Below are 115343 nucleotides of genomic sequence, written 5' to 3'. Positions count from 1 at the left end.
CTGTTGCTGGCCTGATCGGAGCCGATGGCCGCGCGCAGACGGCTTTTCCTTGCTCCGGCCCCTGCCCTGCACTAGGCTTCCCGTTTTTCGCGACGCCCCAGGGGAGTCACTCAGATGGTCGAAGGTTTGGGCAGGATCGGCTTCGGCCTGTTCGGTTTGGCGGTGCTGATCGGCATCACCTGGCTGTTTTCCAACAACAAGCGCGCGGTGGACTGGAAGCTGGTCGCCACCGGCATCACCCTGCAGATCGCCTTTGCGGCCCTGGTGATCCTGGTACCGGGCGGGCGCGACGTGTTCGATGCGCTGGGCCAGGGCTTCGTGAAGGTGCTGAGCTTCGTCAACGAAGGGTCGAAGTTCATCTTCGGCTCGTTGATGGACGTCAAGAACTACGGTTTCATCTTCGCCTTCCAGGTGCTGCCGACGATCATCTTCTTCTCGGCGCTGATGGGGGTCATGTACCACCTCAACGTCATGCAGGCGATCGTGCGGGTGATGGCCTGGTCGATCACCAAGGTGATGCGCGTGTCCGGTGCGGAAACCACCAGCGTCTGCGCCAGCGTGTTCATCGGCCAGACCGAGGCGCCGCTGACGGTGCGGCCGTACATCGCCAGGATGACCCAGTCCGAGCTGCTGACGATGATGATCGGCGGCATGGCCCACATCGCCGGCGGCGTGCTTGCCGCGTACGTGGGCATGCTGGGCGGTGGCGATCCGGTGCAGCAGGCGTTCTACGCCAAGCACCTGCTGGCGGCCAGCATCATGGCGGCTCCGGCTACCCTGGTCGTGGCCAAGCTGCTGATTCCGGAAACCGGCACCCCGCTGACCCGCGGCACGGTCAAGATGGAAGTGGAGAAGACCTCCAGCAACATCATCGACGCGGCCGCCGCCGGCGCCGGTGACGGCCTGAAGCTGGCCTTGAACATCGGTGCGATGCTGCTGGCCTTCATCGCCCTGATCGCCCTGCTCAATGCGCCGCTGACCTGGATCGGTGAAGTGACCGGCCTGGCGGCTGCGATCGGCAAGCCGACCGACCTGTCGACCATCTTCGGTTACGTGCTGGCCCCGATCGCCTGGGTGATCGGCACCCCGTGGGCCGACGCCACCACCGTCGGTTCGCTGATCGGCCAGAAGGTCGTGATCAACGAGTTCGTCGCCTACACCGAACTGTCGAAGATCGTGAATGGCCAGGTGCCGGGTATGAGCCTGTCCGACGAAGGTCGCCTGATCGCCACCTACGCGCTGTGCGGCTTCGCCAATTTCAGTTCGATCGCGATCCAGATTGGCGGCATCGGCGGGTTGGCACCGGAACGTCGCCACGATCTGGCCAAGTTCGGCCTGCGCGCGGTGCTGGGCGGTACCATCGCCACCTTCATGACGGCTACCATCGCCGGCGTGCTGACGCATTTCAGCTGAACCCCAGTTTCGAGAACAGATTCCCTATGAGCAGCAGTGTCGTTGTCGTCGGTTCCTTCAATGTCGATCACGTGTGGCGGTGCGAGTCGCTGCCGGCACCGGGTGCGACCATTGCCGGCCGCTACAGCACCGGTCCCGGTGGCAAGGGCTTCAACCAGGCCGTTGCCGCCTGCCGTGCCGGCGCTGACACCAGCTTCCTGTGTGCGCTGGGCGACGACGCCGGTGGTGCCACCGCCCGTGACCTGGCGGCGCAGGATGGTTTCGCGCTGATCGCCGAAGCCAGCAGCGAGCCGACCGGCACCGCCGGCATCTACGTCGATGCCCGTGGCCGCAACACCATCGTCATCGGCCCGGGTGCCAACGCGGCGCTGAGTACCGACTTCGTACAGCAACAGCAGGCCCTGCTGACCGGCGCCAAAGTGGTGCTGGTGCAGCTGGAATCGCCGGTGCAGACCATCGAAGCGGCCCTGGCCGTGGCCCGTGAGGCCGGTGTCACCACCGTTCTCAACGCCGCTCCGGCCGACGCCCCGTCGAGCATCGGCCTGCTGAAGCTGGCCGATGTGATCACCCCGAACGAAACCGAGTTCGCCGCCCTGCTCGGCCGTCATGTCGGCGAGCGCGTGGATGCCAACGACGTCGCCGCGCTGGACGGTGCCAGCCTGCACGCGCTGTGCCGCAAGCTGGTCGGCAACGGCACGGTGGTGGTGACCCTGGGTTCGGTGGGCGTGTTCGTGTCGCATGCCGACGAGCACCTGCGTGGCGACACCCAGCCGTACTACCGCGTGGGTGCCGAACAGGTGCAGGCGATCGACACCACCGGTGCCGGCGATGCCTTCAACGGTGCGCTGGTGGCCTCGATGGCACAGGTGCCGGACGCTCCGTTCGCCCGCCACGTCCGCTTCGCCAACCAGTTCGCCGGTCGCTCGACCGAGAAGGAAGGCGCAGCGGCGGCGATGCCGCGCTTCACCCCGGCCGATGCCGAAGTGAAGTGACGCGACATCCCCGTAGGGATGATGATCGGGCCCGGGCATGCAGATGCCCGGGCCTTTTCACGTTCATGGGCAAGGCCCCATCCACGCATGGCGTGGATCTACTGGGCTGGGTGCGATGGCCCCATCCACGCATGGCGTGGATCAACCGGGCTGGGTGCGATGGCCCCATCCACGCATGGCGTGGATCAACCGGGGCACAGTAGATCCACGCCATGCGTGGATGCGCCTTGCCGGCCCGCCCAGCCGTCCACCATGACCGGCCCGTGGGGGCGACGGAAGCGACCATCAAGCATCTGCTGATGCCCGTCCGGCATGAGGTCGGTCCGGATTGGCCTGAACCGGCGGGCCGCCAACCCAGCCGGGGCGCCTGCCGCGCCCTACAATGGGCGCATGCAGATCGGCCCGTACTCCATCGCCCCCAACGTCGTGCTGGCGCCCATGGCCGGCGTCACCGACAAACCCTTCCGCCTGCTGTGCAAACGGCTGGGCGCGGGCCTGGCCGCCTCGGAAATGACCATCAGCGACCCGCGCTTCTGGAACACGCGCAAGTCCATCCACCGCATGGATCACGCGGGTGAACCGGCGCCGATCAGCGTGCAGATTGCCGGCACCGAGCCGCAGCAGCTGGCCGAGGCCGCGCGTTACAACGTCGACCATGGCGCGCAGATCATCGACATCAACATGGGCTGCCCGGCCAAGAAGGTGTGCAACGCCTGGGCCGGTTCAGCGCTGATGCGCGACGAGCAGCTGGTCGCGCGCATCCTGGAAGCGGTGGTCAACGCGGTGGACGTGCCGGTGACGCTGAAGATCCGCACCGGCTGGGACTGCGACCATCGCAACGGCCCGCTCATCGCGCGCATCGCCGAAGACAGTGGCATCGCTGCGCTGGCGGTGCACGGCCGTACCCGCGACCAGCATTACACCGGTCAGGCCGAGTACGCCACGATCGGCGAGATCAAGGCCGCGCTGCGCATCCCGGTGATCGCCAACGGCGATATCGATTCGCCACGGAAGGCCGCCTTCGTCCTGCAGCAGACCGGTGTGGATGCGGTGATGATCGGCCGCTCCGCACAGGGCCGGCCGTGGATCTTCCGCGAAGTGGCGCACTACCTGGCCACCGGCGAGGAGCTGCCGCCACCGTCGCTGGCCGAAGTGCGCGACATCCTGCTTGGCCACCTGCACGCGCTGCACGACTTCTATGGCGAACCGCAGGGCGTGCGCATCGCGCGCAAGCACCTGGGTTGGTACGCAAAGGACCGGCCGGAGAATGCCGCATTCCGCGCGGTGGTCAACCGCGCCGAAGACCCGGCCAGCCAGATCGCGCTGACCACCGACTATTTCGACCGCCTGATCGCCGGGGAACCGGCGATGTCTTCCGCTGCCTGAGCCCGCCGCCATGACCCCGCCGATTTCATCCCCGACCTACCTGCACGGGTTCTCCGGCACCGAGCAGCAGCGCCTGATGACCCAGGCGCGCCTGCTGGAATCGAGCATCTTCGGCCAGATCGATTACAGCGGGGCAAAGCGCCTGCTGGAAGTCGGCAGTGGCGTGGGCGCGCAGACCGAGATCCTGCTGCGCCGCTTCCCCGAGCTGCACGTGACCGGCGTGGACCTGAGCGAGGCCCAGCTGGAAACCGCGCGGGAAAACCTGGCGCGCACGCCGTGGTGCAACGATCGCTACACCCTGCAGCAGGCCGATGCCGGCGAACTGCCTTTCGAGGCGCGCAGCTTCGATGCGGCGTTCCTGTGCTGGGTGCTGGAACACGTGCCGTCGCCGGCGCGCGTGCTGAGTGAAGTGCGCCGTGTGTTGGCCCCGGGCTCGCCGGTGTACATCACCGAAGTGATGAATGCCTCGTTCCTGCTTGATCCGTATTCGCCGCACATCTGGCGCTACTGGATGGCCTTCAACGATTTCCAGTATGACCACGGCGGTGATCCGTTCGTCGGCGCCAAGCTGGGCAACCTGCTGCTGGCCGGCGGCTTCCGCGACGTGCACACCGAGATCAAGACCATCCATCTGGACAACCGCGAACCGGCACGTCGCAAGACGATGATCGCGTTCTGGGAACAGCTGCTGCTGTCGGCGGCCGACCAGTTGCTGCAGGCGGGCACGGTGGACGAAGAGACCGTGGAGGGCATGCGCCGCGAGTTCCGGCTGGTGCAGAACGATCCGAACGCGGTGTTCTTCTATTCGTTCGTGCAGGGCCGCGCAACGGTGTATTGAGCGGCCGCGGTACACGCCATCCACGCGTGGCGTGGATCTACTGGTGCCGATGCATTGCGCCATCCACGCGTGGCGTGGATCTACTGTGCTGATGCATTGCGCCATCCACGCATGGCGTGGATCTACTGGTGCCGATGCATTGCGCCATCCACGCGTGGCGTGGATCTACTGTGCTGATGGGCTGTGGCATGGATCTACGGGTGCGCGGCGGCGCCGTCCGCCGCCGCCGGTTCGTGCCAGATGCGCTGCCACATCGCCGACAACCGGCGGCCGGCATCGGCACGCGCGGCCGGGCTGCTGTAGTCCACCCGCAACTGCTCGGGCACGATCGCGCGCCACTGGCCATCAACCTGCTCGGCCACCGCGAAATTGAAGGTGTAGTCCGGCTCCAGGCCCATGCGCAGGTCGCTCAGCACCAGCCTGCCCTGCACCACCTGTGCGCGCATGAAGCCACGGTTGAACCACTGCAGGCGCCGTACTGCCGGAATTCCCGCCGCTTCGCGCAAGGCCTGCACGTTGGACGGATGCCCCTCGAAACGCATCGGCCCGTGGTCGGCCACCAGCGAACGGTCACCGACCACGTAGCCATTCGGGGTCATCGCCACGACCCGCCACAACAGGGTAGTGAACGGCATCGGCACCGAGAACCGCGGCGCGTCGCCCAGGCCCATCGCGGCCAGGCTCTGCTGCGCGGCGCGGTCGACCTGTGCCTTGGCGATCAGCCCCCAGCCCAGGTACGCACTGCTGAGCAGCAACGCAACGCCGAGCACCTTGCCCACCCACGGTCGCGCGCGGCCGAACCACGCCAGCACGCAGCCCAGCAGCAGCCACACCGTGTAGCCGGGATCGATGATGAAGACACTCGCGCCCATCGCGGGATGTGGCTGCAACGGCCACCACAGCTGCGTGCCGTAGACAGTGAATGCATCCAGCACCGGATGGGTGACCAGCGCCAGCTGGATCGCCCAGAACCAGCGCAGCGGTGATTGCGCCACCCGGCCGTTGCCGAAGCGCTTGAACAGCCACCAGATCAGCGCGGCCACCCACGGCAGCACCAGCAGCGAATGGCTGAAGCTGCGATGGTCGGTCATGTTCGCCACCGGGTCGGCGGCGGCAAAGCCCAGCCAGAGGGCATCCAGGTCCGGCAGGGTACCGAGCGCGGCACCGGCCAGCAGGGCGGCACGGCGGTGTCCAGGCGGGGCGATGGCGGCAGCGACGGCGCCGCCAAGAACGATCTGGGTCAATGAGTCCATCGGCCGATGCTAGCGGCTTGGCGATCTCCGTGCAGCGGCGGTTTCCTGCCCGGCGGCGCGTCAGTCAGCTGCCAGTGGCGCCGCGGCCGCGCGTGGGCCTGTCCCTGCAGCTGTGGATCACGCCGCCTGCGACAACCGTGCTCCCGGCAGCTCCACCAACGTCCGCCCGTTGTGGTCCAGCAGCCGCAAGGCGCCGTCGTGGTCCTCGGCCAATGCCGTCAGGCTCTCCACCCAGTCGCCGTCATTGGCGTAGACCAGACCGTCGCGTTCGATCAGTGCGGCGCGGTGGATGTGCCCACAGATGATGCCGTCGAGGCCTCGCCGGCGAACATCGTCCAGGCCGGCCTGCACGAAGCGCTCGATGTAGCGTTCAGCGGCACCACTCTGCCGTTTCAGGAATTCGGACAGCGACCAGTAGCGCATCCCGAGTCGGCGCCGCACCGCATTCAACAGATGGTTGCCGGTGAGGATGCGGTAGTACAGCCAGTCACCAAACTGCTCCTGCAGGCCGCCGAAATGGGTTACACCGTCATAGTCGTCGCCATGCGCCACCAGCAGCCGGCGGCCATCGGCGGTGGTGTGGATCGCGCGGCGGCGCACCTGCATCGCCGGCAGCATCAGGCCGCACACCTGGCGCAGCGAGGCGTCGTGGTTGCCGGGGATGTAGATGATCTCGGTACCGGCGCGTCGCAGCGCGTGCAGGGCCAGGATGACCTCGCTGTGCGACTGCCGCCAGTTGGCGCGTCGGTGTGCCATCCACCACAGGTCGATGATGTCGCCGACCAGATACAGTCGCTCGCAGCGCAGGGTGCCGAGGAAACGCGCCAGCTCGGTGGCGTGGCAATGCCGCGACCCGAGATGAACATCGGAGACGAACACGGCGCGACGATGCGGTGCCAGGTTCGCCAGCGTGCTCATGCCGGCATCCCCGCATCGCGCAGGTAGCGCTTCCGCTTGTGTGGCCGGATCGCGTGCAGGTCGACTTCGATCAGGCCGTCGATCGAGTCGCTGAAATCCGGGTCGACGCCGAACGCCAGGAACCGTGCACCGCCGGGTTCGCACAGGTCTGTGTACTGCCGGTACAAGGTGGGCACACCGGTACCGAGCGCGGCGAGATTGGCTTTGAGCACGTCGAAGGCGGCCGCCGCATCCATCTCACCAAAGCAAGGTGGCGCGGCGAAGTACTGGAACGGTCGGTTCGACTGCACCCGGCCATCGGCTGCGCCGTAGTAACGCTGGTAATAGGCCACCAGCTGCTCGCGCGCATCGCGTGGCAGCGCGGCGCTGATCGACACCGCACCGAACAGGTAGCGGATGCCGGGCTGGCATTGCAGGTAAGCGCCGATGCCCTGCCACAGGTAATCCAGGCTGCGGCTGCCCCAGTAATCGGGCACCACGAAGCTGCGTCCCAATTCCAGGCCTTCGGCAATGCGGGGAATGGCGTCGTCGGAATAGCGGAACAGCGAAGCGCTGTAGAGCCCGGCCAGGCCCCGGCGTGCCAGCGCCTGCGCGCCCCGCATGATCCGGTAGGCACCGGCGATGCGCTGGGCGGTGCCGTCCCAGATCACGATGTGCTGGTAGTGCAGGTCGAAGTCATCCAGGTCGCGACTGCGCCCAGTGCCCTCGCCCACCTGGCGGAAAGTCAGTTCGCGCAGCCGCCCCAGCTCGTGCAGCAGCGGCGAATCGGCCGTGCAGCTGGCCAGCAGGATCTGTTTGCCATCGGCGGTCTGCCCCAGCACGGTGGCGGCGGCAATCGCAGCGGCGACCTGTGCAGGCGGCACCGGCGCGGCAAGCGGCTCGGGCCCTGCCGGGCAGCCGTCGGCAACCGCTGTGCTGCGCCCCAGCGCATATACCGCGCGGCGCACCGCCAGCAGCTGCGCGCCGGGATCACCCTGCCCCAGCTGCATCGGTTCGCCGATGCGCAGCCGCAGCGGCCGGCCGCGGCGGGCGAACATCTCCCGTGCCAGCAGTGCCGTACCAGCCGGCTTGAACAGGGTTGATGCGCCGTAGAACAGCGCCGAGTTGCGCGCTTCCACCCGTACCGGCAGTACCGGTGCGGCGGCGGCACGGGCAAAGCGGACAAACCCCCGCTGCCAGCGACCATCGCGGATGCCGAGCAGCGACAGCCGCGAGACCTCGCCGGCCGGGAACACGATCACGCACTGCTCGGCCGCCAGCGCCTGCTCAACCGCCTGCAGGCTGCTGCGCTGGACCTTGCCGCCGAGGATGCGTACCGGCAGCAGCAGGTCCTGCAGCGGCCCGATCGCGCCCAGCAGATCGTTGGCCACGATCCGCACGTCACGGCGGATGCGGCCGACCGCATCCAGCAGCGCCAGCGCATCCAGCGCGCCGGAAGGGTGGTTGGCCACGATCAGCAGGCGGCCGGTGGCCGGGATCCGCGCCAGCGCGGCGGGGTCCACGTGGTAGCGGCCCTCGATGAACTCCAGCCCGGCGGCGACGAAGTCGAAACCGCGCACGTTGGCGTTGCGGCGCAGGAACGCCTCGATCCGGTCCAGCCGCGACCAGCGTCCGACGCTGCGCAGCAGGGGCCGGGCGAGTTGGCCGCGACGGCCATGGAACCAGTCGGGATAGCGTTGCTGCAGACGCTGTTCGAGTTCCTGCATGGCGTGTCCCCTCCTGCCCGGCGGCCGGGTTGGCCGAGAGCCTGCGCCCGGCAGGCGGCAGCCAGATGGCGGTTTGGCGGCAGAATGATGACGGCGCCTGGGCAGGCCCACCCGGTGCCGGCGGGTGCGGCAATGGTCACGCCAGTGGAACACTGCCTGTGCACGATGCCGCCGCAATGCCCGCCAGGCCTTGCCCTGCCGGGCACAACACCTTAACCACCGGCAACCCATACGGGTTCACAATGCACAGGCGGCGCACCCCGTGTATCATTCGCGCCCATCTTTCCATCCGAATCAAAGGATATTAAGCCTGATGTCCAGCTACCTCTTCACCTCCGAGTCGGTCTCTGAAGGCCATCCGGACAAGGTTGCCGACCAGATCTCCGATGCGGTGCTGGACGCGATCCTGACCCAGGACCAGCGCGCCCGCGTGGCCTGCGAGACCATGGTCAAGACCGGCGTCGCCATCGTTGCCGGCGAAATCACCACCAGCGCCTGGATCGACCTGGAAGCGCTGACCCGCAAGGTCATCGTGGACATCGGCTATGACAGCTCCGACGTCGGCTTCGACGGCGCCACCTGCGGCGTGCTGAACCTGATCGGCAAGCAGTCCCCGCACATCGCCCAGGGCGTTGACCGCAAGAAGCCGGAAGAAATGGGCGCTGGCGACCAGGGCCTGATGTTCGGCTATGCCACCAACGAAACCGACAGCTACATGCCGGCGGCGATCCACCTGTCGCACCGCCTGGTCGAGCAGCAGGCCAAGATCCGCAAGAAGCGCAACTCGCCGCTGTCCTGGCTGCGTCCGGACGCCAAGAGCCAGGTCACCCTGCGCTATGAAAACGGCGTGGTTTCGGCCATCGACGCGGTGGTGCTGTCGACCCAGCACGCCCCGGGCATCAAGCAGAAGGACCTCATCGAGGCCGTCCGCGAAGAGATCATCAAGCCGGTGCTGCCGGCCAAGTGGCTGCACAAGGGCACCAAGTTCCACATCAACCCGACCGGCAAGTTCGAGATCGGCGGCCCGGTGGGCGACTGCGGCCTGACCGGCCGCAAGATCATCGTCGACACCTACGGCGGCTGGGCCCGTCACGGTGGTGGCGCGTTCTCCGGCAAGGACCCGTCCAAGGTCGATCGTTCGGCCGCCTACGCTGCCCGCTACGTCGCCAAGAACGTGGTTGCCGCCGGCCTGGCCGACCGTTGCGAAGTGCAGGTCTCCTACGCCATCGGCGTGGCTGAGCCGACCTCGATCTCGGTCACCACCTTCGGCACCGGCAAGATCAGCGACGACAAGATCGAGAAGCTGATCCGCAAGCACTTCGACCTGCGCCCGTACGGCATCATCAAGATGCTGGACCTGATCCACCCGATGTACCAGCAGACCGCGGCCTATGGCCACTTCGGCCGCAAGCCGAAGGAGTTCAGCTACATCAACGGCGAAGGCGAGACCGTCAACGCCACGGCCTTCTCCTGGGAGAAGACCGATCGCGCCGCCGCCCTGCGCGCCGATGCGAAGCTGAAGTAAGAAACACGAAGGGCCGCTGTAGAGCCGACTGTCAGTCGGCTGACCTTCAAGAAGGGCCGCGCAAGCGGCCCTTCTGCTTTCGGTAGTGCCGGCCGCTGGCCGGCAGATGGTTGCGACGGTGGTTGCCGATACAATCGCCCCATGTCGACCGAACTCAAGTCCCACCAGCTGTCCATGACCGTGCTGATGTCGCCGGAAATGGCCAATTTCTCCGGCAAGGTCCACGGTGGCGCGATCCTGCGCCTGCTCGACCAGGTCGCCTATGCCTGCGCCAGCCGCTATGCCGGCCGCTACGTGGTCACCCTGTCGGTGGACCAGGTGGTGTTCCGCCAGCCGATCGCGGTGGGCGAACTGGTCACCTTCCTGGCCTCGGTGAACTACACCGGCACCTCGTCGATGGAAATCGGCGTCAAGGTGGTGGCCGAGGACATCCTCAAGCGCAGCGTGCGCCACGCCAACAGCTGCTTCTTCACCATGGTGGCGGTGGACGAGGACGGCCGGCCGACGCCGGTTCCATCGCTGCAGCCGGCCAGTTCGGATGAAAAGCGCCGGCAGGCCGCGGCGCTGATCCGCCGCCAACTGCGGCAGGAAATGGAGCAGCGGCATCTGGAACTGCTGGCGTCCAATCCGCCGTCACCAGAAGAGTGAGGGCGTGCGGGGCAAGCCCCGCACCCACCGAGGCAGGTAGCGCCGGGCCATGCCCGGCGGATGCGGATCACCCCGTGTTCTGCACGCCCTGCGAAACACCGTTCACGCAGGCCACCAGCGCACGCAGCAGGTCGTCGTCCTCGCGCCCGTTTTCGCGCCAGCGCTGCAGCAGGTCCACCTGCAGCACGCTGATCGGGTCCACATAGGGATTGCGCAGGCGGATCGACAGCGCCAGCCGCGCGTCGTGGTCCAGCAGGGTCTGCTGCTCCATCAGCGCCAGCAGCCAGTGCCGGGTCAGTTCAAGCTCGCGTTCGACCTGCGGGAAGAACGCATCGTGCAGCTCGCCGGACAGGCGCGAAAACTGTTCCGCAATGGTGATATCGCCCTTGGACAGCACCATCGCGATGTCGTCCAGGAACGTGCGGAAGAACGGCCAGTCCCGCGCCATTTCGCGCAGCGCGGCTTCATGGCCCGCATCCACCGCCGCCTGCAGACCGCTGCCGACCCCATACCAGCCCGGAATCACCGCGCGCGCCTGGCTCCAGGCGAACACCCACGGAATCGCGCGCAGGTTGGTCAAGGCCGCGTCCTGGCCGAGCCGGCGCGACGGCCGCGATCCCAGCGTCATCCGTTCAATCACATCGATCGGCGTGGCGGTACGGAAGTAGTCCATGAAACGCGGTTGGCCCACGAACGCCCGATAGACCTCGCTGCTGGAACCGGCGACCACGTCCATCACCGGCCGCCAATCATCCTCGCGCGGTTCGGCGGCACGCGGGCGCAGGCTGGCGCGCAGCACCGCACCGGTGGCCTGCTCCAGCGAACGCAATGCCAGCGCGCGGATGCCGTACTTGCGGTGGATCACCTCGCCCTGCTCGGTCACCCGCAGGCGGCCATCGATGCTGCCGCGTGGCGAGGCATCGACCGCGTGCGTGGTCTTGCCACCACCGCGGCTGATCGAGCCACCGCGGCCATGGAAGAAGGTCAGGCGCAGGCCCGCTTCGGCGGCCACCTCCAGCAGCTCCACCTGTGCGCGCTGCAGGCCCCAGCGTGATGCGGCAATGCCACCATCCTTGCTGCTGTCCGAATAGCCGAGCATCACCATCTGCACGTCCTCGCGTGCACGCAGATGCGCGCGGTACACCGGATCGGCCAGCAGATCGCGCAGCGTCGCGGTGCCGCGCTTGAGGTCGTCCACGGTTTCGAACAGCGGCGCGATATCCAGCGGCACGTGGCCGGCGTCATCGACCAGGCCGCCACGCCGTGCCAGGGCCAGCACCGCCAGCACATCGCCACGGTCGTGCGCCATCGAGATGATGTAGCTGCCCAGCGCGTCGCCACCATGCCGCGCACGGGCATCGGCCAAGGCCGCGAACACCGCATCCAAGCGCTGGTTGCCCTCATCATCGCCAACAGGCAATGGTGTTTCACCACTGGCATGCGGTGCCAGCAGGCGTGCGCGACCCGCTGTATCCAAGGCGTCCCATGCCGCATCGCCCCCCAGCACTGCCGCCAGCGCGCGCGCATGCACGCTCGATTCCTGGCGCACATCCAGCCGCGCCAGATGGAAACCGAAGGTCTTCACCCGCCACAACAGGCGCTGCACTGCGAAGCCGCCGGCATGCTCGCCCCGGTTCGCGCGCAGGCTGTCAAGGATCAGCTGCAGGTCATTGATCAGCTCGTCCGGGCCGGCATAGGCGCCGTCGGCATCATCCAGCGTGGCCTGCAGGCGTGCACGCATGCGGTCGTTGAGCAACCGATAGGGCATGTCGGCGTGGCGTGGCCGCGACTGCACCTGCGGCAGCAACTGCTGGTAATGCGCGACACGCGCCTGCAGTGCATCGCTGACCCCCACCCGTTCGGTGGATTGGCTGAGCAGGCTGGCCAGCTGCAGCAGTTCCTTCTGGTAGCGGCCCAGCACGGCAACGCGCTGTGCAGCCAGCGTGTTGCGGATGGTGTGCGCATCCACATTGGGATTGCCGTCCATGTCGCCGCCCACCCACGTGCCGAAACGCAGCAGGCGCGGCAGCGGCAGTTCCGCGCCATAGGTATCGCGCAGTGCCTGCTGCAGCGATTCGTACAGCACCGGGATCACCCGGTACAGCACCTGCACCAGATAGAAGCCGACATGTTCGCGTTCGTCGTCCACGGTCGGGCGCACCGGCGAGGAATCGGTGGTCTGCCACGAGGCGGTCAACGCCATGCGAAAGCGTGCAGCGTCTGCGGCCGCCTCACCCGGCGTGCGCTGGCCGTCGAGGTTGTCGACCAGGCTGGCCACCATCAGCTGCTCTTTCTCCAGCAGCGCGCGGCGCACCGCCTCGGTCGGGTGCGCGGTGAACACCGGCTCGATATCGATGCGAGGCAACCACCGCGCCAGTTCATCCAGGCCAACGCCCTGCGCCTTCAGGTGCTGCAGGGCATCCTGCAGGCCATCGGGTTGCGGCGCGGCGGCGACGGCACGCTGGTAGTCGCGGCGGCGGCGGATGCGATGCACGCGCTCGGCGATGTTGACCACCTGGAAGTAGGTGCTGAACGCACGCACCATGGTCTCGGCCTGCTGCGGTTCACGCCCGGCCAGGCCGTCGGCCAGCTCGGAGAGCGGCGCCTGGTTCTCGCGGCGGGCAATGGCACGCGTACGCACGTCCTCGACGTCATCGAGAAAGGCGGCCGACACCTGCTCGACCAGCAGGTCACCGACCAGTGCACCCAGACGGCGCACGTCGTCACGCAGGGGAAGATCGGGGGAAGCGAATTCGATACTGCTGCGGTACTCGTTCATCGGCGACGCACAGGCCTCGGTCAACGGATCCAGACCCCAAGCCTAAACCAGAACGCGTGCCGTGCTGCGATGCAAAAATGGTTTCATCTGCACGCATCCGCCGGGCATGGCCCGGCGCTACCGTGGGAAGCGGCCCTGTTGCGGGGGCCGCCATCGTGCGCGGATCAGCGCTGTTTCTTCGCCTTTCCCTGCTGCACCGGGCCCAGGTTCTGCTCCAGCCAGCGTTCGCTTTCGGCCAGCATCGTCATGATCGATTCGCGTGCGCGGTAGGCATGCGACTCGTTCGGCAGCATCACCAGGCGGGCGGTGCCGCCCAGCCCCTTCACTGCGGCAAACATGCGTTCGCTCTGCATCGGGAAGGTGCCCGAGTTGTTGTCGTCCACGCCGTGGATGAAGAGGATCGGATCCTTGATCCTGTCGGCGTAATTGAACGGCGCCATCTTCTGGTACACGTCCTGCGCCTGCCAGTAGTTGCGCTCTTCGGCCTGGAAACCAAACGGGGTGAGCGTGCGGTTGTAGGCGCCGCTGCGCGCGATGCCGGCCTTGAACAGGCGGGTGTGCGCGAGCAGGTTGGCGGTCATGAACGCACCGTAGGAGTGGCCACCGATGGCGATGTGCTCGCGGTCGGTCACGCCACGCCGCACCACCTCGTCCACCGCGGCCTGCGCATTGGCCACCAGCTGTTCGATGTAGGTGTCGTTGGGCTCCTTGTCGCCTTCGCCGATGATCGGCATCGACGGGCTGGCCAGCACCACATAGCCCTTGGCCAGGAACGCCTGCGGGCCCCAGTAGCTGATGGCGTTGAAGCGGTACGGCGAATCGGTCACCTGGCTGGCGGCCGCCGCGCTCTTGAACTCACCCGGGTAGGCCCACATCAGCAGCGGCCGCGGACCATCGCGCTTGGGGTCATAGCCCGGCGGCAGCAGCAGGGTCGCGGTCAGGTCCACGCCGTCCTTGCGCTTGTAGCGGATCTGCTCCTTCTGCACGCCCTTCAGCTGCGGCAGCGGATGGGCGAAATGGGTCAGCGCACGCGGTGCGGCGTTGGTGTCGGCCAGTGACTGCACGTAGAAGTTGGTCGGCTCGTCCGGGCTCTCGCGGCTGATCAGCAGCGAACTGGCCTGCGCATCCAGCAGCGTTACCGGCGCGGCGTAGGTCGGTGCCTGCGAATGGAACAGGCGGGTTGCCTTGCCGCTGGCCACATCGAAGCGATCCACGAACGGACGGTCGCCTTCCGGCGATGCACCGGCACCGGCCAGGTACAGGCTGCCGCCATCAGCGGTGGTCTGCAGCAGCGAGCGGCCGCGATCATCGCTGGCCATCAGCGGGCGGCCCGGATCGGCGTAGCGGTCCTGCGCGTCGCGATCCCACAGCAGCCTGGCATCGGCGCTGGCGTTGTCCGGTGCGATCAGCCAGGTCTTGCTGCGGCGGGTCTTCCACCACGATTCGTTGAGCAGGGCCAGGTCACCGCGGCCCCAGCTGATGCCCGCATAGCGGCTGCCGAGCTGGGCCAGGGTCACCGGCGGCGTGTCGAACGGTGCGGCCTGCATGAACACCGCATCGCGCACCTTGGCTTCCCGGTTCGGGTCGCCACCATCCTGCGCTTCGGCCCAGACCAGGGTGGCATCGGCATCGCCGCGCCAGCTGATGTCACGCACGCCGGTCACTTCGGCATCATTGCCGGTCGGCAGGCCTTCCACCAGCGGCCGTACGGCCACGGTATGCACCAGCTTGCCGGTGCTGCGGTCGAGCACTTCGATGCGGCGCGGGAAGCTGCTCAGCGGCACCACGTAGGAGTACGGACGCTGCACCGGCTGGCTGAGCACGAAGCGGCCGTCTGGCGACACCGCAAAACCCATGAAGATGCCGGCCGCACCGATGGCACGGCTCTGCCCGTCCAGCCCCACTTCCATCGGTTGGGTGGTGGCGTAGTAATCGAACTGGCGCGCGTCGGCCTCGTTCTTCAGCAGGTCCTGGTAGGTGCGGATGGACACCACGCCACCGCCCTGGCTGGTCTGCTGCACGGCCGGGCCGGTCGGGATGCCATCAGCAGCCGGCGCGGCGCCAAGGTTGCCCGGGCGGGTGAACACCACCAGGCCCCGGCTGTCCGGCAACCACTGGTAGCCACTGCCCAGAACGGTATTCAGGCCGGCGACCAGGCGACGGGCGCTGCCGCCAGCCACGTCCACCAGCCACAGCTCATTGGCCCCGGTAGCGGCATCGACCTGGTTGAAGGCCAGCCACTTCTGGTCCGGCGACCAGGTCAGGCTGGCGATCGACAGCGAGGCCGGCAACCCGCTGATCTGCCGCTCCTTGCCGTCGGCCACATTCATCAGCCACAGCTTCTGGCCGAAGCTGAAGCGGCTGTCGGAAAAGGTTTTCGGATTGATGCGCAGGCCCGCGAGTTTCAGCTCCGGCTGTGCCACCACCTGGATCGACGGCAGCGACGGCATCTGCATCAGCGCGGCGACATCGCGGCGTGGCGACAGGAACAGCGACGGCGCCCGCGGCGCGTCGACCACCGCCTGCAGTGCGGCCGAGGGCAGCTCGTAACCGGCCACGCCCTGTGCCTGCGCCGCGGCCGCCTGCGGTGCCGCAGCCCAGGCCTGCGGGACCACCGCCAGCAGGGCCATCGACAGGACCAGGCCAGTCAAGCGCCGGTTGCGGCGTGCGTGCGTGCTCATCATTGTTCCACCTGTTCGCTGCGTGAAGCCCTTGACCTTAACAGGCCATGCACCTGCGCCCATCTGCCGATGGTTGGGTCATCGCCGTGTCACAGCGGAGGCGCGATATAATGGGCATCCTCCCCTGCCGAGGGGCGCTGCGACCGGATCCCCTGAGACCGGCCAGGCTCGGCCAGGTGGCTTTGCAACAACGGCGCCCGGCCAGATGCGAGCATCCGCTCGCCCACAACCGGAGCTACTGCATGAATGCTGTTGCCAAGACCTTCTCCACCGAAGGCGACTACAAGATCCGCGACATCACCCTGGCCGACTGGGGCCGCAAGGAACTGGACATCGCCGAGCACGAAATGCCGGGCCTGATGTCCATCCGCCGCAAGTACCAGGCCGAGCTGCCGCTGAAGGGCGTGCGCGTGACCGGCTCGCTGCACATGACCATCCAGACCGCGGTGCTGATCGAGACCCTGAAGGACATCGGCGCCGACGTGCGCTGGGCCTCGTGCAACATCTTCTCCACCCAGGACCACGCCGCTGCGGCGATCGCCGCCACCGGCAGCCCCGTGTTCGCCTGGAAGGGCGAGTCGCTGGAAGAGTACTGGGACTGCACCCTGGACGCGCTGACCTTCACCCTGCCTGACGGCACCCTGACCGGCCCGGAGCTGGTGGTCGACGACGGCGGTGATGTGACCCTGCTGATCCACAAGGGCTACGAGCTGGAAAACGGCAGCACCTGGGTCGACGAGAAGGCCGCTTCGCACGAAGAGCAGGTCATCAAGAACCTGCTCAAGCGCGTGGCCAAGGAGCGCCCGGGTTACTGGGGCCGCGTGGTCAAGGACTGGAAGGGCGTTTCGGAAGAAACCACCACCGGCGTGCACCGCCTGTACCAGCTGGCCCAGGCCGGCACCCTGCTGATCCCGGCGATCAACGTCAACGACTCGGTCACCAAGAGCAAGTTCGACAACCTGTACGGCTGCCGCGAGTCGCTGGCCGATGGCCTCAAGCGCGCGATGGACGTGATGCTGGCCGGCAAGGTCGCCGTGGTCTGCGGCTACGGTGACGTCGGCAAGGGCTGCGCCGCGTCGCTGCGTGCCTACGGCGCGCGCGTGGTGGTCACCGAGATCGATCCGATCTGCGCCCTGCAGGCGGCGATGGAAGGCTTCGAGGTCAACACCATCGAATCCACCCTGGGCCGTGCCGACCTGTACGTCACCACCACCGGCAACAAGGACATCATCCGCATCGAGCACCTGAGCGCGATGAAGGACCAGGCCATCGTCTGCAACATCGGCCACTTCGACAACGAGATCCAGGTCGATGCGCTGGTCGCCTTCCCGGGCGTGAAGCACGTCAACATCAAGCCGCAGGTGGACAAGTACATCTTCCCCAACGGCAATGCGATCTTCCTGCTGGCCGAAGGCCGCCTGGTCAACCTGGGCTGCGCCACCGGCCACCCGAGCTTCGTGATGTCCAACTCGTTCGCCAACCAGACCCTGGCGCAGATCGACCTGTGGGCCAACAAGGGCACCTACGAGAACAAGGTGTACCTGCTGCCGAAGAAGCTGGACGAAGAAGTGGCCCGCCTGCACCTGGAAAAGATCGGCGTGAAGCTGACCACCCTGAGCCAGGAACAGGCCGACTACATCGGCGTGCCGGTGGACGGTCCGTTCAAGCCGGATCATTACCGCTACTGATGCCTGCAGGTGTCGGCCAGCGGCCGGCACTACCAGTGCATGCAACACACGGACGGGCGCCTTCGGGCGCCCGTCCTGGTTTGGCGTGCGCTCGTGCACCACGCATCCACGCATGGCGTGGATCTACCGCATGTATCGCCCGATCCAGTAGATCCACGCCATGCGTGGATGCCGTCCATCCGTCCCACGGTGGATCCACGCCGCGCGTGGAGGCTGTCCATCGGTCCCATGGTAGATCCACGCCATGCGTGGATGCTGTCCATCGGTACCATGGTAGATCCACGCCGCGCGTGGATGCTTTCCATCGGTCCCACGGTAGATCCACGCCGCGCGTGGATGCTTTCCATTGGCCACACGCAGTAGTCTCGGTCAAGGCAACGCCCGCGCGCGGCGCTACGATATGCCCATGACCCCGGCCATCAACCTGCTCAAGCGCGAGAAGATCGCCCATACCGTGCACAGCTACGTGCACGATGCCCATGCCGAATCCTATGGCGGCGAAGCCGTCGAAAAGCTGGGCCTGGACCCGGCACAGGTATTCAAGACCCTGCTGGCCAGCACCGAAACGCACGAACTGCTCGTTGCCATCGTGCCGGTGGCTGGCCAGCTTGATCTGAAAGCACTGGCCGAGGCGGCCGGCTGCAAGAAGTGCGAGATGGCCGCCGTCGATGCCGCGCAGCGCGCAACCGGCTATCTGGTCGGCGGCATCAGCCCGCTTGGGCAGAAGAAGCGCCTGCGCAGTTTTCTCGACGCCAGCGCGCAGGCACTGCCCACCCTGCACGTCAGCGCGGGACGGCGTGGCCTGGAAGTGGAGCTGGCACCGGCCGACCTGCTGCGCCTGACCGGCGGCCACTACGCCGCGATCGGCAGGGCCCGGTGATGCGCTGGCCCTGGTCCACATCGCTGCCACCGCGGCTGGACGACCCGCAGGCCGATGTGCTGCTGCAGGACCTGCTGTCGCGCGATGCCAGTCGTATCCATGCCGCCAGCAGCCGCCTGGCACGGCTGTTCAGCGCTACGACGCTGGATGCGCTGGCGTCGCAGACCGAGCGGATCGAGCAGGCCTGCCAGGGCGTGCAGCTTGGCGGTGCGCTGGTCAGCAACGATGTGCACCTGCAGGCCGCACTGCGCCGCCTGCGTTACTGGCATGAGCGCAAAGGCTGCCTGTGCGCGCTGTATCCGGATTACCTGTTCTTCGACCCACGCCGGCTCATCGAGCAGGGGCATGTGCGGCTGCTGGAACAGGGCGTGGCCGAGGATGGCTGGGGCGACCGCCATCGGGTGGCCTGCACCTGCTGCGGCCAGCGCTGGGATGCGACCGACCGCGAGTACCACTACCCGTGGTGGGAGTGGACACCGCTGGCGGGGCGTTCGGCCGGTTAATCGCTCGCAAACGTCGCTGTGGCAGGCACAAGGCTCATACGCGGGGTGCCGGAGGTCCCTCCCTCCCGCTTCCACCGCCATCCCAGCGCGGCCTTCACCGCTGCGTCGTCGAGCAGCGGATGACCGCTGGACCCCGCCACGATGACAGCTTCGGCGTGCCCCTGGTCGTTCAACAGCACGCTCATGCTCGCTTTGCCCTGCAGGTTGTCAGCGCGTGCAGCCGCCGGGTAGCTCGGCATGGACGGGCGGTCGAGACGCCAGCGAGCGGCATCCTGGACAACCTGCGAGGTGCGTGCCGAGAGCGGGCAGCGCGACGGCATCTGCAGTTCGAAGCCCGGAGTTCCCTGCGTCGGCTGGGCGTGTGCCGGCTTGCCACATGCGATGAGGGAGATCGCCTCCAGCATGCGTTGCTGGCGTTGCAGCGCTGCTGCATCGCGCCCGGTGGCGCGGAACGTGCAGCGTCCTCCGGCGTTGGACGCCTGCAACTGGTCGACACTGGCATCGCGGAGCGCCGCCGGCTCGGAAAAGCTTCCGCAGGAAGCGTCGGCGTCGTATCCCGCCGAGCAACCGCCAGCGGCAAGCACCGCCATCAACACAGCGCCCCGTGGATTCATGCGTCCCATCATCACTCTGCACCTCCTGCGTCAATCTGCCGCCATCGTAGCGTGTTGTTTCGTGGCCGTTTCACAACGTCTCATCACGGCCGCCAGTTGGCGTTGTTCTCCCAGAACGCCACCGCGCGCTGATAGGCTTCGCGGTCCAGCGGCACGCCCGAACCCCCTTCCTCCACGCCCAGCGCATTGCGCATCATGGTGATCGGGGCCATCGGTACTTCTTCCGGTTCAGCGGTATAGATGCAGCCGACGATGCCCCAGTCCGCATCGATGGGTGAACCTTCCTTGGCCAGCTGCTCGGCGCTGTACAGGATCACCACCAGGTAATTGGCCCGTGGCGATTCCACGCCCTCGAACCAGCGCACCAGCACCGGCAGTTCCTCACGGTTGCGCGCCTCGTAGCCGCTGCGCAGCAGGTGCCGATTGGCGTCGGTGACCGGCACGGTCAGGCAGCGCGTGCTGGTCCAGTTTTCATAGACGAACAGCTTGCAGAATGGCGCATAGCCATCGAGCACCTTCAGCGGCGGGTGTGCATTGAGATGCGCCTGGAACTGCTCGGCACTGCAGTCCTGGATGGTGTTGGCGCGCGGTACGCGCGGGAACAGGCGGGGGCGGGCGAAATCGGTGAGGACGATGGACATGGCGGCAAGGTGCAGGAACAGGACATCAGGGTAACCGCCGTGCTTGAAGTCTGCTTCACATCTGCCGCGCAGACTGCGCCATACACCCAAGGAGAGACGAGCATGTTCCGATTCAACCCGAGCCACGTGCTGGCGCTGGTCCTGCTGCCGTTGGCCGTTGTTGCGGCCCCCGCTCCTCCAGCGCCGCCGCGCGTGCTGCTGGTGGTCAGCAGCGAGGGCCGCGACCAGGGCAAGAGCCGTCCCGGTTTCGAGATGGACGAGTTCGCCCAAGCCTGGTTGATCCTCAAGCGCAACGGCTTTGCCATTGACGTGGCAAGCCCCCGCGGCGGCGCCGTGGAAGCAGACAAGTACAACCCCGCCGAAGCATTCAATGCCGCGCTGCTGGCCGATGAGCAGGCCGTGGCCAAACTGGCCGCGACGCTTGCGACGAAACAGCTGCGTGCCGCCGACTACCAGGGCGTGCTGGTGATCGGCGGCAAGGGCGCGATGTTCGACCTGCCCGGCGATATCGCCCTGCAGAAGACCATTGCCGGAATCTGGGAACAGGGCGGCGTCGTTGCAGCCGTCTGCCACGGCCCCGCCGCATTGGCGGAAGTGCGCTTGGGCAGTGGACGCCTGCTCGTGCAGGGCCGGACGATGACCGGTTTCACGGAGGAAGAGGAAGCCCAGTTCGGCAAGCGTTGGGCGAAGGAGTTCAACTTCCAGCTGGAGCCGCGCATGCGCGAATTGGGAGCGCGCTGGCAGGAGGCACGGCTGATGATGCCCAAGGTAGTGGTGGATGGCCGGCTGCTGACCGGACAGAACCCGTTCTCGACTGCGGCCCTCGCCGATGCCTTCGTGCGTGCCAGCGGCCGCACTCCCGCAGCGCGCGAGCCTTGGCGTGACGAACGCAGCATGGCGCTGGTGGAGCAGCACCTGCAGCGGCGTGATGACAGCGCAGCACGGCAGCTGGCAGAGCGCAGCACCGATTTCCATGTAGAGCTGATCGGCATGCTGGGGTACGTGCAGCTGCAGGCCGCAGCCGACGGCGCACAGGTTTCCGATGCACTGGCCATCATGCAGCTGGCTCGCCCGCACATGCAGGAACCGCGACTGGACGTGGCCATCGCCGATGCGCACTGGCGTCTCGGCAGGACGACCCAGGCACGCGAACAATTGCTGGCGGTGCTGGAAAAGCAGCCGCAGCTGGACGAAGCTAAGGCTCTCCTGGCCCGCATGCAGCCCTGATCATGGACGCCGAGCGCCTGCGCCTGCTGTTGATCGAAGACAACCTGCCGCTGGCCTCGGCCATCGTCGACCTGCTGCAGGCCCAGGGCCATCAGGTCGACTTCGCCGCCGACGGCCAGGTCGGCCTGCGGCTGGCACTGGCAACACCACCGGACGTACTGCTGCTGGATGTGGGTCTGCCAGGCATGGACGGCATCACCTTGTGCCGGCGGTTGCGTGAATGCAGCGACCGCCATGTGCCGGTGCTGATGCTGACCGCACGCGATGCGATCGACGACAAGCTGCAGGGTTTTGCTGCCGGCGTGGACGACTACCTGGTCAAGCCGTTCGACGACGCGGAGCTGTTGGCTCGTTGTCTTGCCCTCGCCCGGCGCCATCGCGTGGGCCAACCGAACCTGCTGCAGATCGGTGCGTTGAGCATCGACCGGCGCAGTGGCCAGGCTTGGCGCGCAGGCACGGCGCTGGAGCTGCCGCAGGTTCCACAACGCATCCTGCTGGCGCTGGCCGAAGCCTGGCCGCGCACCGTTACCCGTAGCGAACTGGTACAACGCCTGTGGGGAGACGAAGCGCCTCCCTCCGACCCGCTGCGCTCGCATCTTTATCTGCTGCGCCAGGTACTGGATCGGCCATTCGACGGGGAGATGCTGCGCACCGTGCACGGCGTTGGCTTCCGGCTGGAGGCTTCGCCATGAAGGGGCGGCCGATCCAACGCCTGCGCCGTCGACTGGTGATCACATTCACAGCCTTCGCGCTGTTCACCGCCATGGTGTTCGGCACCTATTCGCTGGTGTTCATGTATGTGGTCGAAGACAGCATCTTCAACGCCCAACTTGACCGGGAAGCACGGGCTCAGCTCGCCCGGCACGCGCACCAAGGGGACTGGCAGGCACCTGCCGATGCCGGGATCCAGCTGCACCGCTCACCCGCGACCTTCCCCGACGATCTGCGCAGCGAGTTCGCAAAGGAACCGTGGCGCTCGGAGTTCGCGGGTATCGATGGGCGGCACTACCATCTCAAGCGGATCGATCCCCCGGCTGACGCCCCCCCTGCCTGGCTTGTGTCGGAGGTCAGTGCGCAACTAGTGGTCCGGCCGATCCGCGACCGGGTAGTAATGCTGTTGGCCGGCACAGCACTGCTGGTCCTGATCGGGGCGATTGTCCTCGGCATCTGGCTCGCCCGTCGCAGTACGCGCTCGCTCTACGCGCTGGTCGAAGAGGTTGAAGCGCTGCAGCCGGAACCAGGCCGAGGCGTGCGCCTGGCGGCGCACTTCGGTGATGACGAGATTGGCGTGCTCGCGCGCGCCCTGGATGGGTTGTCTGCACGCGTCGCTGCCTTCGTCGCTCGCGAACACGCGTTCACGCGCGATGCCAGTCACGAACTGCGTACCCCCTTGAGCGTCATTTCCAGTGCAGCAGCCCAGTTAGCCAGCGAGTCGAGCCTGTCCGAGCGTGGCCGCCAGCATGTGCTTCATATCCGCCTTTCGGCACTGCAGCTGCAGCAGGCAATTGCGGCGCTGCTGGCGCTGGCACGCGAAGAAGCCGTTGGCCACGGCGCTGCGCCAGTCAAACTGGTGCCACTGCTGGAGCGGGTGGTCATCGAGCAATCTCCGTTATTGGCTGCACGGCCGGTTGAGGTACAACTGTCCGTGGCCGACGGGGCCGCGCTGCGCGCGCCCGAGGCGGCACTGCGCGTCGTCCTGGCCAATCTGGTCGGCAATGCGTTCGCGCATACCGCGCAGGGACAGGTCCTCATTGAATGGCAGGACGGTCACCTGCTGGTGCACAACACGGCGGGTACTTCGCCCTTCCTGGGCAACTGGCCCGAACCGCGACCATTCGACAAGCGTGATGGCAGTGAGGGCAACGGCCTGGGCCTGGATATCATGCGGCGCCTATGCAGCCACTACGGGCTCGAACTGGTCATACAGCACGACGGTGGCAGGGTGATGGCCCGCTTGAGGGGGCAGCCAGCCGAGGCATGAAGCACCTCCGGCGGACCAGCCTGGTCAGCGCCGAACTGTAGCTGCGGCTACAACGCCATCCGCTCGCGAAGCTCCCGTGCCTGCCGCCGCGACACCTCCACTTCACTGCCATCATCCAGTGCCAGATCGTAACCATCGCCAATGCCCGGCGTGACCGCACGGATGCGCCGCAGGTTGACCAGCGTGTTGCGGTTGGCGCGAAAGAAGACATCCGGCGGCAAGCGAGCTTCCAACGCGCTCAGGCTGCGGGCCAGCAATGCGTTCTGATCGCGGAACCACAGCCGCGTGTAGTTGCCGTCCACTACCAATCGACGGATCTCGGCAATGGACACGAACCAGCAACGCTCGCCTTCGCGCAAAAACACGTGGTCCTGCGCGCCCAGCGTGCCGTGCCGCCTTGGTGCTCCGACGTCCAACGGCGCAAGCTGACGCGCCCGTTCGAGCGCTTCCAGTAGTCGCGGCGCCTCGACCGGCTTCACCAGGTAGTCCAGTGCATTGGCCCGGAACGCGCGTACTGCATAGGTGTCGTAGGCAGTGACGAACACCACCGAGGGCACCCTTTCCAACCCGTCCAGTACATCAAAGCCGGTACCGGACGGCATCTGCACATCCAGCAACACCAGGTCCGGCGCCAGCGTGGCGATCGCTTCGCGCGCAGCAGGCACATCGTCGGCCTCGCCCACGCACTTCACCCACGGCAGCGCCGACAACAGCGTCCGCAGTTCCTGTCGCGCCAGCCGTGCATCATCGACAATCAACACACGCAGCACGGCCGTCATTGCGGAATCTCCAGCAGCGCCTGCATGCGGTCGCCGACCGGCTGCAGGGCGAAACGGCCGCGCGTGCCAAGCTGCGCGCGCAGGTAGGTCAGTCCCACACCGTGCCCGTGCGCAGGTTCACCGCCAGTGCAGAGCGGGTTGTCCACCTGGAGGCGCAGCAGGTCATCTTCCAACGACGCGCGGATACGTACCTCACCGCCGCCCGCGCGGCTGGCAATGCCATGTTTTATTGCGTTCTCCACCAACAGCTGCAATGCCATCGCAGGCAGTTGTGCCTGCACAGCCTCTGCGGCTATCTCCCGCCGCACCTGCAGACGCTGTTCGAAGTGGATCGCCTCGATGGCCAGATAGTCGTCGACCACTTCCAGTTCCTCGGCCAGGGTCACCTGCTCGCTGCGATTGTGGGCCAACGCGTGGCGCAGCGTGCGCGACAGGCGGGTGACCATGTCGCGGGCACGCTCGGGGTCTTCCAGAATCAGCGCTCGCAGGTTGTTCAATGCGTTGAACATGAAATGCGGATTCAGCCGCGCACGCAACGCATCGCGCTCCAGGGCGCTGCGCTCCGCCTCCACCCGCAATCGCGCCAGCTCGCTGTGGCGCGCGCGGCGCAAGCCATGCAGGCCCGCCCACAGTCCCGTCCACATCAAAAGGAACAGGGCGGTGTTCATCCAGTACAGCACGACCGACGACAGCTGATAGTCGGCACGCCCACCGGGCAACTGCACCCAACCCAGGGCCAGCGCCGGCAACAGCAATGCCGCCGTCAGCGCCTGTGCAATGCTGGCGCCGACCACCACGCCAGCTGCCAGTTTCAGCACCAGTCTGCCCAGACTGCCATCCCACCAGCGCTGCCGCAGTGCGACCGAACGCAGCGCGCCGCTGCACAACCACAGGGAAACGGCAATGCTGAGGGAGATCAACACCACGCCGCTGAACAGCGTACCGCCGCCGATACGCACCCCCAGCCACAGGCTGTACGTCGCATAGCCTGCCCACGCCAGCGCGTTGAGGATCCAGAAGCGGCGGGATGGCGTGGTGGCGTCCATGAGCAGCCTTGGCGGTGGAGGAAAGGGCATACGGCGGTCAGGGATGTGCGGCGAGGAAGCGGCGCACGTGCGCCTGCAGCCAACGCGGATCATCCCACATCAGGAAGTGGTAACCCTGTGCGCTCATCTCGATCTGCACACCCGGCAGCTTTGCGTACTGCGCCTGGAACTGCGCACGGGTACTGGCTTGCGTACTCCCCATCGACTGGTAAGCGGCCCAGCTGCCCAGCACCAGGACCGGCGTGTGGATGCCGGCGATGTCATCACGCAGATCGCGCACCAGCATGGAGTACATCGCATCGGCCATGCTCGTGCGATCACTGTCGCGCCCCCAACGCTGCAGCTCCGGCAGATGCTGGGTGCTGCGGGTCAGGGCTTTGGCGGTCGCATCGTTGCGTGCATTGAAGCTGGCCTCATCGGCCGCCAGCAGCCCCTCACGCAGCTGCCCGGCCATCATCCCCACGTTCTGCGCGGTGGCCTGCGGGTTCATCACCGCCGCATAGAACGGCAGCGAATCAACGATCACCAGCGGACCGACGGTATCGGGTGCCTTCAGTGCCAGTTGCATCGCCAGCACACCACCCAGGCTGTGACCGATCACGGCAACCTTCGACAGGTGCCGTGCCTGCAGATAGCCCAGTAATTCGTCGCGCATCACCGGCAGGAAATCCGCCGGCCGCGGGTCGGCAGGTGCCGCACCAGCAAAACCCGGCAGTTGCACCAGATGGCACTGCACGTCCTTCAGGGCCAAGCAGGTCTCACGCCAGACCTCCGCACTGCTGTTAAGCCCGGGAATCATCAGCAAGGGACGGCCCTTGCCGAGCACCTCGACCTGCACTGCGCCTGGAACAGCGGCCTTATCGACGGCTGCGGCATGGGCCGGGCCTGAGCCAAGCACGGCCATCGCCATGCCGATCATGGTCAGCCTGGCCAAGGCCTTCATCGCGTACCAGAGTGCCTGGAAGATTTTCATCGTCTGCTCCTTCATCGCGTGGGTGGTGCCGGAATTGGGACCAGCCTGGCTTCGTTCCCGGTGCCCCGGTGGCGATTACGGAGCAACGGCCCGTCAGCGGGGCGAACGGTCGCCCGCACGGGATGGCCTGACCCCGCACATCCATCGCACATCCATCTCGATGAAGAGATATACTGCTTCGCACCCGATGCCGCCGCCCGTGCCATGACCGCCATCAGCTTCGAGTTCTATCCGCCCAAGACCGACGAACAGCGCACCCAGCTGGACCGTGCCGCGGCCAGGCTGAAGGCCTATGCCCCCGAGTACGTGTCCTGCACCTTCGGCGCCGGCGGCTCGACCCTCAGCTACACCTCCGAGACCGTGCGCCATCTCAACCAGCACCACGGCTTCGACGCGGCACCGCACCTGTCCTGCGTCGGCGGTACCCGCCAGGAAATCCGCGAACTGCTCAAGCTCTACCGCGCCATCGGCTGCCGGCGCCTGGTCGCACTGCGCGGCGACCTGCCCTCGGGCATGGGCTTTCCTGGCGATATGCGCTACGCCTCCGAACTGATCGCCTTCATCCGCGCCGAACACGGCGATGCCTTCCGCATCGAAGTGGGCGCGTATCCGGAAACGCACCCACAGGCGCAGGACGCCCTGCTCGACCTGAAGCACTTCAAGGCCAAGATCGACGCTGGTGCCGATGCCGCCATCACCCAGTACTTCTTCAATCCCGACGCCTACTTCCACTTCGTCGACGAAGTGCAGCGGCTCGGCGTGCAGGTGCCGATCACCCCGGGCATCATGCCGATCTCCAACTTCAGCCAGCTGCGCCGTTTCTCCGAACAGTGCGGTGCGGAAATCCCGCGCTGGATCAGCCGCAAGATGCAGGCCTACGGTGACGACGCCGAATCGGTGCGCGCCTTCGGCGCCGAAGTGGTGGCCAAGCTGTGCCAGCGCCTGGTCGAAGGCGGCGCACCGGGCCTGCACTTCTACACCTTGAACCTGGCCAAGCCGACGGTCTCGGTACTGAAGCTGCTGCAAGGCTGAAAAGTACGCTGCTTTATCGCAATCGGCGCTACGCTGCATCGATGAAGCTCGTCCTGTCCCTGTTGCTGGTCCTGCTGCTGCCCGGTGTCTGCGCCGGTGTGCAGGCGCAGTCCACGCGCTTGAACCGCTGCACCGATCCGCAGGGGCAAAGTGTCTATACCGACCGCCCCTGCGACAGCCTGGGCGCGCAGTCCCGGCGGCCACCGCCGGCGCCTTCCGGCAATACCCTGCAACGCGACAGCCTCGGCAGCAGCTGTCCGCGCCGCTTGAGTGAACTGGTGCAGGCCCTGCACACGGCGGTCAGCATCGGTGATGTGAACCGGCTTTCTTCGCTGTACCTGTGGGGCGCGGTGTCCGATGCCGGCGCACAGCGGATTCTTGGCCAGCTGGAATCGGTGGTGCGGCGGCCGCTGGTGGACGTGGTGCCGGTGTATCCGCGCCAGGATCTGGATGAGGGCCAGGACATCGCCTCGCAGGATTCGGAAACGGTGCCGGTACCGGCTGCACGGCGCCATCCGATCGGGTTGCGGTTGGAGCAGACCCTGCCGGGCAGCGCCACGCGTGCGGCGACGGTGCTTGGGCTGCGGCGGCAATATGGGTGTTTCTGGATTACGTTGTGAGCGGGGTCTGCCGAACCGCCATCCACGCATGGCGTGGATCTACTGCTTGCGGTGAGGGGTCGGATCCCCCTCCAGCGGAAAGGGCTCCGACCCCGGATTCAAGCGAGGAGGTCAGAGCCCCGCGTCGCGGGGATCCGATCCTGCGTATCGCGCTACACCGGCCATAGTCCGCGGATGGCGGCGATACCCTGCCCGCCATGCCGGCGTGCCTCGGCCACATGCTGCGGTGTCATGCCGCCGAGCGCATAGATCGGCAGCGAGACCTGCGCGCGCAGCGCGGCGAAGGCCTCCCACCCCAACGGCACTGCATCGGGATGGCTCGCGGTGGCCTGCACTGGCCCCAGCACGGCGAAATCGCAGCCCAGCCGCTGTGCGGCCAGCAGCTGCTCAAGCCCGTGGCAGGAGGCGGCCACCAGCTGCCCCGGCGGCAGCGGCCGTTCCTGCAGCGACTGCAGCTGCTCGCTGCCCAGGTGCACGCCAACGCCGAGGGTGCGCGCCAGTTCGATATCGCGGTTGAGCAGCCACTGCACACCGCGCCGATGCGCGCGCACGGCCTGCTCGATCACGCGCTGACGCTGCGGATGCTCGGCGGGCAGGCGCAGCTGGATGCGTTGTTGCCCGGAAGCCACGGCCTGCTGCAGCTGGCCGTGCCAACGCTGCAGGCCGACCTCATCGATGTCCGGCGCAGGGGTGATCAGGTAGCAGTCCGGCTGGCGCAGTGCGGCCACCACCGGCAGGTCGGCCGGCGGCATTGAATAACGGGCCAGCTTGTCCGGCGTCACCCAGGTGATGGCCTGGCCCTCGCGTCCGCGCGGGGCGCCCTTCCAGCTGCGCACGTGGCGCACTTCCAGGGTCAGGTCCTTGTCCGGGTAGCGCTGCGGCACGTCCATGATCCACTCGCCCACCTCGGCCTCGATGCCCAGCTCCTCGTGCAGCTCGCGCACCAGCGCCTGTTCGGAGGTTTCACCGGGCTCGCGCTTGCCGCCCGGGAATTCCCAGAGGCCGGCCATGTCGCGGCTTTCGGTACGGCGGTTGAGCAGGATGCGGCCGCGGGCGTCGGTGATGACGGCGGCAACGACGTGGATCGATCGTTTCGGGGAAGGCATGGCCGAAGCATGCCGAAAAGCGGGGCACCGGCGCAATCGCCGAACGCCTCAGGGCCCCAACAGGAAAGCCCCGCTTTCGCGGGGCTCTCCGGGGGTCAGCTCAGCTGGCCGTGGCAGTGCTTGTACTTCTTGCCGCTGCCGCACGGGCACGGATCGTTGCGACCAATCTTGGGCTCGTCACGCTGCAGCTGCGCCACGCCCTGCTGGGCGGCCTCCACCTGCGCCGCCTCTTCGTCGGCACCGTAGCCGCCAGCATCCTGGTGCTGGAACTGCGACTGGCTCAGGCGGGCTTCGACCTGCTGGCGCTCGGCCGCTTCCAGTGCCTGCACTTCCTCGTCGCTGCGGATGCGCACGCGGGCCAGCAGGGTCACCACTTCGCGCTTGACGTTCTCCAGCATGTCCGAGAACAGCTCGAAGGCTTCCTTCTTGTATTCCTGCTTCGGCTGCTTCTGCGCATAACCGCGCAGGTAGATGCCCTGGCGCAGGTAATCCATGCGCGCCAGGTGCTCCTTCCAGCTCTGATCGAGCACGGTCAGCATCACGTGCTTCTCCAGCGCGCGCATGGTCTCTTCGCCCACGCCCGCTTCCTTCTCGGCGAAGTGCTGGTTGATGCGCTCCTGCACCTTGGCGGTGATGCCTTCGGCGTCCAGTTCCTCGTGCGACTTGACCAGATCGGTCAGCGACATGTCCACGCCGAAGTCCGACTGCAGCGTGGCTTCCAGGCCACGCAGGTCCCACTGCTCGTCCACCGAGTTCGGCGGCACGAAGCGGGCGACCACGTCGAAGATCACGTCGTCGCGGATGCCATCGACGTTGTCCTTCACCGACTCGGCGTCCAGCAGTTCATCGCGCTGGGCGTAGATCACCTTGCGCTGGTCATTGTTGACGTCGTCGAAGTCCAGCAGGTTCTTGCGGATGTCGAAGTTGTGGGCCTCGACCTTGCGCTGCGCCTTTTCAATCTGGCGGCTGACCAGGCGGTCTTCGATGACGTCGTCTTCCTTCATGCCCATCATGCGCATGGCCTTCTGCACCCAGTCGGAGGCGAAGATGCGCATCAGGTTGTCTTCCAGCGACAGGTAGAAACGGGACGAGCCCGGGTCACCCTGGCGGCCAGAACGGCCACGCAGCTGGTTGTCGATACGACGCGATTCGTGGCGTTCGGTGCCGACGATGTGCAGGCCGCCGGCCGCCTTGACCGCGTCATGGCGCTTCTGCCACTCGGCCTTGATCGCGGCCTTCTGTTCGTCGGTCGCGCCTTCGCCCAGCTCGTGGATTTCCGCTTCCAGCGAACCACCCAGCACGATGTCGGTACCACGACCGGCCATGTTGGTGGCAATGGTCACGGCGGCCGGACGACCGGCGTTGGCAACGATGGTCGCTTCGCGGTCGTGCTGCTTGGCGTTGAGCACTTCGTGCTTCACACCCGCCTTGCGCAGGTGCTCGGACAGCATTTCCGAAGTTTCGATCGAGGTGGTGCCCACCAGCACCGGCTGGCCACGCTTGGCGCACTCTTCGATGTCGGCCAGCACCGCGTTGAACTTGCCCTTGCGGTTGAGGAACACCTGGTCCGGGCTGTCCTTGCGGATGGTCGGGCGGTTGGTCGGGATCACCACCACTTCCAGGCCGTAGATGCTCTGGAATTCGAACGCTTCGGTGTCGGCCGTACCGGTCATGCCGGACAGCTTCTTGTACATGCGGAACAGGTTCTGGAAGGTGATGCTGGCCAGCGTCTGGTTTTCGCGCTGGACCGGCACGCCTTCCTTCGCTTCCACTGCCTGGTGCAGGCCATCGGACCAGCGGCGGCCGGCCAGGGTACGGCCGGTGAATTCGTCGACGATGACCACTTCGCCATCGCGCACGATGTAGTCCACATCGCGCTGGTAGATGGCGTGCGCGCGCAGGGCGGCGTTGAGGTGGTGGACCACGGTCAGGTTCTGCGCCGCGTACAGGCCTTCGGTCTCGGCATCGAGGATGCCCGCTTCCACCAGCAGCTGTTCGGCGTGCTCCATGCCCGCTTCGGACAGGTGCACCTGCTTGCCCTTCTCATCGACCCAGAAGTCGCCTTCGCCGTCTTCCGCTTCCTGCTTGACCAGGTTCGGCACGATGCGGTTGACGCGGATGTACAGCTCCGGGGAATCGTCGGCCGGGCCGGAGATGATCAGCGGGGTACGCGCTTCGTCGATCAGGATGGAGTCGACTTCGTCGACGATGGCGTAGTGCAGGCCGCGCTGGTAGCGGTCAGCCTTGGACAGCGCCATGTTGTCGCGCAGGTAGTCGAAACCGAATTCGTTGTTGGTGCCGTAGGTGATGTCCGAACCATAGGCTTCGCGCTTGTCGCTGTGCGGCATGCCCGGGTAGACCACGCCCACGCTCAGGCCCAGCCAGTTGTACAGCTTGCCCATCTGCGCGGCATCGCGGCGGGCCAGGTAGTCGTTCACGGTGACCACGTGCACGCCCTTGCCTTCCAGCGCGTTGAGGTACACCGGCAGGGTCGCCACCAGGGTCTTGCCTTCACCGGTGCGCATTTCTGCGATCTTGCCCAGGTGAAGCACCATGCCACCGATAAGCTGCACGTCGTAGTGGCGCATGCCCAGCACGCGGCGACCGGCCTCGCGGCAGACCGCGAACGCTTCGGGCAACACCTTGTCCAGGCCTTCACCAGCGGCGATGCGCTGCTTGAATTCCGGCGTCTTGGCCTGCAGCTGCTCGTCGGAAAGCTTCTCGATCTCCGGCTCCAGCGCATTGATCTTGGCGACGATGCGGTTGAGCTGGCGCAGCTGTCGTTCATTACGACTGCCAAATACGCGGGTAAGCAGGCTGTTGATCATTGAGGGAACCGGGTTGGATGGAAATGCCGCACGGCTCCGGGAAGGATCCGTCCGCCGCAAACGAATCAGGGCGCCTGGCGCCCTGTCGATGGCAACACCCATTGTAGCTTGGGATGGGCCGCTGGGGTTTCAACCCTGTGCGGTCTTCTGGGCGGCCGGGACCGGGGTCGTGGTGGCCGCGCTTCGCGCTCGCGGGGCATGGCCCCGCGCTACCGCCGGGATCCGACGGCTTCCCGGTAGCGCCGGGCCACGCCCGGCGTTGCAATCAACCGCGGGTGATGCGCCCGACCGGGGTATTGCCGCCATCGCCGAGGAACTTGCGCGGGTTGACCACGTTGCCGTTCTCCCACACCTCGAAGTGCACGTGGGCGCCGGTCGAACGACCGGTGGAACCGGCCTTGGCCACTTCCTGGCCGGCACGGACGAGGTCGCCGACCTTCACCACCAGGCGCGAATTGTGCGCGTAGCGGGTGACGTAGCCATTGCCGTGGTCCACATCGACCACGTTGCCGTAGCCGCCCTTGACGCCGGAGAAGCTGACCACGCCGTCGGCTACCGACATCACCGGGTCACCGACGCGGGCGTGGAAGTCCATGCCCTTGTGGGTGGCGGCACCGCGACCGAACGGGTCGGCACGGGTACCAAAGCCGGAGGTGACGTAGCTGTTGCGGATCGGCATGCGCGAGGGCACGGCGTTCTGCTGCAGCTGGTGGTCGAACATCAGCGATTCCATCACCGACAACTGGCGGCCTGAAGCAGCGAAGCGCTGCTCCAGCACCTGTAAGTCGGCGTTGACGTCCTTGACCGGGATGTCGGCGGTCGGGCCGCCGGCATCACCGTCACCGAGGCCGGGGGTCTCGTTGAAGTCGAATTCGCCGTCTTCCAGCTTGCCCATCTGGGTCAGTCGCTCGCCCAGGGCGTTCAGGCGGGTGGCCTGCGCCTGCAGCTCGCCGAGGCGGGCAGCCAGCGCGTTGACCTGGGTCTGCGCATCGCGCTGGACCTTGGCCAGCTCGGCCTCCTGGCGGTCGACCTTGGCCTGCAGGCGCGAGTCATTGAGCGCGCTGACGCCAATTCCACCGGCAAGGCCGATAATGCAACCTGCGCCGAGCACGCTGCCCAGCAGGGCTCGGGGGCGGTCCTCGAAGTAGAACCGCAAACGCGTGAGCGCCGATTTGGCCTGTCCTTCACGCGTTTTGATTACGATCTTTTTGAATGCCATCAGTGAGTTTTCATGTCTGAGCCGAAATCCAGCGTTCGTCCCGCATCCCGACCGAAACCGGCCCTGGATGCAGTGATGGCGGACAAAAGCGGGAACCCGCTGCGGCGTGCCCTATGGCTCGACGCGCTGGACCGTCAGTTGCGCCCCCAGTTGCCGCCACCTCTGCGCAGCCGTTGCCGGCTGGCCAATGTGGACGGGGAACACCTCGTTTTTCTCGTCGAGTCCCCGGTCTGGCATGCCAAGTTGCGGCTTGCCGAAGCCCAGTTGCTCGACGCGGCCCGGTCCATCGGGCTGAAGGCCACCAAGGTGACCGTCAAGACTGCGTCTCCCACTCCCACGCGCTCCCCAGCGCTCGACAACCGGAATGGACCCCACGCAGTTTCAGCCGCCACGCACAAAGGGCTACGCGACGCCTTGGCAGCTCTGCAGGACCTTCCTTCGAAACCGAAGCGGGAAACCTGAAAGCAGCGGAGCGTCCTGCTCCACTCCCCGTCGCGCGTGTCACCGCTGCGTGAAACATTTCGGGGGCCGGGTCGCATCCTAGCTGGCCCCGGTGGGGCAGTCGTTAGATTGTTGTTAAAACAACGTTAAATTCAGGCTTCGGATCCAACAGGTTCACAAAACCGTGACCTCGGCCCTACCGTCGCGTCACCGACTGCGCCAGTGCGCCAGGCAACACCGGAAATGCAGACGCCGCCTTGGGAGGCGGCGTCTTTTCATTAAAATTCAACAACTTGTGAAATCAGGCATAGGCCGGTGTGGCGTACACCACCGGGTCCGGCACGGCCGGCGAGTCGTAAGTGACCCATTCCCAGGCGGTGGCATCGGCCATCAGCGCCCGCACCAGCTTGTTGTTGAGCGCGTGGCCGGACTTGAAGCCCTCGTAGGCACCCAGCACCTGGCCGCCGGCCAGATAGAGGTCGCCGATCGCGTCAAGAATCTTGTGCCGCACGAATTCGTCGGCGTAGCGCAGTCCGTCTTCGTTGAGCACGCGGAACTCGTCGAGCACGATGGCGTTGTCCATCGAACCACCCAGGCCGAGATTGCGCTCGCGCATGTATTCCAGATCGCGCATGAAGCCGAAGGTGCGCGCGCGGGAGATTTCCTTGGTGTAGGCCATCGTCGAGAACTCGATTTCCTGGCGCGACTGCTTGGCCGGGATCATCGGGTGGTCGAACTGGATGGTGAAGCCCAGCTTGTACCCCTCATACGGGGTAAAGCGGGCCATCTTGTCGCCCTCGGTCACTTCCACGGTCTTCAGCACGCGGATGAAGCGCTTCGGCGCATCCTGTTCGACGATGCCTGCCGACTGCAGCAGGAACACGAAGGGGCCGGACGAACCGTCCATGATCGGCAGCTCGGCCGAGGACAGTTCGACGATGATGTTGTCCACACCCAGGCCGGCCAGGGCCGACATCAGGTGCTCGACGGTCTGGATCTTGGCGTCGTTGCAGGTCAGGCCGGTGCACAGGGTCACTTCGGTGACCAGTTCGGCCTTCGCAGGCACTTCCACGACCGGGTCCAGGTCCACGCGCCGGAACACGATGCCATGGTTGACCGGCGCCGGACGCAGGGTCATGTAGACCTTGTCGCCGCTGTGCAGGCCTACACCGGTGGCGCGGATCGTGTTCTTGAGGGTGCGTTGCTGGATCATGGGGGACGACCGGAAGTGACACAGTAGATTAACACGCAGGGTCCCCTACCCCGGCTGAAACGCCGGTGGGACGCGCGTGAAGCAGGGCGGCCGGGCCCATCCTGGCCCGGCCCCCGCGTTTTCAGGACATGGTGGCGCAACCCGGGGGGGACAAGCCCCGGGCAGCGTCGATCAGTCCGCCTGGCGGCGCAGGAACGCCGGGATGTCCAGGTAATCGTTCGGCAGTTCCGCCGCGGCCGGGGCCGAGGAGGCCGGAGCCGACGGGGTGGAAGCTGCCACGCTGTCGCTGCTGGCACGACGCAGGCCCAGGCCCATGCCGCCGACGGCCTTGGACACGGCATCGCCGCCGTTGTCGAACTCGCCGAACTCCGGCTGGCCGGTGGTGGCGTTGCGGACCAGCTTGATCGGTGCACGCTCGCCCGGACGCTGGGTCTTGCTGGCCGAGACGCGGTTCAGGCCCGTGGCGACCACGGTCACGCGCACTTCGTCCTGCATGTCCGGATCGAGCACGGTACCCACCACCACGGTCGCGTCTTCCGAAGCGAAGCCGTCGATGGTGCGGCCGATCTCGTCGAACTCGGCCATGGTGAAGTCGGCACCGGCGGTGATGTTGACCAGGATGCCGTTGGCGCCGGCCAGGTTCACATCGTCCAGCAGCGGGTTCTGGATGGCCGACTCGGCTGCGGCCTGCGCGCGGTCATCGCCGCGGGCGGTGCCGGTACCCATCATCGCCAGGCCCATTTCGGACATGACGGTGCGCACGTCGGCGAAGTCGACGTTGATCAGGCCCGGACGCACGATCAGGTCGGCGATGCCCTGCACGGCGCCCTGCAGCACGTCATTGGCGGCACGGAAGGCCTGGATCATGGTCGCATTGCGACCCAGCACGGTGATCAGCTTCTCGTTGGGGATGGTGATCAGCGAGTCGCAGTGCTGGCTCAGTTCTTCGATGCCCTTCAGCGCGACCTGCATGCGGCGGCGGCCTTCGAACGGGAACGGCTTGGTCACCACGGCCACGGTCAGGATGCCCATTTCCTTGGCCAGCTGTGCCACCACCGGCGCAGCGCCGGTACCGGTGCCACCGCCCATGCCAGCGGTGATGAACACCATGTCCGCACCCTGCAGCGCGTCCATGATGCGCTCACGGTCTTCCAGCGCAGCCTGGCGGCCGACTTCCGGATTCGCGCCTGCGCCCAGGCCCTTGGTGACATTGGTACCCAGCTGCAGCTGCAGCTTGGCACCACAATTCTTGATGGCCTGCGAGTCGGTGTTGGCGGTGATGAATTCCACGCCATCCACTGCCGAGTTGACCATGTGCGCCACGGCATTGCCGCCGCCGCCGCCCACGCCAACCACCTTGATCACCGCATTGGGTGCCATCTTTTCGATCAGTTCAAAATGCGCCATGTCCGTGTCCTCGTTGTATCCGCTTGTCGGTGGCATGGACGGTCGGGCCTCCTGCCTTCGCGTGTCATGTTGCCGTTGCGGCTGTGTGGGTTGTGTGTTGCGTTGTTGCGTCGTGATGCGGGTACTGCGGGTGTTGCAGCCGGGCTGCGCCCGGGTGTTACAGGTGCCGCGTCAGAATTCGCCGCGGAACCAGGTCTTGAGTTTCTTGAACATGCTTCCGGCGCGGCCGGTCGGCAGCGACGGCCGGCGCGGATGCTCGATCTGGCTGCCCATCAGCAGCAGGCCCACACCGGTGGCATGCACCGGGTTGCCCACCACTTCGCCCAGCCCGGTAACGTGCTGCGGGATGCCCACGCGTACCGGCATCTGCAGCATTTCCTCGGCCAGTTCGACCACGCCTTCCATCTTCGAGGCACCTCCGGTCAGCACCATGCCGGCGCGCACCAGTTCCTCGAAGCCGGAGCGGCGCAGTTCGGCCTGCACCATTTCGAAGATCTCTTCGTAGCGGCCCTGCACGGCCTGCGCCAGCGCGTGGCGCGGCATGCGGCGCGGCGGACGATCACCAACCGACGGCACCTGGATGCTTTCCTCGGCGGTGGCCAGCTGGGCCAGGGCGCATGCATAGCGCACCTTGATCTGCTCGGCTTCCGGGGTCGGCGTGCGCAGCATGTGCGCGATGTCGTTGGTCACGTGGTCGCCGGCGATCGGCAGCGAGGCGGTGTGGCAGATCGCGCCCTGCACGAACACTGCGATGTCGGTGGTGCCGGCGCCCATGTCGACCAGCACCACGCCCAGCTCGCGCTCGTCGGCGGTCAGCACCGCCACGCTGGACGCCAGCGAGGACAGCACCAGGTCGTCCACCTGCAGGCCGCAGCGCTGCACGCACTTGCTGATGTTGGCCGCGGCCGACTGCGCGCACACCACCAGGTGCGCATGCACCTCCAGGCGCACGCCGGTCATGCCAACGGGGTTGCGGATGCCTTCCTGCGAATCATCCAGCACGTACTCGCGCGGGATCGCATGCAGGATCTTCTGGTCGGCCGGGATCGCCACTGCCTTGGCCGCATCGAGCACGCGGTCGAGGTCGCCCCAGGTCACTTCACCGTCGCGGATCGGCACGATGCCGGGCGAGTTCTTGCACTGCACGTGGTTGCCGGAAATGGAGGCATACACCGAGCGGATCTCGCAGCCGGCCATCAGCTCGGCTTCTTCGACCGCGCGCTGGATCGACTGCACGGTCGATTCGATGTCCACCACCACGCCGCGCTTGAGGCCGCGCGATTCGTGGGAGCCGATGCCGATCACTTCGATCGGGTTGCCCGGCGAATACTCGCCCACCAGCGCCACCACCTTGGAGGTGCCGATATCCAGGCCGACGATCAGCGATTTGTCACCCTTGCGATTCATGTTCTTTCCTGCGTCCTTCTTGCCGGGGTGCCCGGTGCATTGGCCGGGGCGGCCGGAGTGCCCCAGCTCAGCGTGAAACCATTGGTATATCGGAGATCGGCGCGCTCGATCGGCGCGGCCTGGTTGGCCAGCTGCGGCAGAACGCGCACGAAGCGCTGCAGGCGCGAGCGGGCATCGTCGCGGCCGACCACCACTTCAGTGCCGTTGCTCAGCAGCAGCGACCAGCTGCCGCGCGCGTCCATCGTCAGCCGGCGCACGTCGACGCCTGCCGGCGCGAACAGCGCGCGCGAATCGTTGTACAGCTTGACCACTTCCTCGGTCTGGCTGTCCGGGCCATCCAGCTCGGGCAGCTGCAGGTCGGCCAGCTTCTTCGGCGTGGGGAACAGCTTGCCCTGCTCGGACAGCAGGCGATCTTCGCCCCAGCGCGCGAACGGCTTGTGCTCGACCAGCGTCACTTCCAGCACGTCCGGCCACTGCTTGCGCACCTGCGCGCTTTCCACCCACGGCAGTTTTTCCAGTGCGTCCTGCGCGTCCTGCAGCTTGACCGCGAAGAAGCCGGCATGCGCATACGGCAGCAGCACCTGCTGCAGCTGTTCGGGCGGCACCCGCTTGAACTCACCGTGCACGCGCAGCTTCGCCAGCGGCCAGCGCTCGGCGCCGACCCAGCCATTGACCACGGCCACCACCGGCAGTGCAACCACCGACAGTGCCAACAGCCAGACGAAAATGCGCAGCACCGCGTTCATGCGTGCGATGCCTCCAGGGTCTGTTCCAGCACGCGCCACACCAGCTCTTCGAAGCTGATACCGGCCTGCCCGGCCGCCTTGGGCACCAGCGAGTGGCTGGTCATGCCCGGCGCGGTGTTCACTTCCAGCAGGAAGAAGCGGCCGCTGCTGCGGTCACGCATCACGTCGACGCGACCCCAGCCACGGCAACCGGCCGCGCGGAAGGCAGCCAGCGCGATGCGGCGGATCTCGTCTTCGTCATCACCGTCCAGGCCCGGGCACAGGTACTGGGTGTCTTCGGCGATGTACTTGGCGTTGTAGTCGTACCACTGGCCCTTGGGCACGATGCGGATCGACGGCAGCGCGACATCGCCGAGGATGGCCACGGTCAGTTCGTCGCCCACCACCATCTGTTCCATCAGCAGCTGGCCGTCGTAGCGCGCGGCCAGGGCCACGGCTTCGTCCAGGCCGGCGTCGTCGGTGACCCGGCTGATGCCCACGCTGGAACCTTCGTTGGCCGGCTTGACCACCACCGGCAGGCCGAGCTCGGCCGCCAGCGCGTGCACCGTGGAGGCATCGACCTTCCGATACTGCGGGGTCGGCAGGCCCAGCGACAGCCACACCTGCTTGGTGCGGATCTTGTCCATGCTCAACGCCGAGCCCAGCACGTTGGAGCCGGTGTACGGCACGCCGAAGGCCTCCATCAGGCCCTGCACGATGCCGTCCTCACCACCACCATTGTGGCCGTGCAGGATGTTGAACACGCGATCGATGCCGCCGGCCGCCAGCGCCTTGGCCAGCGCCGGAATGCCGTCGATGGCGACGGCGTCGACGCCGCGCGACTGCAGGGCTTCGAGCACATTGCGGCCCGAATCCAGCGACACGTCGCGTTCGCTGGAGCTGCCACCGAGCAGCACGGCGACGCGGCCGAACACGGCCGGGTCGGTGCTGCGCAGCGGCGGGAAGGTCAGCGTGCTCACGCCTCGCCCTCCGCCTTGAAGCCTTCCACGGCAATGTGGCTGGCGACGGCGCCGATGTCGCCGGCCCCCATCATCAGCAGCAGATCGCCGTCCTGCAGCACGTCCGGCAGCACGGTGGCCAGCTCGGATGCCTTGCCGACCACCACCGGCTCGCTGCGGCCGCGCGCGCGGATGGCGCGGGCCAGTGCATGCGAATCGGCGCCGGCGATCGGCTCTTCACCGGCCGGGTAGACCTCGCTCAGCACCAGGGCATCGACACTGGACAGCACCGCGGCAAACTTGTCGAACTGATCACGGGTACGGCTGTAGCGGTGCGGCTGGAAGGCCACCACCAGGCGCTTGTCGGCCCAGCCACCACGCGCGGCGGCGAACACCGCTTCCAGCTCGCTCGGATGGTGGCCGTAGTCGTCGATGATGCGGACCTTGGCACCGCTGGCGGTGGTCACTTCGCCCAGGTCGTTGAAGCGGCGGCCGACACCGGCGAAGCTGGCCAGCGCACGCGCGATCGCATCCGGGGCCACGCCCAGCTGCCAGCCCACCGCCGCAGCGGCCAGTGCATTGAGTACGTTGTGCTTGCCCGGCAGCGCCAGCACCACTTCCTGGCTGGTGCCCTGCGGCAGGCGCAGGGTGAAGCGCATGCGCGAACCTTCCTGCACCACGTTCTCGGCGCGCACATCGGCCTGCGGGCTCATGCCGTAGCTCATCACGTGGCGCGGAGTCCTGGCGGCCAGTGCGGCCACTTCCGGATCGTCGATGCACAGCACTGCCAGGCCGTAGAACGGCAGGCGCTGCAGGAACTCGGCGAACGCCGCCTGCACGCGGGCGAAGTCGTTGCCGTAGTTCTCCAGATGATCGGCATCGATGTTGGTGATGATCGACATCAACGGATTCAGGCGCAGGAAGCTGCCGTCGCTCTCGTCGGCCTCGGCCACCAGCCACTGGCCACCACCAAGCTTGGCGTTGGCACCGGCCGCCAGCAGCTGGCCACCGATCACGAAGGTCGGGTCCAGCCCACCCTCGCTCAGCACCGCAGCGGTCAGGCTGGTGGTGGTGGTCTTGCCGTGGGTACCGGCCACGGCGATGCCGCGGCGGAAGCGCATCAGTTCAGCCAGCATCGCCGCGCGCGGCATGATCGGAATGCGCTGGCTGCGCGCTTCCATCAGCTCCGGGTTGTCTTCGCGGATCGCGCTGGAGACCACCACGCAGTCGGTGCCCAGCACGTTGGCGGCGGAATGGCCGCGCATGATGCGCGCGCCCAGGCCGGCCAGCCGGCGGGTCGCAGCATTGTCGGCATTGTCCGAACCGGATACTTCATAGCCCAGCGTCAGCATCACTTCGGCGATGCCGCTCATGCCGGTGCCGCCGATGCCGACGAAATGCACGCGCGGGAACGCGCGCACCAGATCGTTGGTGTCATGCAGGCGGCGGATCATGCGCGGCCTCGCGCAGGGCAGGCGCTGGAGCGTGCCTTCTTCATACAGCTTCCTCGAGAATGATATCGGCGATGCGCTCGGCGGCATCGACCTTGGCCAGGGCACGCGCGGCTTGCGCCATCTGCATGCGGCGGGCGGGATTTTCGGACAGATCACGCAGCAGCGCGGCAATGCCGTCTGCCAGCGTTTCGTCCTGCTTCAGCAATACGGCTGCATCGCGCTCGACCAGGTACTGCGCATTGCGGGTCTGGTGATCATCGACAGCAGCGGGGAATGGCACCAGCACGCTGCCGACGCCGACCGCGCAGAGTTCGGCCAGCGTGGACGCGCCGGAACGGCACACCACCAGGTCGGCCCAGGCGAAGGCTTCGGCCATGTCGGCGATGAACGATGTCACCTCGCCCTGCACGCCGGCCTTGGCATAGGCCTCGACCGCTTCGGCATGCAGCTTCTCGCCGCTCTGGTGGCGCACTACCACCGGCACCTGCGCACCCAGGCTGGCCAGTGCCTGCGGCACGCCACTGTTGAGCGCGCGGGCCCCCTGGCTGCCGCCCAGCACCAGCAGGCGCAGCGGACCGCTGCGGTCGGCCAGCCGCTGCTGCGGCGGCGCGACGGCGGCGATTTCGGCGCGCACCGGATTGCCTACGAACTCCTCGCGTGCAGCGAAGGTGCCCGGGAAACCGGTCAGCAGGCGGCGCGCGTAGCGCGACAGGATGCGGTTGGTCAGGCCCGGCGCGCGGTTCTGTTCGTGCACGATCAGCGGCAGGCCGTGCAGGCGCGCGGCCATGCCACCGGGGCCGGAAGCGAAGCCACCGAAGGCGACCACCGCACGCGGCTGGCGATCACGGATGATCAGGCCGGCGGCACGCAGCGCGCGCATCAGGCGCCACGGCGCGGCCAGCAGGGCCAGCTTGCCCTTGCCGCGCAGGCCGGTGATGGCCAGCGTATCGATGGCGATGCCGTGCTGCGGCACCAGGCGGGTTTCCATGGCGCCATCGGCACCCATCCAGGTGACCGGCACGCCACGCGCGCGCAGTACGCGGGCCACGGCCAGGCCCGGGAAGATGTGCCCGCCGGTACCACCGGCCAGGATCATCACCGGCCGGCTGTTGTTCTGGGCCGCGCTCATCCGAGCCTCCCGAAGGTCGGTTCGACGCGCGACTGCAGGCGGCTGGTGCCGCGCACGGCGGCCGGCTCGGCTGCGGCCGGTCCGGCGGCCATCGGCATGTTCTTCGCCACCGGTGCAGCAGAAGGCTCGGCCGCGGCAGGGCCGGCAACATCGTCGGCAGCGCCCATGCGCACGGCCTGGCGGCGCTCGGCGCGCTTCAGTTCATAGGACACGCGCAGCAGCAGGCCCATCGCCACGCAGGTCATCAGCACCGACGAACCACCCGACGAAATCAGCGGCAGGGTCAAGCCCTTGGTCGGCAGGATGCCCAGGTTCACGCCGATCGAAACGAAGGTCTGCATGCTGATCCACAGGCCGATGCCGAAGGCGATGTAGCCGGAGAAGTGGCGCTTCATTTCCACGCAGCGCATGCCCAGCCAGAAGGTGCGGCCGACCAGCAGTGCGTACAGGGCCACGATCACGCAGGTGCCCAGGAAGCCGAATTCCTCTGCGGTGACCGAGAAGATGAAGTCGGTGTGCGCCTCGGGCAGGTAGTACAGCTTCTGCACCGAATTACCCAGGCCCACGCCGGTCCACTCGCCGCGGCCCACCGCCATCAGCGCGTTGGACAGCTGGTAGCCGTCGCCCTGCTGGTCGGCCCACGGGTCGAGGAAGGAGGTGATGCGGCGCATGCGGTACGGCTCGATGATCGCCAGCGCGCTCATGCCGACCAGGCCGATCACCACCGGCATCGACATGCGCGGCATGTTCACCCCGCCCAGCACCAGCATGCCGGCGGTGATCGCCAGCAGCAGGGTGGACGAGCCGAAGTCGGGCTGCAGCAGCAGCAGCACCACCAGCGCACCGGCCACGCCCAGCGGCTTGAGCATCGCCGGCCAGGTCGCGTTGACCTCGTCGCGGAAGCGCACCAGGTAGCTGGACAGCCAGACGATGTAGAGCACCTTCACCGCTTCGACCGTCTGGAACTTGGAGATGCCCAGGTTGATCCAGCGGCGGGCGCCGTTGACGCTGCTGCCCAGGCCCGGCACGAACACCACCACCAGCAGCGCGAAGCAACCCAGCAGCAGCATCTGGTTGTACTGCTCGATGGTCTTCAGTTCGGTACGCGCGGCGATGATGGCCAGCACGATGCCGACCGCCAGGAAGATCAAGTGGCGGTTGAGGTAGTAGAACGGGCTGCTCATCAACGCGATCGAGCTGGACGCCACCATCACCACGCCCAGCCCGGTGAGCGCGATCATCGCGCCGAGCAGCCACTTGTCGTAGCTGCCACCGATGGCCTCAAGGCGTGTTGCCTGGTGCGACAGGTCGTTCATCAGCGTACCTTCAACGTGGCCAGGCCGATCAGCACCAGCACGACGGAGATGATCCAGAAGCGCACGATCACGCGCGGCTCCGGCCACCCCTTCAGTTCGAAGTGGTGGTGGATCGGCGCCATGCGGAACACGCGCTTGCCGGTCAGCTTGAACGAGGCGACCTGGATCATCACCGACAGCGTTTCGATGACGAACACGCCGCCCATGATCACCAGCACCAGTTCCTGGCGGGTGATCACCGCGATGGTGCCCAGCACCGCGCCCAGCGACAGCGCGCCGATATCGCCCATGAACACCATGGCCGGATAGGTGTTGAACCACAGGAAGCCCAGCCCCGCGCCAGCGATCGCCGCACAGATGATGACCAGCTCACCGGCACCCGGAATCTGCGGGATCTGCAGGTAGTTGGCGAACACTGCGTTGCCCGAGGCGTAGGCGAACACGCCCAGCGCGCAGGCCACCAGCACCGTCGGCATGATCGCCAGCCCGTCCAGGCCGTCGGTCAGGTTGACCGCGTTGGAGAAGCCGACGATCCAGAAATAGGCGATGGCCACGAAGCCGATACCGGCCAGCGGCAGCGCCACCGACTTGAACATCGGGATGTAGAAGGTCAGCGCCGCCGGTACGTCGGCGGTCTGGAACAGGAAGATGCCTGCAGCCAGGCCGAAGATCGACTGCAGCAGGTACTTCCAGCGCGACTTCAGGCCGTTCGGGTCGCGACGGACGATCTTGATCCAGTCGTCGTACCAGCCGATGGCGCCGAAGCACAGCATCACCGCCAGCACCAGCCACACATAGCGGTTGCGCAGGTCGGCCCACATCAGCACCGACAGGGTGACGGTGAGCAGGATCAGCGAACCACCCATGGTCGGCGTGCCGGCCTTGGAGAAATGGGTCTGCGGACCATCGGTCCGGATCGGCTGGCCGCCCTTGAACTGGGCAAGCTTGCGGATCATCGCCGGGCCGAGCCACAGCGACAGGAACAGCGCCGTCAACGCGGCAAGGATGGCGCGGAACGTCTGGTAGTTGAACAGCCCGAACAGGCTCTCCAACTGCTGCAACCATCGAGCCAGTTCATACAACATGCGGGGATTCCTCTCCTTGCGCCAGCAGCGCTTTGACAATCGTGTCCATGGCGCTGCCACGGGAACCCTTGACCAGGCAGCGCACGCCGGCATGCAGCGCTTCCTTCAGCGCCTGCGACAGCGCGTCATGGGTGGTGAAATGATGTCCGCCCTCGCCAAACGCAGCGGCAGCAGCAGCGCTGAGCGGGCCCAGCGCATACAGGCGCTTGAGGCCGGCGGCACGCGCACGGATACCCGCCTGTGCATGCAGCGCCTCAGCGTCCGGTCCGAGTTCGCGCATGTCGCCCAGCACCAGCCAGCCCTCTTCCGGGGCGGCGGCCAGCGCGTCGATGGCGGCGGCCAGCGAGCCGGGGTTGGCGTTGTAGCTGTCGTCCACCAGCACTGCGCCATTGCGCAGCTGATGGGCGATCTGGCGGCCCGGCACCGGCTGCGCTTCGGCCAGGCCGGTGGCCACCAGTGACAGCTCGATGCCGGCGGCCAGCGCCAGGCTGGCGGCGGCCAGCGCATTGCTGATGTTGTGGCGGCCCGGCAGGCCCAGCACCACGCCCGCCTCGCCCATCGGCGTGACCAGGGTGAAGCGGCTGCCCTGCGCACCGGCGCGGATGTCGCGCGCGGTGACGTCGGCGCTGTGTTCCAGGCCATAGCGCAGCACCCGGCAACGTGCCGGGGTACCGATGAAATGCTGTTCGAACCAGCGCCCGTAGGCATCGTCGGCGTTGATCACGGCCACGCCATCGGCCGGCAGTGCGGCGTAGATCGCGCCCTTGGTCACCGCCACGCCGAGCAGGCTGCCCATCCGCTCCAGGTGGGCCGGGGCGATGTTGTTGACCAGGGCATAGCGCGGGCGCGCGATGTCGGTCAGGTAGGCGATGTCGCCCGGCTTGCCGGCGCCCATCTCGTAGACGGCGTAGTCGGCATCTTCCGGTGCGTCGATCACCGCCAGCGGCAGGCCGATCTCGTTGTTGCGGTTGCCCGGGTTGGCGTAGACCACCTTGTGCGCGTGCTGGGCCACCTGCTGCAGGATCGCCAGCAGCAGGCTCTTGACGCTGGTCTTGCCGTTGCTGCCGGTGATGGCGAACAGTTCGGTCGCGCGGTCGCGCTGCATGCCGGCGGCGATCTTCGCCAGCGCGCGCTCGCTGTCGGCCACCAGCACCTGCGGCAGGTCCAGCGGCAGCAGGCGCTCGACCAGCAACGCGCTGGCGCCACGTGCCTGTGCATCGGCAGCAAAATCGTGGCCGTCGAAGCGTTCGCCACGCAGCGCCACGTACAGGCTGCCCGGGCCAAGGCTGCGGGTATCGTTGCTGACCGCGTCGATGGCCACGTCGTCGCCGTGGATCTCGCCACCGGCCCAGTGCGCCATCAGCGAAAGCAGGGTGCGCTTCATGCGTCACCCTCCCCGGCCTGCGGGCCCTCTTCCGCGTCCTGCGGCCGGGCCACTAGCGCGTCCATGCGCGTCGCCAACACACCGGCCTTCGCGGCCAGCGCGGCGGCCGACACTTCGGTGTCGTCGAAGTCATGGCGCACGCCATTCACTTCCTGGTAGGGCTCGTGGCCCTTGCCGGCGATCAGGATGATGTCGCCGGCACCAGCGCGCTTCACCGCCAGGCCGATCGCACGCGCGCGGTTGCGCTGCACGGTCACGGCCGAGGCATCGGTGAAACCGGCCAGGATGTCGGCCACGATCACGTCGCCGTCTTCGCCACGCGGGTTGTCGTCGGTGACGATGACCTGGTTGGCCAGGCGCTCGGCAATGGCGGCCATCTGCGGGCGCTTGCCGGTATCGCGTTCGCCACCGCAGCCGAACACGCAGAACAGCGTGCCCTGCAGGTGGCCGTGCAGGCTGTCCAGCGCCTGTTCCAGCGCGTCGGGCGTATGTGCGTAATCCACCACCACGGTCGGCAGGCCGTCTTCACCGCCCAGGCGGTTCATGCGGCCACGGATCGGCTGCAGTGCCGACATCACCTCGGCGATACGCGGCAGCGGATGCCCCAGCGCATGCAGGCTGCCAGCCACCGCCAACAGGTTGTCCACGTTGAAGCGGCCCAGCAGCGGTGACTGCACCGCAGCACGCTGGCCGTCGATGACCAGTTCGAAACCGATGCCGCGGCCATCCAGCTGCAGCGCTTCGGCGCGCACGCTGGCACCGTCGGCACCACGCGAGCTCAGGCCGATGGCCTGCACGCCTGCCGGCAGGCCGGCGAACAGCTGGCGACCGAACGCATCGTCAAGATTGATCACCGCCGCCTTCAGGCCCGGGCGATGGAACAGCCGCGCCTTGGCCGCGCCGTAGCTGGCCATGTCACCGTGGTAATCAAGGTGATCGCGGGTGAGATTGGTGAACACCGCCACGTCGTAGTGCACCGCATCCACGCGGCCCTGGTCCAGCGCATGCGAGCTGACTTCCATCGCCACCGCGCGCGCGCCATCGTCGCGCAGCTGCGCCAGCAGCGCATGCATCTGCAGCACCAGCGGGGTGGTGAAACCGGTCGGCTCGACCGCACCATAAAGTCCGGCGCCCAACGTGCCGATACTGCCACTGGGCGTACCGAGCAGGTGCCAGGCCTGGGCCAGCAGCTGCACGGTGGAGGTCTTGCCGTTGGTGCCGGTCACGCCAACCATGGTCATCGCCCGCGAAGGCGCGCCATGGAACTGGTCGGCCATTGCCCCCAGACGCGCGCGCAGGTCCGGCACGGCGATGGCATCGGCCGGTGCAGGCAGCTCGGCAGGCGCCGGCGCTTCGAACAGGATGGCGCCGGCACCGGCAGCACGCGCCTGCTCGACAAAACCCAGGCCATGCGCGCCGAAGCCGGCGATGGCAACGAAGGCATTGCCGGGGCGCACGGCACGGCTGTCCAGCACCAGGCCGGTCAGAACGGGATCATGGCCCGCCAGGGCCACGTCCGGAAGCAACTGCGAAAGCAACATCGAAGGGCTCATTGCGTGCCTCCCGTCGCGGGCGGCACATGGGGGTGCGCGCTGGGCAGCGCGGCATCGAATTCAGCGGCGGCATCCACCGGCAGTGCGGCTTCGGCCGGCGGCACCGGCAGCACCGAGGCCGAATGCCCGATCTTTCCGGACTGCTGGGCAGCCAGCCACGACTGCAGGTCATCCAGTGGCACGTCCATCAGGCGCAGGGTGCCTTCCATCACGTTGTGATAGACCGGCGCCGACACCAGGCCACCGTAGAACTTGCCGCCCTGCGGATCGTTGATGACGATGACGGTGGCAAAGCGCGGATTGGTGGCCGGCACCACGCCGGCGAACAGCGCGTTGTAGTGGCCGCGCTCGTAGCCACCGGGGCCGGTCTTGCGCGCGGTACCGGTCTTGCCGGCCACGCGGTAGCCCAGCACCGCCGCCTGCTTGGCGCCGCCCTGGGTGACCACCGTTTCCATCATCGCCACCACCTGCTTGGCGACGTTCTCGTCGATGATCTGATGGCCTTCGTTGCGCTGGCCCTTGACGAAGGTCGGCGCGATCAGCTTGCCGCCGTTGGCCAGCGCCGAGTACGCGGTGGCGATCTGCAGCGGCGTGACGTTCAGGCCATAGCCGTAGGACATGGTCGTCTTGGTGGTGCCCGACCAGCGGGCCGGGCGCAGCACCACGCCACCGGACTCGCCGGGGAAGCCACTGTGCGGCACCGAGCCGTAGCCGAAACGGCGCACACCATCGTAGAACACCTGGTCGGGCATCTTCGCGGCGACCTTGGCCGCACCCACGTTCGAGCTGCGGGTGATCACGCCGGTGACGTTCAGCACGCCGTTGTTGCGCGGCACATCGCGGATGGTGAAGCGCCCCAGGGTCATGTAACCCGGGTTGGTGTCGATGACGGTGTCCTTGGTCACCGCACCGGCCTGCAGCGCGGTGGCGATGGTCAGCGGCTTCATCGTCGAACCCGGCTCGACCAGATCGGTCACCGCGCGGTTGCGGCGCGTGTCCGGCTGCGCGCTGGTCAGCGAATTGGGGTTGTAGGTCGGCAGGTTGACCATGGCCAGGATCTCGCCGGTGGTCACGTCCATGATCACCATCGAGCCGCCGGCCGCCTTGTTGGCCACCAGCGCGTTGCGCAGTTCCTTGAAGGCCAGGTACTGGATGCGGCGGTCGATGCTGAGGGTCAGGTCCTTGCCCGGCTCGGCCGCACGCAGCAGATCGCTTTCGACCGTCTCGCCCTTGCGGTTGCGGATCACCCGCTTGCCGCCGGGCTTGCCACGCAGCCATTCGTCGAAGGCCAGCTCCAGGCCTTCCTGGCCGCGGTCGTCGATGTTGGTGAAGCCCAGCACGTGCGCCATCGCTTCACCTTGCGGGTAGAAGCGACGGAACTCACGCTGTGCCGCCACGCCCGGAATCTTCAGCGCGACCACGCGCTCTGCCTCGTCCGGATTGATACGGCGACGCAGGTACATGAATTCCTTGTCCGACTTCTGCGACAGGCGGCTGCTCAGCTCGTCCACCGACAGGCCCACCGCCTGTGCCAGCTCGGGGATGCGCTCGGGCGAACGCAGCAGGTCCTGCGGGTTCACCCAGATCGAGGCGACCGGGGTGGACACCGCCAACGGCTCGCCGTTGCGGTCGGTGATCATGCCGCGCGAGGTCTTGATCGGAAGCTCGCGCAGGTAACGCGCTTCGCCCTGGCGCTGGTAGAAGTCGCTGTTGATGATCTGCACGTAGGCGGCACGACCCACCAGCGATACCGAGCACAGGCCGAGCGCCAGGGCCACCCAGCGCAGGCGCTGGCGCAGGTTGAAGGCGTTGCGGGGACGGTTGCGGCCGGTCTTGCTCATGGGCGCACCACCACCACGTCGGCGGCTTCGGGGAACTTCATGCCGAGCTTTTCGCGGGCGATGCTGTCCACGCGGTTGGCTTCGGCCAGGGTCGCCTGCTCCAGCTGCAGGCGGCCGAATTCAATGTTCAGGTCATCGCGCGCACGCTCGGCGCGCGACAGCTCGATGAACGTCTGCCGGTGACGGTGACGCACGAACACGACGCCGATCGCCGAGGCCACGGTGCAGGCCAACAGGATGATCAGCAGCAGCCGGCTCATGCATCGGCCTCCCGCTTCTGGGCCACACGCAGCACGGCGCTGCGGGCGCGCGGGTTCATCGCCAGCTCTTCGTCGGTGGCCTTGATGGCACCACCGATCAGGTCCAGGGTCGGCACGAAGGCCTGCGCCTCGGGCAGCCGGCGGTTGGCTGGCGGTGCCTTGGCCAGGCGGTTCATGTACTGCTTGACGATGCGGTCTTCCAGCGAATGGAAGCTGATCACCGCCAGCCGGCCACCGGGCTTGAGGCGTTCCACCGCCGCGTCCAGGCCGGCTTCGAGGTCGGCCAGTTCGCGGTTGATGTGGATGCGGATGGCCTGGAAGCTGCGCGTGGCCGGATGGATCTTGTCCTTGCCGCGCGGCATCACCGAGGCGATCAGTTCGGCCAGCTCGGCGGTACGGGTGAACGGCTGCTTTTCGCGGCGGGCCACGATGGCGCGGGCGATGCGCCGGCTCTGCCGCTCTTCGCCGTAGGTCCACAGCACGTCGGCGATCTCGCGATCTTCCACGCGGTTGATCCACTGCGCGGCGCTTTCGCCACTGTCCGGGTCCATGCGCATGTCCAGCGGGCCGTCCTTGCCGAAGCTGAAACCACGCTCGGCCACATCCAGCTGCGGCGAGGACACGCCAAGGTCGAACAGCACGCCATCCAGGCCTTCGGCGGTCTCGTTCCACTGCAGCAGCTGGGCGAAGCTGCCACGGAAGATCGACACGCGCGGGTCCGGCGCGAAATCGCGCTCGGCAACGGCAATGGCTTCCGGATCCTTGTCCATGACCAGCAGGCGTCCCTCGGGACCGAGCTGGGTGAGCACGCCACGTGCATGACCGCCACGACCGAACGTGCCATCCAGATAACGTCCGTTTTCGATCACCCTCAGGCCTTCCAGGACCTGGGTGTACAGGACCGGCAGATGCACCGCCGGCGACTGCGACACCGGAAGGTGACCGGTCTGCGCTTCTGGGCGCATCCGGGCACCCCGGCTCACAACTTCAGGTCGAGCAACCCATCACCCAGATCCTCGTCAGACAACGTCTGCTGGATCAGGGCCCGATGCGCCTGCTCGCTCCACAATTCGAATTTGTCGCCCATACCGAGCAATACCGCCTTCTTCTCAATGCCCACCGCACCGCGGTGGCTGGCGGGAATGCTGATGCGACCGTTGCCGTCCAGCTCCAGGTGGGCGGCTGAACCGACCAGCTTCTGCTGCAGCAGACGTACGACGCGCTGTGTGTTGGGTTTGGACATGACGTCGTCGCGTACCCGCTCCCATTCCGACTCGGCGTACAGCCACAGGCAGCCGGATTCGAAGGGGTTGTAGGTCAACACGAGACGGTTGTTGCTGACGCGCGCAACCAGGTCGCGGTGAGCGGTGGGAACCGCCATGCGCCCTTTGTCGTCAACTGTGATGGCCGTCTCGCCCTGGAACACGACGCCTGCACCTTATCCTTCGCCCGGTGAAACATTGAACCACGAAAATCCACAAAACACCCGGATTTCCCTCTGATGCCCACCTTAGCAGCGGCCCAAGGGTTGTCAACAACTTTTCAGCAGGGAAATCGCCAGCCGCATCAATGGTTTGCGCCGATGTTTAGAGAGTTGTTCAAGGTTTATCCACAAGTTGCTGATCCGTCTCAATTTTTGAGATTGAACGGAAGTTCAGGGGTGTGGAGGGGGCGTGAAACATGGGCTGCGCATTCATGCAGAACGGGCCGAAAGCGACGTCGGACTGCGCAAACCGGGCACAATGGCGCCATGTGCCTGCTTGCTATTGGCTGGTTGCACCACCCGCGCTGGCGGCTGGTGATGGCCGGCAACCGTGATGAGTTCCACGCCCGACCCACTGCCGCTCTGGCCCCCTGGCAGGACGGGACGTCGGTCATCGGTGGGCGCGACCTGCGCTCCGGCGGCGGCTGGGCAGGGGTGGGTGCCGGCGGCCGGATGGCGGTGGTGACCAACGTCCGCGATCCGCAGGCTTCCCAGACCGGGCCATCGCGTGGCGCCCTGGTGGCCGACTACCTGCGTGGCCGCGATCCGGCGGGCATACATATAGAACGCTTGGCCGGGATCTCCACTGCCTATGCCCCGTTCAACCTGCTGCTGGCCGATGGCCACAGCCTGGAGTATCTGGGCAACCACCCGGCCGAACGGCAGACGCTTGGCCCGGGCGTGCATGGCATGTCCAACGGCGCGCTTGATGCGCCCTGGCCGAAGACCCGGCGGCTGATGGATGCGCTGTCGTCGTGGCTGGAACAAGACGGGGTCAGATTCCTTTCCCAACGGGAAAGGAATCTGACCCCGGACCTGACCCCACTGTGGGATGCGCTGGCCGATGAACATCGCCCGGTCGACAGCGACCTGCCCGATACCGGCATCGGCCTGGAACGCGAACGCTGGCTCAGCCCCGCCTTCATCCGTGGCGACGATTACGGCACCCGCGCCAGCACCGTGCTGCTGATCGATGGCAACGGCCAGGGCGAAATCCATGAGCGCCGCTTTGGTCCGCAGGGTGTACCCAGCGGACAAGGTCACGTCATTTTCTGACTGGAACGGTAGTGCCGGCCGCTGGCCGGCAACTTCTGGATCCTCGGATGCACCTTGCGGTTGCCGGCCAGCGGCCGGCACTACCGGGCATCGCGTTGTCGCGATCCACGCGATGGCAGTTGTCATCGCAAGGGCGAGAAACGTCATTCAGCTTCCAACCGCGACCGCGATCCGCCCACGCCACAGGGGCTCCGTCGTCGCAGCCCGCGCACTGTGTCCTTTTCGTATCCGGCTCTGTGTCTATAAATGTCGGCCCTGACCTCCCAGGGTGGTCACGCCCGGCACCGCGCCGTGCGATCGACCACACCCACAAGGAGGCACCATGCGCCGCATCCTCATCCTGCTTGCCACCCATCTGCTCACCCTCGGCGTTGGCTTCGGCCTGGGCGTGTACTTGCTGCCCATCCTGATCGCTCCCGATGACCCGCCGATCGCGCAGGTGCAGGCCACGATGGCCGACGCCACTTACCACACCACCTTCCGTCGCGACCTCAAAGGCAGTGACGCGGTGCATTGGGCCGAAGGCAAGGTCAGCGTCAGCGCGCGCCACGTCGCCTTCGACGGCAAGATGGGCCCGGGCCCGGACTACAAGGTCTACCTGGTCCAGGACTTCGTCGACAACAAGGCGGACTTCCTGAAGATCAAGGACAAGGCCGAGCGCATCGGTGAGGTCAAGAGCTTCAACCGCTTCCTGGTGGATGTGCCGGCCAATGTCGACGTGAACCAGTTCACCACCGTGGTGGTGTGGTGCGAGCGCTTCTCGCAGTTCATTTCCGCCGGGCACTACCGGATCCAAACACCGTGCGTGGATCGCGATTGGTGGATCCACGCCATGCGTGGATGGATGCGGATGGAATGAAGGGGCGGAGCCGGCCGATAAGCCGGGTTCTGTCGTGGACAGTCATTCCTCTAGGCGTTACGTCGCCGCAACGCTCAAGCAACCTACCCGGATCCAACGCGGGCCGCGCCAATGGATCCCTATTTGGTCTTGCTCCAGGTGGGGTTTGCCGTACCGGTCTGTTGCCAGACTCGCGGTGCGCTCTTACCGCACCATTTCACCCTTACCGGCCTTCCGAAGAAGACGTAGGCGGTATCTTTCTGTTGCACTTTCCGTCGGCTTGCGCCGCCCAGGCGTTACCTGGCACCTTGCCCTATGGAGCCCGGACTTTCCTCGGCACCCCCGAAGGGATGACGCGACTGTCTGGCCGACTCCGCCGCGCGCATTCTAACGTACATGGGGGGTTCCTGCCCGCCGCGTTCTGGTAGCGCCGGGCCATGCCCGGCGGCCGTTGGATGCCGCGCTACGCGCTCGCCGGGCATGGCCCGGCGCTACCGGCCGTACAACGCCTTGCGCGGTGCGCCGGTCAACTCGGCCGCCAGCTTGGCCGCGGTCGACGGTGGCAGGTGCTCGCTCAGCTTGGCGTAGACGTGCCGGCCATGAGCCAGCTGCGCCTCGGCATCGTCGCCAGCGCCCTGCACCATCACCACGAACTCGCCCTTGCGCTGGTTGTCATCGGCTTCCACCTGCGCCAGCAACCCGGCCAGGTCGCCATCGAGCACGGTCTCGAACAGCTTGGTCAGCTCGCGCGCGAGCACGGCCGGGCGCTCGCCGCCAAAGATCGCCGCCATGTCGGCCAACGACTCGGTGATGCGGTGCGAGGATTCGTAGAACACCATCGTGCGCACTTCGCCGGCCAGCCCCTGCAGGCGATCGCGGCGGCCGCTGGCCTTGGCCGGCAGGAATCCCTCGAAACTGAAGCGGTCGCTGGGCAGGCCGGCCACGCTCAGCGCAGCGATGGCCGCGCAGGCACCGGGAACCGGGCTGACCTTGATGCCGGCAGCACGCGCGGCACGCACCAGCCGGAAGCCCGGATCGCTGACCAGCGGGGTGCCGGCATCGCTGACCAGCGCCAGCGACTCGCCCGCCTGCAGCCGCGCCACCAGGCGCTGGGCCAGGGCCTCTTCGTTGTGTTCGTGCAGGGCCACCAGCGGCTGCTGGATGCCGAAATGGGACAGCAGCTGGCCACTGCGGCGGGTGTCCTCGGCGCAGATGGCCGCCACCGAACGCAATACCTCCTGCGCGCGCGGGCTCAGATCGGCCAGGTTGCCGATCGGCGTGGCGACGACATACAGGGTTGGGACACTCATTTCAGCGGTACTCACGGGGCAAGGGTAGAATCCTAGCGTGTACCTGGCCAAGGCCGCTGCCCTCATCGCATGGACCCGATCATGAACAAGCCCGCCGCACGCATCTCTGCCCTGTCGCTGTCGTTGATGCTGCTGGCCGGTTGTGCCACCACCAGCCTCGTCAGCACGCCCGAATCGCCGGCCCAGAGCCAGGCGCTGGCGCTGATTGAACAAGGCAAGCCGCGCGACGCCGCCCTGCAACTGGAAGCGCTGGCCGCAACCCTGCGTGGCGGTGCCCGCAGCAACGCGCTGGCCGATGCGGCCTGGGCCTGGCACCTGGCCGGCGACAGCGCACGCGCGCGCAGCCTGCTGGGCCAGGTGACCGCCCGCCAGCTGACCGGCGCCAGCCTGCAGCGTTACCAGCTGGCCTGCGCCGAGCTGGCACTGGCCGACAAGCAGCCGGCACAGGCACTGGCCCTGCTGAAGGATCATGCCGACAACGTGCACCCGAGCCTGCGCACGCGCTGGTCCTTGGCCCGCGCCAATGCCCTGCAGGCCACCGGCGATGCCTTTGGCGCCGCCACCGAACGCGCCCGTGCGCATGCCGGCCTGGCCGGCACCGCGCGCAGCGAGAACCAGGCCGCCATCTCCGGTCTGCTCGGCACCCTCGACGATGCCACCCTGCGCAGTCGCGCCGCCGCCTTGCCGGCCAACGACCCGCTGTACAACTTTGCAGGCCGTGCACTGATCGCCCGTGGCCTGCCGCTGCCGCGCCCGTTCGATCGCGATGGCGCCGCCCAGTTCGACACCAGCAAGCGCCCGCCGGCGATGAGCGATGGCTACCGCCCGCCGGCCAAGCTGGCCGTGCTGCTGCCGCTCAGCGGCCGCCTGGCCACTGCCGCACAGCCGGTGCGCGATGGCCTGCTCAGCGCCTACTACGGTGAAACCCGCCGTCGTCCGGAGGTCAACTTCTTCGACACCGCCGGTACCCCGGCCGGTGCGCTGGCCGCGTATGACAAGGCCGTGGCGTCCGGCGCCGACTTCGTGGTCGGTCCGCTTGGCCGCGACGAGGTGGATGCCGTGTACGGCCGCCAGCAGCTGCCGGTGCCGGTGCTCGGCCTGAACCGCGGCAAGGATGCACCGCCCGCTGGCAGCGCCGGTTTCTCGCTGGCACCGGAGGACGACGGCATCGTCGCCGCCGAATACATGCGTGGCCGCGAGCGCAGCAAGGCGCTGGTGATCAACAGCAGCGACGACACCGGCCGCCGCGCTGCAGCCGCCTTCGCCCAGCGCTTCGCCCAGCGCGGCGGCAGCGTCGCCGCCACCATCGCGATCAGCGAAACGGTGGGGGATGTCAGCGCGCAGGTGCGCAACGCCGGCGCGGTCGACGCCGTGTTCCTGGCCGTACGTGCACCGCAGGCCCGCCTGCTGGCCCCGCAGCTGGCGTTGGCCGGTGCCGGTGGCGCCACCCGCGTGGGTACCTCGCAGCTGACCACCGGCAGCGGCAAGGTTGAAGAAGACGTGGCGCTGGACGGCATCATCTACCCGAACGAAGCCTGGAACGTGCGCAACGTGTCCGGCGTGCCGTCCGCTGCCCAGGTCGCGCAGACCCTGCCCAGCGCGCGCGGCGCCGCCAGCCGCCTGTTCGCCTTCGGCGCCGATGCGTGGAAGATCAGCGCCTACCTGGACAAGCTGGCCACCGAAGGCGGCCTGGACGGCGCCACCGGCACGCTGTACCTGGACAGCAACGGCAACATCCTGCGCCAGCCGGCATGGTCGACCTTCAGCGGTGGCCGGCCGATGCCGATCGCCGGTGGTCGCTGAGCACCTGCAACGTGGCTCGGCGGTGGAAGCCGCCGCCGAGCAGCATCTGCAGCAGGCCGGGTTGCGGCCGCGGGCGCGCAACGTGCGTTATCGCGGCGGTGAACTGGACCTGGTGATGGATGACGCCGGCACCGTGGTGTTCGTGGAAGTGCGCTACCGCGCGCGACAGGACTTCGGTGGCGGCGCGGCCTCGGTCGATCCGCGCAAATGCCGGCGCCTGATCCACGCGGCGCAGCTGTACCTGCAGGAACATCCCGCCATTGCCAATGCGCCGTGCCGCTTCGACGTGGTTGAAGCCACGGGCGAACCACCGCAGCTGCACTGGCTGCGCGATGCGTTCCGGTTGGATGATTACTGATGGGTACCGTCCGCTCTGGTAGAGGCCGACCTTGGTCGGCGCTTCTGTGCCAACCAAGGTTGGCACCTACCAGAGCGCAGCCTGGCCGGCACTACCACGGTGCGTGACTGATGCCTTCGATCATCACCCACGCGGCGGTGCCACTGGCGCTGTGGTGCGCCGCTGATCGTGGCCGCATCCCGCCGCGACTGCTGGCGGCCGGTGTGGTCGCGGCAATGCTGCCCGATGCCGATGTACTGGCCTTTGCACTGCGCATTCCCTATGCCGATGCGTTCGGCCATCGCGGGGCCAGCCATTCGTTGTTGTTCGCCTGCGTGCTGGCCGTGTTGGCGGCGGTGTTGGCGTTCTTTGGTAGCCGCCGACCTTGGTCGGCGCCTCCATGCCAACCAAGGTTGGTATCTACCGTACAAGCGGCGGCGTTCGTGTTCGTCTGCGCCGCCAGCCATCCCCTGCTCGACGCCATGACCTCGGGAGGCCTTGGCGTTGCCTTGGCCTGGCCCTGGAGCGAGCACCGCTTCTTCGCGCCCTGGCGGCCGATCCGCGTGTCGCCGTTCGCGCCGCAGTTCTTCAGCGCGCGCGGCCTGGCCACCCTGCTGTCGGAACTGCGCTGGGTGTGGCTGCCGCTGGCCGGCGCTGTCATCGCCTGGAAACTGATTCACTCCGCCCCCGCTGCCCCACGAGATCTGTCATGAGTACTGCCCTGCCCTCCGCATTGGTTGCCGAACTGTCCGCCCTGCTGGGCAGCGACGGCTGGCGCATGGATGACGGCGCACTGGAGGCGAACGCGCAGGACAACTCGTGGCGCCACCAGTGCCCGGCTGCGGTGGCACTGCCGGCCGACATCGAACAGGTGCAGGCGCTGGTGCGTGCCTGCCGCGCGCATGGCGTGGCCCTGGTCGCGCGCGGTGCGGGCACCGGCACCACCGGCGCTGCGGTGCCGTTGCCCGGCAGCATCGTGCTGTCGTTCACCCGCATGGACCGCATCCTCGAGATCCGCGCCGGTGACCGCTGCGCCGTGGTACAGCCGGGCGTACTAAACGGAACGCTGCAGCAGGCGCTGGCACCGCACGGCCTGTTCTGGGCACCGGACCCGTCCAGCGCCGAGATCTGCAGCATCGGCGGCAACCTCGCCTGCAATGCCGGCGGGCCGCGCGCGGTGAAGTACGGCACCAGCCGCGACAACGTGCTGGGCCTGGTGGCGGTGACCGGTACCGGCGAGGTGATCCGCTGCGGCGGTGCCTACACCAAGGACGCCACCGGCTACGACCTCACCCATCTGCTGGTGGGCAGCGAAGGCACGCTGGCGCTGATCGTGGAAGCCACGTTGAAGCTGACCCCGCTGCCGGTCAGCCAGGCTGGCCTGCGCGTGCTGTACCGCGATGCCGATGCCGCCGCCGCTGCCGTGTCGCGGCTGATGGCGCAGCCGGTCGTTCCCACGCGCTTGGAATTCATGGACGCACGCAGCCTGGAGCTGTTGCGCCTCAACGGTGCCGACGTACCCGACGCTGGCGCGTTGCTGCTGGTCGAGGCCGATGGCGACCACGACACCCTGCCCTACCTGCTGCAGGCATTGGCGACCGCCGCCGAAGGTGACGGCATGATCGCACTGGACGTGGCGATGGAAGGCCGCGCGCGCGACCAGCTGTGGGCCGCACGCAAGGCCTTGTCACCCGCGCTGCGCAGCGTCGCCCCGGGCAAGATCAACGAAGACGTGGTGGTACCGGTATCGCGCATCCCCGATCTGGTGGCCGGCGTGCAGGTACTGGCCCGCGACTATTCGCTGACCATCGTCACCTTCGGCCATGCCGGCAACGGCAACCTGCACGTCAACATCCTGTACCACCCCGACGATGCCGACGAGAACGCACGCGCGCATGCCGCGCTGCCGAAGATCTTCGAGCTGACGCTGGCGCTCGGTGGCACGCTGTCGGGCGAACACGGCATCGGCCTGGCCAAGCGTGATTTCATGGCCAAGGCGTTCACCGCAGAAACGCTGGCGGCGATGCGCGCGATCAAGGCCGCGCTGGATCCGGATGGCATCCTCAACCCGGGCAAGGTGCTGCCGCCGCTGTAACGCGATGCGGTCAGCACTTCTACGACCGGGGCGCGCCCAAGCGGCGTATCCCGCCGCACCGTACCTCGGCCAACATATTCAGTCGTAGGCTGCCGTCACCACGATCTGGGTGGAGATGTTGCCGGCGTTGATGCCGCTGGTGTTGGCGATGTAATAGCCCGCGCGCAGTGGATAGGACGCGGTGGCCCCGGAGACAGCAACTGGAATATCAACATCGCCATTCTTCAGGTAGGTAGTGCCGGTCGTACCCGCCAGCAACGCGACCGTCACGCCGGTGGCGGGCGCGGTCGCGGCCGTATTCTTCCAGCGCTCCGGGTCGCCATCGGCGGCCGTGCCAGTGAATGACAAGCGCGCGCGATTTACGCCCACGCAGGTGCTGAAGTCGAGCGTGCCGGCTTTCACGGCGTTCGCCGTACCCGGCGTCATCTCGTCAGCCTTCACCGGATCCAGCGTGATCGCGGGCGCTGCCAGCGTGCAGGTACCGGGCAGGACACGGCCGCTGATGGTGAGGGTGGCTTGCGCATGCGCAGCCGAAGCAAGCAGGCAGAGCAGCGATACCGCAACCAACTGCAGAGGGGAACGGGACATGGTGGAACTCCTGTGTACGATGAAAGGAAATACGAAACTCACGGGGCAATGCTCGCTTCCGGCTCCGGCGTGCTCACCTGCAGTCCTTCCGGCGGCAACGGTTGCGGCATGCACACGACTTGACTCCACGACAACCCGTAGGCATCAGGCGCGTCAGGCACGCGGTAGTCGATACGGCAACGTCGCTTGCCTTCGGGGTCAACGATCAGCACACCACGGTCCTGCGCGCCGCGCAGCTGGATGACACCGCCCTGCCCGACCGCGCCCGCCGGCGTACCATCCTCGGTCTGCACTGCGGCAGCGAAGGGCAACGGCTGGCCCAGCGCATCGGTAGCATCGATGAACAGCATGCGCTCGCGGCGTACCTGGAACGGCACGCGCACGATGCCCCCGGCGGTAGGCGCGACGCGGTGCGAGGTCTGCAGCAGCTCCACCTCGATCGGCAGGCCGGATGGATCCAGGTCGATGGTGTTCCAGCGATAGGGGCTGATGTGCGGCAACAGCGCATAGCCGTTGCGGGCCACACGCAGGCTGCCGCCGCCGATGCGTGCGCCCTGAGCGCCCGGTGCCTGCACCAGCGCAAAACCCTCGCCCACCGGCGCGCCCAGATTGAGACCGCCGCCATGCACTGCCACGCTGCCGGACGCTCCCAGTGACAGGCTGCGGTAGCCCCCGCTGCGGCTGTAGCCCGCGTTGAGGTTGCCGTGGCTGCCCTGCCACGCGGCATAGGCACTATGGCTGCTCTGGTCCTTGTCCTGCGCGCTGGACAGGCTGTAACTCAGCGCACGCGATTGGCCCAGGCTGCCACTGATGCCCAGTTGTGATTGCCGCCCGCTGTCGGCCTGGCTCAGCTGGGTGCTGGCACGCGGTGCGTTGGCACTGCGGCCCAGCGGCACACTGAGGGTGAACGCATAGCGCGTGTCCTGACGACCATCGCCCAAGCGGTAGCGCAGCGCTGACACACTGTAATTGACACGCCCCAGCGTGCTCTGGAAGCCCAACTGGAAGTCGTTGCGGCGTCGGGCGCTGTCCCAGTAAGACACGTGGCCGCCACTGAGATACAGATTGCTGCGCTGGCCCACTTTCTGCGAGAAATTCACTTGGTAGCGCTGCCGTGCGCGCTGGCCGTAGCCCCAGTCGTCGTCATGCACGCGTGCTGCGTCGTTGAGGCTGAGAAAGCCACGGGTACTGTAGCGGTACGCGGCCAGGCCGACGTTGGTGCCGGTAGTGGCCACATAACGTTGATAGTTCAAGCGGAAACTGTTGCCGGTCGCTGTCTCGCTGCCGCGCAGGCGGGCGCGTGAGCGGGTGACATCGGCACCGAATGCGCCGATGGCGGTGTTGACCGCGGCACCGGCCAACAGCGCGTGATAGCCCTCGCCCAGCTGCGCGCCCCCCAACACGGTAAGCCGGTTGTTCAGGCCACGCGCATAGGTTCCCTCGGTGAAGCGCAACGTCTGCAGCGTCGTGCCTGTATCGCGCAGTTCACCAACGGTGAACGCCAAGCGCGACGTCCCCGCACGCAGCGCCTGCGGTACGGCGGAGAAATTGATGGTGAAGCGCTGCACGCGCCCATCGGCCTCGGTGATGCTGACCTCCAGATCGCCGCCGAAGTTGGTGGGATACAGATCCTCGATGGCGAACGGACCAGGGGCCACGTTGCTTTCGTGGACGATGCTGCCGTTCTGGCGGATGGTGACCACCGCATTGCCTTCGGCAATACCGCGCACCACCGGCGCGTAGCCGCGCAACGAATCGGGCAGCATGCGCTCGTCGCTGGCCACACGCACACCGGTGAACGGCACACTTTCGAACAGTTCGCCACCGGTATTGCCCTGCCCCAGCAGCAGCTGACTGTTCCAAAGCGGAATGTCGCGCTGCAGGTGGCTGCTGATGACCTGATGGCCGCTGCCCTGGTCGCCATGGGTGAACGACGCACGGTGGCGCAGGCGCCAAGCACCCAGATTCACGCCTGCCCGCAGACCCAGGTAGCTGCTGCCGTTGCCCTGGCTGCGGTAGTGGCTGGCGCTGTAATCGATGAATGCGGCAGTGATGCCCTCATCGCGCAGTTCCGGCGCCACGAAGCCGCGCGCAGCGATGGCCTGCGCGGCCTGCGGAATGCTGATGGACAACTGCAGTTCACCGCTGTCGAAGGCAATGCTTGCGCCGTCCACCAGCGTCGGCAGCTGCACGCAGGTATGTTCATCGACCGGCAGTGTTTCCAGGAATGCCGGCTTCAATGGCAGCGTGCGTACCAGCGTCGGGGACAGGCAGGGCACGGCGAGGTGCGGGTCGTCGTCGATGACAAAACGGATGTCCTGGCTGCGCATGAACTGGCCGTTGACATGCACATCCACAGCGTAGTCGCCGGCCGGCAGGGGATTGCCGTTGGCGTAACGGGTCATGTCGATGGCCTCGCCGCCGATCAGGAAGCCTTCACTGAACTCGACCGGTGCAGCGACGGCGTCCACCGCTACGCCAGCCGAAAGTACCGCGCTGACGGCCGCCGGGAGCGACCGCACTGCGCGCAACGCCCGTGCGCGCCGCAGCCGAAGGGTGCGAGGTGTTCTCATCGGTAATCGGCGGTCAGCACCGCCTCCCCTTTCACCTCACCGGGAGCCAGCGGATCGGCGGTACGCAGATAGCGCGCACTGAATGGAATGGCCTGCGAGCCCTTGCTGGACCAGCCGTGGGACCAGACGTGGCCAAACTGCACCGGCAGGCCGCCGCGCAGCAGCTGCACCTGCACGCCGCCAGCAGTAGCGCCTGGGGCGGGGGCGAGTTGACCATTGCTGCTGCCAGGATTGTTGGCGTCGGCCAGCGACAGATGAACATCGATGTTGCCCATCGGGCAATCCATCATCACGTCGAAGCTGGACTCCTTGGCACTGCTGCCGCTGGCGGCAAGGTCATTGGCCACCACATTGTCGAGCGCGTGCGAGGTGCTGGTGATGCTGCAGGTGGCGGGACGGATGCTGACTTCCAGCCGCATGGAGTGCTGCATCGTTTGGCCAGGGTCGGTCTCTACCGATGAGGTGGCGAAGCCCAGGTCGGTGGCGGGGAAGCCTTCCATGGCACCGCCGCGAGCGAACAGCAAGATGGACAGGCTGGACATGACTGGCGAGGTAGTCGCCAGCACGAGGCCCGGGTTGCGATTCCGACCAGAAGCGAGCGGCATCTCGTTCTGCACGCTGCCACCCTGAACGCTCAGCGAATGACGAAACCCGATCAACGGCGAGCGTGGGCCGACACTGTAGGCCTGGTAGGTATGACCGCGATAGTTGATATCACGTTCGTATGTCAGGCCAAGGACGGTCAGGTCGACGACAAATGCAGTCTGGCCTACGGTGCACTCAAAGCCTTGTTCGACATAGCCATTGGAATACGGCCCAAACGCGGCGTCGGGCCGATCCACGTTCGGCATTGGGAACGGTGGAAGCACGATGTTCTGGTCACCCGGCGCCAGCCGGGTACAGGCTGCCTCGGCGCCACCCGGAAGTGCCAGTACGCAGATGGCCAATGCCGACGCAAAGCACAGACGCAGCGCGGTGGAAGGACGGTTCATTGACAGGGATGCCGGTACTTGAAAAGCAGGAAGTCTAGAAACCACGCAACGCGCTTCCCATCGGATTAATTGCAATTGGCGGGCATCAAGCTGTTTTTGCAATTAGTTGCATTCCGCAGATGCGCGCCCGCATCGAAACTGCCCACTGGCTGCCATGGGCGGCCATTGCGTGTCTTCATTCCTCTACAGAGAACTGCCATGTCACTGATATTCCGCCTGCTGTCTCTTTCCGTCATTGCCGTTGTGTCGCCCTCGGTGTCCGCCGAAACGCTGGAAATCACCGGCGAACTGATGACCTCCACCTGCTCGGTCGGCTCCACCGGCGGCACCATCAGCGTGCCGATGGGCAAGGTCGACCTGGCCTCGGTGAACGCCAACGCCCGCGCGGGCCAGAAGAACTTCACCATCGCCCTGGATTGCTCCGGCTCGGGTGCATCGCAGGACGTAGGCGTGCGCTTCGGCGGCACCCCCGATGGCAGCACCGGCAACCTGGCGTTGACTGGGCTATCGACCGCCACCAACGTGGGCGTGGCGCTATACGACGCGGCTGGTAACCAGCAGAAGATCGGTGAGGACCCCACCGTCTGGGTCACCATTCCCGCCGGTGCCAGCGGCCAGCTGGCCTACAGCGCCTGGTATGCCTCGCCGGGCCAGAACGCCACCATGGGCAGAGCTGATGCTTCGGGTGACTTCGTGGTGCTGTACCGATAATCCCGCGGCCGGTTGGCGCCGCACGGCGCCAGCCGGCGGCCTCAACGAGACGCCCTATGAAACTCCGCCATGGTTTCCGGCTGGTCACCCTGTTGGCCAGCCTTGCCGCATTGCCGGTGTCGGCTGCAGTGACGCTGCAGGGTACCCGCGTGATTCATGACCTGAACACTGGCCGCGATGTAACGGTCAAGGCCAGCAACGTCGGCGAGCTGCCGGCGCTGACCCAGGTGTGGATCGATGATGGCGACAGCCAGTCGCGCCCTGAGAACGTGCGTACACCCTTCCGGCTGACGCCCGCCGAGCCGCGCCTGCTGCAGCCGAAACAGGGCCAGGCGTATCGGATCACCTATGCGCCACGCCCCTCCGACGAACCACTGCCGACCGATCGCGAATCGGTGTTCTACTTCAACCTGCTGGACATTCCGCCCAAGCCCGAAGATGCCGCCGGCAGGAATCTGCTGCAGTTTGCGGTACGTACCCGGGTGAAGCTGTTCCATCGCCCGGCCGGCCTGCCTGGGACTGCACACGGCGCAGCCAGCCACCTGCAGTGGCGTGCGCTGGAAGGAGCGCTGCAGATCACCAATCCAAGCGCATACCATGTGACCCTCAGCAGGCTGACCCTGCCCGATGGACGCACGCTGGACCCGGAGATGATCGCACCGGGTGCAGAGGTGCGGCTGCCGCTGCCGGCAGGTAGCGCGATGCCGGCCTCGGTGACGTTCCAGTGGCTGGATGACTACGGCACTCCCCGCGATGCCCAGGCGCGCATCGAGGGATAAGCGCGTACGGCGCCGTCAGCAACCGTCATCTGCCGGCCGCCAGCCCGATCAGCAGCTGGCGGAAGCTGGGCAGCAGAACCCGGTTGCCATGCCCGCTCAGGTGATCGTTGTCGAAGAACAGCGGTTCACCGTCCTGCACCGCCGAGCAGGTATCCGGCCCGCACAGCAGCGGCAGCGGATCCCACACGGCCAATGACGGATAGCGCGCGGCCAGCTCGGCCAGCAGTGCCATCTGCGGCGCACGCAACCGCTGCAGATCCGCGCGCGACATGCTCAGGCCCCCGGCACACGCCGGATTGCTACGGTTGAACCAGTCCGAGCAGCGATAGGCCCCTGCCTTGAACAGCGGCAGCGGTGCATCGATGACCACGTGCACGCCCAGCCGCTGCAGGCGGCCCAGCACACGCTCGGCTTCATCACGTGCCGCCTGCGCATGCGCGGGCGTGCGTTCGGCCAGCAACTGCCGATAAATCTGCTGTGCGTCCTGTTGCTGCCAATCGAACCCTCGCAGCTCCGGCATGCGCAGCGCCGCCAGCAACACGATGTCACCCGGGCGTGCGTCGCGTTCGATGGCCGACAGGCTGTCCTCGATGAAGTCCTGGCAGTCGGCCGGGCTGGCCCGCAGCAGATTGACGAAGCTGCAGCCGCCGCGATCCTCCTGGCGGATCTCCATCCCGGTCTGTCGCGCGACCATGCTGGTCATCGTGCGGTAGGCCGCCGCATGCGAATCGCCGACAACAAACAGGCGTCGACCTTCAAGCGCGGGTGCGCTCACCGGTTCCAGCGGTCGCCACGCCGGGTAGCGACGCGCCTGCCATGCGTAGCCATCACGGGTGACGCTGAGCGAGATCTGCTCGTGGTACTCCACCGTTGCCCAGGCGCCGGCGCCGCACAGCGCCACCACCGGCAGCGCCATCGCCAGCACCTTCGCCGGCGCCAGCCGCGACAGCGGCAGCGCGCTGCGCAGCGGACGTTCAACGTAATGGTAGGACGCGGCCGACACGGCCAGCAGCAGCACCGGATACAGCCACAGCGCAGCGCCCTGCAGCCCGTAGGTCCAGCGCAGCAGCACCAGCAGTGGCCAATGCCACAGGTACAGCGAATACGACAGGCGCCCCAGGTACGACAACGGTGCCCAGCCCAAGGCGCGGGCGACGCGCGATTGGCCATGCCCCGCTACCGCCACCAACAGCAACAGGGTACCAACCACCGTGGCCAGCACACCCGGCACCGGCATGGCCAGTTGCGGCGCGACAAGCACGCCCGCCAGCAGCAGGGCCAGGCCGGGCAGTGCGAGCGCATCCCCGCGCTTGCCGGGACCGCGCGCGCTCATCCACTGGTACAACAGCGCACCGGCCGCCAGTTCCCAGAACCGCGACGGCAGCAGGTAGAACGCCGCCGCCGGGGCGGCCTGCGCCTGCCAGCCCGCCCATGCCAGCGACAGCAAGGCGGCCACCGGCAACAGCACACGCGACCACGGCCAGCGGTCGCGTCCGCGCAACCACACGAAGAACAGCAGCGGGAACACCAGGTAGAACTGCTCCTCCACGCCCAGTGTCCAGGTGTGCAGGAACGGATTGAGTTCGGCGCCGGGCGAGAAGTAGTCATCCTGCTGGCCGGCCAGTACCACGTTGCTGAAACCCACCAGCGCCGCCCAGCCGGTCTGGTCGAACTGCTCGTTGCGCCAGGCGCGGGGGATGAACAGCGCCGACAGCACGAAGGTGGCCATCAGCATCACCAGCAGCGCCGGCAACAGGCGCAGCACGCGGCGCCGGTAGAAATCGAGCAGCAGCGCGCCCAGTGGCATGCCTGCACGCGCAGCCAGCGATTGGCTGATCACGAAGCCGGAGACCACGAAGAACAGGTCAACGCCGGTGAAACCACCGGGCAGCCGCGCCGCGTTCGCATGGAAGACGATGACGGCCAGCACGGCCAGTGCACGCAGACCATCGATGGCAGCGTTGTGGGAGCGTTCGGGGTGAAGCATGCGGGCGACCGTCAGCGAGCGATCGGGCAGCATGGCCAGCGCTTGCGCAGTCATTCAATGGACAATCGCGACAGACGTGGACATCGTTCATGTCCCGTCCCTGCTCGCCGCAGTTGTAGAGCCGAGCCATGCTCGGCTGCTCTTCGTTCAGATCGCGATGAGCCGAGCGTAGGCTCGGCTCTACAGCAGCAGCCAGGGGTCAGAGCCCATTGCCATGCAATGGGCTCCGACCCCGGCGTCGGCCTTGGCGTCGTTGCTTACCAGGCCATGCGCAGACCCACCTGGCCGCCCACGTTGCGGTAAGCATGGTCACCGCGCTGCACGCTCACGCCGCCCCATGCACCCCAGCGCTGGCCCAGCTTCAGCTCGGCACCTGCCTGTACTTCGTAGCGGTTGCGCGGAACATCCGCACCCAGCGTGTCACCGTTGAACTGCAACGTGCTGGTACCGCTGCCACGCAGCCAGTTCACGCCCAGGTAGGGCTGCACCACGCTGCCCGCCGCAGTGCCGCCACCGAACACGCGCACGCCCACGCGTCCGTTCAGGCCACCGGCCTCGGCACGATCGATCACCGTGCCGTTGTGCTCCACATGACGCTCGGCGCGGAAATCCGCGTACGACAACTGCAGCTGCGGCTGCAGATACAGCTGGCTCGACGCCCCCTGCCAGACGTTGAAGGTGTAACCGGCTTCCAGCGATGCGCTGGTGGTGCGCGAATCGTACTGCTCCGGCTCCAGGCCGATGCCCTGCACCCGGTTGTCGAAACGGCCGTACTGCACGTTCGCATCCACATAGGCGCCGTGAGTGCCCTCGCCATCCTGCAACCAGGTGCCATAAACACCCAGCGCAGTGCCACGCACGCGGCCGGTAGCGGTGTAGCCGGTCAGATCCGAAACGACGCGGCTGTCGGCACGGCCACTGCCCAGCATCACCCCGAAGACGGCGCTGCCCCGACGCAGCAGATCACTGCCGATCTGCAGTACCGACGTATTGCCGTCCACCGACAGCTGGCCACCGACAGCGCTGAAATCTGCATTGCTGCGACCTGTGCGCGCCCACGCAGTGCGCTCGCTGCCGATGGCGCCGGTGCGCTCATGCATGCGGTGGGCAAACATGCTGATGGCCGCCGACTGGTTAGCCAGATAGGCACCTGCCTCGGGGCGCAGCACCGGCGGCGGCCGGATCGGGTCCACCGGCCCCACGCCCTCGCCACCGTCCCCGCCCTCACCCGGGTCGGGGCCCGGGCCGGGATTCACGGCACAGCCCGGCGCCGCCGGATCGTCCTGGCACACATCAAACCACTGCGAACGCAGGTACCAGTTGCCATCGGACGGATCGGCCAGGCCGCCCTGGAACAGGAAGTACTCGTACGAGCCACCCACCGCGCGGCCGGCCAGCGCGTAGCTCGCAAGTGATGCACCGTCCACTTCGATCAACTGGATGCCATCCACCGTAGGTGCACCCACACCACCGATGTTCCTGACCACGATGCTTGCATCACCCGAGGTATCCCCCTGCACATGCAGCTGATCCATCGCGCTGTCATCACCGGCCAGCGCGCCCTGGAACAGGAACGTGGCACCTTCGCTGTGCAGGTCGCCACCCACGGTAAGCGTGTTGAAGCGACCGCTGCCATCGGACAATGCCAGCCCGCTGTCGAGCACGCGCAGTTCGCCCACGGTGGCATCAGCGCCCAGCGTCCATTGGCTGGCGCGTTCGATCGTCATGGTCTGCACCAGATCCGACGCTCCCTGCCACAGCGAACCGCCAGCCAAGCGCACGTGCACATCGGACTGCGGCACCAGCCCGGCGTCCTCATCCTCGGGCGTGATGACGATGTCGCCCACCAACTGCGAGTGCTCCTCCAGCACGACGTCGAAACGTCCTGCCACCGCCGCATCCAGTGCCAGGCCGATGCCGTTGCCGCCGGATACCAGTGCGCCGTTGGCCAGGGTCAGGCCCGGGTCACGGCTGCCGCGTACCCACACCCCGCCGTGCTGCTGGCTGATCAGCGCGCTGCCGTCGATCCGCAGGCTACCGCCCTCAACGATGGCCGCGGCCCAGGCGCCCTCCCCTTCGGTGATCACCTGAGTGGCTGCCAAGGTCAGCTCACCCCGTCCATCTGCCAGTACCCCGTGTGCCTTCTGCCCACGTGTACGCAGCAGGCTGTCCGCCAGGTGCACATTGCCGCCTTTGCGCGCGGTGGCCCCGTAGGCACTCTCCCCCTCGGTCACTACTTCAATGCGCGTTGCCGTGACGGTCGGCGCCGTAGCGTTGTTGCCGAACGTGTGCAGCGCATGAGCATACATGCCAGTGGTGTGCAGGGTGGTCTCGCTCAATGTGGCAGCACCCTCGTACACGGCAACGGCCGGATTCTGATCGCCGCCGGTGGTGATCGCAGAGGCGTGCACATCCACCTTGCTGTTGCCCTGCACCGAAACACCGGAGCCGTTGCGTACATGCAGCGTTGATTGCTCTATCCATGCTTCGCCATCGGCCATGCCAAGATCAATGCCGCTCTTCTCAGCCTCAAGCTGGCTGTTGCGCATCTCCAGCGACGAGCCCGTGCGCAGGCTGATGCCCCAGGTTCCGTCCATCACCACGTCATCCAGCAGCAGCGAGCCGCCACCGCCTGTGGCAAAGCTGACCACGCTGCTGTTGTCACCTGCCGCGTGGATCCGCCCGCCACGGAACTCCACATCGCCCCCCACGGACAACCCCGCGCCCGAACGTTCGTGGGTGAGATTGATATCCACGTTCTGCAGCAGCAGCTGGCTGCCCAGGCCGCTGGAAACACCCGATGCGCCCGCTGCGGTTCCATTGATCTGCACATCACGCAATGTCGCGCGCGCGTTGCCGACGAAATCAAGCGTCACCGCGCTCCCCGAGGTGTTCTGTTGCAGCCGGACCCGCTCGGCCAGCAGGGTGCCGTCACTGACGAACAGTCCGCTGGCGCTGTTGTGCGTCTCGATCACGCTGTCACGCAGCTGCACATCGCCACCACGTACTGACACGCCATGCCCGAGCCCACCACGGGTGATGATATGGACATTGCTTGCTTCCAGCGCGCCACCTTCAAGGCCAACACCGACGCTGGCCTGGCCTTCGGTCTCGATGCGGGTACCGCTCAACATGGCAGAACCCCCACTGGCAATCGAAACGCCCGCTGCACCGTAGCCGGTGGTGACGATGCTGCCACCCGTCAAGGCAACATGGCTGTCTGCGTCTTCAACGCGTACAGCGGCGGCACGCATTCCTCCAGTGCGCAGATTCACTTCGCCGGCAGGCACGATCGTGCCGCCATTGAGTGCGTGGAATACATGCCCAGCCGGGTTGCCTGGCTCCACCGGCTCACTGGTCTGGTAGTCGCCTGCGGCTGGCGCCTGATCGTCGCCGTCGGCAATGACCTGCTGTGCGAGCACAGGCACGGACGAGCAGAGAATCATGGCCAGCGCGATCGGCAATGCGCGGCGCGGCGGAAGCGAGGGGGACATGGGGGGTATCTCCTGGGAACGGCGGCCCATGCTCCACGTACAGCCTGCGTACGGATATCGAATCCATTGCAGATGAAGTGCGGCGCTGGGCCGCCCTGGTGTCTGCCGAATGAATCGCGCGACGCGCCAAGCGAGCTTTGCAACTATTTGCATGGGCAGTGCGACGCGCGCAATGGACACTGGAGGCCAATAAAGACAGATGGCTTCGCAGAAGACCCGCCCGATCACTCCGGCTTCACAGATCGAAGGCGTATACGTCACCCGGCTGAACGGGCGCGGCAAGAGTCGATGCTGTCTCCACCGATTTCCTTCGCAAAGGACACTATCCATGAGCCAATTCCTTTCTGCAGCCGTCTCACTGCCCCTGCGCCCGCTGGCACGGGGCCTGCTGCTGGCCCTGGGAGCCTGCCCAGCCGGCATGGCGTTAGCCGGTAATCTGGACAACCAGAGCGCCCAAGTATCTGCAGGCGACCCGGCCGAGGCCTGGACGCTGGTCAATGGCTCGTACCTGGAGGTGGACGGTGGGCAGACGCTGCAGATCGTGGCTGACGACGACTCCGAGCTCAACATCCGGGAGGCCGTGGTAACCCGTAGTGGAAACAGTCAGAGAGCCATTACGCTGAACGACTCGGCGTATCTCGCTCTGGCCCGAAGCCGGGTCTTTGGTGGCATCGGGTTGAATGGTGGCACCACGCAGGCCGTCCTGTGGCAGAGCTCGATCTCCGTGACCCCTGCTTCGTTGCGCCCTGGCGAGGCACTTTCGGTCGGCGTCGACCTGGCAAGCGCAGCGACAGGAAACGGTGTTGCCAGCCCCCGGGCGACCATCGACGACACCACCATCTACGTGGAAGACGCCCCAGCCGGCACCCGCGATGTCAGCAACGGCGTTGGCGTGCGGATCCAGTTCGGGCAGATGGATATCATCAACGGCTCGCGTGTGGATGCATCCAATATCGGCGCAGTGCTCTGGGGCGAATCCAATCCGGATCAACGCCTCCGTCTGAACATCGATAACTCCACCCTGCAATCTGGTCGCGGCGCTGCCATCCGGGTCAACGCAGCCGCTGACAACACCTACGACATCACCGTGGCCAATGGGGCGCAGCTGATCGGCGGCGATGGCAACCTGCTGCTGGTGGGCCGCGACATCGGCGTGGTCACCTCGCGTACCGACGTCAACTTCAATGTGGATGACGCCCGTTTGGCCGGCAACATCACCTTGGAACTTGCCAGCGCCCCCACCGCCAAGGTCGACGTCGCTCTGCGCAACAAGGCGCAGATCGACGGCCGTTTCCTCAACGTCACCAGCGCCAGCATCGACAGCGACAGCACCTGGCTGATGACCGGCGACAGCAACGTCGGCCACCTCGCGCTGGGCAGCACCGGCACCGTGGCACTGGGCAATGCCAGTACGTTCAACACCCTTACCGTCGACAGCTTCGATGGCACGGGCGGCACCCTGCTGTTCAACACCCAGCTGGGCGATGACAGCTCGGCGACCGACAAGCTGGTCATCAACGGCGACGCCAATGGCCAGGCCAACGTGCGCGTGCTCAATGCCGGCGGTGCCGGTGCGAAGACTGATCGCGGCATCGAGCTGATCGACATCGGCGGTGCGTCCAATGCGCAGTTCGATCTGGTCGGCCGCGCCGTGGGCGGGCAGTACGAGTATTTCCTGGTGAAGGACGCCAACGGCAACTGGTACCTGCGCTCGCAGACCGGCGCCGGCCCGGACCCGTGCGTGGTCGATCCCACCCTGCCCGAGTGCACGCCGATCGATCCGGTGGACCCGGTGGATCCGATCGATCCGATCGATCCGATTGATCCGCCGCCGCCGGTACTGCGCCCGGAAGCCGGCGCGTACCTGGCCAACCAGTCCGCGCTGGACCAGATGCTGCGCCACACCTGGCGCGACCGCCAGGGCGGCGCCGCTGCGACGGATGGCATTCGCGGCTGGGCCCGGGTGGACGCTACGCAGAGCAAGCTCGGTGCGGTGGATGACCAGCTGGACCTGCGCGTGGACCGCTCGCGCCTGCAGCTGGGTGCGGACGTTGGGGTGTTCGATGACGGCCGTGGCCGCGTGGGTGTGATGGGCACCGTTGCGCAGTCCAGCGCCACCTCGCGTTCGGACGTGACTGGTTTCAGCGCGCGCGGCAAGGTGGAAGGTGGCGCACTGGGCGTGTATGGCAACTGGGCCAACGACGCCATGTACGTGGATGCCAGCGTGCAGCGCGGCCAGTTCCGCAATCGCGTGCAGGGTGAAGGCCTGGCCGAGGAGCGCTACGACTCGGATATCTGGCAGTCGTCCGTGGAAGCCGGTTACCGCTTCGGCATCGGCCAGATCGGCAGCACGGCCCTGAGCCTTCAGCCGGAGCTGCAGCTGGTCTACACCGATGCGAAGACCGACGTGCATACCGAAACCAACGGCACCGTGGTGCGTGCAGCGGGCGACAGCGGCCTGTCCGGTCGTGCTGGCCTGCGCCTGCAGGGTGAAGGCCACTCGGCGGAGGGTGCCTCGGTCAGCCCGTATCTGGCGGCCAACTGGTACCGCGATGGTGCCGGTAATGGCATCGCCTTCGACGACGAAGTGCTGAAGGCCGGCATCCCGCGCAACCGCTATGAACTGAGCGCGGGTGCGCGCGTGGAATTCCGTTCCAGCTTCAGTGCGTGGGGCGGGTTCGGGGTGATGCGTGGTGACAGTGGCTACCGCGAAGCGACGGCGAATCTGAGCGTTGCCTACGAGTGGTGATGTAAACACGAACGGCGCCGGAGAGATCCGGCGCCGTTCTGCTTTCTGTCTTCTGTGGAGCCGAGCCAAACTTGGCTGCGATAAGGCTTGAATTCGGGTGCGGCCTGCAATGTGGTTACAGGACCGGTTAACGGCCCCCAACCTGGGCCCGAAGTGAGGACGCGTTTGCAACTAATTGCATGGGCCAGAAGCGTCACGGCGGCAATACTCCTCCCGTTCCTGGACGGGCCCCGCCTTCACAGACACTTCACTGAAGCCCGGCCTATATCTCGCAGCGCCCGCAACGGGGTGCAGCGCAGATCGGCCTTCCGTCCATACCCTTCTACCTCTAGTTGGAGACGACGATGAATCGCACCCTCAACGCTGCTGGCACCCGCTGCGAGCCTGCCAACCCGCCGGCTGCCCTGCTACTGCCGTTGGCAATTTCTGCACTGCTCGCATTTGCTTCCTCCGCCACGGCTGCCACTGTCTCGGTTCCCGCTGATGGCCAGGCAACGGTTGGACCTGGCAGTCCTCAGAATTCATACCTCATGAACACGGGGTCGACACTCACCGTACGGCCGGGGGGCATTACGGACTACATCCACGCACTCGGAACCAACGTCACTGTCGCCATCGAGGGGGGCACCGTCCAGGCATCAAGGGCCGGCGGCGCCATCCAATTGAATGGCGGAAGCCTTGCACTGGCGTCTTCGACTGTTCACAACGACATCGGATATGGTGCCCTCCTAACAGGGCCTACCAATACCACGGTTGCTGCCAGCAGCATCACCGGCACCATCGGGATAGATGCCCGAAGCGGCACGGGCACGGCCCGCATCGCAAATTCACGTATCACTGGCACGTCGGCAGCGGGCATGGATGGGCGGGGTCAACTGGAAATCACCGATGGCAGCTCAGTCACCGGCGCAACGCATGGCATTCGTGCGGTATTGGATCTGTCGGACAGCAACCCGAACATCATCATCGATGGCTCAACGGTGAAGGGAGAGACGGGCGCGGCCCTCCAGGTTCTATCAGTCAGTCCCTCTGTAGGGCAGGAGGCCTCTTTCATTGTCAGGAACGGCGCCAGCCTGGTGGGAGCCAATGGCAATCTGCTCGAAATCCGTCTCTCCGGCCCGGGTGACGTGGCCCACGCCCGCGCGCGCCTGACAGTTGAGTCCAGCACTCAGAACGGCAACGTGGTCGGCAGTGCTACGAATGCCGAGACCCATGTGATTCTGCAGGACCGTGGACGCATCAATGGCAGATTCACCGATGTCACCAGCGCCAGCATCGATGGAAACAGCGCTTGGATGTTGACTGGCGACAGCAATGTTGGGCAGCTCACGCTGGGTGCCAGCGGCACTGTGGCGCTTGGCGATGGTACTGCCTTCAACACCCTCACCGTGGATGGCTTCACCGGCAGCGGCGGCACACTGTCGTTCAACGCCGTGCTGGGCGATGACAGCTCGGCCACCGACAAGCTGGTCATCAACGGCGACGCCAATGGCCAGGCCAACGTGCGCGTGCTCAATGCCGGCGGTGCCGGTGCGAAGACCGACCGCGGCATCGAGCTGATCGACATCGGCGGTGCGTCCAATGCGCAGTTCGACCTGGTCGGCCGCGCCGTGGGCGGGCAGTACGAGTACTTCCTGGTGAAGGACGCCAACGGCAACTGGTACCTGCGCTCGCAGACCGGTGCCGGCCCGGACCCGTGCGTAGTCGATCCCACCCTGCCCGAGTGCACGCCGATCGATCCGGTGGACCCGGTGGATCCGCCGCCGCCGGTACTGCGCCCGGAAGCCGGCGCGTACCTGGCCAACCAGTTCGCGCTGGACCAGATGCTGCGCCACACCTGGCGCGACCGCCAGGGCGGCGCCGCTGCGACGGATGGCATTCGCGGCTGGGCCCGGGTGGACGCTACGCAGAGCAAGCTCGGTGCGGTGGATGACCAGCTGGACCTGCGCGTGGACCGCTCGCGCCTGCAGCTGGGGGCGGACGTTGGGGTGTTCGATGACGGCCGTGGCCGCGTGGGTGTGATGGGCACCGTTGCGCAGTCCAGCGCCACCTCGCGCTCGGACGTGACTGGTTTCAGCGCGCGCGGCAAGGTGGAAGGCGGCGCACTGGGCGTGTACGGCAACTGGAGCACCGATGCGCTGTATGTGGATGCCAGCGTGCAGCGTGGCCAGTTCCGCAACCGCGTGCAGGGCGAAGGCCTGGCTGAGGAACGCTACGACTCGGATATCTGGCAATCGTCCGTGGAAGCCGGTTACCGCTTCGGCATCGGCCAGATCGGCAGCACCGCGCTGAGCCTGCAGCCGGAACTGCAGCTGGTGTACACCGATGCAAAGACCGACGTGCACACCGAAACCAACGGCACCGTGGTGCGTGCAGCGGGCAACAGCGGCCTGTCCGGTCGTGCTGGCCTGCGCCTGCAGGGTGAATCGCGCTCTGCGGCGGGTGCCTCGGTCAGCCCGTATCTGGTGGCCAACTGGTACCGCGATGGTGCTGGTAACGGCATCGCCTTCGACGACGAAGTACTGAAGGCCGGCATCCCGCGCAACCGCTATGAACTGAGCGCGGGTGCGCGCGTGGACTTCCGTTCCGGCTTCAGTGCGTGGGGCGGGTTTGGCGTGATGCGCGGTGACAGTGGCTACCGCGAAGCGACGGCGAATCTGAGCGTCGCCTACACGTGGTGATGTAAACACGAACGGCGCCGGAGAGATCCGGCGCCGTTCTGCTTTCTGCTTTCTGTAGCGCCGAGCGTGCGCTCGGCGCTACAACAAATGTCGCAATTGGCACGCGCGGGCGTGCTCTACTTCGCCCAGCGCATGCGATACGCGTCTGCAACGTTTTCGAAATTGAAACTTTTCTGATTGGTATAGCAGCACCTGCGTGCACATCATGGCGCGCCACCGACAACGGGTGGCACGGGCTTGCAATCCCGTTTGGCAACTTTGTTGTTTACGCTTGCCTGTCGGCGTCGCTCTTTCCTTGTTGGGCGGCGTCGGCAGGCAATCCGTCCGTGCCCTATGGCGGGCGGTGCGTGGGGGTCTCGTACCCGCCGGCGTTTCGCAGAGTTGCCACCGGTATTGCAACCACGCACCGTCCGCCGCCCTCGCCCAGCGCGGGGGCGGCCCCTTGCTTCACACTCAAGGACGCCGCCATGACTTCTTCGCTCTATCCCTATCTGTTCGCCACACTGGGCGACGCCGTCGAACGCTTGCCGGATGATCTGGCCAAAGCACTGGAAACCACGTTGGGCAGCACAATGCGCGCCCACGCCGACGAAGGCATCACCCTGCTTGGCTGCCTGCAGCGCATCCGCCACGTGGACGCCGCCGATGGCCAGCCGTGGCCGGACAAAGGTCGCAAGTGCTTCGGCTTCGCGATGGCCCGCATCGACCGCGCCAATGCCGGGCTCACCCTGCTGCTGGAACTGCTGCACGCCATCGAACGCGTGCGCGTGGACGGCGATGCCGACCAGCAGGTGGGCGATGATGTGCGCGAAGGGTTGCTGCTGGCCTGCCGAGGGCTGGCCGAGTATGTGGATGTGCAGTTGCGGGTGGCGTAAGCAGGGCTGCTGCACGCGCCGGCCCTGCCCTTGGTAGCTGCCAACCTTGGTTGGCATGGCCGCAAGGCCATATGCAGGACGAGACGGCGTGCCAACCAAGGTTGGCACCTACCAGAGCAACACGGTAGCGCCGGGCCATGCCCGGCGTTCTCGTGTGTCAGGCGAAATGCTCGTATCCGCTCGGGCCGTCGTGGCCTTCGGTGTGCACGCCCTGCCCTTCCATGATGCGGCCGATGCGGGTGATCGGCACGTCCAGCGATTCGGCGACGTAGTGCAGCGCGTCGCGCTGGTCGGCGGCGGCGGTGAAGCACAGCTCGTAGTCGTCGCCGCCGTGCAGCGCGCAATCACGGGCGCCATCGCGGCCGAGCAGTTCGCGCAGTGCCGACGACATCGGCAATGCATCGGCGTCGACTTCGGCGCGTACGCCGCTGCGTGCGGCGATGTGGCCCAGGTCGGCCAGCAGGCCATCGGAGATGTCCACGGCGGCATGCGCGAATGCACGCAGCCGCAGGCCCAGGGTGACGCGCGGGGTGGGACGCAGCAGACGCAGGCGCAGGGTCTCGTAGTCCGCCAGCAAGGTGGCGGCAGTGACGTTCAATGCGCCCTGCTGCCACAGGCGCAGCGCACCGGCAGCATCGCCGAGGGTGCCGCTGACCCAGATGTCATCGCCAATCTGTGCGCGATCACGACGCAGCGCCTGGCCTCGTGACACCTGGCCCATCGCGGTAACCGACAGCGACAGGGGGCCACGCGTGGTGTCACCGCCGATCAGGGCGATGTCGTGCTGGTCGGCCAGCGCGAAGAAGCCATCGGCGAAGGCATCGATCCAGTCTTCGCTGGCTTCGGGCAGCGACAGCGCCAGCGTGCACCAGGCCGGGCGCGCGCCCATCGCGGCGAGGTCGGACAGGTTGACGGCCAGCGTCTTCCAGCCGATGTCGAACGCCGGGGTCTCGGCCGGGAAATGCACGCCGCTGTTGAGCGTGTCGGCGGTGACCACCAGTTGCTCGTTCGGGCGCGGCTGCAGCAGCGCGGCGTCATCGCCGATGCCGAGCACGATGTCGTCGCGCTCGACAGTGCGGGCGCGGATGCGGTCGATGAGGGCGAATTCGGCCAGGGACATGGGGCGCTCCCGCGTTTGTACGTGCCGCGCCGTGCGCGGTGGGCGGTAGTGCCGGCCGCTGGCCGGCAACCTCAGAATCCCTGCAGTTGCCGGCCAGCGGCCGGCGTTACCACAGGTGGGTCAGTGACCCGATTCGACCTTGCGCCATTCCACGGCGGCACGATCCAGCACGCCGTTGACGTAGGTGTGGCCATGTTCGGAACCGAAGCGCTTGGCCGATTCGATGGCTTCGTTGATCACCACGCGGTACGGCACGTCCAGGCGGTAACGCAGTTCGTAACCGGCCAGGCGCAGCACGGCGCGTTCGATCGCGTCCACTTCGTCGATGCCACGGTCCAGGTACGGGCCGAAGGCTTCGTCGATGTCGCGACGGTTGTCGAGCACGCCATGCACCAGCGCTTCGAAGTACGCCAGGTCGGCGATTTCGCGGGCCTGTTCGTGGGCGAACTGAGCGATCAGCGACTGGCCGTTGCCGCCGGAGATCTGCCAGGCATAGATGGCCTGCACGGCACGACGGCGCGCGCGCGAGCGCAGCACCGGATCGATGCCATCGCGGCGGACGGGTTTACCGGAGGGCTTGCCCTGGGTGTTCTTGTTCATGGCAGCTGCTCCAGAAGGTTGACCATTTCCAATGCGGCGAGCGCGACTTCCTCGCCCTTGTTGCCGTGGCTGCCGCCTGCGCGGGCCTCGGCATCTTCCACGCGCTCCACGGCCAGCACGCCGTTCAGCACCGGCACGCCGAAGTCCAGCTGCACGCGCATCAGGCCTTCGGCACAGCGGTCGGCCACGTGTTCGTAGTGGCGGGTGTCGCCACGGATCACGCAACCCAGGGTGAGGATGGCGGCGTGTTCGTGGGCGGCGGCCAGGCGCGCGGCGACCAGCGGCAGCTCCCAGGCACCCGGCACGCGGATCACGTCGATGTTGGCTTCGGCAATGCCGTTGCCGGCCAGGCTCTGGCGGGCGCCAGCAACCAGCACATCGGTGATGCGGGCGTTCCAGCGGCTGGCCAGGATGGCGAAGCGCGCCGATTCGGGAGTGCGAAGATCGCCTTCGTAGTGGCTCATATGCGGCTTGGGATTCGATTAAGGGGTAATTCTACCGTGGATGGGCCCCGGCCGTGGCTGGCGGGGGCCCGGGGCGTGCCGACCAACGGTCGGCACCCACCAGCTGCAGTGGGCCGCCCCTTTGTGGGTGCCGACCGTTGGTCGGCACACCGAGCGGGTTACGGGGTGACCGTCTCCACCACTTCAAGGCCGTACCCGGCCAGTCCGATCTGGCGGCGGGGCGTGCCCAGCACGCGCAGCTTGCCCAGGCCCAGGTCGGACAGGATCTGCGCACCGGCACCATTGCGGCGCCACTGGCCCACGTCCTTGTCCTTGCCCGGCACCACCGGCGCCGGCTGCTGGCGCAGGCGGGCCAACAGCGCTTCGCCGTCGCGCGGGGCCGACAGCACCACCATCACGCCACTGCCTTCCGCGGCGATCGCGCGCAGGGCATCGGTGGCCGCCACGCCGAAGTCATCGCGGCGCCAGTGCAGCAGGTCGGCCAGCGGGTTTTCCACCTGCACGCGCACCAGGGTGGGCGTGTCCGCATCCGGAGTGCCGCGGACCAGGGCGAAATGCAGGTCGTGGGCGATGCGGTCGCGGTAGGTGACCAGCTTGAACGGGCCGAACTCGGTATCGATATCACGCTCGTCCACGCGCTCGACGGTCTTTTCGGTGGCCAGGCGGTAGGCGATCAGGTCGGCGATGGAGCCCATCTTCAGGCCGTGCTCGCGGGCGAACACTTCCAGCTCCGGGCGGCGCGCCATGCTGCCGTCCGGGTTGAGGATCTCCACCAGCACGCCGGCCGGTTCCAGCCCGGCCAGCATGGCCAGGTCGACGCCGGCTTCGGTGTGGCCGGCGCGGGTCAGCACGCCACCGGGCTGGGCGATCAGCGGGAAGATGTGGCCCGGCTGGTGCAGGTCCGACGGCTTGGCATTGGGCTTCACTGCGGTGCGGATGGTGTGCGCGCGGTCGTGCGCCGAGATGCCGGTGGTCACGCCCTCGGCCGCTTCGATGCTGACGGTGAAGTTGGTCTGGAACTGCGCGGTATTGGCCTGCACCATCGGCGCCAGGCCGAGGTCGGCGGCACGGGTGCGGGTGAGCGGCAGGCACACCAGGCCGCGGCCATGGGTGACCATGAAGTTGATGTCGCTGGCCTTGACCAGCTCGGCGGCCATGATCAGGTCGCCTTCGTTCTCGCGGTCTTCGTCATCGACGATGACCACCATGCGGCCGAGGCGGATGTCTTCCAGGATGTCGGGAATGGGGGCGAAGTTCATGGGGTATCTCCCTGTGGGTGCTGACCGTTGGTCGGCACGGCATCTCCCTGTGGGTGCTGACCGTTGGTCGGCACGGTATCTCCCTGTGGGTGCTGACCGTTGGTCGGCACTCCGATCAACCGCTCGACATAACGAGCGATCAGGTCGATTTCCAGGTTCACCGCGCTGCCCACGCCGGTGGCGGAGAACGCGGTATTGACCACAGTGTGCGGGATCAGCGCCACTTCAAAGCCTTCCTCGTCCACTTCGTTGACGGTGAGGCTGACGCCGTCCACGCAGATCGAGCCCTTCTTGGCGATGTAGCGGCGCAGGGCGGCCGGCGCGGCGAAACGCCAGCGCTGGGCACGCGCATCTTCATGGATGGACAGGACCTGGCCGAGGCCGTCGACGTGGCCGCTGACCAGATGGCCGCCGAGGCGGTCGGTCGGGCGCATGGCACGCTCGAGGTTGATGACCGCACCTTCGGCCAGTTGGCCCAGCGTGGTCAGGCCCAGGGTCTCGGTGGACGCATCGGCCTGGAAGCTGCCGGCATCGAACGCGATGACGGTGAGGCAGACGCCGTTGATGGCGATGCTCTCGCCCATCTGCACGTTGTCGAACGGCAGGTTGCCGACGTTGAAGGTGAAGCGGACATCGCCGCCGATGGATTCGCGTGCGGCCAGACGGCCGACGCCTTCGATGATTCCAGTAAACAAGTAACGTTCTCCGCGAAAAGTGAGCGAAAAACGCCGCAAGGCAAACAGGCGGGCGCAGGGCCGCAAAGGCCCTGTGGCACCGTCTTCTTTCATCCGGACTATGACCGTCGGCTCCGGCATTGGACCGGATCTGCTGACCCCCGACGGCAAGGCCGGGGCGCTCGCGGGCTCGTGCTTGCGCACCTACCGCCGGTGGGGAATTGCACCCCGCCCTGAAGACGTTTGTGTACCGGCGAACCGGCCCGCCAAGTGTAACAGCCCGGGCTGAACGGGGCTGGATGCCCCCGGGGGTCGGATCCCTTTCCGCAGGAAAGGGCTTTGACCCCACCCGGACGCGTCCGAGCCTGTGACGGCCGTCGCTCGCATTTCGTAAAACTTTCATTAAAATCGGCGGTCGGACGACATGAGGTCGCCACGGACTGCCGCACAGGTGGGCCGCCAATGGACTGAAATTCACAGGAATTCCCATGCGCAAGATCCTGATCGTGGCCGCCCTGCTGGCCGCTGCCCCGTTCTCGGCCTCCGCCGACGCCCTGAGCTACACCTACGTCGAAGGCGGCTGGACCCAGGTCAAGACCGACGACGACGTGTTCAACGACCCGAAGGTTGATGGTGGCTATGTGCGCGGTTCGATCGCGCTGGCCGAGCAGGTGCACGTGTTCGGCGGCTGGAACTACGCCAGCAAGTCGTACGACTACGACTACGGCTCGATGAAGCTCAAGCTGAACCAGCCGGAGCTGGGCATCGGTTACCACATGCCCTTCAGCGACCGCGTGGACTACACCGCCGACATCGCCTGGGTCCGCCAGCAGGCTGAAATCACCGTCAAGGACGTGGACTACGGCCGCTTCAGCGTGAAGGACCACACCAACCTGGTGCGCGCCACCATGGGCCTGCGTGGCAAGCCTTCACGCATGACCGAAGCCTGGATCAAGGCCGGTTACATGGACGGCGGCAACGAATTCAAGGGCACCTGGGTCGGCACCGTCGGCGGCCAGATCAACTTCACCCGGACCTGGGGCCTGGTGGGCGAGATCTCCGGCTACCGCGACGTCACCCAGTACTCGGCCGGCGTGCGCGCCAGCTTCTGATTGCCCGATCCTCGTCGTGCGATCGAACGGGCTCCGCAAGGGGCCCGTTTTTTGTTGGCCGTCGCGCGCAATACGCTTGGCTGCGGCACGCCATCGAATGCAATGACAATTGCGCTAGGCTTGCCGCCCTCTGGAACAGGAACACCGTCATGAAGACCCCGATCCGCGGCCTGCTGGCCACCGCACTGCTGTGCGCCCCCTTGTTCGCCGCGGCCGCCCCGGCGCAGCTGACGCCCGAACAGACCTTCGATCTGTACGCACGCGCATTGCTGGAAGACGATGCCGCCGCTACGCGCACGCTCAACGATGCATTGAAACCGGCCTTCGACGGCCAGGACTCGGTAACGCCGGTGCCGGGCATGATGGCCCAGGCGCTGGCCGAGCCGTGGCAGACGGTGCTGGCCGTGGCTGGAGTGAAGGGCGATCCGGCAGCGGCGGAAGCGATGTACGCCAAGGCGCTGAAGGCCTCGCAGTGCCGTGCCACGCGCAGCACGGTAGAAGACAACGAATTCGTGGACGACCAGAAGATCGCCAAGGTCGATTTCAGCTGCCAGCTGGCCGACCTGGGCAGCGTACAGCCGTTGTTCCTGGCCAGCCTGACGGGTGAGGACAAGGCTCCGCGCGCGCGCTTCACCGAGGCCTATACCCAGGCCCTGCAGAGTGGCCCGCGCAAGGCCGTGACCGGCACCCTCACCCTGTACACCGCCAAGGACAAGGGCTACTGGTACAGCAGCAACTTCGACGATCTGGTGAGCCCGGTGCTGGACGCGCTGGCGCCGTTCGATGGCTGGATGCAGGAGGTTGAAGCAGCCAAGGCACCGAAGGTGACCGGCGTGCCGGCCTGCGACCTGCTGCTGCAGCAGCACCGCAGCTGCGTGGCGAAGATCGCACCGGACCAGATCAGCGGTGTGGATGCGATGACCGAAGAGTTGAAGGCCAAGACGCAGGTGATGTCGGCCGAGGAAATGACGCAGGAGTGCAAGGCACTGCGTCCGATGGCCGAGATGATGTGGACCGATGCGTGCGCGTGAGTTCACCGCGCTGAAGCGACTGGGGCTGGCTGCATTGCTGGCCCCGGTTGCGACACTGGCGGCACCACCTGCGCCGTCGCCCGGACACGCGTTCGAGCTGTACGCACAGGTGATCGTACACGGCGATGCCGCCGCCCAGGCCGAGCTGGGCCGCTATCTGGGTACAGCCAAGGGCCCGGCGATCGCGGCGGCGCTGGCGAGCGTAAGCCACCTGGAGCAGGCGCCTGAAATGGCCGATTGGCCGCAGGCCGCCGCGGCCCTGCGCAGGCGCCAGGCATCGGTGCGATGCAGTGTCGGCAGCGTGCATCATCCGCAGGCAGACACCGCCGATGTTGACTACCGTTGCCACCTGCCGGACCTGACGGCCCTGCTGCCCGTCTATCGGCAGCACCCGGTGCCATTCAACGGACCACATCCCCCACAGATGGCGAGCGAACTGGCGAGCGCGTATACGCAGATGATCGCGACGGCACCGGACCGGGAGAGGATCATCACCGTGTCCTTCGAGCGCGATCATGACGGCGGCGCTTGGCGCGTACAGAACCCCTCGCCACTGATGGGCGAACTGGCCGATGCGTTCCTGCCGTTCTTCGAGTGGAACGAGCACCCGCCTGGCGAGGATCGTTGAACTGAAAAAGGGGGCGGAGGGGATTACGGCGTTTTTGCCACAAACGACGTAATCCCCTCCGTCCCCTTCTTCATGGCCGCAGCAGCAACCGCAGATCCTCACCCACCTGGCGCTGGTCGACCACATGCAATCGACGCTGTTGGTCCATCACCTCGATGCCGAGCCCGGCCAACAGCGGACGGCCACTATCGCCCAGCAGGATGGGCGCCTGGTACATCAGCAACTCGTCCACCCAGCCACCACGCACCAGCGCGCCGGCCAGCGTTGCGCCGGCTTCGGTGTGCACTTCGTTGATGCCGTGCTCGGCGAGGAGTGCCAGTACCGCGCCCAGATCAAGGCGGCCGTGGCGGACAGCGACGCTGGCGAATGCTGCATCGGCGGCGTCGGGCGGGCTGACCATCGCATCGTGCAGGTACAGCGTCGGTGCTCCACCTTCGCGCACACGGCTGCATTCCAGTGAACGCAGGCGCGAATCCAATACCACGCGCAGTGGTGGCATCACGTCGACATCGGCCAGGCGCACGGTCAGCATCGGGTCGTCGGCGAGCACGGTGTCGGCGCCGGTGAGGATCGCGCCAGCGCGCGCGCGCCAGTGCTGCACATCTTCGCGAGCGGCGGGGCCGGTGATCCACTTCGAGCTGCCGTCGGCCATCGCGGTACGGCCATCGAGGCTGGCGGCCAGTTTCACCCGCAGCCACGGACGACCGCGCTCCACGCGCGACAGGAAGCCCTTGTTGAGTTCGCGCGCCTGCGCCGCCATCAAGCCCTCGGCGACCTCGATGCCGGCGTCGCGCAGCAGGTCGAAGCCACCGCCATCGACTTTCGGGAACGGGTCGCGCATTGCCGCGACCACGCGCGACACGCCGGCCTCGATCAGCGCCAGTGCGCACGGCGGCGTACGGCCGTAATGCGCGCAGGGTTCCAGGGTGACGTAGGCGGTGGCACCACGCGCTTCGGTGCCGGCTTCGCGCAGGGCGAACACTTCGGCATGCGGGCCGCCAGCGCGCTGGTGCCAGCCCTGCCCGACCACGCGCTCGCCATGGGCGATCACACAGCCAACCATCGGATTGGGACGGGTGGTATAGGCACCGCGCTCGGCCAGCCGCAATGCGGCAGCCATGTGCAGGTGGTCAAGGACGGTGAACGATAGGCTCATGCCGCCATGGTACCGCCGTCAGCACGATGCCAGCCAAGACCCAGTAGATCCACGCCATGCGTGGATGGGCAGCACGGCGCCAACCAAGGCCCAGTAGATCCACGCCATGCGTGGATGGGCAGTACGGCGCCAGCCAAGACCCAGTAGATCCACGCCATGCGTGGATGGGCAGCACGGCGCCAACCAAGACCCAGTAGATCCACGCCATGCGTGGATGGGCGGTACGGCGCCAACCAAGGTTGGCAGCTACCGATGCAAAGGCCGTCAGCCCTTCTTTTTCTTGGTCAGGGCAATCACATCGCCCAGCAGTTGCAGCTGCTCGGTGCTGGAAGGCAGGTCGCGTTCGAGCTTCTCGATTTCCTCGCGGAAATCGGCGACATCCTCAAAGCTGCGGTAGACCGAAGCAAAACGCACATAACCGACATGGTCAAGCTTGCGCAGTTCGTTCATCACGAACTCGCCGACTTTGATCGACGGCACCTCGCGTTCGCCGCTGATGCGCAGCTGATGCACCACTGCGCGCACCGCCGCCTCGATCTTCTCTTCCGGCACCGCACGCTTCTGCAGCGCGCGGTCAAAGCCGGCGCGGACCTTGCGGGCATCGAAGGCTTCGCGGGTGCCATCGCTCTTGACGATGGCCGGCAGCTTCAGTTCAACGGTTTCAAGCGTACTGAAGCGTTCGTTGCACGCCTCGCACTCACGCCGACGGCGAATCGTCGCGCCGTCTTCGGAGACGCGCGAGTCGATGACCCGTGTATCGGCATGCTGGCAGAAGGGGCAATGCATTGAACGCCTGGCTCAGGGAAATACCTGCTGCCACGGTCGTGGTAGCGTCGCAAAGGTACCTGAGAAGGGGTTTTGCAGCAAATGCAGGCGGCAATCAGCCTTGTCCGGCAAGGCCCGGAGCGCGACGCAGCCACACCAGATGCGCCGCTGGCACCAGCAGCGGCACGCCCAGTACCAGATAGCCCAGTACCTGCCAGGGGCTGCCGGCAAACAAGCTGAAAAGCACCACGCCGATCACCGCCAGCGCCGCCATGGCGCCCAGCGCCAAGCCGATCCAGGGAATACGGGCGGTGCGCCGCAGGCCATCGCGCCCTAGCCGCAGGTAGCGGATGCTGAGCCACAACCAGGCCAGCAAGCCGATCACACCCGCCAGCGCCCACAGCAACAGCACCGCGCCTTCGTCGCCGCGCATCAGGCCGTGGCGGGTCAGGAAGGTGTAGATGCCGAAGCCGGCGACGCCGCCACCGGCCACCAGTGCAGGCAACCCCAGCAGCAGGCATTGGGCGATGTACAGGCGTTTGTGCAGGCGCTCATCCATGCGTTCGAATCTCCTTGCTGGCTGCTTGCTTCACGTGCGTGGTCGCAGCCACCAGAGCATGCCGGCCGGAACCAGCAACGACGGTCCCATCAGCAGCAGACCGAAGCCTTCGCTGCCGTGGGTGATGCCCAGCCACATCCCTATACCCAACAGCGGCAGCGCAGCCAGCATGCCAAGCAGCAGCGCGCCCCACTGCGCCCGGCTGCGCGCATGCAGTGCGCTGCGCCCTGCAAACAAATATCCGCAACTGAGGTCCAGCCAGGCGATGCAACCGGCGAGTCCGGCCAGGCCCCACAGCAGCATCAATGCCTGCCCGGGCGGGTTGACGGTGCCGTCGGCAAGTGAAAGCACGCTTCCGGCCATGGCCAGTACCGCCATCGCCCCACCAAACAGCACGCTGGGTGCGCCCAACGGCACAGCCAAGGCTGCATAGAGATACCTGAGGCGGCGCTCATCCATGCGCGGGTACTCCGGTGCCGGGGTCAGAACCCTTCCCGCAGGGAAGGGCTCCGACCCCAGTGCCCGATCAACCGTAGACCGGGTACTTGCGGCACTGCGCGCTGACCGCATCACGCACGCGGGCGATCACGGCCTCATCGGCCGGGGCGTCGAGCACGTCGGCGATCCAGTTGGCCAGGTCCACGCAGTCCTGTTCCAGGTAACCGCGGGTGGTCACCGCCGGGGTGCCCAGGCGCAGGCCCGAGGTCACGAACGGCGAACGCGGGTCGTTCGGCACCGAGTTCTTGTTGACGGTGATATGGGCCTTGCCCAGCGCAGCTTCCGCGTCCTTGCCGGACACGTCCTTGCCGATCATGTCGACCAGCATCAGGTGGTTCTGGGTGCCGCCGGAGACGATCTTGTAGCCGCGTGCGATGAGCGTGTTGGCCATCGCCTGCGCGTTCTTCACCACCTGCTGCTGGTAGGTCTTGAAACCCGGCTCCAGCGCTTCCTTGAAGGCCACGGCCTTGCCGGCGATGACGTGCATCAGCGGACCGCCCTGGATGCCCGGGAACACGATCGACTGCAGCTTCTTGACCAGGTCTTCGTCGGCGCCCTTGGCGACGATGATGCCGCCGCGCGGGCCGCGCAGGGTCTTGTGGGTGGTCGAGGTGACCACGTGCGCATGTTCCAGCGGGCTCGGGTAGACGCCAGCAGCAACCAGGCCGGCGACGTGCGCCATGTCGACGAACAGGTAGGCACCCACCTTGTCGGCGATGGCGCGGAAGCGCGCCCAGTCGATCACCTGCGAGTAGGCCGAGAAACCGGCCACGACCATCTTCGGCTTGTGCTCCAGGGCCAGGCGCTCGACTTCGTCGTAATCGATCAGGCCCTGGTCGTTGACGCCGTACTGCACAGCGTTGAACAGCTTGCCCGAGGCGTTGACCTTGGCACCGTGGGTGAGGTGGCCGCCGTGGGCCAGGCTCATGCCGAGGATGGTGTCGCCCGGCTGCAGCAGCGCGAAGTACACGGCCTGGTTGGCCTGCGAACCGCTGTGCGGCTGCACGTTGGCGTAGTCGGCACCGAACAGCTGCTTGAGGCGGTCGATCGCCAGCTGTTCGGCGATGTCCACGTATTCGCAGCCACCGTAGTAGCGCTTGCCCGGGTAGCCTTCGGCGTACTTGTTGGTCAGCTGGCTGCCCTGGGCTTCCATCACCGCCGGGCTGGTGTAGTTCTCGCTGGCGATCAGCTCGACGTGGTCTTCCTGGCGCTGGGTTTCGGCGGCGATGGCCTTGGCCAGTTCGGGATCGTAGGTTTCGATGCGGACGTCACGCGGGAACATCGGTTACTCCAGGCAGGGAGGGAACAGCGGGGCCTGCGATTGTAAGCGGGCTGGAGGGCCCGGGCGACCGCAGCGGAAGGGGCTTGGGCATTGCGCTGTGGCATGATGTGCTGGCGCGCCTGCGTGTGTAATCCGCAGCGGTGTTGGGCAGCGACTCCATTCCCGGAATATCCGGAAGTGTGACCCGCTTCCTTGCAACTCTGAATTGTTTATATTAAGAAACCTAAAGCCCTCCCTTGCGCGGCCGATACGCCCTGTCCATACAGGGGAAAATCCGCGTGACCCATTCGCACCAAGCTTCGCCGGCAATGACGCTGGCACTGCGTCGCACTTCCGGCGCCTCCCGTACTCTTTCCACCAGCCTGCTGGCCCTGGCGATCGGCCTGGCCATGAGCGGCCCCACCACGGCGATTGCTGCGACGGTCACCGTGCGCGATCCGAGCCAGCTCGATGGCCACTGGTATGTGCCGGGTGCGTGGAGCAACGGCGATCCGAACCTGACTGTCGAGAACCACGCCTACATCGACAGCGTGACCCCGGTCGTGGTGGATGCGATCAGGGCTGATTCGTGGCGCGTGGACATCGGCCATGGCGGCAGCGGCGAGCTGTTCATCCAGAACGGCGGCGTGCTGGAAAGCACTGCCATCTTCATTGCGACGCTGGCCGGCTCGACCGGCAAGGTCACCGTGACCGGCGCCGGTTCGCAGTGGATCGGCAACAACAGCATCGGCGTCGGCCATGAAGGCAGCGGCTTCCTGGACGTGCTTGATGGCGGCCAGGTGATCAACGCCCAGGGCACGTGGGTGGCCTCGGAAATGGGCAGCAGTGGCGTGCTGACAGTGTCCGACAAGGATTCGCGCTTTGCCACCGACCAGATCCACGTGGGCGCGCAGGGCATGGGCACGGTGAACGTGCGTAACGGTGGCAGCTTCCAGACCGGCGTCGCCCGTCTGGGCAGCTACAGCAGCGTGGCCCGCGGCGAAGCCACGGTGACCGGCAAGGATTCGAGCTGGTTGAACAGCAGTGACCTGCTGATCGGCGTTTCCGGCACCGGCACGATGACCGTCGCCGACGGCGCCACGCTGACCGTGCAGGGCAGCACCCTTCTGGGCCAGCAGCGGCACACTCCGGGCGCGCCCGATGGCGTGCTGGTGCTGACCGGTGCGGGCACCACCGCCACCACCGGCTTCATCGCCGTGGGCCAGAACGCGGTGGCCGAACTGAATGTCTTCGACGGCGCCGCACTGACCGCAGGCAACGTGGGCGTGGGTGAGAGCACGCAGGGCGAAGGCAGCTTCCGCGTGGCCGACGCTGGCAGTTCGGCCAGCATGGGCCGCCTGACCGTCGGCAATCAGGGCAACGGCAGCGTGTCGGTGTATGACGGCGGTGCGCTGACGGTCAACGACGCGCTGGGCCTCGCCGGCGCCAGCGGCAGCCGTGGCTCGCTGACCATTGGTCCGCAGGGCACGTTGAACCTGGCCGGCGGCCTGATCTACCAGGGCGCCGGCACGGCCAACGTGCTGATTGCCGATGGCACCCTGCACCTGACCAGCAAGGCCTTCACCAGCAACGTTGAAATGGCGCTGGACGGTGTCGCCACGGTAGACACCGACCAGGTCGATGCGATGTTCAGCGGCCGCCTGACCGGCACCGGCGCACTGCGCAAGACCGGCAGCGGCACGCTGACCACCCATGCCAACAACAGCTACAGCGGCGGTACCCGCATTGAACAGGGCACCCTTGTGCTGGCTGGCAACGGTGCGATCCGTGGCGCGGTGGACGTGGCATCGGGCGCGACGCTGCAGCTGCAGCGCAATGGCCAGACCCTGTTCAACAACGTGCTGTCCGGCGCGGGCGATGTGGTCAAGCTGGATGCGGGCCTGCTGAGCCTGTCGGGCGACAGCAGCGGCTTCACCGGTACCACGCGCGTGCAGGCCGGCGCGCTTGACGTGCATGGCCGCCTGGGCGGCCTGGCCGACCTGGGCACTGGCACCGAGCTGAGCGGTGACGGCCAGCTGGGCAACGTCGTCATCCGCGACGGCGCCACCCTGGCACCGGGTTCGGCCACGGCCTTCGGCACGCTGTCGATGACCGGCAGCCTGCTGATGGAGAACGGCTCGCGTTACCTGGTGGATCTGGGCGCCGATGGCGCCGGCGACCGCGTGCAGGTGGGCGGCGGCGCAACGCTGCAGGGTGGCAATACGGTGGCCATCGCCAGCGAGGGTGACTGGCAGCCACGCACCCGCTACACCATCCTGAGCGCGACGCAGGGCGTGCAGGGCACGTTCTCCGGCGTGAGCAGCACGCTGGCCTTCCTGACCCCCACGCTGGACTACGACGCCAGCAACGTCTACCTGACCCTGGCCCGCAACGATATCGCCATGCCGGATATCGATCTGGCCTTCCCCGATGTGGTGGTGAACCCCAACCAGAAGGCGGTGGCCGGCGCGGTGGAAGCGCTGGGCAATGGCAACGCCGTGTATGAGGCGGTGGTACGGCTGGACCTGGCCGAGGTGGTGCCGGCCTTCGACAGCCTGAGCGGTGAGATCCATGCCGCGCACCGCGGCGCACTGCTGCAGAACCGCTTCCTGCACGAGGGCATCGACCGCCATCTGGACGGTCTCACGATGGGTGCCGAGATCGCCCCGGGCGTGCACGCCTGGATCGGCGGCAACGCCGGCCAGCGCCGCACCGATGCCGGCGCGGACAACACCGGCTTGCGTTCGTCGCAGCACGGCGTCATGGCCGGTGCCGGCTGGCGCCTGGGTGAATCGCTGGAAGTGGGCGTGGCCGCCGGCCAGCAGCAGCTGGTCAGCCGCCTGGCCCAGCGCGATGCACGCAGCGAGACCGACAGCACCGAGTACGGCGTGTACGGCCAGTACCGCTGGCAGGGCCTGAGCCTGCGTGCCGGTGTCAGCCGTGCCGACTACCGCACCGACAGCACGCGCACCGCAAAGGTCGGCACCCGCCTGGACGAAGGCCTGTCCGCCCGCGAGGACGCCACCGGCACGACCGCGTTCCTGCGTGCCGGCTGGACCTTCGGCGGCGCGCGCCTGCAGCTGACCCCGGAAATCGAAGTGGCCCAGGTGCGCCTGGAAAGCGACGGCAGCCAGGAACACGGCGGCCACAGTGCCCTGCGGTGGAACGGCGGCAGCGCACGTTACCGCACCGGCCTGGCTGCGCTGCGCGCGGACTGGGACATCAGCGGTGGCCAGCGTGATCGTGCGGCGCTGACCGCGCGCGTGGGCTGGCAGGTGGCGGGCGGCGATCGCCTGCCGCAGGTCGATGCACGCTTCGTGGAAGGCACGCAGGGTTTTGCGATCAGCGGTGCGCCGCTGGCCCGTCGCAGCGCGCTGGCCCAGTTCGGCGTGGCGGTGAGCCCGACCGACAACAGCCGCGTGGCGCTGCAGATGCAGGGCCGCCGTGGCGATGGCCAGCGCGATGTGGGGGCGCAGCTGGACTGGTCGGTGGCGTTCTGACCGGGAGGTTGGCCGGTTGAATGAAGAAGGGCGCCTTGTGGCGCCCTTCTTTTTTTCCGATCAGGTCAGAGCCCTTTCCGTTGGAAAGGGATCCGACCCCGGCGCTGCATCAACGGTTGTTGATGATGTAGTCGGCGATGATGCCGGTTGCCACGGCCACCAGCAGCATGTTGCCGCGGTCATCGCGGATCCAGTGGTGGCCGGACGGCGGGCGGCGCAGGTGGTAGCGCGGGTAATCGTTCACCACGTAGATCGGGCCGCGGTAGTAATCGCGGTAGCGGTGGCCGCGCTGCCAGCCATAGCCATAGCCGGGCCGGTAGCCCGGGCTGTAGACCACGCGCGGCGGCGGCGGCGCCGGGCGGTAGTAACCATGGTCGTAGCGGCGGTCGTGGCGGTAGTCACGGCGCGCTTCGCGGCGGTCGCGTTCCCAGTCGCGACGGTCGTGGCGCCACTCGCGGCGATCTTCGCGCCATTCACGGCGGTCGTGGTCGCGACCTCGGTGGTCGTTGTCGGCGAAGGCCGGGGCGATGGCGCCCAGCGCCAGTACAGAGGCCACGGCGCCGGCCATGAGTCGATGGATGTGCATGGGAGACCTCTGCTGGGGTGGGTGGTGAGCCCATATTGCGCATTCGATCTGAACGGTTTCCGGCTGGAAACGCTTCCCGCTGCGGGACTGTGACGGCCCATTCAGTCCTCGGCCAGCCCCGGGCGCTGCGGACGGCGCGGGGCGTAAGCGCTTCCGGCTATAATTGGGGGTATTCCATTCAGTCTGTGCCCGCTGCCGCAACGGGAAGTTCCCCGTGACGGACCGGGCGCAGGGTCGCGCCTACGGAGACCTCATGTCCTCGCAATACATCTACACCATGAACCGCGTGTCCAAGGTGGTCCCGCCCAAGCGGCAGATCATCAAGGACATCTCGCTGTCCTTCTTCCCGGGCGCGAAGATCGGCCTGCTGGGCCTGAACGGCGCCGGCAAGTCCACCGTGCTGAAGATCATGGCCGGCGTGGACACCGATTTCGAGGGCGAAGCCCGTCCGCAGGCCGGCATCAAGGTTGGCTACCTGGCGCAGGAACCGGAGCTGGACCCGACCAAGACCGTGCGTGAAGCGGTTGAAGAAGGCGTGGGCGAAGTGCTGCAGGCACAGGCTGCGCTGGACGCGGTCTACGCCGCCTATGCCGAAGAAGGCGCCGATTTCGACGCGCTGGCCAAGGAACAGGAGCGCCTGGAGGCGATCCTCGCCGCCGGCGATGCGCACACGCTGGAAAACCAGCTGGACGTGGCCGCCGATGCGCTGCGCCTGCCGCCGTGGGATGCCATCGTCGGCAAGCTGTCCGGTGGTGAAAAGCGCCGCGTGGCGCTGTGCCGCCTGCTGCTGCAGAAGCCGGACATGCTGCTGCTCGACGAACCGACCAACCACCTCGACGCCGAGTCGGTGGAATGGCTGGAACAGTTCCTGGCGCGCTACACCGGCACCGTCGTGGCGGTCACCCATGATCGTTACTTCCTGGACAACGCCGCCGAGTGGATCCTGGAACTGGACCGTGGCCGCGGCATTCCGTGGAAGGGCAACTACACCGACTGGCTGACCCAGAAGGATGAGCGCCTGAAGCAGGAAGACAACCAGGAAAAGGCTCGCCAGAAGGCGATCCAGAAGGAACTGGAGTGGTCGCGCCAGAACGCCAAGGGCGGCCGCACCAAGGGCAAGGCCCGTCTGGCCCGCCTGGAAGAGCTGCAGTCGGTCGATTACCAGAAGCGCAACGAGACCAATGAAATCTTCATCCCGCCGGGCGAGCGCCTGGGCCAGGCGGTGATGGAATTCAAGAACGTCTCCAAGAAGTTCGGCGACCGCCTGCTGTTCGACAACCTGAACTTCCTGGTGCCCTCGGGCGCCATCGTCGGCATCATCGGCCCCAACGGTGCCGGTAAGTCGACCCTGTTCAAGATGATCACCGGCCAGGAAAAGCCGGACACCGGCGAGATCGTGGTCGGCCCGACCGTGCAGCTGTCCTACGTGGACCAGAGCCGCGACGCGCTGGAAGGCAACCACAGCGTGTTCCAGGAAATCGCGGGCGGCCTGGACATCCTCAACATCAACGGCATCGAGATCCAGTCGCGCGCCTACATCGGCCGCTTCAACTTCAAGGGCCAGGACCAGCAGAAGATGGTCGGTTCGCTGTCCGGTGGTGAGCGTGGCCGCCTGCACATGGCCAAGACCCTGCTGCAGGGTGGCAACGTGCTGCTGCTCGACGAACCGTCCAACGATCTGGACATCGAAACCCTGCGTGCGCTGGAAGATGCGCTGCTGGAGTTCCCGGGCAACACCTTCGTCATTTCGCATGACCGCTGGTTCCTGGATCGCATCGCGACCCACATCCTGGCGTTCGAAGGCGATTCGCACGTGGAGTTCTTCCAGGGCAACTACCGCGAGTACGAAGAAGACAAGCGCCGCCGCATGGGCGACGACGCTGCGCCGAAGCGCCTGCGCTTCAAGGCGCTGAAGTAAGCAAGAACGAAAGGCCGCGCTCGCGCGGCCTTTCGCCTTTCATGGGCCGCAATCGATTCTAGTTGTCGCTTTTGACCCTTTCGCGGCGCGCTTCAACGCCACCCGGCTGAAGCCTGCACGTGTAAAGCAGTGTTGATTCCTTGTCGCACACGGCATCATCCGTACTTTGCAACTCGTTGTATGTTCCCGGCCCAACGCTTCGGTTTTCCTACGCACCCGATTCATCCCCCTCGTAGGAAAACACCATGAAAGCACTGATCTCCACCACGGCAGCGCTGCTGCTGTCGGGCACTGCCGCAGCCGCGCCGGCGAACTGGGAAGGCATCTACCTGGGTGCCCATGCCAGCCATGGCGAAGGCCACAGCCAGGACCGCAGCAACGCCAATGCCTCTGAAAAAAGCATCCGTGGCTTTGCTGGCGGGCTGCAGGCCGGCCGCAACTGGCAGTTCGACAACAATGTGGTTGCCGGGATCGAAGGCACCCTTTCCTTCGGCAACATCACCCAGCAGTGGAAGGACCGCGACAACCACCAGTACAGCCCTTACTACGGCAAGGATGCGGTGACCCGTTCGGGCGCAGTCAACCTGACGCTGGGTTACGCGGCGGGCCAGTGGCTGCCGTGCGTCAGCGCCGGCGTGAGCGTGGCCCGCCAGGAGTTTTCGCTGGGCTGCGACAAGTCGCTGGTGGAGGCCACCAACGGCTGCCGCGTGGCCGAATTTGAAACCCACGCGTCCCATGTATCCACCGGCGCGAACGTCGGCGCGGGCGTGCTGTACCGCTTCAGCGACCAGCTTTCGGCGGGTGCGGAGTACCGTTACACCCATCTGGGCTCCAGCCCGGTTTACCTGGAAGATCCCAACTACCCGGCTGCGGCGCGACGCAGCTTCCATACCAACTACAGCAGCGTTACGCTGAAGTTGAACTACCACTTCTAACCGCCTGGCGACGCACCCGCCGGTCCTTCGGGCGGCAGGGCGTGCAGGTACGAGAGATCTGCGATGTCCCTGTTCGAACGCCTGTTCCAGCTGCAGCAGCACGGCACCACCGTGCGCACCGAACTGCTGGCCGGTGTCACCACCTTCCTGACGATGTCCTACATCGTCTTCGTCAATCCCGAGATCCTGGGCACCACCGGCATGGATGCTGGGGCGGTGTTCGTGGCCACCTGCCTGGCCGCGGCGCTGGGCTCGGTGGTGATGGCGCTGGCGGCCAACTTCCCGGTGGGCATGGCCCCGGGCATGGGCTTGAATGCGTTCTTCGCCTTCACCGTGGTCGGCGCTGCCGGCCTGCCCTGGCAGCAGGCGCTGGCGGCGGTGTTCATTTCCGGCCTGGTGTTCCTGGTGCTGTCGCTGACCGGCGTGCGCGCGTGGCTGGTGTCGGGCATCCCGGCGTCGTTGCGGTCGGCGATCGTGGCCGGCATCGGCCTGTTCCTGGCCATCATCGCGCTGCAGAAATCCGGCGTGATCATCGGCAACGAGGACACGCTGGTCGCGCTGGGCCCGCTCAATACCGCGCCACCGCTGTTGGCACTGGGCGGCTTCCTGCTGATCGCGATCCTGGAGGCGCGGCGTGTGCGCGGTGCGATCCTGATCGGCATCCTGGCGGTGACCGCGGCCGGCTGGGCGTTGGGCGATCTGCAGTACCACGGGCTGGTGTCGTTGCCGCCGAGCCTGGCGCCGACCTTCCTGCAGCTGGACCTGCCCGGCCTGCTGCACCACAACGGCGGCGCGCCGATCGCGGTGCTGCTGCAGGTGGTGCTGGTGTTCGTGCTGGTGGAAGTGTTCGATGCCACCGGCACGTTGTATGGCGTGGTCGGCCGTGCCGGCCTGCTGAAACTGCCGGGTGCGCAGAAGCGGTTCGGCCGCGCGCTGCTGGCCGACAGCACGGCGATCGTGGCCGGCTCGCTGCTGGGCACCAGCAGTACCACCGCCTTCGCCGAAAGCGCCTCGGGCGTACAGGTGGGTGGCCGTACCGGTTTGACCGCACTGGTGGTCGCTGCGTTGTTCCTGGCCGCGCTGTTGTTCTCGCCGCTGGCGGCGATGGTGCCCGGCTATGCCACCGCGCCGGCGCTGCTGTTCGTGGCCGGACTGATGCTGCGCGAACTGGTGGAAGTGGACTGGAGCGACCTGACCGAATCCGTACCCGCCGCGCTGTGCGCGCTGGCGATGCCGTTCACCTATTCCATCGCCAACGGCCTGGCGTTCGGCTTCATTGCCTATGCCGCGCTGAAGGCCGGCACCGGCCGCTGGCGCGAGGTGCACCCGGCGGTGTGGCTGGTGGCGGTGCTGTTCGTGCTGCGTTACGCGCTGGAGTGATCCGGCGAGCGCATGTTCATCATGCATGGCCCGGTTCACCCGTTGCCAACGGTGCTCTGGGATGATGACGGCATGTCCACGCCTCCCCTGCCTCCCGATCCGTCTTCGCCGCTGCGCCGGCGCCTGCTGCGCGCCGCCCTGCTGGCGCCCGTTGCGGCGGCATTGACCACCCTGCCCGGCTGTTCGCTGCCGGAACAGGTGGACGGCACCTTCCTGCAGCCGTGGCGCAGCCACCTGCAGTGGCGCATGGCCGATTGGCAGCGCTCGCTGCAACTGGCGCGCAGGCTCGGCTGCAGGCAGCTGGTGCTGCAATGGAGCGGCATCGTCGGTGGCGCCGAGGGTGATTGGCAGCTACCCGATGCCAGTGTGCGCATGCTGTTCACCGCAGCCTCGGAAGCCGGTATCGCCGTTCGCGTCGGCCTGCCGTTCCAGCAACGCTGGTGGCAGGCCATCGGCGGAGACGACGCCGCACTGCAGGCCTTCTTCGCCGACAGCCTGGCGCAGGCGCGGGCCTGGCTGGCACAGGCACCCTGGTCGCGCGTGCAGGCATTCAATGGCTGGTACATCCCCTACGAACTGGAGCAGTACCACTGGGCCGATCCTGCCCGTCAACAATGGCTGGCGCAGTGGCTGCACGGCATCGCCCAGGCGGCGGTCGAGCGTGGTGGCGACTGCGCGGTTTCCTGCTATTTCAGCCGTCTGCAGACCCAGGGCGACCTGGTGACCTTGTGGGATGCCGTTCTCGCCCAGGCCGCGGTCAGGCCCATGGTGCAGGACGGCGTGGGTGTTGCCGGCGCCGGCAACGTACAGCAGCTGCAGCCGCTGCTGCAGCATCTGCGCACGCGCGGCGTGGCCTTCGATGCCATCGTCGAGCTGTTCCGCGAGCTGCCCGGCGAGAACAACGATGGCACCCAGTTCAAGGGCGAAACCGCTGATGCCGCACGTATCGAGCGGCAGCTGGCCTGGGCGCGCGACAGCGGCGCCGAACACGTGCTGGTATATGCGCTGGACCCTTGGCTGTCGCAGGACACGCTGGAAGCGGCCGCCTTGCGCAAGCGCTGGGGAATCTGACCCCGGTACCGACCCGCAAAAAGCGTTACAGCGTGCGGCCGATGATGTCGCGCAGGATCTCGCTGGTGCCACCGAAAATCCGCAGTGCACGCGCGTCGGCCCAGGCACGCCCTATGCCATATTCGTTGCTGTATCCGTAGCCGCCGTGCAGCTGCAACAGGTCGTCCAGCACCTTGCCTTGGACTTCGGTGGCGTTGAGCTTGGCCATCGCCGCGCGGGTGGGATCCAGTTGCCCACTGATCTGCTCGCCCAGGCACTGGTCGAGGAAGCTGCGCAGCATCGCCAGCTGTGCCGTGGCCGAGGCCAGCACGAAGCGCGTGTTCTGGTGATCAATCAGCAGCCGACCGAAGGCCTTGCGTTGCCGCACGTAGGCCACCGTCTCAGCCAGCATGCCTTCGGCCGAGGCGGCCGCGCGCAACGCGATGGCCAGCCGTTCGGACGCCAGGTGTTCTTCCAGGTAACCGAAGCCGCACCGTTCCTCGCCCAGCAGGTGATCGGCCGGCAGGAACACGTCTTCGAAGAACAGTTCGGTGGTGTCCTGCGCATGCTGGCCGATCTTGGCCATCGGCGCACCGCGGCTGACACCGGCAGCGGCCAGGTCCACGCAGAACAACGTCAGGCCGCCGGCTCCGAGTTCCGGGGCGACAGTGGCCACCACCACGGCGACGTCGGCATTGCTGCCATTGGTGATCCAGGTCTTCTGCCCGTTCAATCGATAGCCGCCGTCCACTACGTCGGCACGGGTGCGGATCGTCTTCAGGTCACTGCCGGCGCTGGGCTCGGTCATCGCGATCGCACCGATCGCTTCACCCCGTGCCATCTTCGGCAACCAGGCATCGCGCACGGCTGGCGTGGCGTACTGCATCAGGTAGGGCGCGACCATGTCCGAGTGGATCGAGAAGCCGATGCCCAGATAGTTGGCGCGTGCCAGTTCTTCGATCACGCAGGCGGCATGACCGTAGTCGCCTCCCATGCCGTACGGCTCGGGCAGCTGGCAGTTCAGCAGGCCGGCCTCGCCGGCCGCGCGCCACAGCGCGCGTGGCGTGATGCCATCGCGCTCCCATTGCGCGTAGCCGGGCGCGATCTGTGCGTCGATGAAGCGACGGACCTGGTCGCGGAACAGTGCGTGGTCCTCGCGGAATACCGGCCGGTCTGCCATCGGATCAGCGGCCCACCGCGTCGGTGCCACTGAGCTGGCCCTGCAGCACCGGTGCGTTGGCGGTACCGGTCAGGAACAGGCTGTAGTGATCGCCGGGCTGCAGCGCGGGAAGTTCGAGTGCGGGACTGTCCTTGCCACCGCAACCGGCCACCAGCCGCGCCTTGACCGGATTGATGCCACGCGCGGCGCTGCGGCCGGCGGCAACCGCCGGGAACACCACTGCGCCCTTGTCGGCCATGGCCAGCTTGCCCTGGGGGCAATTGGCGGCAAGGTTGTAGAAGCGGATCTCGGCCTTGAGGGCGTCGCTGCTGCCACCACCGTCTTCGAGCACGTTGAAGGGCTTGGCCGCTGCGCCGGCATCCAGCACCAGGGTGGTGAAACTGCCGGCGGCCACCGCTGGCTGCGTGCGCGACTTGCCGGCCACGCGCACGCTGAACGGCTTGCCGCCTTCAACGATCGCATAACGGGTAGCGCGTGTTGCCGGCCCGACGTTCTGGTCGGCGCCATTGCCGATACCGGCCTTGAGCACCGTGCTGCCCGGGTTGAGCACGCGCACGAAGGCAGAGCCAGCGGGCGGGCGCGCGGCATACAACTGGGCCAGGCGCCCTTCCGGTGCGCCTTGGGCGAAGGCTGCGCACGGCGACAGCAGCAGCGCGGTGGCGACCAGCGATTTCAGGACAGTGTTCATGCGGGTTTCTCCGTCGTGCGGAGCGTGCGCGCCAGGATCTGGTAGCGCTGCTCCAGTTGCTTGCGATCCACCTTGTTGCTGATCGTCTGCGGCAGGGCATCCACGGCGAACAGCTCGGAAGGAATCATATAGGGCGGCATGTAACGTTCGAGCAGGCCCTTCCAATCCGCCAGGTCCGCTGGCGGACGCTGCAGTGGGCCGGTCTGTGGCTGGGTGGTTTCGACAAAGCCGATCATCCGCACCAGGCTGCCATCGGGTCGCCGCAGTACCACGGCGGCACCCGCGACCACGCCAGGCAGGCGGGCCAGGCCGACATCGACCTCGGCCAGTTCAATGCGGTAGCCATTGAGCTTGATCTGGTCGTCGCGGCGGCCACGGAAGTAGAACCGGCCCTGCGCGTCGACATCACCCAGATCACCACTGCGGTACGCGCGCTTGCCGTTGTGTTCGAACAACACGCCGGCATCCAGGTCCGGGCGCTCGAGATAACCCCGCATCACATGGTCGCCGGCCATGCAGATCTCACCGTCATCGAGGAACACCTCGGCATAGGGCTTGCCGATGCCGATCGGGAACGGGTTGGGTGCCGCCGCACGCAGGGCCGGATCGATCTCCACCCATGTGGTGGAACAGGTCGCTTCGGTTGGCCCGTAGGAATTGATGATGCGTACCTGCGGGAAACGCGCCCACAGTTCTTCAGCCACGCGCGGTGTGAGCGACTCGGCACCGAACACGAACACCTGCAGGTCGGGCAGGTGCGCGGCGTCGAAACGCGGATTGAGCATCTGCTGGCGCACGAACGAGGGCGTGGATGCCCATACGGCCACGCGCGAATCGCGCAGATGGTCGACGAAATGCTCGCTGCTGGCGATCACCTCGCGCGGGCACAGCACGCAGCAGCCCCCAAGGCCCAGCGCGCCACACAGGTCGAACAGCGAGAAGTCGAAACTGAAGAGCATCTGGTTCATGAACGCCGGCGCCGGGCCCAGCGCCAGGCAGTCGCGGATCCAGCCGGTGAACAGGGCAACACTGTCGCGGCCGATCTGCACGCCCTTGGGGTCGCCAGTGCTGCCGGAGGTGAACATGATGTAGGCCAGGTCCGGCACCGCCAGCGCACGTGGCGCATCGGCACCGGGCAGGAACGCATCGAGGGCCGCATCGTAGATCGCACGCGCATGCACCAGCGTGGTGATGCGCTGCAGGCGCGCTGGCGGGTTGATGGTGTCCACCGGTACGTAGGTCACGCCCAGGCAGAGGCAGCCGAGCATGGCCACCACGAAGGCCGATTCCTTGTGCCCGGAGATCACCAATGCGTCACCGTGCACCAGGCCGGCAGCACGCGCACGGTCGATCCACTGCTGGGTGGCACGATGCAGCCCGGCCCAGTCAAGTACCCCATCGGCCGCATGCAGGGCGGGAGCCTGCGTGGCGACATCCAGGTCGGCGAATCGGCATTGGTCGAAATCGAAGTACATCGTGCTACCTCCGGTGCCCGCAGGCGATCAGCGGGGGCCGTGCTCGGCCACGTAGTCGGCCAGCACCTGCACCGAATCAACCAGGGCATCGATTTCATCCACCGGCAGGGTGACGCCAAGGCGGTCCTTGACCTCGACCATCAGCTGCACCTTGGACATCGAATCGAAGAACGATTCCATGTACTCGTCCGGCTGCACGCGGGTACCAATCACCGCCTCGACGATGTCGATGAGCTGGTTCTGGATTGTCTGCTTGTCCATGTTGGAATCCACCTTGTCAGAACTGGAAGTAAAGGAAACGGGTTTCTTTGTGCAGGTTCAGCAGGCACAGCGACAGCAGCACCAGCATCACCAGCAGCCAGGCCCAGTTGGGCTGCCAGCGCATCCACGCGCGCGGCGCCGGGCTGGGCTTGGCCAGCGCGGGAGAGTACACGCCCATGATCTGGTGCGCGTTCGGTGCCAGCCAGACAATGGCCAGTGCCAGCAGGATGTACAGCAGCTGCAGGTGATGGCCCAGCAGCAGGCGCACACCATCGGCCAGGCCCATGCCCGCGACATGGCCCAGGTTCTCCATGCTTTCCCAACCGCGCACGCCGAACATGCCCTGCACCAGCTGCCACGCATCGTGCACGCCATCGGCGCGGAAGAACGCTTGCGCCACCAGCACCGCGCCGAAGGTCAGCAGCAGGTAGCCGGCGTGCTGGAACGGATTGAGTTTTCGCATCGCGGCCGGCTTGCGACCGCCGACAAAGACCCGCCACGCGTGGTTGATGACCAGGTAGCCGGCATGCAGCAGGCCGAAGATCAGGAACTGCATGCCGGCACCATGCCAGATGCCGGCCAGGCCCATCGCCCATACGGTGGGCAGCACGATCATCGAGAAGAAGCCGCCAGCCGATGCCACTGCGGTAGGGCCGGTGGCACGGCCATGGCGGGTGCGCCAACGGGTCACGGCCATCGCTACCGGGTAGTACAGGTAGGCGGTGATGTAACGGGTGAGCGTCATGTGCCAGCGCGCCCAGAAGTCGATGATGCTGGTGGCCTTGTACGGCGAATTGAAGTTCAGCGGGAAGCGGATGCCGAACATGCGGGCCAGGCCCAGCGCCATGTCCGAATAACCGGAAAAATCGAAGTACAGCTGCAGCGCATAGCTGAGCGCGGTGGCCCACGCGCCCCAGAACTGCACATCACCTGTGGAGGCGAAACCGGCATCGGCATACGGGGCGATGCTGTCGGCGAGCAGGACCTTCTTGGCCAGGCCGATGACGAACAGCATGCCGCCAATGGACAGGTTCTCGGCCTGGAAACGATAGGTCTCGCGCTTGCTGAACTGCGGCATCATCTCCTTGTGGTGCAGGATCGGGCCGGCAATCAGGTGCGGGAAGAAGGTCACGAACAGGACATAGCTGAGCGGGCTGCGATCGTTGACCACGCCGGCACGACAGTCCAGCAGGTAGCCGATCTGGGTGAAGGTGAAGAAGGAAATGCCCAGCGGCAGGATCAGCGTGTCCATCGGGCCGACGTTGAAGCCGATGTCGTGGACGAAGTTCACCATTGCCGCGAAGTACTTGTAATGCACCAGCAGCAGGATGTCGGCGGCCACGCCCAGCGCGGTGGCCAGCAGCTGCAACCGGGGACGCTTGGCCAGCGACAGGATCACCAGGCTGACCAGGTAGTTGAAGATGATCGAGCCGGCCAGCAGGATCACGAACTGCGGATTCCACCAGCCGTAGAACACGATCGAGGCCACGCACAGCCACAGCGCGGCCAGCCGGGGCCGCAACGCGCCCAGCAGGTAGTGCACGCCCAGCGCGATCGGCAGGAAAATCAGCAGGAACAGGAAAGAGTTGAACAGCATGGTCGGTCGGCGCTCAGTCGATACCGGCCAATGCCTTCTGCTCGCCTTCGGTCAGCGGCAGGGACAGGGCCATTTCGGAAAATTCCCAGATCACCAGTTTCACGGTGGGTGGCCACGTCGGCTGCTGCGGCAGCGCCGCCAGCAGTGCGCCGGAAAACTGGCCGCCGTCCATGCTCTGGTTCCACACTTCGCGCCCCAGGCCATGGCCCAGGCGTTCTGCGAACAGGCTGCGGCGGCCGTTGGAGCTGCCCAGCAGCAGCACCTCCACCGGCGGGGTGTCGTCCAGCAGTCCACCGCTGCGCAGCGGCGCGATGACCTGCTCCGGCTCCAGGTCCAACGGCGGCCGCCATGATGGCGGCGCGTGTTCCAGGCCTGCCAGCACGATCAGGTCGCCCATGCGTGGCTTGGGCGTGCCCGGCGCTCCGACCTCGAATGCCTGGCTGCCCTGCCCGCCCAGCAACGGCAGCGCCACCGCGCTCACTGCGTCGGCGGCACGCTGCGCGCCGATGCGGTTCATGTGCACGTCGGTGCGGAAGAACACCGGCGCGTCCTGCCCGGACAACACCGGCAGCAGATCGACACTGGGGACCTTCGCCGCCGCCAGCGCCTGCCGCCACTGCCCGTAGCGCGCACGCATCGGTTCGGAATAGCGCAGGCCACAGGTGTGCGCCTGCTCGATGCGCGACTTGTCCGGCACCACCACCACCAGCAGCTTCGCGCCGGTGGCCTGCAACTGCTGCGACCAGTGCTGCATCAGGCGCACGCGATCGTTGAATACCTTGGCACCGGCACCCGGCTGCGGACGCAGGCCATCGCGGTAGAACAGCCAGCCCGGGCACCCCAGCGCCACCTGCTCGCCAAGATCGCCCAGCAGGCGATAGCGCACGGCCGCCCCCAGCAGGTCGCCCTGGGCCTGGATCGGCAGCCGCAGGGCCTGGTTGATCGCCTGCCCGGCTTCGCCATCTGCCCAGCGCGAGGGCAGCAGTTTCTCGGCCGGCAGCCTGGCGTTGGCCAGCATCCAGGCACCGGCGCAGACGCCGATCAGCAGCAATGCCGATACCACCACGGCGGTCAGCCGATGGGCACGCGGTGGGGCAGCAGGTGGCAGGGGCGCGGGCGCCCCGGGACGGGCATTCATCGGATCACTGCCCCAGCGCCTTGTGCAGGCGCGCCTTCCATTGCTCTGGGGTCATGATCGAGGCGTTGTCCCATTGGCCACGTGCATCCGGGCCCTGCGGGTAGGACGGTTCGAACATCTGCCAGACCAGCACCTGCGGCTTGTTCTGCTTGAACCCGGGTGATTCCAGGTATTCCAGCAGCATCACCCAGTGGCCGACGTTGCCGGGCTTCCAGTTCACCGATACCGGGCGGTCGATCAGGTTGGACAGCTTCTGCGGGAAACCGAAGTACGGCTGCACCATGCTGTGGCCGGTCACGTGCACCGGCGCCGGTGCATCGTCCAGCAGCGACTGCTGTTCTGCCTGGCGGCGTACGGTGAAGGTGTCGCGGCCGATCGCCCTGCGCTGTTCATCGGTCAGGAACAGCTCGGCCAGATCGCCGAAGCGGCGTTCCTTGATCTCGCTGCCCAGCGGCATGCCGCTGCCGGCCTGCCCGGCCAGGGTCGGTACCTGCTCTTTCACCTTCGCGGCGACGGCAGCGGCCACGGCGTCGGCGGCCGGCTGGGTCCAGTGCTGGTCGCTGCGATAGAACACCTCCTGGCCGCCCTGCTTGACCTGCCGCATCGCCTGCAACGCATCGACAGCGGGCACGTGCGCATTGACCAACCCCTCCAGTTCCAACGCGTAGCGGCCACGCACCGCATCGCCCAGCCGCTTGCCATCGGGCAGCTTGTCTTCATAGAACAGGGCCTTGTCCGGCAGCACCAGCACCTGCAGCTTGACCCCGGCGGCGGCCAGCGCGCGCTGTGCCTCGGCGATCAGCGCCGTGTTGCGGGCGACGGCGGCACCATCGACGTCGGTCAGGCTGCCCCAGGCTGGGAACAGCCAGCCATCCTTGCCGGTCAGCACGATGGACGAGTCCTGGTTGGCCGCGGCAACGGGCGCGGCAGGTGCCTGCGCCTGCAGGGGACCGGCGGCGGCCAGCGCGCACACGGCGGCCAGCAGCAGGCGCGGTCTACGCGCGGACGGTACGCGCAGCGTTGCAGAGAAAACTGATTTCATCGGCAGATCCTTCATGCAGCATCAGTAGTAAAGGGTGGCAGTGGCGAACAGTCCCTTGGCCCGCTGGGTATCGCCGCCGCCGATGGCGAAGCGGTAAGACACCGACAGGTCCAGGTAGGAGCGCGCCGCGTTGTAGTGGTCTTCGCGGAACCAGTAACGGACGCCGACGCCAGGACCGGCCCCGAGCGACCAGCTGCGCTGGGTGTCGGACAGGTTGAACGACTGCGGCCCGATGCCGGGATAGTCGATGCCGCGCACCCGCGAGCGCTGGTCCTGCCAGTCCGCGCCCAGCACCAGGTACGGGGTGACCAGCCAGCGGGTCTGGTCGGCACCGAAGCGATAGTTGCGCCCGGCGCGAAGTTCGGCTGCGGCAAAGGCCTGCTGGCGACGCAGGCGACCATTGGATTCGCTTACGCGCTGGGACGGGGCACCGTTGGCATCGAGCGCATCGACGGTGAAGTGGGCGCGGTTGTCATCCCAGCTCAGGCCGGCCTGGGCATAGCCGCTGACGGTCCACCACTGGCTGACGTCGGTGCGCACGCCGGTGCCGTTGTAGAACCCGTAGGTGGCGTAGGTCATCCAGCCACCGGCGCTGTCGTTGAGCCGGTAACGGGCCAGCAGGTTGGCCTGCAGCGGGCGTTCGGATTCGATCTGGATCTGGCAGCGGATGGCGGCGGAGTCGGCGTAGATGCCGCCGCGCCGAGTCGCGCTGCCGAGGAACTGGCGGCGTTCCAGGCCGACGCTGAGGCCGGTCTGGCCGAAGGCATAGCGCACGCCGAACGAACCGACGGTGGACGGCCAGCCGGCGATCGAACGCGAACGGCTGAGGCGCTCGGCGCGTTCACGGTTGTCCGGCGTCGCCTGCCCGGTGCAGGGGTCGGTGAACAGCAACGATTCGAACGTACCGCCTTCGTCGTACAAGGTATTGGCGATACGTGCGTAGGCTTCCAGCGTGCCGTGCTGGTTGTTGGTGGCCTGCGGCCGCCAGAAGGCTTCCAGGGTGCTGAACACCGAAGCGCCGGGCGTGCTGATCGATGCCCCGCCCAGGTTGGTGGCCGCCTGGCGCGACCCGCGGTAGCCGGCCGAAGCGGTCACGCCCCAGTCGCGCGAGTAGCCGGCGATGGCGCTGCGCGTGTTGTAGCGCTGCGCCTTGTCCAGTGGCAGCTGGCCGGCGTCGGCAGCGTCGATCGCGCCGCGCAGCAGGGTCACGGCCTGGCGGTGATCGCCGCTGGCGGCACTGGCATAGGCCTGGTCCATCATCACCGTCCTGGGCGCCTTGCCGGTGGCCTCGGCGGCTTGGAAGTCAGCCAGCGCCAGCGCCGGCTCGCGCGCGGCCTGATTGAGGTAGCCACGCTGCATCAGCAGGCCCGCATCATCAGGGTGGGTGGCCAGCGCGCTGTCCAGGCGCTGGCGCGCCTCGCCCTGCTGGCTGCGGTTGCCGGCGGCCAGGGTCGTGGTCAGCAGCCCCTGCAAGGTCGCACTGTCCGGAGTTTCCTGCACGGCCTGGCGCGCTTCGCTGATGGCCTGCTGGTAATCCTGCCGGCCATAGGCCGCATAGGCGCGCTGTGCCGGGCCGCCTTCGCCCTGCAGATCGGCGGGCATCAGTTCGCACTGGGTGCCGTAAGGCGTATCGCGGCACTGCTGGAACGGCGCCGGATAGGACTGCAGCGTCAGGGTCTGGCCGGCGCGTGCGCCACGGATCGCCTTTTCGCGCTGGGTCACCGCCTCGCGGATGCCCTGGCGTGAGGACGCCTCTACGTCGTCCAGGGGATCGGCCTGCAGCGGCGCCAGCAGCGCGGTGGCACGGCTGCGATCGCCGGCAGCCACTGCGGCGTCCACCGCCAGCAGGCGCACGTTGCGGCGCTGCTGGTCATCGAGCCAGTCCTGCTGCAGGGCCGCGTCGAAATCGGCGTTGGCCTGTGCAGTGTTGCCCTGGCGCTGGCGCAGATAGGCCCGCATCACCAGGGCAACGGTATCGTCGGCATCGTTGTCCAGGGCCTGGTCGGCGGTGCGCTCGGCTTCTGCCAGCTGCCCATCGAGCAACTGCGTGGTCATCAGCAGCAGGCGGTGCGAGGCGACGTCAGGCGCACGTGCCACCGCTTCGCGGGCGAACCCGACGGCGGCCCGGAAATCCTGCGATATCAGCGCCTGGTAGCCCTCCTGTGCCGGTTTCACCGCACGCTGGCGGCCCAATGCCACGCGCTTGGCGCGCAGATCGGCCACATTCGGTGCGCCCAGCTGCAGTGCGGTAGCCGCCGCAGCGTCGGCCTGCTCCAACTGCTGCTGCGCTTCCAGCGAGGCGACCCACAGCATCGCCCACGCACCCTGCTGCGGCTGCTGGCGGAACGCCTGTTCGGCCTTGCTGGCGGCCACCGCCATCTGGTCGTTGTTGTAGGCGGTATAGGCTTCGGTCGCGATGGCGAATGCCTGCTGGTAAGCGCGCTCAGCCGGTGTCTGTCGTGCCGCCGGCACGGCGCGGGTACCACCGCCGCTGCCGGCAGCGGCTGCCGGCGCGGTGGCCAGGCCCGGCAATGCCGGATCCTTCAGGCCCGCATCCAGCGCACGCCGCGCCTGCTGGCGTGCCTCATCACTGCGACCGAGCTTCTGCAGCGAATAGATCTGCAGCAACCGCAGGCGCACCACGTCCGGGCGCAGCCGCGACGCTTCGCCGGCCTGTCGCAGGGCCGTGTTGTAATCGCCACGCTCGTAGGCGGCGAACGCCTGCTCGGCCATGCGGTAGGCGGGCCCGGACAGCGGCAATGGCACGTCGGCCTGCGCGTATGCCGGAGCAGCGGCCGCCAGGGCGACGGCGATGAAGGTGGACAGCAGCGAGGTCTTCATACCGTTTCAACTCCGGGAGGCGGCGACTGCAGCATCGCCGCGCGGCGGCGTTGTTCTTCCATTGCCTGGGCGATGGCGTCTTCGGTGGCGATGCCCCGCTTGACCAGGTAGTCGCCGATGCGTCCATCACGCTGGGGCTTGTACTCATCCAGTGCGATCTCGAAGTGGGCGTGGTCGATCAGGCGCATTTCCACCAGCAGGTCGCCCAGCAACGGCACGGTATCGATGCGCCACAGCTCGGCACCACTGATCATGCGCAGGCCGGCGTTGATCTCGCTTTCGCGGGCAATGCTCTGCTCGACCTGGGTGTTGCCGGTTTCCTGCTTCAACAGTTCCAGCGCGGCCTCCGACAACGGATTGGCCACAGCCAGGCGCAGGGTGCCCTCCTGCACCGGGGGCAGCGGCAGCATGCGCCACTGCACGCAGGCATCGACGCTGACCGGGAATCCGCCCCGGGCCAGGTAATCGACGTCGATGACCGCACGCTGCATATCGCCCTGGAAGGCAATCGCCTCGGCCAGCGTTTCGTCATCCAGCCAGCCCTGCGACAACAGGATCCGGCCCAAGGGCTGCTGGCGTCCGCCCTGCTGTTGCTGCAGGGCCTGTTCAAGGCGCTCGGGCTCGATGGCCTGCCAGGTGGTCAACAGTTCACCCAGGCGCTTGCGGGTCTGCACCAGTGCCGCAGCATCGGGGAAATCATGCATGGTCTTGTCCCAGACCATGCGCTTGCCGAAGAACAGATACGCCAGGAACATCCGCCATGCGCGCGCGGTGGCCATGAAATTGACCATGTTGCCGACCACCATGCGGGGGATCGACATCAACGCGTGTTCCCAGCCATACAGCCGGTTGACGAAGTAGAAGCGCTGCAGCACGCGGGTGGCCAGGGCAGCGGTGGTCAGCAACGCCACGTTCATCTGCCAGCTGCCCGCCTGGAACACGCTGGGGTACTGCAGCTTCCACACACCGGTCACCTTCAGCAGCCAGAACAGCAGCAGCTGCAGGAAGATGAGGTAGGCGATGATGCTGACAAAGGAGGTGATGATGCCCTTGCGGTCGCGCGCCAGCAGGTACTTGGTCGCCAGCGAGCCGCGCCAGCCCAGCGTTTCCCAGCTCTGCAGGCCGATCCCCAGTACCCAGCGCGCCTTCTGCCGGTAGGACGCACGGAAGTTGTCGGGAAAATACTCGCGTACGCACAGCGCCATCTGCTGGGTGCGCTCACGCACCGGCCCCCAGCCGAACCAGGACGGTCGCCGCACCAGGAACTGCACCGGGAAGCGGGCGAAGATCGAGTGCATTCCCATCGCCGCCAACCGTGCGCCGACGTCATAGTCTTCGGTCAGGCTGTCTGTATTGAACGGCTGGTTGCCGGTGGCCTCGCTCAGCGCCAGCAGCGCACGTCGCGAGAAACAGGTGCCCACGCCTGCCGACGGCACCATGCCGGACACGCTCTCGCGGACCACCAGGTCCTTTGCATGCCATTCGGCGAACTCGTCCATGTACACGCCCGCCACCAGTTCGTACCACTCGCGGTCCAGCGAGGTCACCGGCAACTGGATCATGTCCTTGCGTGGCAGCAGGTAGTTGAAGAAACGCAGTTCCATCGGGTGCAGCACGTCTTCACTGTCGTGCAGGATGACGCCAGCGAACTCCATGTCGTGGCGCTTTTCGTAGTCGAAGATCGACAGGATCAACCAGTTCAGGCAATCGGCCTTGCTGGTGGGGCCGTCATGCGGCACTTCCACGCGGCGCAGGCGCTTGTAGCGTCGGCGCATGCGCTCGACTTCATCGATGGTCTGCTGGTCGTTGGGATAGGTCCCGACGAACACGATGTACTCGCGATAGTCGAGCACATCGATCATGTTCTCCACCATCTGCGCGATGACGTCGTATTCCATCCACGCCGGCACCATGATCGCCAGCGGCTGTTCCGGGCGCTGCAGCAGGTCCTGCTGGGTCAGCGGCTTGTACTCACGGCGCTTCTTGACCGTCAGCGTGCGCCAGCTTTCGCGGACCCAGTACCAGATATCGATGAACAGGTCATCGAGGCTGGAAATCAGGATCAGCACGGCCACCGCCGCTGCCACTGTCTCCAGGGCAGCGTAGTAGTTGGCCAGCTGGATGTTCCAGAACAGACCGTCCACGTCCGGTCAGTGCCCGACGTTGGCGGACTTGCGGCGACGGCGGACCTGGGTAATGCGGGCAGCGGCCAGTGCGAACACCACCACGCCGACCAGCAGCAGCAGCCACACCATGTGCTGTTCCCACTTCGACTGCGGATTGCCCTCCTGGGCGATACGCGAACCATAGGGGTCCTGGCTGTCGAAATCGCGGACGACGTCGCTGCCATCGATCACCGCCAGGTCACCCCGCAGCAACCGGAACGGCGCAGCCAGCACCGGTCCCTCGGTGCCCAGGTCGCTATACAGCACACCGATCTGCCCGCCTGCCGAGGCGACCTGTACGGCGGCCGCCCGCTGCAGGCCGCTCAGGTCGAGCAGCGGCTGCGGCTTGCCGGCAATCACCAGCTGGCCGTTCTTCAGGCCCGCCAGGGAGACGCCGGACGGCGCCAGGGCGAAGGCAAGGTAAGGCCTGGTCGGGCTGATCGCCGCGCCCGCATCCACTACCTTGAGGCTGGCCGCTTCCGGCGATGCACCCACCGCGCTGGCAATGGCGATGACCTTGGCCAGCGAGGACGGTGCATCCTGCAGCCAGGTAGCCGGCACGAACACTTCATTGGCATGCGCCAGCTGGCTGGCCGCGCCGATGAAGTCTGCGCCAAGCGTGCGCTTGGCCAGCTTCAGGTGGCTGCTGGGGAGGATCGACACCGGGAACGCAGTGGCCGGATCGTGGCAGTAGGGCCGCGCCGGCTGTCGCAGGAAGCTGACCCGCACTTCATTGCGGGCCGACAGCGCGTAGGTGGGTACCTTGGCAACCAGCCGCTGCGGTTTGCCATCGGCCGACAGCACCTTGGCCCCGAGCAGGTAGTCGTTGAAGTAGATCGTCGCAACCGCGCCCTGCCCGGCGGCATTGGGTGCAGCCGATACATCCAGCACCACTTCTTCCGGCAACCGGCCGTCGGCCGACAATGCACCCAGTTCAAAGGTGGCGCTGCGATCACCACGAGTGACGATGTCCTGCGTACCGGCGATGTTGCCCAGCCGGCTCAGCAGCACCCGGTCCCCTTCCATCACCGGCGCGACCGCCTGCGTGACCTGCAGCGAACGTCCCAGCGCATAGTTGCGCCATTGCTCGGACAACAACCCTGCCACCTTGCCACCGGCCGCCGGGTCGACCACCAGGGTCGGCCGTCCGGCGACAGTGGTGACGCTCACCGAGGCATTTGCCACCGGCTTTTCCAATGCCGCCATGTCGGCCACCCGCCAGGCGCTGAACGCGCTGGCGGCATCGGCGCCGCTGGCCCCGACCTGCACGGCCAGCGCATCCAGTGCAGCGCGTACGCCATTGCGCAGCGCATCGCTGCCGATCATCACATCGGCGGCGAGCGGGCCGCTGTCACGCAGCGACAACAGCGCGCCGACTTCGGCCAGATCCCTGATCGCGTGCGCGCGCTCACCGGCCGCCAGCGCCGCATAGGCAGGCACGCCCTGCAGGCTGGCGGGAATGCTGATGCCGGTCAGGTCCACGCTGTCGCCGACCTTGGGCAGCGCGACCACGTCCACCTGCTTGCCACCGGTCTGCAGCGCAGCACCGATGCGCCACGCCGCATCGTAGGTCGATGCCTGCAGCGCCTTGCCCTCCACCAGCAGGCGCACGCGCGGCGGCAGTGCGCCCCAGGCCTTGGCCACGGTGTCCACCGCACGTCCATCGAAGCGATAGCTGAAGCGCGAATCCGGCGACAGCCGCAGCACGTTGGCTGGCGCGCTCTGGTCCGCGCAGCGGTAGTCGGAAACGATCGACCACCAGCCCACGCCGACGCGGACGAAGCCGTTCTCGCGAGGCTCGCCGTCAATGGCCAGCAGTTGGCTGGCGTCGCCCTGCGCATCGGTGATCGAACGTGCCGCCATCGGATCGCCATCGACCGACCACAGCCCGGACGTGCGCCCGGCATGGCCACGCACATAGCGGCCATCCAGCTGCAGCTGCGCATCGCGGGTCGGCACGCCCACAGGTACGGGCAGGTAGACCTCGCGCTGGCTCTCCTGCCCGCTGAGCACCAGCGGCTGGCGGAAGCCGAGCTGGCGAAGTGTCATCTGCCGGCTTACCGTGCTGTCCCCGGTCCATTCGGTGAACTGGCCGGCGGCGCTGTCGGCAGCGCCAGCGGCAGCGGAGCTCGCCAGGGCCAGCACGGAGGAAACAACGAGGAAGCTACGTCGGCCGGTCTGGGTCATGGCGTCACTTCTTGTAGAGGGGTGGGAACAGGGCCGGCACTGCGGTGGCCGGTAGCAAATTCGGGCAGTGGATGTCCGCGCAGGGCGGCGACGATGCGCGCACTGGCTCGGCCATCACCGTAAGGACTGGCGTCGGGGTCGAAACGGGTTGCATGTGATGGTTGTTGCAACGCGGCGTTGACGGCATCGACGATCCGCGTCGGCGCCGTGCCGACCAGCTTCACCACCCCGGCATCGACCGCCTCCGGGCGCTCGGTTACATCGCGCATCACCAGCACCGGCTTGCCCAGCGCTGGCGCTTCTTCCTGCACACCGCCGGAGTCGGTAAGGATCACGTCGGCGCGTTGCATCAGGCGCACGAAGCTGAGGTAATCCTGCGGCGGCACCAGGTGCACGTTGCCCAGATGGCCCAGCTCGGCATTCACCGGGCCCTGCACGTTGGGGTTGAGGTGCACCGGATAGAGCACCTGCAGGTCTTCGCGCTGGGCCAGCTCGGCCAGTGCGCGGCAGATGTCCAGGAAGCCCTGGCCAAAGCTCTCGCGGCGATGGCCGGTGACCAGCAGCAGGCGACGCTCGGGATCAAGCATCTGGAAGGGCGCATCGGCGCGGGCGCGCAGTGCCGGGTCGCGATCGAGCTGCTGTACGGTCTGCTGCAGGGCGTCGATGACGGTGTTTCCGGTCACCAGGAGCCTGCCGCCGAGGTGTTCGCGTTCCAGGTTGGCGCGGGAACTTGGTGTGGGGGCAAACAGGAAATCAGAGACGACATCGATGACGCGGCGATTCATCTCTTCCGGCCACGGCCGGCTGATGTCGCCGGTACGCAGGCCCGCTTCGACGTGTCCCACCGGAATGCGGTGATGGAAGGCAGCGACCGCAGCGGTCATCGCCGTGGTGGTATCACCGTGGACCAGCACACGATCGGGTCGCACCTGCGCATACAACGCATCCAGGCGCTCGAACAGCTTGGCGCACAGGCCGTTGAGGGTCTGGTTGGGAACCATCACATCAAGATCGTGATCGGCGGTGATCTCGAACAGCGACATCACCTGGTCCAGCATCGCCCGATGCTGGCCTGTGGTGCAGACGATGGATTCGATATCCGGCGCCTCACCCAGCGCCTTTACCAGCGGCCCCATCTTGATTGCTTCAGGACGGGTACCGAACACAGAAAGAACCTTCACCGCAGAACTCCCTCAAGACCTGCAAACATCCTGTACGCGGATCGTAAGCGATCTCGTGAAGTTCGGCCACGTAAATGTGATGCACATCACAAAGGTGCACAGCAAGCTGGATGCAGCAACCTGACGCGCAGCGTCACTATGTGACGCTGCGATCCGTTTCAGGGGGCAATTCGAACACCTGCCGCAGGTAGGACAGGTAGCCCGGGTCGTCGCACATGCTCTTGCCCGGCGAGTCACTGAGCTTGGCCACCGGCTGGCCATTGCAGCGGACCATCTTGATGACGATGTTCAGCGGGGTCGGCCCCAGATCGTTGGTCAGGTGGGTGCCCACGCCGAACGCCACCTGGCAGCGGCCACGGAAGTAGTCGTACAGGCGCATCACCTTGGTGATGTCGAGCCCATCGCTGAACACCAGCACCTTGCTGCGCGGGTCGACGCGGCGCAGCTGGAAGTGGGCCAGCATGCGGTCGCCCCAGTCGAACGGGTCGCCGGAATCGTGGCGCACGCCGTCGAACAGCTTGCAGAAATACATGTCGAAGTCGCGCAGGAACGCATCCAGCCCGACCACGTCGGACAGGGCGATGCCAAGGTCGCCGCGGTACTCGCGCGCCCACGACTCCAGCGCCGCCACCTGCGAATCGCGCAGGCGCGGGCCCAGTGCCTGGAACGCCTGCAGGTACTCGTGGGCCATGGTGCCGTGCGGCGTCATGCCGTACAGGCGCGCGAAGTGCACGTTGCTGGTGCCGACCAGCTGCGGGCCCAGCGCATCGCGCAGCAGCGGCAGCAGGCGGGCATGCCAATCGCGCGAGTAGCGGCGGCGGCTGCCATAGTCGGCGATGCGGCACTGCTCGAAGCCAGGGGTATCGCGCAGCAGCGCGGCCTTGGCCTGCAGGCGGCGTTCGCCTTCGGCGAAATCGGCCGTGGTGGTGTTGCGGAACCACACTTCGTTGATGATCGCCAGCAGCGGCACTTCGAACAGGATCGTGTGCAGCCACGGACCGGTGATGTCCAGTTCGATCTCGCCGGGCACCGTCTTCGACGCGCGCAGCTGGATGTACTTGCGGTCCAGGTGGAACAGGCCGAGGAAGTCGGCGAAATCGGGCTTCACGAAGCGCAGGCCACGCATGTAATCCAGCTCTTCATTGCTGAAGCGCAGGCTGCACAGGTGGTCGATCTCCTCATCGATCTGGTCGATGTAGCGGGCCAGTTCGATACCGGGGGTGCGGCATTTGAAACGGTACTGAACCTGCGCGCCGGGGTGCTGGTGCAGCACCGCCTGCATCATGGTGAACTTGTACAGGTCGGTGTCGAGCAGGGACTGGATGATAGGCATGGGGGAATTATGCGCCCGTTCGGGTGAACCGGGGTCCGTGGTGGAGGTGGCGCCCTCACGCGCTCTGCAGTCGATTCACGCCATGTGTGGATGATCCTGTGGCAGCGCGTTACAGCGACCTGCGCAGCAACCTCGGCACCTGCACCAGTGCATGGGCCCAGATCGCCCCCCACACCGCCACCCGCACCGGCAACGACCGCTGCGGCGCTTCGAACTTGCTGAAATAGCGCCATAGCCCGCGATGCTTGTGCCATTCAACGAAGAACGGGCGCGAGCGGCTGGACACCCCGCGCACGTGGGTCACCTTCAGGTCGTTGGCGATGGCAACCACGCCACCGGCCTCACGCACGCGGCGGCACAGGTCGAGGTCTTCGGCGTGCAGCCGGTAGCCGGCATCCCAGCCGCCGATGCGATCAAACAGGGCACGGGGCATCAGCAGCAGCGCACCGGACAACGCCGGCACCTGCTGCAACGGCTGCGCCGGGTCGCGGGCAATGGCCAACCGCGCGCCACGACCGGGTGAGCGCAGCATGGCAAGGAAGTCCGGATCACGGCGCCGCACCGCGTCATCGGGCTGCCCGTGTTCGTCCACCTGCTCCACCCCCAGCAGACTGTCGCCCACCGCATTGGCGCGGTCACGCAATGCGGAGAGCGTATCCACTTCGACCATCAGGTCGGGATTGATGAAGGCCAGCCACGGGCTGCGAGAATCGGCAACGCCCTGGTTGTTGGCCGCAGCGAAACCGGGATTGTCCGGGTTGGCGATGAAACGTACACGCGGATCGTGGCTGGCGTGGCGCTGCACGACTTCCAGGGTGTCATCCAGCGAACCATTGTCGACCACCCGGATCTCGGCCACGTCCTGCGCCTGGCGCAGCCGCGACAGGCAGGCCTCGATGGTGCTGCCGCTCTGGTAGGTGACGACGATGGCGGCAATGGCAGAATTCAAACAGGCGGCTCCAACGGTGATGGCGGGACGAACAGGTCGCCCTGCCCGCGCGGCATTATCGCCTGCTGCAAGGCGTGCTGCAGGTCCTGGCGCAGCGTGTGCAGCGGGTCGTGCATCAGGAAGTCAGCCAGCCGCGGCACCCACCCCGGCCAGCGCGCGGCCAGTGCTTCCAGATCGCCGTCGCGGCTGGGCGCTTCACTGGCACGGCTGACGAAGGCGTTTTCGCACAACACGTTGCGCCAGCCGAGACCAGCCATGCGCAGGCTCAGATCGACCAGCGCCGCGTTCCAGCCCAGGTAGCTTTCTGCATCCAGGCCACCGGCGCGCCGCCGTGCATTGGCGCGCACCAGCACGGCGTGGGTGACCGCCGAAGGGAGTTCAGGATGCAGGCTCGGCAGTGCGGCGCAGACATGGGCCAACAGCGCCGGGTCGCCCGGTTCGGGGTTGAGCTCGCCCAGCCGCGGCCATGCCGCGGTTTCGCCCACGTTGCACCATGGCGTGGCCGTGGCAATGGCCGCGTCGCGCGCAAACGTGGCCTGCAGCTGCTGCAGCCATCCCGGTGCGGGAACGCTGTCCGGGGCCAGCACCGCCACGTCCAGGCCATCGCAGGCACGCAGCATTTCGTCCAGGTGGGCAACCTCGCCGAGTGGCCTGGCGCGGCGGGTGTATTCGGCCTGCAACGGCGTATGGGCCAGCCAGTGTTCAACCACCGCCTGTGCACGTGGCCCGGCCTGCGCGTCATCGGCCAGCCAGATCGATGTCCCCGCTGCGGTACCGGCATCAAGCGCGGCCAGGCAGCGGTCAAGTACCGCGTCGTCCACGCCCAGCGGCAACAACACGATCGCCCCCATCCCGCCTCCGTGGTTGTCGGTGGCCACAGCGTAGCATCGGGTGGGTGTCGGCCGGGTTGCACCCGGCACCCGCAGAGGCCGCAGCAACAGCAACGGCAACGGCAAAAGCTGACTTCCTGGGAATGGCGGGGTGGGTCCGGTGGCGGGGGACGCCGTGA

The 115343-nt window shown here is 66.9% G+C and carries 92 protein-coding genes, 1 other RNA gene, 1 pseudogene and 2 riboswitches; of the genes and pseudogenes, 34 read left to right on the top strand and 60 right to left on the bottom strand.

Annotation, left to right across the window (positions count from 1 at the left end; translation table 11 throughout):
• Positions 1-114 precede the first annotated feature (114 nt).
• The 4 genes from ACUXVE_RS09320 to ACUXVE_RS09305 all read left to right on the top strand — a co-directional run bounded on the left by ACUXVE_RS09320 (position 115) and on the right by ACUXVE_RS09305 (position 4629).
• The gene (locus tag ACUXVE_RS09320; protein ID WP_032974926.1) at positions 115-1413 is read left to right on the top strand and encodes a NupC/NupG family nucleoside CNT transporter; all 1299 of its coding nucleotides are present in this window, start codon (positions 115-117) and stop codon (positions 1411-1413) included.
• Between the two features lie 26 nt (positions 1414-1439).
• Positions 1440-2405 (top strand): ribokinase, encoded by a 966-nt coding sequence (locus ACUXVE_RS09315; RefSeq protein WP_025877854.1) that lies wholly within the window; start codon positions 1440-1442, stop codon positions 2403-2405.
• Between the two features lie 390 nt (positions 2406-2795).
• Positions 2796-3791 (top strand): tRNA dihydrouridine synthase DusB, encoded by a 996-nt coding sequence (gene dusB, locus ACUXVE_RS09310; RefSeq protein WP_093818933.1) that lies wholly within the window; start codon positions 2796-2798, stop codon positions 3789-3791.
• A 10-nt stretch (positions 3792-3801) separates the two neighbouring features.
• A complete protein-coding gene (locus ACUXVE_RS09305) occupies positions 3802-4629 on the top strand; it encodes a class I SAM-dependent methyltransferase (RefSeq protein WP_033830378.1) in 828 nt (275 codons plus the stop codon).
• A 194-nt stretch (positions 4630-4823) separates the two neighbouring features.
• Here the strand turns inward: ACUXVE_RS09305 and ACUXVE_RS09300 are convergent, their stop codons facing one another.
• The 3 genes from ACUXVE_RS09300 to ACUXVE_RS09290 form a co-directional block, all read right to left on the bottom strand.
• A complete protein-coding gene (locus ACUXVE_RS09300) occupies positions 4824-5882 on the bottom strand; it encodes a metal-dependent hydrolase (RefSeq protein ID WP_445514288.1) in 1059 nt (352 codons plus the stop codon).
• A gap of 117 nt (positions 5883-5999) precedes the next feature.
• Entirely contained in the window at positions 6000-6800 is an 801-nt protein-coding gene (locus tag ACUXVE_RS09295) for a UDP-2,3-diacylglucosamine diphosphatase (protein WP_445514287.1), read from the bottom strand.
• Complete coding sequence (locus ACUXVE_RS09290) at positions 6797-8506, bottom strand: lysophospholipid acyltransferase family protein (RefSeq protein ID WP_445514286.1); 1710 nt, start codon at positions 8504-8506, stop codon at positions 6797-6799. Before ACUXVE_RS09290 ends, ACUXVE_RS09295 begins: the two co-directional genes overlap by 4 nt.
• A 313-nt stretch (positions 8507-8819) precedes the next feature.
• Here ACUXVE_RS09290 and metK point away from each other — a divergent pair, with 313 nt between their 5' ends.
• Positions 8820-10031, top strand: a complete 1212-nt coding sequence (metK, locus tag ACUXVE_RS09285; protein ID WP_025876533.1) for a methionine adenosyltransferase — start codon at positions 8820-8822, stop codon at positions 10029-10031.
• Between the two features lie 141 nt (positions 10032-10172).
• Positions 10173-10679 carry an acyl-CoA thioesterase gene (locus tag ACUXVE_RS09280; protein ID WP_025876535.1) on the top strand — a complete coding sequence of 169 codons (507 nt, stop codon included), beginning with the start codon at positions 10173-10175 and terminating at the stop codon, positions 10677-10679.
• Positions 10680-10746: 67 nt separating this feature from the next.
• Here ACUXVE_RS09280 and ppc read toward each other — a convergent pair whose 3' ends face one another.
• Both ppc and ACUXVE_RS09270 read right to left on the bottom strand, forming a co-directional pair.
• A complete protein-coding gene (gene ppc, locus ACUXVE_RS09275; protein WP_445514285.1) occupies positions 10747-13458 on the bottom strand; it encodes a phosphoenolpyruvate carboxylase in 2712 nt (903 codons plus the stop codon).
• Between the two features lie 164 nt (positions 13459-13622).
• On the bottom strand, positions 13623-16139 hold the full coding sequence (locus tag ACUXVE_RS09270) for a S9 family peptidase (protein ID WP_445514284.1): 2517 nt from the start codon (positions 16137-16139) through the stop codon (positions 13623-13625).
• Positions 16140-16262: 123 nt separating this feature from the next.
• Positions 16263-16345: riboswitch (S-adenosyl-L-homocysteine riboswitch) on the top strand.
• 36 nt (positions 16346-16381) lie between these two features.
• On the opposite strand from ACUXVE_RS09270, the gene ahcY reads away from it, so the two are divergent.
• From ahcY to ACUXVE_RS09255, 3 genes are all read left to right on the top strand, one after another.
• Positions 16382-17827 carry an adenosylhomocysteinase gene (ahcY, locus tag ACUXVE_RS09265; RefSeq protein ID WP_445514283.1) on the top strand — a complete coding sequence of 482 codons (1446 nt, stop codon included), beginning with the start codon at positions 16382-16384 and terminating at the stop codon, positions 17825-17827.
• A gap of 406 nt (positions 17828-18233) precedes the next feature.
• On the top strand, positions 18234-18707 hold the full coding sequence (ybaK, locus tag ACUXVE_RS09260) for a Cys-tRNA(Pro) deacylase (protein WP_445514282.1): 474 nt from the start codon (positions 18234-18236) through the stop codon (positions 18705-18707).
• The gene (locus tag ACUXVE_RS09255) at positions 18707-19210 is read left to right on the top strand and encodes a hypothetical protein (RefSeq protein WP_445514281.1); all 504 of its coding nucleotides are present in this window, start codon (positions 18707-18709) and stop codon (positions 19208-19210) included. Before ybaK ends, ACUXVE_RS09255 begins: the two co-directional genes overlap by 1 nt.
• Here ACUXVE_RS09255 and ACUXVE_RS09250 read toward each other — a convergent pair.
• On the bottom strand, positions 19207-19836 hold the full coding sequence (locus ACUXVE_RS09250; RefSeq protein ID WP_445514280.1) for an energy transducer TonB: 630 nt from the start codon (positions 19834-19836) through the stop codon (positions 19207-19209). The two genes, ACUXVE_RS09255 and ACUXVE_RS09250, sit on opposite strands and share 4 nt — an antisense overlap.
• A gap of 71 nt (positions 19837-19907) precedes the next feature.
• Positions 19908-20465 (bottom strand): DUF3228 family protein, encoded by a 558-nt coding sequence (locus ACUXVE_RS09245; protein ID WP_445514279.1) that lies wholly within the window; start codon positions 20463-20465, stop codon positions 19908-19910.
• Positions 20466-20567: 102 nt separating this feature from the next.
• Between ACUXVE_RS09245 and ACUXVE_RS09240 the strand changes: the two genes are divergently transcribed.
• Genes ACUXVE_RS09240 through ACUXVE_RS09230 form a run of 3 tightly spaced genes read left to right on the top strand, consistent with a single transcriptional unit; the run spans position 20568 to position 23673 of the window.
• On the top strand, positions 20568-21692 hold the full coding sequence (locus ACUXVE_RS09240; protein WP_445514278.1) for a type 1 glutamine amidotransferase domain-containing protein: 1125 nt from the start codon (positions 20568-20570) through the stop codon (positions 21690-21692).
• A 2-nt stretch (positions 21693-21694) separates the two neighbouring features.
• Positions 21695-22384, top strand: a complete 690-nt coding sequence (locus tag ACUXVE_RS09235; RefSeq protein ID WP_093818923.1) for a response regulator transcription factor — start codon at positions 21695-21697, stop codon at positions 22382-22384.
• A complete protein-coding gene (locus ACUXVE_RS09230; RefSeq protein WP_445514277.1) occupies positions 22381-23673 on the top strand; it encodes a sensor histidine kinase in 1293 nt (430 codons plus the stop codon). Before ACUXVE_RS09235 ends, ACUXVE_RS09230 begins: the two co-directional genes overlap by 4 nt.
• Before the next feature lie 47 nt (positions 23674-23720).
• Here the strand turns inward: ACUXVE_RS09230 and ACUXVE_RS09225 are convergent, their stop codons facing one another.
• The 3 genes from ACUXVE_RS09225 to ACUXVE_RS09215 are packed head-to-tail and all read right to left on the bottom strand — an operon-like array spanning position 23721 to position 26471.
• On the bottom strand, positions 23721-24452 hold the full coding sequence (locus ACUXVE_RS09225; protein WP_445514276.1) for a LytR/AlgR family response regulator transcription factor: 732 nt from the start codon (positions 24450-24452) through the stop codon (positions 23721-23723).
• Positions 24449-25498: a sensor histidine kinase gene (locus ACUXVE_RS09220; protein ID WP_445514275.1), complete on the bottom strand. Its 1050-nt coding sequence runs from the start codon at positions 25496-25498 to the stop codon at positions 24449-24451. The genes ACUXVE_RS09225 and ACUXVE_RS09220 overlap by 4 nt, the downstream gene beginning before the upstream one ends.
• Positions 25499-25535: 37 nt before the next feature.
• On the bottom strand, positions 25536-26471 hold the full coding sequence (locus tag ACUXVE_RS09215) for an alpha/beta fold hydrolase (protein ID WP_445514274.1): 936 nt from the start codon (positions 26469-26471) through the stop codon (positions 25536-25538).
• A 204-nt stretch (positions 26472-26675) separates the two neighbouring features.
• Between ACUXVE_RS09215 and metF the strand changes: the two genes are divergently transcribed.
• Together metF and ACUXVE_RS09205 are read left to right on the top strand one after the other, a co-directional pair.
• Positions 26676-27503: a methylenetetrahydrofolate reductase [NAD(P)H] gene (metF, locus tag ACUXVE_RS09210; protein ID WP_093818918.1), complete on the top strand. Its 828-nt coding sequence runs from the start codon at positions 26676-26678 to the stop codon at positions 27501-27503.
• Between the two features lie 41 nt (positions 27504-27544).
• Positions 27545-28123: a DUF4124 domain-containing protein gene (locus ACUXVE_RS09205; protein WP_222390698.1), complete on the top strand. Its 579-nt coding sequence runs from the start codon at positions 27545-27547 to the stop codon at positions 28121-28123.
• A gap of 152 nt (positions 28124-28275) precedes the next feature.
• Here ACUXVE_RS09205 and ACUXVE_RS09200 read toward each other — a convergent pair whose 3' ends face one another.
• From ACUXVE_RS09200 to ACUXVE_RS09190, 3 genes are all read right to left on the bottom strand, one after another.
• On the bottom strand, positions 28276-29229 hold the full coding sequence (locus ACUXVE_RS09200; protein ID WP_222390700.1) for a Nudix family hydrolase: 954 nt from the start codon (positions 29227-29229) through the stop codon (positions 28276-28278).
• 95 nt (positions 29230-29324) lie between these two features.
• Entirely contained in the window at positions 29325-32057 is a 2733-nt protein-coding gene (gene secA, locus ACUXVE_RS09195) for a preprotein translocase subunit SecA (protein ID WP_093818915.1), read from the bottom strand.
• A 265-nt stretch (positions 32058-32322) separates the two neighbouring features.
• Entirely contained in the window at positions 32323-33276 is a 954-nt protein-coding gene (locus ACUXVE_RS09190) for a M23 family metallopeptidase (protein WP_025876571.1), read from the bottom strand.
• Positions 33277-33288: 12 nt separating this feature from the next.
• Here ACUXVE_RS09190 and ACUXVE_RS09185 point away from each other — a divergent pair, with 12 nt between their 5' ends.
• A complete protein-coding gene (locus ACUXVE_RS09185) occupies positions 33289-33738 on the top strand; it encodes a DUF721 domain-containing protein (RefSeq protein WP_025876573.1) in 450 nt (149 codons plus the stop codon).
• 280 nt (positions 33739-34018) lie between these two features.
• On the opposite strand, the gene lpxC is transcribed toward ACUXVE_RS09185, so the two are convergent.
• The 15 genes and pseudogenes from lpxC to mraZ all read right to left on the bottom strand — a co-directional run bounded on the left by lpxC (position 34019) and on the right by mraZ (position 50876).
• Complete coding sequence (gene lpxC / locus ACUXVE_RS09180; protein ID WP_025876575.1) at positions 34019-34930, bottom strand: UDP-3-O-acyl-N-acetylglucosamine deacetylase; 912 nt, start codon at positions 34928-34930, stop codon at positions 34019-34021.
• A 171-nt stretch (positions 34931-35101) separates the two neighbouring features.
• Positions 35102-36337, bottom strand: coding sequence for a cell division protein FtsZ (gene ftsZ, locus ACUXVE_RS09175; protein ID WP_025876577.1), 1236 nt, complete (start codon positions 36335-36337; stop codon positions 35102-35104).
• A 171-nt stretch (positions 36338-36508) separates the two neighbouring features.
• Positions 36509-37744 carry a cell division protein FtsA gene (gene ftsA, locus ACUXVE_RS09170; protein ID WP_025876580.1) on the bottom strand — a complete coding sequence of 412 codons (1236 nt, stop codon included), beginning with the start codon at positions 37742-37744 and terminating at the stop codon, positions 36509-36511.
• A gap of 68 nt (positions 37745-37812) precedes the next feature.
• Positions 37813-38490: pseudogene (locus ACUXVE_RS09165) on the bottom strand (cell division protein FtsQ/DivIB); the annotation flags it as partial.
• Positions 38487-39449, bottom strand: coding sequence for a D-alanine--D-alanine ligase (locus tag ACUXVE_RS09160; RefSeq protein WP_445514273.1), 963 nt, complete (start codon positions 39447-39449; stop codon positions 38487-38489). The pseudogene ACUXVE_RS09165 and the gene ACUXVE_RS09160, both read right to left, overlap by 4 nt.
• Positions 39446-40882, bottom strand: a complete 1437-nt coding sequence (gene murC, locus ACUXVE_RS09155; protein WP_093818913.1) for a UDP-N-acetylmuramate--L-alanine ligase — start codon at positions 40880-40882, stop codon at positions 39446-39448. Before murC ends, ACUXVE_RS09160 begins: the two co-directional genes overlap by 4 nt.
• Positions 40883-40922: 40 nt before the next feature.
• Complete coding sequence (gene murG, locus ACUXVE_RS09150) at positions 40923-42011, bottom strand: undecaprenyldiphospho-muramoylpentapeptide beta-N-acetylglucosaminyltransferase (RefSeq protein WP_445514272.1); 1089 nt, start codon at positions 42009-42011, stop codon at positions 40923-40925.
• Positions 42008-43327 (bottom strand): putative lipid II flippase FtsW, encoded by a 1320-nt coding sequence (gene ftsW / locus ACUXVE_RS09145; protein WP_445514271.1) that lies wholly within the window; start codon positions 43325-43327, stop codon positions 42008-42010. Before ftsW ends, murG begins: the two co-directional genes overlap by 4 nt.
• Positions 43327-44412 carry a phospho-N-acetylmuramoyl-pentapeptide-transferase gene (gene mraY, locus ACUXVE_RS09140; protein ID WP_025876592.1) on the bottom strand — a complete coding sequence of 362 codons (1086 nt, stop codon included), beginning with the start codon at positions 44410-44412 and terminating at the stop codon, positions 43327-43329. The genes ftsW and mraY overlap by 1 nt, the downstream gene beginning before the upstream one ends.
• Positions 44402-45796, bottom strand: coding sequence for a UDP-N-acetylmuramoyl-tripeptide--D-alanyl-D-alanine ligase (locus tag ACUXVE_RS09135; RefSeq protein ID WP_445514270.1), 1395 nt, complete (start codon positions 45794-45796; stop codon positions 44402-44404). The genes mraY and ACUXVE_RS09135 overlap by 11 nt, the downstream gene beginning before the upstream one ends.
• Complete coding sequence (locus ACUXVE_RS09130) at positions 45793-47349, bottom strand: UDP-N-acetylmuramoyl-L-alanyl-D-glutamate--2,6-diaminopimelate ligase (RefSeq protein ID WP_445514269.1); 1557 nt, start codon at positions 47347-47349, stop codon at positions 45793-45795. Before ACUXVE_RS09130 ends, ACUXVE_RS09135 begins: the two co-directional genes overlap by 4 nt.
• Positions 47346-49190, bottom strand: a complete 1845-nt coding sequence (locus tag ACUXVE_RS09125) for a peptidoglycan D,D-transpeptidase FtsI family protein (RefSeq protein ID WP_222390714.1) — start codon at positions 49188-49190, stop codon at positions 47346-47348. The genes ACUXVE_RS09130 and ACUXVE_RS09125 overlap by 4 nt, the downstream gene beginning before the upstream one ends.
• Positions 49187-49450, bottom strand: a complete 264-nt coding sequence (ftsL, locus tag ACUXVE_RS09120; protein ID WP_025876599.1) for a cell division protein FtsL — start codon at positions 49448-49450, stop codon at positions 49187-49189. The genes ACUXVE_RS09125 and ftsL overlap by 4 nt, the downstream gene beginning before the upstream one ends.
• Positions 49447-50415, bottom strand: coding sequence for a 16S rRNA (cytosine(1402)-N(4))-methyltransferase RsmH (gene rsmH / locus ACUXVE_RS09115; protein WP_025876600.1), 969 nt, complete (start codon positions 50413-50415; stop codon positions 49447-49449). Before rsmH ends, ftsL begins: the two co-directional genes overlap by 4 nt.
• Before the next feature lie 14 nt (positions 50416-50429).
• Complete coding sequence (mraZ, locus tag ACUXVE_RS09110; RefSeq protein ID WP_025876601.1) at positions 50430-50876, bottom strand: division/cell wall cluster transcriptional repressor MraZ; 447 nt, start codon at positions 50874-50876, stop codon at positions 50430-50432.
• Positions 50877-51200: 324 nt separating this feature from the next.
• Between mraZ and ACUXVE_RS09105 the strand changes: the two genes are divergently transcribed.
• Positions 51201-51989, top strand: coding sequence for an NRDE family protein (locus ACUXVE_RS09105; protein ID WP_445514268.1), 789 nt, complete (start codon positions 51201-51203; stop codon positions 51987-51989).
• Between the two features lie 322 nt (positions 51990-52311).
• Positions 52312-52848 carry a DM13 domain-containing protein gene (locus ACUXVE_RS09100; protein WP_445514267.1) on the top strand — a complete coding sequence of 179 codons (537 nt, stop codon included), beginning with the start codon at positions 52312-52314 and terminating at the stop codon, positions 52846-52848.
• Positions 52849-52850: 2 nt separating this feature from the next.
• Here ACUXVE_RS09100 and rnpB read toward each other — a convergent pair.
• Both rnpB and rsmI read right to left on the bottom strand, forming a co-directional pair.
• An RNA gene (gene rnpB / locus ACUXVE_RS09095) (RNase P RNA component class A) lies at positions 52851-53202 on the bottom strand.
• A gap of 116 nt (positions 53203-53318) precedes the next feature.
• Positions 53319-54137, bottom strand: a complete 819-nt coding sequence (gene rsmI / locus ACUXVE_RS09090) for a 16S rRNA (cytidine(1402)-2'-O)-methyltransferase (RefSeq protein ID WP_093818905.1) — start codon at positions 54135-54137, stop codon at positions 53319-53321.
• An 81-nt stretch (positions 54138-54218) separates the two neighbouring features.
• Here rsmI and ACUXVE_RS09085 point away from each other — a divergent pair, with 81 nt between their 5' ends.
• From ACUXVE_RS09085 to ACUXVE_RS09070, 4 genes are all read left to right on the top strand, one after another.
• Positions 54219-55940: a penicillin-binding protein activator gene (locus ACUXVE_RS09085; protein ID WP_445514266.1), complete on the top strand. Its 1722-nt coding sequence runs from the start codon at positions 54219-54221 to the stop codon at positions 55938-55940.
• A complete protein-coding gene (locus ACUXVE_RS09080; protein ID WP_445514265.1) occupies positions 55930-56298 on the top strand; it encodes a YraN family protein in 369 nt (122 codons plus the stop codon). Before ACUXVE_RS09085 ends, ACUXVE_RS09080 begins: the two co-directional genes overlap by 11 nt.
• A gap of 110 nt (positions 56299-56408) precedes the next feature.
• Complete coding sequence (locus ACUXVE_RS09075; RefSeq protein ID WP_445514264.1) at positions 56409-56990, top strand: metal-dependent hydrolase; 582 nt, start codon at positions 56409-56411, stop codon at positions 56988-56990.
• On the top strand, positions 56987-58372 hold the full coding sequence (locus ACUXVE_RS09070) for an FAD-binding oxidoreductase (RefSeq protein ID WP_445514263.1): 1386 nt from the start codon (positions 56987-56989) through the stop codon (positions 58370-58372). Before ACUXVE_RS09075 ends, ACUXVE_RS09070 begins: the two co-directional genes overlap by 4 nt.
• A 78-nt stretch (positions 58373-58450) precedes the next feature.
• Here ACUXVE_RS09070 and ACUXVE_RS09065 read toward each other — a convergent pair whose 3' ends face one another.
• From ACUXVE_RS09065 to ACUXVE_RS09055, 3 genes are read right to left on the bottom strand one after another with little or no spacing between them, the layout of a single operon-like run.
• On the bottom strand, positions 58451-58960 hold the full coding sequence (locus tag ACUXVE_RS09065) for a fimbrial protein (protein WP_445514262.1): 510 nt from the start codon (positions 58958-58960) through the stop codon (positions 58451-58453).
• 38 nt (positions 58961-58998) lie between these two features.
• On the bottom strand, positions 58999-61533 hold the full coding sequence (locus tag ACUXVE_RS09060) for a fimbria/pilus outer membrane usher protein (RefSeq protein WP_445514261.1): 2535 nt from the start codon (positions 61531-61533) through the stop codon (positions 58999-59001).
• On the bottom strand, positions 61530-62525 hold the full coding sequence (locus ACUXVE_RS09055; protein WP_445514260.1) for a fimbrial protein: 996 nt from the start codon (positions 62523-62525) through the stop codon (positions 61530-61532). Before ACUXVE_RS09055 ends, ACUXVE_RS09060 begins: the two co-directional genes overlap by 4 nt.
• 198 nt (positions 62526-62723) lie before the next feature.
• Here ACUXVE_RS09055 and ACUXVE_RS09050 point away from each other — a divergent pair, with 198 nt between their 5' ends.
• Positions 62724-63236 carry a fimbrial protein gene (locus ACUXVE_RS09050; RefSeq protein WP_445514259.1) on the top strand — a complete coding sequence of 171 codons (513 nt, stop codon included), beginning with the start codon at positions 62724-62726 and terminating at the stop codon, positions 63234-63236.
• Between the two features lie 56 nt (positions 63237-63292).
• Positions 63293-64015: a fimbrial biogenesis chaperone gene (locus tag ACUXVE_RS09045; protein WP_445514258.1), complete on the top strand. Its 723-nt coding sequence runs from the start codon at positions 63293-63295 to the stop codon at positions 64013-64015.
• A gap of 25 nt (positions 64016-64040) precedes the next feature.
• Here ACUXVE_RS09045 and ACUXVE_RS09040 read toward each other — a convergent pair whose 3' ends face one another.
• Together ACUXVE_RS09040 and ACUXVE_RS09035 are read right to left on the bottom strand one after the other, a co-directional pair.
• Positions 64041-66056, bottom strand: coding sequence for an acyltransferase family protein (locus ACUXVE_RS09040; protein WP_445514257.1), 2016 nt, complete (start codon positions 66054-66056; stop codon positions 64041-64043).
• A gap of 203 nt (positions 66057-66259) precedes the next feature.
• Positions 66260-69496, bottom strand: coding sequence for an autotransporter family protein (locus tag ACUXVE_RS09035; RefSeq protein WP_445514256.1), 3237 nt, complete (start codon positions 69494-69496; stop codon positions 66260-66262).
• Positions 69497-69824: 328 nt separating this feature from the next.
• On the opposite strand from ACUXVE_RS09035, the gene ACUXVE_RS09030 reads away from it, so the two are divergent.
• The 3 genes from ACUXVE_RS09030 (at position 69825) to ACUXVE_RS09020 (ending at position 75801) form a co-directional block, all read left to right on the top strand.
• Positions 69825-72245 (top strand): autotransporter family protein, encoded by a 2421-nt coding sequence (locus ACUXVE_RS09030; RefSeq protein ID WP_445514255.1) that lies wholly within the window; start codon positions 69825-69827, stop codon positions 72243-72245.
• A 1127-nt stretch (positions 72246-73372) separates the two neighbouring features.
• On the top strand, positions 73373-74926 hold the full coding sequence (locus ACUXVE_RS09025; RefSeq protein WP_445514254.1) for an autotransporter family protein: 1554 nt from the start codon (positions 73373-73375) through the stop codon (positions 74924-74926).
• A gap of 467 nt (positions 74927-75393) precedes the next feature.
• Positions 75394-75801 (top strand): hypothetical protein, encoded by a 408-nt coding sequence (locus ACUXVE_RS09020; protein WP_248151343.1) that lies wholly within the window; start codon positions 75394-75396, stop codon positions 75799-75801.
• A gap of 157 nt (positions 75802-75958) precedes the next feature.
• Here ACUXVE_RS09020 and thiL read toward each other — a convergent pair whose 3' ends face one another.
• The 5 genes from thiL to ACUXVE_RS08995 form a co-directional block, all read right to left on the bottom strand.
• The gene (gene thiL, locus ACUXVE_RS09015) at positions 75959-76921 is read right to left on the bottom strand and encodes a thiamine-phosphate kinase (protein WP_051562411.1); all 963 of its coding nucleotides are present in this window, start codon (positions 76919-76921) and stop codon (positions 75959-75961) included.
• A gap of 120 nt (positions 76922-77041) precedes the next feature.
• Positions 77042-77521: a transcription antitermination factor NusB gene (gene nusB / locus ACUXVE_RS09010; protein WP_025876637.1), complete on the bottom strand. Its 480-nt coding sequence runs from the start codon at positions 77519-77521 to the stop codon at positions 77042-77044.
• Positions 77518-77985: a 6,7-dimethyl-8-ribityllumazine synthase gene (ribH, locus tag ACUXVE_RS09005; RefSeq protein WP_025876639.1), complete on the bottom strand. Its 468-nt coding sequence runs from the start codon at positions 77983-77985 to the stop codon at positions 77518-77520. Before ribH ends, nusB begins: the two co-directional genes overlap by 4 nt.
• 158 nt (positions 77986-78143) lie before the next feature.
• On the bottom strand, positions 78144-79244 hold the full coding sequence (gene ribB / locus ACUXVE_RS09000; protein WP_032978962.1) for a 3,4-dihydroxy-2-butanone-4-phosphate synthase: 1101 nt from the start codon (positions 79242-79244) through the stop codon (positions 78144-78146).
• Positions 79241-79939, bottom strand: a complete 699-nt coding sequence (locus tag ACUXVE_RS08995) for a riboflavin synthase (RefSeq protein ID WP_445514253.1) — start codon at positions 79937-79939, stop codon at positions 79241-79243. The genes ribB and ACUXVE_RS08995 overlap by 4 nt, the downstream gene beginning before the upstream one ends.
• A gap of 77 nt (positions 79940-80016) precedes the next feature.
• Positions 80017-80163: riboswitch (FMN riboswitch) on the bottom strand.
• Between the two features lie 243 nt (positions 80164-80406).
• Here ACUXVE_RS08995 and ACUXVE_RS08990 point away from each other — a divergent pair.
• The 3 genes from ACUXVE_RS08990 (at position 80407) to ACUXVE_RS08980 (ending at position 82689) form a co-directional block, all read left to right on the top strand.
• Positions 80407-81030 carry an outer membrane beta-barrel protein gene (locus ACUXVE_RS08990; protein ID WP_105163442.1) on the top strand — a complete coding sequence of 208 codons (624 nt, stop codon included), beginning with the start codon at positions 80407-80409 and terminating at the stop codon, positions 81028-81030.
• Between the two features lie 149 nt (positions 81031-81179).
• Complete coding sequence (locus ACUXVE_RS08985; protein ID WP_445514252.1) at positions 81180-82061, top strand: hypothetical protein; 882 nt, start codon at positions 81180-81182, stop codon at positions 82059-82061.
• Positions 82048-82689 carry a hypothetical protein gene (locus ACUXVE_RS08980; protein ID WP_445514251.1) on the top strand — a complete coding sequence of 214 codons (642 nt, stop codon included), beginning with the start codon at positions 82048-82050 and terminating at the stop codon, positions 82687-82689. The genes ACUXVE_RS08985 and ACUXVE_RS08980 overlap by 14 nt, the downstream gene beginning before the upstream one ends.
• A 70-nt stretch (positions 82690-82759) precedes the next feature.
• Here ACUXVE_RS08980 and ribD read toward each other — a convergent pair whose 3' ends face one another.
• The 5 genes from ribD to glyA form a co-directional block, all read right to left on the bottom strand.
• Complete coding sequence (gene ribD / locus ACUXVE_RS08975; protein ID WP_445514250.1) at positions 82760-83845, bottom strand: bifunctional diaminohydroxyphosphoribosylaminopyrimidine deaminase/5-amino-6-(5-phosphoribosylamino)uracil reductase RibD; 1086 nt, start codon at positions 83843-83845, stop codon at positions 82760-82762.
• A gap of 264 nt (positions 83846-84109) precedes the next feature.
• Positions 84110-84631 (bottom strand): transcriptional regulator NrdR, encoded by a 522-nt coding sequence (gene nrdR / locus ACUXVE_RS08970; RefSeq protein WP_025876654.1) that lies wholly within the window; start codon positions 84629-84631, stop codon positions 84110-84112.
• A gap of 94 nt (positions 84632-84725) precedes the next feature.
• A complete protein-coding gene (locus ACUXVE_RS08965; protein WP_025876656.1) occupies positions 84726-85169 on the bottom strand; it encodes a hypothetical protein in 444 nt (147 codons plus the stop codon).
• Positions 85170-85199: 30 nt separating this feature from the next.
• Entirely contained in the window at positions 85200-85628 is a 429-nt protein-coding gene (locus ACUXVE_RS08960) for a hypothetical protein (protein ID WP_445514249.1), read from the bottom strand.
• Positions 85629-85695: 67 nt separating this feature from the next.
• On the bottom strand, positions 85696-86949 hold the full coding sequence (gene glyA / locus ACUXVE_RS08955; RefSeq protein WP_088101079.1) for a serine hydroxymethyltransferase: 1254 nt from the start codon (positions 86947-86949) through the stop codon (positions 85696-85698).
• Between the two features lie 278 nt (positions 86950-87227).
• Between glyA and ACUXVE_RS08950 the strand changes: the two genes are divergently transcribed.
• Positions 87228-90428, top strand: a complete 3201-nt coding sequence (locus ACUXVE_RS08950) for an autotransporter domain-containing protein (RefSeq protein ID WP_445514248.1) — start codon at positions 87228-87230, stop codon at positions 90426-90428.
• A gap of 109 nt (positions 90429-90537) precedes the next feature.
• Here ACUXVE_RS08950 and ACUXVE_RS08945 read toward each other — a convergent pair whose 3' ends face one another.
• A complete protein-coding gene (locus ACUXVE_RS08945) occupies positions 90538-91014 on the bottom strand; it encodes an RcnB family protein (RefSeq protein ID WP_025876662.1) in 477 nt (158 codons plus the stop codon).
• Positions 91015-91267: 253 nt separating this feature from the next.
• Between ACUXVE_RS08945 and ettA the strand changes: the two genes are divergently transcribed.
• The 4 genes from ettA (at position 91268) to ACUXVE_RS08925 (ending at position 96318) form a co-directional block, all read left to right on the top strand.
• Entirely contained in the window at positions 91268-92932 is a 1665-nt protein-coding gene (gene ettA / locus ACUXVE_RS08940; RefSeq protein ID WP_025876664.1) for an energy-dependent translational throttle protein EttA, read from the top strand.
• Positions 92933-93177: 245 nt separating this feature from the next.
• Complete coding sequence (locus ACUXVE_RS08935; protein WP_445514247.1) at positions 93178-93867, top strand: outer membrane protein; 690 nt, start codon at positions 93178-93180, stop codon at positions 93865-93867.
• A 63-nt stretch (positions 93868-93930) separates the two neighbouring features.
• Entirely contained in the window at positions 93931-95247 is a 1317-nt protein-coding gene (locus ACUXVE_RS08930) for an NCS2 family permease (RefSeq protein ID WP_025876668.1), read from the top strand.
• A 72-nt stretch (positions 95248-95319) separates the two neighbouring features.
• Complete coding sequence (locus ACUXVE_RS08925; RefSeq protein ID WP_445514246.1) at positions 95320-96318, top strand: DUF4434 domain-containing protein; 999 nt, start codon at positions 95320-95322, stop codon at positions 96316-96318.
• Between the two features lie 25 nt (positions 96319-96343).
• Here the strand turns inward: ACUXVE_RS08925 and ACUXVE_RS08920 are convergent, their stop codons facing one another.
• From ACUXVE_RS08920 to ACUXVE_RS08855, 14 genes are all read right to left on the bottom strand, one after another.
• A complete protein-coding gene (locus ACUXVE_RS08920; protein ID WP_222390763.1) occupies positions 96344-97477 on the bottom strand; it encodes an acyl-CoA dehydrogenase family protein in 1134 nt (377 codons plus the stop codon).
• A 4-nt stretch (positions 97478-97481) separates the two neighbouring features.
• The gene (locus ACUXVE_RS08915) at positions 97482-98165 is read right to left on the bottom strand and encodes an alginate O-acetyltransferase AlgF (RefSeq protein ID WP_093818866.1); all 684 of its coding nucleotides are present in this window, start codon (positions 98163-98165) and stop codon (positions 97482-97484) included.
• Entirely contained in the window at positions 98162-99640 is a 1479-nt protein-coding gene (locus ACUXVE_RS08910) for an AMP-binding protein (RefSeq protein ID WP_222390765.1), read from the bottom strand. Before ACUXVE_RS08910 ends, ACUXVE_RS08915 begins: the two co-directional genes overlap by 4 nt.
• A gap of 27 nt (positions 99641-99667) precedes the next feature.
• Complete coding sequence (locus tag ACUXVE_RS08905; RefSeq protein WP_093818864.1) at positions 99668-99901, bottom strand: acyl carrier protein; 234 nt, start codon at positions 99899-99901, stop codon at positions 99668-99670.
• 16 nt (positions 99902-99917) lie between these two features.
• On the bottom strand, positions 99918-101498 hold the full coding sequence (locus ACUXVE_RS08900; protein WP_222390766.1) for an MBOAT family O-acyltransferase: 1581 nt from the start codon (positions 101496-101498) through the stop codon (positions 99918-99920).
• 13 nt (positions 101499-101511) lie between these two features.
• Positions 101512-102636: an alginate O-acetyltransferase AlgX-related protein gene (locus tag ACUXVE_RS08895; RefSeq protein WP_261311957.1), complete on the bottom strand. Its 1125-nt coding sequence runs from the start codon at positions 102634-102636 to the stop codon at positions 101512-101514.
• 4 nt (positions 102637-102640) lie between these two features.
• Positions 102641-103678 (bottom strand): alginate O-acetyltransferase AlgX-related protein, encoded by a 1038-nt coding sequence (locus ACUXVE_RS08890; RefSeq protein WP_222390769.1) that lies wholly within the window; start codon positions 103676-103678, stop codon positions 102641-102643.
• Between the two features lie 21 nt (positions 103679-103699).
• The gene (locus tag ACUXVE_RS08885; RefSeq protein WP_222390771.1) at positions 103700-106519 is read right to left on the bottom strand and encodes an NfrA family protein; all 2820 of its coding nucleotides are present in this window, start codon (positions 106517-106519) and stop codon (positions 103700-103702) included.
• A complete protein-coding gene (locus ACUXVE_RS08880; RefSeq protein WP_445514245.1) occupies positions 106516-108663 on the bottom strand; it encodes a glycosyl transferase family protein in 2148 nt (715 codons plus the stop codon). The genes ACUXVE_RS08885 and ACUXVE_RS08880 overlap by 4 nt, the downstream gene beginning before the upstream one ends.
• A 6-nt stretch (positions 108664-108669) precedes the next feature.
• Positions 108670-110871, bottom strand: coding sequence for a cellulose biosynthesis cyclic di-GMP-binding regulatory protein BcsB (locus ACUXVE_RS08875; protein WP_222390776.1), 2202 nt, complete (start codon positions 110869-110871; stop codon positions 108670-108672).
• Positions 110868-112052, bottom strand: coding sequence for a non-hydrolyzing UDP-N-acetylglucosamine 2-epimerase (gene wecB, locus ACUXVE_RS08870; protein WP_445514244.1), 1185 nt, complete (start codon positions 112050-112052; stop codon positions 110868-110870). The genes ACUXVE_RS08875 and wecB overlap by 4 nt, the downstream gene beginning before the upstream one ends.
• A 136-nt stretch (positions 112053-112188) precedes the next feature.
• Entirely contained in the window at positions 112189-113385 is a 1197-nt protein-coding gene (pncB, locus tag ACUXVE_RS08865; protein WP_445514243.1) for a nicotinate phosphoribosyltransferase, read from the bottom strand.
• Positions 113386-113494: 109 nt separating this feature from the next.
• Entirely contained in the window at positions 113495-114334 is an 840-nt protein-coding gene (locus tag ACUXVE_RS08860) for a glycosyltransferase family 2 protein (RefSeq protein ID WP_222390781.1), read from the bottom strand.
• Entirely contained in the window at positions 114331-115185 is an 855-nt protein-coding gene (locus tag ACUXVE_RS08855; protein ID WP_222390783.1) for a glycosyltransferase family 2 protein, read from the bottom strand. Before ACUXVE_RS08855 ends, ACUXVE_RS08860 begins: the two co-directional genes overlap by 4 nt.
• Between the last annotated feature and the right edge of the window lie 158 nt (positions 115186-115343).

This window comes from Stenotrophomonas sp. 3(2025), assembly GCF_052665395.1.
Note: the sequence above shows the minus strand (reverse complement) of the source record. Positions and strands in the feature narration are given on the sequence as shown.

Excerpts from the sequence above, each read along its gene's own strand:
- ACUXVE_RS09320 (WP_032974926.1), top strand. The coding sequence starts at position 115 with ATGGTCGAAGGTTTGGGCAGGATCGGCTTCGGCCTGTTCGGTTTGGCG.
- ACUXVE_RS09315 (WP_025877854.1), top strand. The coding sequence starts at position 1,440 with ATGAGCAGCAGTGTCGTTGTCGTCGGTTCCTTCAATGTCGATCACGTG.
- dusB (WP_093818933.1), top strand. The coding sequence starts at position 2,796 with ATGCAGATCGGCCCGTACTCCATCGCCCCCAACGTCGTGCTGGCGCCC.
- ACUXVE_RS09305 (WP_033830378.1), top strand. The coding sequence starts at position 3,802 with ATGACCCCGCCGATTTCATCCCCGACCTACCTGCACGGGTTCTCCGGC.
- ACUXVE_RS09300 (WP_445514288.1), bottom strand. The coding sequence starts at position 5,882 with ATGGACTCATTGACCCAGATCGTTCTTGGCGGCGCCGTCGCTGCCGCC.
- ACUXVE_RS09295 (WP_445514287.1), bottom strand. The coding sequence starts at position 6,800 with ATGAGCACGCTGGCGAACCTGGCACCGCATCGTCGCGCCGTGTTCGTC.
- ACUXVE_RS09290 (WP_445514286.1), bottom strand. The coding sequence starts at position 8,506 with ATGCAGGAACTCGAACAGCGTCTGCAGCAACGCTATCCCGACTGGTTC.
- metK (WP_025876533.1), top strand. The coding sequence starts at position 8,820 with ATGTCCAGCTACCTCTTCACCTCCGAGTCGGTCTCTGAAGGCCATCCG.
- ACUXVE_RS09280 (WP_025876535.1), top strand. The coding sequence starts at position 10,173 with ATGTCGACCGAACTCAAGTCCCACCAGCTGTCCATGACCGTGCTGATG.
- ppc (WP_445514285.1), bottom strand. The coding sequence starts at position 13,458 with ATGAACGAGTACCGCAGCAGTATCGAATTCGCTTCCCCCGATCTTCCC.
- ACUXVE_RS09270 (WP_445514284.1), bottom strand. The coding sequence starts at position 16,139 with ATGAGCACGCACGCACGCCGCAACCGGCGCTTGACTGGCCTGGTCCTG.
- ahcY (WP_445514283.1), top strand. The coding sequence starts at position 16,382 with ATGAATGCTGTTGCCAAGACCTTCTCCACCGAAGGCGACTACAAGATC.
- ybaK (WP_445514282.1), top strand. The coding sequence starts at position 18,234 with ATGACCCCGGCCATCAACCTGCTCAAGCGCGAGAAGATCGCCCATACC.
- ACUXVE_RS09255 (WP_445514281.1), top strand. The coding sequence starts at position 18,707 with ATGCGCTGGCCCTGGTCCACATCGCTGCCACCGCGGCTGGACGACCCG.
- ACUXVE_RS09250 (WP_445514280.1), bottom strand. The coding sequence starts at position 19,836 with ATGATGGGACGCATGAATCCACGGGGCGCTGTGTTGATGGCGGTGCTT.
- ACUXVE_RS09245 (WP_445514279.1), bottom strand. The coding sequence starts at position 20,465 with ATGTCCATCGTCCTCACCGATTTCGCCCGCCCCCGCCTGTTCCCGCGC.
- ACUXVE_RS09240 (WP_445514278.1), top strand. The coding sequence starts at position 20,568 with ATGTTCCGATTCAACCCGAGCCACGTGCTGGCGCTGGTCCTGCTGCCG.
- ACUXVE_RS09235 (WP_093818923.1), top strand. The coding sequence starts at position 21,695 with ATGGACGCCGAGCGCCTGCGCCTGCTGTTGATCGAAGACAACCTGCCG.
- ACUXVE_RS09230 (WP_445514277.1), top strand. The coding sequence starts at position 22,381 with ATGAAGGGGCGGCCGATCCAACGCCTGCGCCGTCGACTGGTGATCACA.
- ACUXVE_RS09225 (WP_445514276.1), bottom strand. The coding sequence starts at position 24,452 with ATGACGGCCGTGCTGCGTGTGTTGATTGTCGATGATGCACGGCTGGCG.
- ACUXVE_RS09220 (WP_445514275.1), bottom strand. The coding sequence starts at position 25,498 with ATGGACGCCACCACGCCATCCCGCCGCTTCTGGATCCTCAACGCGCTG.
- ACUXVE_RS09215 (WP_445514274.1), bottom strand. The coding sequence starts at position 26,471 with ATGAAAATCTTCCAGGCACTCTGGTACGCGATGAAGGCCTTGGCCAGG.
- metF (WP_093818918.1), top strand. The coding sequence starts at position 26,676 with ATGACCGCCATCAGCTTCGAGTTCTATCCGCCCAAGACCGACGAACAG.
- ACUXVE_RS09205 (WP_222390698.1), top strand. The coding sequence starts at position 27,545 with ATGAAGCTCGTCCTGTCCCTGTTGCTGGTCCTGCTGCTGCCCGGTGTC.
- ACUXVE_RS09200 (WP_222390700.1), bottom strand. The coding sequence starts at position 29,229 with ATGCCTTCCCCGAAACGATCGATCCACGTCGTTGCCGCCGTCATCACC.
- secA (WP_093818915.1), bottom strand. The coding sequence starts at position 32,057 with ATGATCAACAGCCTGCTTACCCGCGTATTTGGCAGTCGTAATGAACGA.
- ACUXVE_RS09190 (WP_025876571.1), bottom strand. The coding sequence starts at position 33,276 with ATGGCATTCAAAAAGATCGTAATCAAAACGCGTGAAGGACAGGCCAAA.
- ACUXVE_RS09185 (WP_025876573.1), top strand. The coding sequence starts at position 33,289 with ATGTCTGAGCCGAAATCCAGCGTTCGTCCCGCATCCCGACCGAAACCG.
- lpxC (WP_025876575.1), bottom strand. The coding sequence starts at position 34,930 with ATGATCCAGCAACGCACCCTCAAGAACACGATCCGCGCCACCGGTGTA.
- ftsZ (WP_025876577.1), bottom strand. The coding sequence starts at position 36,337 with ATGGCGCATTTTGAACTGATCGAAAAGATGGCACCCAATGCGGTGATC.
- ftsA (WP_025876580.1), bottom strand. The coding sequence starts at position 37,744 with ATGAATCGCAAGGGTGACAAATCGCTGATCGTCGGCCTGGATATCGGC.
- murC (WP_093818913.1), bottom strand. The coding sequence starts at position 40,882 with ATGATCCGCCGCCTGCATGACACCAACGATCTGGTGCGCGCGTTCCCG.
- murG (WP_445514272.1), bottom strand. The coding sequence starts at position 42,011 with ATGAGCGCGGCCCAGAACAACAGCCGGCCGGTGATGATCCTGGCCGGT.
- ftsW (WP_445514271.1), bottom strand. The coding sequence starts at position 43,327 with ATGAACGACCTGTCGCACCAGGCAACACGCCTTGAGGCCATCGGTGGC.
- mraY (WP_025876592.1), bottom strand. The coding sequence starts at position 44,412 with ATGTTGTATGAACTGGCTCGATGGTTGCAGCAGTTGGAGAGCCTGTTC.
- ACUXVE_RS09135 (WP_445514270.1), bottom strand. The coding sequence starts at position 45,796 with ATGAAGCGCACCCTGCTTTCGCTGATGGCGCACTGGGCCGGTGGCGAG.
- ACUXVE_RS09130 (WP_445514269.1), bottom strand. The coding sequence starts at position 47,349 with ATGAGCCCTTCGATGTTGCTTTCGCAGTTGCTTCCGGACGTGGCCCTG.
- ACUXVE_RS09125 (WP_222390714.1), bottom strand. The coding sequence starts at position 49,190 with ATGAGCAAGACCGGCCGCAACCGTCCCCGCAACGCCTTCAACCTGCGC.
- ftsL (WP_025876599.1), bottom strand. The coding sequence starts at position 49,450 with ATGAGCCGGCTGCTGCTGATCATCCTGTTGGCCTGCACCGTGGCCTCG.
- rsmH (WP_025876600.1), bottom strand. The coding sequence starts at position 50,415 with ATGCGCCCAGAAGCGCAGACCGGTCACCTTCCGGTGTCGCAGTCGCCG.
- ACUXVE_RS09105 (WP_445514268.1), top strand. The coding sequence starts at position 51,201 with ATGTGCCTGCTTGCTATTGGCTGGTTGCACCACCCGCGCTGGCGGCTG.
- ACUXVE_RS09100 (WP_445514267.1), top strand. The coding sequence starts at position 52,312 with ATGCGCCGCATCCTCATCCTGCTTGCCACCCATCTGCTCACCCTCGGC.
- rsmI (WP_093818905.1), bottom strand. The coding sequence starts at position 54,137 with ATGAGTGTCCCAACCCTGTATGTCGTCGCCACGCCGATCGGCAACCTG.
- ACUXVE_RS09085 (WP_445514266.1), top strand. The coding sequence starts at position 54,219 with ATGAACAAGCCCGCCGCACGCATCTCTGCCCTGTCGCTGTCGTTGATG.
- ACUXVE_RS09075 (WP_445514264.1), top strand. The coding sequence starts at position 56,409 with ATGCCTTCGATCATCACCCACGCGGCGGTGCCACTGGCGCTGTGGTGC.
- ACUXVE_RS09070 (WP_445514263.1), top strand. The coding sequence starts at position 56,987 with ATGAGTACTGCCCTGCCCTCCGCATTGGTTGCCGAACTGTCCGCCCTG.
- ACUXVE_RS09065 (WP_445514262.1), bottom strand. The coding sequence starts at position 58,960 with ATGTCCCGTTCCCCTCTGCAGTTGGTTGCGGTATCGCTGCTCTGCCTG.
- ACUXVE_RS09060 (WP_445514261.1), bottom strand. The coding sequence starts at position 61,533 with ATGAGAACACCTCGCACCCTTCGGCTGCGGCGCGCACGGGCGTTGCGC.
- ACUXVE_RS09055 (WP_445514260.1), bottom strand. The coding sequence starts at position 62,525 with ATGAACCGTCCTTCCACCGCGCTGCGTCTGTGCTTTGCGTCGGCATTG.
- ACUXVE_RS09050 (WP_445514259.1), top strand. The coding sequence starts at position 62,724 with ATGTCACTGATATTCCGCCTGCTGTCTCTTTCCGTCATTGCCGTTGTG.
- ACUXVE_RS09045 (WP_445514258.1), top strand. The coding sequence starts at position 63,293 with ATGAAACTCCGCCATGGTTTCCGGCTGGTCACCCTGTTGGCCAGCCTT.
- ACUXVE_RS09040 (WP_445514257.1), bottom strand. The coding sequence starts at position 66,056 with ATGACTGCGCAAGCGCTGGCCATGCTGCCCGATCGCTCGCTGACGGTC.
- ACUXVE_RS09035 (WP_445514256.1), bottom strand. The coding sequence starts at position 69,496 with ATGTCCCCCTCGCTTCCGCCGCGCCGCGCATTGCCGATCGCGCTGGCC.
- ACUXVE_RS09030 (WP_445514255.1), top strand. The coding sequence starts at position 69,825 with ATGAGCCAATTCCTTTCTGCAGCCGTCTCACTGCCCCTGCGCCCGCTG.
- ACUXVE_RS09020 (WP_248151343.1), top strand. The coding sequence starts at position 75,394 with ATGACTTCTTCGCTCTATCCCTATCTGTTCGCCACACTGGGCGACGCC.
- thiL (WP_051562411.1), bottom strand. The coding sequence starts at position 76,921 with ATGTCCCTGGCCGAATTCGCCCTCATCGACCGCATCCGCGCCCGCACT.
- nusB (WP_025876637.1), bottom strand. The coding sequence starts at position 77,521 with ATGAACAAGAACACCCAGGGCAAGCCCTCCGGTAAACCCGTCCGCCGC.
- ribH (WP_025876639.1), bottom strand. The coding sequence starts at position 77,985 with ATGAGCCACTACGAAGGCGATCTTCGCACTCCCGAATCGGCGCGCTTC.
- ribB (WP_032978962.1), bottom strand. The coding sequence starts at position 79,244 with ATGAACTTCGCCCCCATTCCCGACATCCTGGAAGACATCCGCCTCGGC.
- ACUXVE_RS08990 (WP_105163442.1), top strand. The coding sequence starts at position 80,407 with ATGCGCAAGATCCTGATCGTGGCCGCCCTGCTGGCCGCTGCCCCGTTC.
- ACUXVE_RS08985 (WP_445514252.1), top strand. The coding sequence starts at position 81,180 with ATGAAGACCCCGATCCGCGGCCTGCTGGCCACCGCACTGCTGTGCGCC.
- ACUXVE_RS08980 (WP_445514251.1), top strand. The coding sequence starts at position 82,048 with ATGCGTGCGCGTGAGTTCACCGCGCTGAAGCGACTGGGGCTGGCTGCA.
- ribD (WP_445514250.1), bottom strand. The coding sequence starts at position 83,845 with ATGAGCCTATCGTTCACCGTCCTTGACCACCTGCACATGGCTGCCGCA.
- nrdR (WP_025876654.1), bottom strand. The coding sequence starts at position 84,631 with ATGCATTGCCCCTTCTGCCAGCATGCCGATACACGGGTCATCGACTCG.
- ACUXVE_RS08965 (WP_025876656.1), bottom strand. The coding sequence starts at position 85,169 with ATGGATGAGCGCCTGCACAAACGCCTGTACATCGCCCAATGCCTGCTG.
- ACUXVE_RS08960 (WP_445514249.1), bottom strand. The coding sequence starts at position 85,628 with ATGGATGAGCGCCGCCTCAGGTATCTCTATGCAGCCTTGGCTGTGCCG.
- glyA (WP_088101079.1), bottom strand. The coding sequence starts at position 86,949 with ATGTTCCCGCGTGACGTCCGCATCGAAACCTACGATCCCGAACTGGCC.
- ACUXVE_RS08945 (WP_025876662.1), bottom strand. The coding sequence starts at position 91,014 with ATGCACATCCATCGACTCATGGCCGGCGCCGTGGCCTCTGTACTGGCG.
- ettA (WP_025876664.1), top strand. The coding sequence starts at position 91,268 with ATGTCCTCGCAATACATCTACACCATGAACCGCGTGTCCAAGGTGGTC.
- ACUXVE_RS08935 (WP_445514247.1), top strand. The coding sequence starts at position 93,178 with ATGAAAGCACTGATCTCCACCACGGCAGCGCTGCTGCTGTCGGGCACT.
- ACUXVE_RS08930 (WP_025876668.1), top strand. The coding sequence starts at position 93,931 with ATGTCCCTGTTCGAACGCCTGTTCCAGCTGCAGCAGCACGGCACCACC.
- ACUXVE_RS08925 (WP_445514246.1), top strand. The coding sequence starts at position 95,320 with ATGTCCACGCCTCCCCTGCCTCCCGATCCGTCTTCGCCGCTGCGCCGG.
- ACUXVE_RS08920 (WP_222390763.1), bottom strand. The coding sequence starts at position 97,477 with ATGGCAGACCGGCCGGTATTCCGCGAGGACCACGCACTGTTCCGCGAC.
- ACUXVE_RS08915 (WP_093818866.1), bottom strand. The coding sequence starts at position 98,165 with ATGAACACTGTCCTGAAATCGCTGGTCGCCACCGCGCTGCTGCTGTCG.
- ACUXVE_RS08910 (WP_222390765.1), bottom strand. The coding sequence starts at position 99,640 with ATGTACTTCGATTTCGACCAATGCCGATTCGCCGACCTGGATGTCGCC.
- ACUXVE_RS08905 (WP_093818864.1), bottom strand. The coding sequence starts at position 99,901 with ATGGACAAGCAGACAATCCAGAACCAGCTCATCGACATCGTCGAGGCG.
- ACUXVE_RS08900 (WP_222390766.1), bottom strand. The coding sequence starts at position 101,498 with ATGCTGTTCAACTCTTTCCTGTTCCTGCTGATTTTCCTGCCGATCGCG.
- ACUXVE_RS08895 (WP_261311957.1), bottom strand. The coding sequence starts at position 102,636 with ATGAATGCCCGTCCCGGGGCGCCCGCGCCCCTGCCACCTGCTGCCCCA.
- ACUXVE_RS08890 (WP_222390769.1), bottom strand. The coding sequence starts at position 103,678 with ATGAAATCAGTTTTCTCTGCAACGCTGCGCGTACCGTCCGCGCGTAGA.
- ACUXVE_RS08885 (WP_222390771.1), bottom strand. The coding sequence starts at position 106,519 with ATGAAGACCTCGCTGCTGTCCACCTTCATCGCCGTCGCCCTGGCGGCC.
- ACUXVE_RS08875 (WP_222390776.1), bottom strand. The coding sequence starts at position 110,871 with ATGACCCAGACCGGCCGACGTAGCTTCCTCGTTGTTTCCTCCGTGCTG.
- pncB (WP_445514243.1), bottom strand. The coding sequence starts at position 113,385 with ATGCCTATCATCCAGTCCCTGCTCGACACCGACCTGTACAAGTTCACC.
- ACUXVE_RS08855 (WP_222390783.1), bottom strand. The coding sequence starts at position 115,185 with ATGGGGGCGATCGTGTTGTTGCCGCTGGGCGTGGACGACGCGGTACTT.